This window comes from Enterococcus sp. DIV1090 (assembly GCF_050537975.1).
Lineage (GTDB): Bacteria > Bacillota > Bacilli > Lactobacillales > Enterococcaceae > Enterococcus > Enterococcus faecalis.
On the sequence record NZ_CP172917.1, the window covers coordinates 215,001 to 330,343 of the forward strand.

106 protein-coding genes, 16 tRNA genes and 2 other annotated features (2 of these 124 cut by a window edge) are annotated in these 115,343 nt (G+C 38.3%); of the genes, 91 read left to right on the forward strand and 31 right to left on the reverse strand.

Features of this window, described 5'->3' with window-relative positions; all coding sequences use genetic code 11:
• From IGL48_RS01070 to IGL48_RS01175, 22 genes are all read left to right on the forward strand, one after another.
• Positions 1–27, forward strand: a tRNA-Met gene (locus tag IGL48_RS01070) (it extends 47 nt beyond the left edge of the window).
• Between the two features lie 20 nt (positions 28–47).
• A tRNA-Ile gene (locus tag IGL48_RS01075) sits at positions 48–121 on the forward strand.
• Between the two features lie 33 nt (positions 122–154).
• Positions 155–244: transfer RNA gene (locus tag IGL48_RS01080), tRNA-Ser, on the forward strand.
• Positions 245–277: 33 nt separating this feature from the next.
• A tRNA-Met gene (locus IGL48_RS01085) sits at positions 278–351 on the forward strand.
• Between the two features lie 38 nt (positions 352–389).
• A tRNA-Asp gene (locus IGL48_RS01090) sits at positions 390–466 on the forward strand.
• Position 467: 1 nt separating this feature from the next.
• Positions 468–538, forward strand: a tRNA-Gly gene (locus IGL48_RS01095).
• Positions 539–547: 9 nt separating this feature from the next.
• A tRNA-Ile gene (locus IGL48_RS01100) sits at positions 548–621 on the forward strand.
• A 14-nt stretch (positions 622–635) separates the two neighbouring features.
• A tRNA-Glu gene (locus tag IGL48_RS01105) sits at positions 636–707 on the forward strand.
• Between the two features lie 12 nt (positions 708–719).
• A tRNA-Ser gene (locus tag IGL48_RS01110) sits at positions 720–809 on the forward strand.
• Positions 810–842: 33 nt separating this feature from the next.
• Positions 843–916 (forward strand) — tRNA-Met (locus IGL48_RS01115).
• A gap of 48 nt (positions 917–964) precedes the next feature.
• A tRNA-Asp gene (locus tag IGL48_RS01120) sits at positions 965–1,038 on the forward strand.
• Positions 1,039–1,043: 5 nt separating this feature from the next.
• Positions 1,044–1,116, forward strand: a tRNA-Phe gene (locus tag IGL48_RS01125).
• Between the two features lie 14 nt (positions 1,117–1,130).
• Positions 1,131–1,201: transfer RNA gene (locus tag IGL48_RS01130), tRNA-Gly, on the forward strand.
• Between the two features lie 13 nt (positions 1,202–1,214).
• Positions 1,215–1,288 (forward strand) — tRNA-Ile (locus tag IGL48_RS01135).
• Positions 1,289–1,298: 10 nt separating this feature from the next.
• Positions 1,299–1,386: transfer RNA gene (locus IGL48_RS01140), tRNA-Ser, on the forward strand.
• A gap of 15 nt (positions 1,387–1,401) precedes the next feature.
• Positions 1,402–1,473: transfer RNA gene (locus tag IGL48_RS01145), tRNA-Glu, on the forward strand.
• A 242-nt stretch (positions 1,474–1,715) separates the two neighbouring features.
• Positions 1,716–2,558 carry a BglG family transcription antiterminator LicT gene (gene licT / locus IGL48_RS01150; RefSeq protein ID WP_002355181.1) on the forward strand — a complete coding sequence of 281 codons (843 nt, stop codon included), beginning with the start codon at positions 1,716–1,718 and terminating at the stop codon, positions 2,556–2,558.
• A 73-nt stretch (positions 2,559–2,631) separates the two neighbouring features.
• Entirely contained in the window at positions 2,632–4,530 is a 1,899-nt protein-coding gene (locus IGL48_RS01155; protein WP_002358327.1) for a beta-glucoside-specific PTS transporter subunit IIABC, read from the forward strand.
• Between the two features lie 23 nt (positions 4,531–4,553).
• The gene (locus tag IGL48_RS01160) at positions 4,554–5,984 is read left to right on the forward strand and encodes a 6-phospho-beta-glucosidase (RefSeq protein WP_002375743.1); all 1,431 of its coding nucleotides are present in this window, start codon (positions 4,554–4,556) and stop codon (positions 5,982–5,984) included.
• 122 nt (positions 5,985–6,106) lie between these two features.
• On the forward strand, positions 6,107–7,573 hold the full coding sequence (locus IGL48_RS01165) for a glycoside hydrolase family 1 protein (RefSeq protein ID WP_002373156.1): 1,467 nt from the start codon (positions 6,107–6,109) through the stop codon (positions 7,571–7,573).
• Between the two features lie 20 nt (positions 7,574–7,593).
• Entirely contained in the window at positions 7,594–8,412 is an 819-nt protein-coding gene (locus IGL48_RS01170) for a histidine phosphatase family protein (RefSeq protein WP_002419252.1), read from the forward strand.
• A 1,083-nt stretch (positions 8,413–9,495) separates the two neighbouring features.
• Positions 9,496–10,239 carry an alpha/beta hydrolase gene (locus IGL48_RS01175; RefSeq protein WP_002399661.1) on the forward strand — a complete coding sequence of 248 codons (744 nt, stop codon included), beginning with the start codon at positions 9,496–9,498 and terminating at the stop codon, positions 10,237–10,239.
• Positions 10,240–10,256: 17 nt separating this feature from the next.
• Here the strand turns inward: IGL48_RS01175 and IGL48_RS01180 are convergent, their stop codons facing one another.
• Entirely contained in the window at positions 10,257–10,850 is a 594-nt protein-coding gene (locus IGL48_RS01180; protein ID WP_002379037.1) for a bifunctional transcriptional activator/DNA repair enzyme AdaA, read from the reverse strand.
• A 111-nt stretch (positions 10,851–10,961) separates the two neighbouring features.
• Between IGL48_RS01180 and IGL48_RS01185 the strand changes: the two genes are divergently transcribed.
• The 5 genes from IGL48_RS01185 (at position 10,962) to IGL48_RS01205 (ending at position 14,186) form a co-directional block, all read left to right on the forward strand.
• Entirely contained in the window at positions 10,962–11,453 is a 492-nt protein-coding gene (locus IGL48_RS01185) for a methylated-DNA--[protein]-cysteine S-methyltransferase (RefSeq protein ID WP_002355188.1), read from the forward strand.
• A gap of 12 nt (positions 11,454–11,465) precedes the next feature.
• Entirely contained in the window at positions 11,466–11,978 is a 513-nt protein-coding gene (locus IGL48_RS01190) for a DNA-3-methyladenine glycosylase I (RefSeq protein ID WP_002355189.1), read from the forward strand.
• A 12-nt stretch (positions 11,979–11,990) separates the two neighbouring features.
• Positions 11,991–12,665 carry an HD domain-containing protein gene (locus tag IGL48_RS01195; protein WP_002355190.1) on the forward strand — a complete coding sequence of 225 codons (675 nt, stop codon included), beginning with the start codon at positions 11,991–11,993 and terminating at the stop codon, positions 12,663–12,665.
• A gap of 142 nt (positions 12,666–12,807) precedes the next feature.
• On the forward strand, positions 12,808–13,743 hold the full coding sequence (locus tag IGL48_RS01200; RefSeq protein ID WP_002355191.1) for a cation diffusion facilitator family transporter: 936 nt from the start codon (positions 12,808–12,810) through the stop codon (positions 13,741–13,743).
• A gap of 29 nt (positions 13,744–13,772) precedes the next feature.
• Positions 13,773–14,186, forward strand: a complete 414-nt coding sequence (locus IGL48_RS01205; protein ID WP_002387649.1) for a DUF4809 family protein — start codon at positions 13,773–13,775, stop codon at positions 14,184–14,186.
• Between the two features lie 98 nt (positions 14,187–14,284).
• Here IGL48_RS01205 and fabI read toward each other — a convergent pair whose 3' ends face one another.
• Positions 14,285–15,037, reverse strand: coding sequence for an enoyl-ACP reductase FabI (fabI, locus tag IGL48_RS01210; RefSeq protein ID WP_002358338.1), 753 nt, complete (start codon positions 15,035–15,037; stop codon positions 14,285–14,287).
• 297 nt (positions 15,038–15,334) lie between these two features.
• On the opposite strand from fabI, the gene fabF reads away from it, so the two are divergent.
• From fabF to IGL48_RS01225, 3 genes are all read left to right on the forward strand, one after another.
• A complete protein-coding gene (gene fabF / locus IGL48_RS01215) occupies positions 15,335–16,573 on the forward strand; it encodes a beta-ketoacyl-ACP synthase II (RefSeq protein WP_002396254.1) in 1,239 nt (412 codons plus the stop codon).
• 1 nt (position 16,574) lies between these two features.
• Positions 16,575–17,009 (forward strand): 3-hydroxyacyl-ACP dehydratase FabZ, encoded by a 435-nt coding sequence (gene fabZ / locus IGL48_RS01220; protein ID WP_002355197.1) that lies wholly within the window; start codon positions 16,575–16,577, stop codon positions 17,007–17,009.
• A 144-nt stretch (positions 17,010–17,153) separates the two neighbouring features.
• Positions 17,154–18,122 (forward strand): dihydroorotate oxidase, encoded by a 969-nt coding sequence (locus IGL48_RS01225; RefSeq protein WP_002386045.1) that lies wholly within the window; start codon positions 17,154–17,156, stop codon positions 18,120–18,122.
• 38 nt (positions 18,123–18,160) lie between these two features.
• Here IGL48_RS01225 and IGL48_RS01230 read toward each other — a convergent pair whose 3' ends face one another.
• Positions 18,161–18,808: a FusB/FusC family EF-G-binding protein gene (locus IGL48_RS01230; RefSeq protein ID WP_002355200.1), complete on the reverse strand. Its 648-nt coding sequence runs from the start codon at positions 18,806–18,808 to the stop codon at positions 18,161–18,163.
• A gap of 354 nt (positions 18,809–19,162) precedes the next feature.
• Here IGL48_RS01230 and efp point away from each other — a divergent pair, with 354 nt between their 5' ends.
• The 4 genes from efp to IGL48_RS01250 all read left to right on the forward strand — a co-directional run bounded on the left by efp (position 19,163) and on the right by IGL48_RS01250 (position 22,186).
• Entirely contained in the window at positions 19,163–19,723 is a 561-nt protein-coding gene (gene efp, locus IGL48_RS01235) for an elongation factor P (protein WP_002355202.1), read from the forward strand.
• 168 nt (positions 19,724–19,891) lie between these two features.
• Positions 19,892–20,029, forward strand: a complete 138-nt coding sequence (locus IGL48_RS01240; protein ID WP_002355203.1) for a hypothetical protein — start codon at positions 19,892–19,894, stop codon at positions 20,027–20,029.
• Between the two features lie 89 nt (positions 20,030–20,118).
• Positions 20,119–21,036 (forward strand): PLP-dependent cysteine synthase family protein, encoded by a 918-nt coding sequence (locus IGL48_RS01245; RefSeq protein WP_002361143.1) that lies wholly within the window; start codon positions 20,119–20,121, stop codon positions 21,034–21,036.
• Between the two features lie 13 nt (positions 21,037–21,049).
• On the forward strand, positions 21,050–22,186 hold the full coding sequence (locus IGL48_RS01250) for a cystathionine gamma-synthase (RefSeq protein ID WP_010777361.1): 1,137 nt from the start codon (positions 21,050–21,052) through the stop codon (positions 22,184–22,186).
• A 36-nt stretch (positions 22,187–22,222) separates the two neighbouring features.
• Here IGL48_RS01250 and genA read toward each other — a convergent pair whose 3' ends face one another.
• From genA to genR, 3 genes are all read right to left on the reverse strand, one after another.
• Positions 22,223–23,653, reverse strand: a complete 1,431-nt coding sequence (gene genA / locus IGL48_RS01255) for a 6-phospho-beta-glucosidase GenA (RefSeq protein ID WP_002355206.1) — start codon at positions 23,651–23,653, stop codon at positions 22,223–22,225.
• Positions 23,654–23,679: 26 nt separating this feature from the next.
• A complete protein-coding gene (genB, locus tag IGL48_RS01260) occupies positions 23,680–25,014 on the reverse strand; it encodes a PTS sugar transporter subunit IIC (RefSeq protein ID WP_002355207.1) in 1,335 nt (444 codons plus the stop codon).
• Positions 25,015–25,187: 173 nt separating this feature from the next.
• Positions 25,188–25,949, reverse strand: a complete 762-nt coding sequence (gene genR / locus IGL48_RS01265; protein ID WP_002362941.1) for a transcriptional regulator GenR — start codon at positions 25,947–25,949, stop codon at positions 25,188–25,190.
• A 153-nt stretch (positions 25,950–26,102) separates the two neighbouring features.
• On the opposite strand from genR, the gene IGL48_RS01270 reads away from it, so the two are divergent.
• The 6 genes from IGL48_RS01270 to IGL48_RS01295 all read left to right on the forward strand — a co-directional run bounded on the left by IGL48_RS01270 (position 26,103) and on the right by IGL48_RS01295 (position 32,675).
• Positions 26,103–26,693 carry a dihydrofolate reductase family protein gene (locus IGL48_RS01270; protein WP_002386047.1) on the forward strand — a complete coding sequence of 197 codons (591 nt, stop codon included), beginning with the start codon at positions 26,103–26,105 and terminating at the stop codon, positions 26,691–26,693.
• 131 nt (positions 26,694–26,824) lie between these two features.
• On the forward strand, positions 26,825–28,192 hold the full coding sequence (locus IGL48_RS01275) for a TrkH family potassium uptake protein (RefSeq protein ID WP_002379039.1): 1,368 nt from the start codon (positions 26,825–26,827) through the stop codon (positions 28,190–28,192).
• A gap of 20 nt (positions 28,193–28,212) precedes the next feature.
• On the forward strand, positions 28,213–29,376 hold the full coding sequence (locus tag IGL48_RS01280; RefSeq protein ID WP_002355211.1) for a cation:proton antiporter: 1,164 nt from the start codon (positions 28,213–28,215) through the stop codon (positions 29,374–29,376).
• A gap of 128 nt (positions 29,377–29,504) precedes the next feature.
• A complete protein-coding gene (locus IGL48_RS01285) occupies positions 29,505–29,945 on the forward strand; it encodes a CopY/TcrY family copper transport repressor (protein ID WP_002358353.1) in 441 nt (146 codons plus the stop codon).
• 15 nt (positions 29,946–29,960) lie between these two features.
• Entirely contained in the window at positions 29,961–32,447 is a 2,487-nt protein-coding gene (locus IGL48_RS01290; protein ID WP_010824361.1) for a heavy metal translocating P-type ATPase, read from the forward strand.
• 21 nt (positions 32,448–32,468) lie between these two features.
• Positions 32,469–32,675, forward strand: a complete 207-nt coding sequence (locus IGL48_RS01295) for a heavy-metal-associated domain-containing protein (RefSeq protein ID WP_002355215.1) — start codon at positions 32,469–32,471, stop codon at positions 32,673–32,675.
• 43 nt (positions 32,676–32,718) lie between these two features.
• Here IGL48_RS01295 and IGL48_RS01300 read toward each other — a convergent pair whose 3' ends face one another.
• Entirely contained in the window at positions 32,719–34,089 is a 1,371-nt protein-coding gene (locus IGL48_RS01300) for a PH domain-containing protein (RefSeq protein WP_002379043.1), read from the reverse strand.
• The gene (locus IGL48_RS01305; RefSeq protein WP_002358356.1) at positions 34,089–34,478 is read right to left on the reverse strand and encodes a GntR family transcriptional regulator; all 390 of its coding nucleotides are present in this window, start codon (positions 34,476–34,478) and stop codon (positions 34,089–34,091) included. The genes IGL48_RS01300 and IGL48_RS01305 overlap by 1 nt, the downstream gene beginning before the upstream one ends.
• A 149-nt stretch (positions 34,479–34,627) precedes the next feature.
• Between IGL48_RS01305 and IGL48_RS01310 the strand changes: the two genes are divergently transcribed.
• On the forward strand, positions 34,628–35,956 hold the full coding sequence (locus IGL48_RS01310; RefSeq protein ID WP_002358357.1) for an aminopeptidase C: 1,329 nt from the start codon (positions 34,628–34,630) through the stop codon (positions 35,954–35,956).
• Positions 35,957–36,000: 44 nt separating this feature from the next.
• On the opposite strand, the gene IGL48_RS01315 is transcribed toward IGL48_RS01310, so the two are convergent.
• Complete coding sequence (locus tag IGL48_RS01315) at positions 36,001–36,621, reverse strand: flavin reductase family protein (protein ID WP_282853071.1); 621 nt, start codon at positions 36,619–36,621, stop codon at positions 36,001–36,003.
• A gap of 21 nt (positions 36,622–36,642) precedes the next feature.
• Complete coding sequence (locus tag IGL48_RS01320) at positions 36,643–37,617, reverse strand: ring-cleaving dioxygenase (RefSeq protein WP_002355221.1); 975 nt, start codon at positions 37,615–37,617, stop codon at positions 36,643–36,645.
• Between the two features lie 265 nt (positions 37,618–37,882).
• Between IGL48_RS01320 and IGL48_RS01325 the strand changes: the two genes are divergently transcribed.
• On the forward strand, positions 37,883–38,239 hold the full coding sequence (locus IGL48_RS01325; protein ID WP_002386054.1) for a DMT family transporter: 357 nt from the start codon (positions 37,883–37,885) through the stop codon (positions 38,237–38,239).
• Entirely contained in the window at positions 38,236–38,547 is a 312-nt protein-coding gene (locus tag IGL48_RS01330; protein WP_002355223.1) for a DMT family transporter, read from the forward strand. Before IGL48_RS01325 ends, IGL48_RS01330 begins: the two co-directional genes overlap by 4 nt.
• 95 nt (positions 38,548–38,642) lie before the next feature.
• Here IGL48_RS01330 and IGL48_RS01335 read toward each other — a convergent pair whose 3' ends face one another.
• Together IGL48_RS01335 and IGL48_RS01340 are read right to left on the reverse strand one after the other, a co-directional pair.
• Positions 38,643–39,689 (reverse strand): chitinase, encoded by a 1,047-nt coding sequence (locus IGL48_RS01335; RefSeq protein ID WP_010824362.1) that lies wholly within the window; start codon positions 39,687–39,689, stop codon positions 38,643–38,645.
• Between the two features lie 42 nt (positions 39,690–39,731).
• On the reverse strand, positions 39,732–40,316 hold the full coding sequence (locus IGL48_RS01340) for a lytic polysaccharide monooxygenase (protein WP_002355225.1): 585 nt from the start codon (positions 40,314–40,316) through the stop codon (positions 39,732–39,734).
• A 274-nt stretch (positions 40,317–40,590) separates the two neighbouring features.
• Here IGL48_RS01340 and IGL48_RS01345 point away from each other — a divergent pair, with 274 nt between their 5' ends.
• The 3 genes from IGL48_RS01345 to IGL48_RS01355 are packed head-to-tail and all read left to right on the forward strand — an operon-like array spanning position 40,591 to position 42,762.
• Positions 40,591–41,325, forward strand: coding sequence for an acyl-ACP thioesterase domain-containing protein (locus tag IGL48_RS01345; protein ID WP_002355227.1), 735 nt, complete (start codon positions 40,591–40,593; stop codon positions 41,323–41,325).
• A 50-nt stretch (positions 41,326–41,375) separates the two neighbouring features.
• Entirely contained in the window at positions 41,376–42,209 is an 834-nt protein-coding gene (locus tag IGL48_RS01350) for a DUF72 domain-containing protein (protein ID WP_010824363.1), read from the forward strand.
• Between the two features lie 16 nt (positions 42,210–42,225).
• The gene (locus IGL48_RS01355) at positions 42,226–42,762 is read left to right on the forward strand and encodes a cof family protein (RefSeq protein WP_010824364.1); all 537 of its coding nucleotides are present in this window, start codon (positions 42,226–42,228) and stop codon (positions 42,760–42,762) included.
• A 22-nt stretch (positions 42,763–42,784) separates the two neighbouring features.
• On the opposite strand, the gene IGL48_RS01360 is transcribed toward IGL48_RS01355, so the two are convergent.
• The gene (locus IGL48_RS01360; protein WP_010824365.1) at positions 42,785–44,137 is read right to left on the reverse strand and encodes an aspartate kinase; all 1,353 of its coding nucleotides are present in this window, start codon (positions 44,135–44,137) and stop codon (positions 42,785–42,787) included.
• Positions 44,138–44,323: 186 nt separating this feature from the next.
• Between IGL48_RS01360 and IGL48_RS01365 the strand changes: the two genes are divergently transcribed.
• The 3 genes from IGL48_RS01365 to IGL48_RS01375 all read left to right on the forward strand — a co-directional run bounded on the left by IGL48_RS01365 (position 44,324) and on the right by IGL48_RS01375 (position 48,204).
• Entirely contained in the window at positions 44,324–45,010 is a 687-nt protein-coding gene (locus IGL48_RS01365) for an HAD family hydrolase (protein WP_002355232.1), read from the forward strand.
• Positions 45,011–45,195: 185 nt separating this feature from the next.
• Positions 45,196–46,932 (forward strand): septation ring formation regulator EzrA, encoded by a 1,737-nt coding sequence (gene ezrA, locus IGL48_RS01370; protein WP_002355233.1) that lies wholly within the window; start codon positions 45,196–45,198, stop codon positions 46,930–46,932.
• Positions 46,933–47,058: 126 nt separating this feature from the next.
• The gene (locus IGL48_RS01375) at positions 47,059–48,204 is read left to right on the forward strand and encodes a cysteine desulfurase family protein (RefSeq protein ID WP_002355234.1); all 1,146 of its coding nucleotides are present in this window, start codon (positions 47,059–47,061) and stop codon (positions 48,202–48,204) included.
• Between the two features lie 52 nt (positions 48,205–48,256).
• On the opposite strand, the gene IGL48_RS01380 is transcribed toward IGL48_RS01375, so the two are convergent.
• Complete coding sequence (locus tag IGL48_RS01380; protein ID WP_002355236.1) at positions 48,257–48,949, reverse strand: response regulator transcription factor; 693 nt, start codon at positions 48,947–48,949, stop codon at positions 48,257–48,259.
• Positions 48,946–50,289 (reverse strand): sensor histidine kinase, encoded by a 1,344-nt coding sequence (locus IGL48_RS01385; RefSeq protein ID WP_002385380.1) that lies wholly within the window; start codon positions 50,287–50,289, stop codon positions 48,946–48,948. The genes IGL48_RS01380 and IGL48_RS01385 overlap by 4 nt, the downstream gene beginning before the upstream one ends.
• A gap of 323 nt (positions 50,290–50,612) precedes the next feature.
• Here IGL48_RS01385 and IGL48_RS01390 point away from each other — a divergent pair, with 323 nt between their 5' ends.
• The 5 genes from IGL48_RS01390 (at position 50,613) to IGL48_RS01410 (ending at position 56,242) form a co-directional block, all read left to right on the forward strand.
• On the forward strand, positions 50,613–51,590 hold the full coding sequence (locus tag IGL48_RS01390; RefSeq protein WP_002358366.1) for a DUF4822 domain-containing protein: 978 nt from the start codon (positions 50,613–50,615) through the stop codon (positions 51,588–51,590).
• Between the two features lie 184 nt (positions 51,591–51,774).
• Positions 51,775–52,740, forward strand: a complete 966-nt coding sequence (locus tag IGL48_RS01395; protein ID WP_010824367.1) for a DUF4822 domain-containing protein — start codon at positions 51,775–51,777, stop codon at positions 52,738–52,740.
• Positions 52,741–52,959: 219 nt separating this feature from the next.
• The gene (locus tag IGL48_RS01400; RefSeq protein ID WP_010824368.1) at positions 52,960–54,003 is read left to right on the forward strand and encodes a DUF4822 domain-containing protein; all 1,044 of its coding nucleotides are present in this window, start codon (positions 52,960–52,962) and stop codon (positions 54,001–54,003) included.
• A gap of 172 nt (positions 54,004–54,175) precedes the next feature.
• Positions 54,176–54,979 carry an ankyrin repeat domain-containing protein gene (locus IGL48_RS01405; protein ID WP_010824369.1) on the forward strand — a complete coding sequence of 268 codons (804 nt, stop codon included), beginning with the start codon at positions 54,176–54,178 and terminating at the stop codon, positions 54,977–54,979.
• Positions 54,980–55,030: 51 nt separating this feature from the next.
• On the forward strand, positions 55,031–56,242 hold the full coding sequence (locus IGL48_RS01410; RefSeq protein WP_002392486.1) for an amidohydrolase family protein: 1,212 nt from the start codon (positions 55,031–55,033) through the stop codon (positions 56,240–56,242).
• 109 nt (positions 56,243–56,351) lie between these two features.
• Here IGL48_RS01410 and IGL48_RS01415 read toward each other — a convergent pair whose 3' ends face one another.
• The 4 genes from IGL48_RS01415 to IGL48_RS01430 all read right to left on the reverse strand — a co-directional run bounded on the left by IGL48_RS01415 (position 56,352) and on the right by IGL48_RS01430 (position 59,487).
• On the reverse strand, positions 56,352–56,771 hold the full coding sequence (locus IGL48_RS01415; protein WP_010824370.1) for a type II toxin-antitoxin system death-on-curing family toxin: 420 nt from the start codon (positions 56,769–56,771) through the stop codon (positions 56,352–56,354).
• A complete protein-coding gene (locus IGL48_RS01420) occupies positions 56,768–57,007 on the reverse strand; it encodes an AbrB/MazE/SpoVT family DNA-binding domain-containing protein (RefSeq protein WP_002358371.1) in 240 nt (79 codons plus the stop codon). Before IGL48_RS01420 ends, IGL48_RS01415 begins: the two co-directional genes overlap by 4 nt.
• A 100-nt stretch (positions 57,008–57,107) precedes the next feature.
• Positions 57,108–57,920: an alpha/beta hydrolase gene (locus IGL48_RS01425; RefSeq protein ID WP_010824371.1), complete on the reverse strand. Its 813-nt coding sequence runs from the start codon at positions 57,918–57,920 to the stop codon at positions 57,108–57,110.
• Positions 57,895–59,487: a PucR family transcriptional regulator gene (locus tag IGL48_RS01430; protein ID WP_010824372.1), complete on the reverse strand. Its 1,593-nt coding sequence runs from the start codon at positions 59,485–59,487 to the stop codon at positions 57,895–57,897. Before IGL48_RS01430 ends, IGL48_RS01425 begins: the two co-directional genes overlap by 26 nt.
• Before the next feature lie 122 nt (positions 59,488–59,609).
• Between IGL48_RS01430 and fdrA the strand changes: the two genes are divergently transcribed.
• The 8 genes from fdrA (at position 59,610) to IGL48_RS01470 (ending at position 70,830) form a co-directional block, all read left to right on the forward strand.
• On the forward strand, positions 59,610–62,621 hold the full coding sequence (gene fdrA / locus IGL48_RS01435) for a DUF1116 domain-containing protein (protein ID WP_002355249.1): 3,012 nt from the start codon (positions 59,610–59,612) through the stop codon (positions 62,619–62,621).
• On the forward strand, positions 62,614–63,447 hold the full coding sequence (locus IGL48_RS01440; RefSeq protein ID WP_002355250.1) for a DUF2877 domain-containing protein: 834 nt from the start codon (positions 62,614–62,616) through the stop codon (positions 63,445–63,447). Before fdrA ends, IGL48_RS01440 begins: the two co-directional genes overlap by 8 nt.
• A gap of 9 nt (positions 63,448–63,456) precedes the next feature.
• Positions 63,457–64,710 carry an MFS transporter gene (locus IGL48_RS01445; protein WP_002355251.1) on the forward strand — a complete coding sequence of 418 codons (1,254 nt, stop codon included), beginning with the start codon at positions 63,457–63,459 and terminating at the stop codon, positions 64,708–64,710.
• Positions 64,711–64,844: 134 nt separating this feature from the next.
• Positions 64,845–65,783, forward strand: a complete 939-nt coding sequence (gene arcC / locus IGL48_RS01450; RefSeq protein WP_002355252.1) for a carbamate kinase — start codon at positions 64,845–64,847, stop codon at positions 65,781–65,783.
• 6 nt (positions 65,784–65,789) lie between these two features.
• A complete protein-coding gene (locus IGL48_RS01455) occupies positions 65,790–67,010 on the forward strand; it encodes a dicarboxylate/amino acid:cation symporter (RefSeq protein ID WP_010824373.1) in 1,221 nt (406 codons plus the stop codon).
• A gap of 89 nt (positions 67,011–67,099) precedes the next feature.
• The gene (gene allD, locus IGL48_RS01460; protein ID WP_002413499.1) at positions 67,100–68,161 is read left to right on the forward strand and encodes an ureidoglycolate dehydrogenase; all 1,062 of its coding nucleotides are present in this window, start codon (positions 67,100–67,102) and stop codon (positions 68,159–68,161) included.
• Entirely contained in the window at positions 68,161–69,582 is a 1,422-nt protein-coding gene (locus tag IGL48_RS01465; protein WP_002389832.1) for a hypothetical protein, read from the forward strand. The genes allD and IGL48_RS01465 overlap by 1 nt, the downstream gene beginning before the upstream one ends.
• Before the next feature lie 24 nt (positions 69,583–69,606).
• Positions 69,607–70,830, forward strand: a complete 1,224-nt coding sequence (locus tag IGL48_RS01470; protein ID WP_002389547.1) for an amidohydrolase family protein — start codon at positions 69,607–69,609, stop codon at positions 70,828–70,830.
• Between the two features lie 139 nt (positions 70,831–70,969).
• Here the strand turns inward: IGL48_RS01470 and IGL48_RS01475 are convergent, their stop codons facing one another.
• Positions 70,970–72,481: a helix-turn-helix domain-containing protein gene (locus IGL48_RS01475; RefSeq protein WP_010824375.1), complete on the reverse strand. Its 1,512-nt coding sequence runs from the start codon at positions 72,479–72,481 to the stop codon at positions 70,970–70,972.
• Positions 72,482–72,555: 74 nt separating this feature from the next.
• Here IGL48_RS01475 and IGL48_RS01480 point away from each other — a divergent pair, with 74 nt between their 5' ends.
• The 3 genes from IGL48_RS01480 (at position 72,556) to IGL48_RS01490 (ending at position 78,044) form a co-directional block, all read left to right on the forward strand.
• Positions 72,556–74,691, forward strand: coding sequence for a vWA domain-containing protein (locus IGL48_RS01480; protein WP_025190669.1), 2,136 nt, complete (start codon positions 72,556–72,558; stop codon positions 74,689–74,691).
• 426 nt (positions 74,692–75,117) lie between these two features.
• Entirely contained in the window at positions 75,118–76,509 is a 1,392-nt protein-coding gene (locus IGL48_RS01485) for a PcsB-like coiled-coil domain-containing protein (protein ID WP_002375809.1), read from the forward strand.
• A gap of 117 nt (positions 76,510–76,626) precedes the next feature.
• Positions 76,627–76,856, forward strand: a binding site (T-box leader).
• 60 nt (positions 76,857–76,916) lie between these two features.
• Positions 76,917–78,044 (forward strand): 5-methyltetrahydropteroyltriglutamate--homocysteine S-methyltransferase, encoded by a 1,128-nt coding sequence (locus IGL48_RS01490; RefSeq protein WP_002373195.1) that lies wholly within the window; start codon positions 76,917–76,919, stop codon positions 78,042–78,044.
• A 52-nt stretch (positions 78,045–78,096) separates the two neighbouring features.
• On the opposite strand, the gene IGL48_RS01495 is transcribed toward IGL48_RS01490, so the two are convergent.
• Positions 78,097–79,281: an AI-2E family transporter gene (locus IGL48_RS01495; RefSeq protein ID WP_002355262.1), complete on the reverse strand. Its 1,185-nt coding sequence runs from the start codon at positions 79,279–79,281 to the stop codon at positions 78,097–78,099.
• 15 nt (positions 79,282–79,296) lie between these two features.
• Positions 79,297–79,812, reverse strand: a complete 516-nt coding sequence (locus IGL48_RS01500; RefSeq protein WP_002395439.1) for an HdeD family acid-resistance protein — start codon at positions 79,810–79,812, stop codon at positions 79,297–79,299.
• Between the two features lie 192 nt (positions 79,813–80,004).
• Here IGL48_RS01500 and IGL48_RS01505 point away from each other — a divergent pair, with 192 nt between their 5' ends.
• The 6 genes from IGL48_RS01505 to IGL48_RS01530 all read left to right on the forward strand — a co-directional run bounded on the left by IGL48_RS01505 (position 80,005) and on the right by IGL48_RS01530 (position 85,362).
• On the forward strand, positions 80,005–80,691 hold the full coding sequence (locus IGL48_RS01505) for a DUF969 domain-containing protein (protein ID WP_002355265.1): 687 nt from the start codon (positions 80,005–80,007) through the stop codon (positions 80,689–80,691).
• A complete protein-coding gene (locus IGL48_RS01510) occupies positions 80,688–81,632 on the forward strand; it encodes a DUF979 domain-containing protein (protein WP_002355267.1) in 945 nt (314 codons plus the stop codon). Before IGL48_RS01505 ends, IGL48_RS01510 begins: the two co-directional genes overlap by 4 nt.
• 15 nt (positions 81,633–81,647) lie before the next feature.
• Positions 81,648–82,289, forward strand: a complete 642-nt coding sequence (pcp, locus tag IGL48_RS01515) for a pyroglutamyl-peptidase I (protein ID WP_002355269.1) — start codon at positions 81,648–81,650, stop codon at positions 82,287–82,289.
• 136 nt (positions 82,290–82,425) lie between these two features.
• Positions 82,426–82,601: a binding site (T-box leader), on the forward strand.
• An 89-nt stretch (positions 82,602–82,690) separates the two neighbouring features.
• Positions 82,691–84,136: a Na+/H+ antiporter NhaC gene (gene nhaC / locus IGL48_RS01520; protein ID WP_002383673.1), complete on the forward strand. Its 1,446-nt coding sequence runs from the start codon at positions 82,691–82,693 to the stop codon at positions 84,134–84,136.
• 151 nt (positions 84,137–84,287) lie between these two features.
• Positions 84,288–84,722: a MarR family winged helix-turn-helix transcriptional regulator gene (locus IGL48_RS01525; protein ID WP_002370202.1), complete on the forward strand. Its 435-nt coding sequence runs from the start codon at positions 84,288–84,290 to the stop codon at positions 84,720–84,722.
• Between the two features lie 4 nt (positions 84,723–84,726).
• Complete coding sequence (locus tag IGL48_RS01530) at positions 84,727–85,362, forward strand: nitroreductase family protein (protein WP_002358386.1); 636 nt, start codon at positions 84,727–84,729, stop codon at positions 85,360–85,362.
• A 42-nt stretch (positions 85,363–85,404) separates the two neighbouring features.
• Here IGL48_RS01530 and IGL48_RS01535 read toward each other — a convergent pair whose 3' ends face one another.
• A complete protein-coding gene (locus tag IGL48_RS01535; protein WP_016615922.1) occupies positions 85,405–86,238 on the reverse strand; it encodes a Cof-type HAD-IIB family hydrolase in 834 nt (277 codons plus the stop codon).
• A gap of 183 nt (positions 86,239–86,421) precedes the next feature.
• Between IGL48_RS01535 and IGL48_RS01540 the strand changes: the two genes are divergently transcribed.
• Genes IGL48_RS01540 through IGL48_RS01550 form a run of 3 tightly spaced genes read left to right on the forward strand, consistent with a single transcriptional unit; the run spans position 86,422 to position 90,639 of the window.
• On the forward strand, positions 86,422–88,170 hold the full coding sequence (locus IGL48_RS01540; protein WP_048949362.1) for a PTS transporter subunit EIIC: 1,749 nt from the start codon (positions 86,422–86,424) through the stop codon (positions 88,168–88,170).
• The gene (locus IGL48_RS01545) at positions 88,161–90,194 is read left to right on the forward strand and encodes a BglG family transcription antiterminator (RefSeq protein ID WP_048949363.1); all 2,034 of its coding nucleotides are present in this window, start codon (positions 88,161–88,163) and stop codon (positions 90,192–90,194) included. The genes IGL48_RS01540 and IGL48_RS01545 overlap by 10 nt, the downstream gene beginning before the upstream one ends.
• Before the next feature lie 10 nt (positions 90,195–90,204).
• Positions 90,205–90,639, forward strand: coding sequence for a PTS sugar transporter subunit IIA (locus IGL48_RS01550; RefSeq protein ID WP_002358391.1), 435 nt, complete (start codon positions 90,205–90,207; stop codon positions 90,637–90,639).
• Positions 90,640–90,894: 255 nt separating this feature from the next.
• Here the strand turns inward: IGL48_RS01550 and IGL48_RS01555 are convergent, their stop codons facing one another.
• Positions 90,895–90,990 (reverse strand): type I toxin-antitoxin system Fst family toxin, encoded by a 96-nt coding sequence (locus IGL48_RS01555; protein WP_015543884.1) that lies wholly within the window; start codon positions 90,988–90,990, stop codon positions 90,895–90,897.
• A gap of 245 nt (positions 90,991–91,235) precedes the next feature.
• On the opposite strand from IGL48_RS01555, the gene IGL48_RS01560 reads away from it, so the two are divergent.
• From IGL48_RS01560 to IGL48_RS01570, 3 genes are read left to right on the forward strand one after another with little or no spacing between them, the layout of a single operon-like run.
• Positions 91,236–93,008: a PTS mannitol-specific transporter subunit IIBC gene (locus IGL48_RS01560; protein WP_002387897.1), complete on the forward strand. Its 1,773-nt coding sequence runs from the start codon at positions 91,236–91,238 to the stop codon at positions 93,006–93,008.
• Between the two features lie 14 nt (positions 93,009–93,022).
• The gene (locus IGL48_RS01565) at positions 93,023–93,460 is read left to right on the forward strand and encodes a PTS sugar transporter subunit IIA (protein ID WP_002355279.1); all 438 of its coding nucleotides are present in this window, start codon (positions 93,023–93,025) and stop codon (positions 93,458–93,460) included.
• Between the two features lie 14 nt (positions 93,461–93,474).
• The gene (locus IGL48_RS01570; protein WP_002386082.1) at positions 93,475–94,629 is read left to right on the forward strand and encodes a mannitol-1-phosphate 5-dehydrogenase; all 1,155 of its coding nucleotides are present in this window, start codon (positions 93,475–93,477) and stop codon (positions 94,627–94,629) included.
• Positions 94,630–94,696: 67 nt separating this feature from the next.
• Here IGL48_RS01570 and IGL48_RS01575 read toward each other — a convergent pair whose 3' ends face one another.
• On the reverse strand, positions 94,697–95,812 hold the full coding sequence (locus IGL48_RS01575; protein WP_010824378.1) for an NAD(P)/FAD-dependent oxidoreductase: 1,116 nt from the start codon (positions 95,810–95,812) through the stop codon (positions 94,697–94,699).
• Positions 95,813–95,890: 78 nt separating this feature from the next.
• A complete protein-coding gene (locus IGL48_RS01580) occupies positions 95,891–96,529 on the reverse strand; it encodes an NAD(P)H-binding protein (protein WP_010822477.1) in 639 nt (212 codons plus the stop codon).
• Positions 96,530–96,849: 320 nt separating this feature from the next.
• On the opposite strand from IGL48_RS01580, the gene IGL48_RS01585 reads away from it, so the two are divergent.
• Genes IGL48_RS01585 through IGL48_RS01595 form a run of 3 tightly spaced genes read left to right on the forward strand, consistent with a single transcriptional unit; the run spans position 96,850 to position 99,974 of the window.
• A complete protein-coding gene (locus tag IGL48_RS01585) occupies positions 96,850–98,028 on the forward strand; it encodes an efflux RND transporter periplasmic adaptor subunit (protein ID WP_048949364.1) in 1,179 nt (392 codons plus the stop codon).
• Positions 98,029–98,037: 9 nt separating this feature from the next.
• Positions 98,038–98,748: an ABC transporter ATP-binding protein gene (locus IGL48_RS01590; RefSeq protein WP_002383683.1), complete on the forward strand. Its 711-nt coding sequence runs from the start codon at positions 98,038–98,040 to the stop codon at positions 98,746–98,748.
• Positions 98,745–99,974, forward strand: a complete 1,230-nt coding sequence (locus IGL48_RS01595) for an ABC transporter permease (protein WP_002355288.1) — start codon at positions 98,745–98,747, stop codon at positions 99,972–99,974. The genes IGL48_RS01590 and IGL48_RS01595 overlap by 4 nt, the downstream gene beginning before the upstream one ends.
• Positions 99,975–100,028: 54 nt before the next feature.
• Here IGL48_RS01595 and IGL48_RS01600 read toward each other — a convergent pair whose 3' ends face one another.
• Both IGL48_RS01600 and IGL48_RS01605 read right to left on the reverse strand, forming a co-directional pair.
• Positions 100,029–100,733, reverse strand: coding sequence for a DUF4811 domain-containing protein (locus IGL48_RS01600; RefSeq protein WP_048949365.1), 705 nt, complete (start codon positions 100,731–100,733; stop codon positions 100,029–100,031).
• Positions 100,733–102,250 (reverse strand): MDR family MFS transporter, encoded by a 1,518-nt coding sequence (locus IGL48_RS01605; protein ID WP_002385351.1) that lies wholly within the window; start codon positions 102,248–102,250, stop codon positions 100,733–100,735. Before IGL48_RS01605 ends, IGL48_RS01600 begins: the two co-directional genes overlap by 1 nt.
• Before the next feature lie 100 nt (positions 102,251–102,350).
• Here IGL48_RS01605 and IGL48_RS01610 point away from each other — a divergent pair, with 100 nt between their 5' ends.
• The 6 genes from IGL48_RS01610 (at position 102,351) to IGL48_RS01635 (ending at position 107,183) form a co-directional block, all read left to right on the forward strand.
• Positions 102,351–102,818 carry a MerR family transcriptional regulator gene (locus IGL48_RS01610; RefSeq protein ID WP_002383688.1) on the forward strand — a complete coding sequence of 156 codons (468 nt, stop codon included), beginning with the start codon at positions 102,351–102,353 and terminating at the stop codon, positions 102,816–102,818.
• A gap of 130 nt (positions 102,819–102,948) precedes the next feature.
• Positions 102,949–103,701, forward strand: a complete 753-nt coding sequence (locus IGL48_RS01615; RefSeq protein WP_002355294.1) for an IclR family transcriptional regulator — start codon at positions 102,949–102,951, stop codon at positions 103,699–103,701.
• 160 nt (positions 103,702–103,861) lie between these two features.
• Complete coding sequence (locus IGL48_RS01620; protein ID WP_002367887.1) at positions 103,862–104,509, forward strand: bifunctional 4-hydroxy-2-oxoglutarate aldolase/2-dehydro-3-deoxy-phosphogluconate aldolase; 648 nt, start codon at positions 103,862–103,864, stop codon at positions 104,507–104,509.
• A gap of 4 nt (positions 104,510–104,513) precedes the next feature.
• A complete protein-coding gene (locus tag IGL48_RS01625) occupies positions 104,514–105,521 on the forward strand; it encodes a sugar kinase (protein WP_002395421.1) in 1,008 nt (335 codons plus the stop codon).
• Between the two features lie 12 nt (positions 105,522–105,533).
• Entirely contained in the window at positions 105,534–106,373 is an 840-nt protein-coding gene (kduI, locus tag IGL48_RS01630; protein WP_002355301.1) for a 5-dehydro-4-deoxy-D-glucuronate isomerase, read from the forward strand.
• A 21-nt stretch (positions 106,374–106,394) separates the two neighbouring features.
• Positions 106,395–107,183, forward strand: coding sequence for a gluconate 5-dehydrogenase (locus IGL48_RS01635; RefSeq protein ID WP_002355302.1), 789 nt, complete (start codon positions 106,395–106,397; stop codon positions 107,181–107,183).
• A 60-nt stretch (positions 107,184–107,243) separates the two neighbouring features.
• Here IGL48_RS01635 and IGL48_RS01640 read toward each other — a convergent pair whose 3' ends face one another.
• Together IGL48_RS01640 and IGL48_RS01645 are read right to left on the reverse strand one after the other, a co-directional pair.
• On the reverse strand, positions 107,244–107,444 hold the full coding sequence (locus tag IGL48_RS01640; protein ID WP_002355314.1) for a hypothetical protein: 201 nt from the start codon (positions 107,442–107,444) through the stop codon (positions 107,244–107,246).
• A 105-nt stretch (positions 107,445–107,549) separates the two neighbouring features.
• Positions 107,550–109,031: a peptide MFS transporter gene (locus tag IGL48_RS01645; RefSeq protein WP_002355315.1), complete on the reverse strand. Its 1,482-nt coding sequence runs from the start codon at positions 109,029–109,031 to the stop codon at positions 107,550–107,552.
• 816 nt (positions 109,032–109,847) lie between these two features.
• On the opposite strand from IGL48_RS01645, the gene IGL48_RS01650 reads away from it, so the two are divergent.
• On the forward strand, positions 109,848–110,447 hold the full coding sequence (locus IGL48_RS01650; protein ID WP_002355317.1) for a LysM peptidoglycan-binding domain-containing protein: 600 nt from the start codon (positions 109,848–109,850) through the stop codon (positions 110,445–110,447).
• Positions 110,448–110,516: 69 nt separating this feature from the next.
• Here the strand turns inward: IGL48_RS01650 and IGL48_RS01655 are convergent, their stop codons facing one another.
• A complete protein-coding gene (locus IGL48_RS01655; protein ID WP_156190052.1) occupies positions 110,517–110,897 on the reverse strand; it encodes a PaaI family thioesterase in 381 nt (126 codons plus the stop codon).
• A 110-nt stretch (positions 110,898–111,007) separates the two neighbouring features.
• On the opposite strand from IGL48_RS01655, the gene menB reads away from it, so the two are divergent.
• The 4 genes in view from menB to menD are tightly spaced (at most 4 nt apart) and all read left to right on the forward strand, a layout consistent with a single transcriptional unit that may run on beyond the window.
• A complete protein-coding gene (gene menB / locus IGL48_RS01660) occupies positions 111,008–111,877 on the forward strand; it encodes a 1,4-dihydroxy-2-naphthoyl-CoA synthase (RefSeq protein WP_016615932.1) in 870 nt (289 codons plus the stop codon).
• Between the two features lie 4 nt (positions 111,878–111,881).
• Entirely contained in the window at positions 111,882–113,339 is a 1,458-nt protein-coding gene (locus tag IGL48_RS01665; RefSeq protein WP_002410466.1) for an o-succinylbenzoate--CoA ligase, read from the forward strand.
• Positions 113,336–114,703 carry an isochorismate synthase gene (locus IGL48_RS01670; RefSeq protein WP_048949366.1) on the forward strand — a complete coding sequence of 456 codons (1,368 nt, stop codon included), beginning with the start codon at positions 113,336–113,338 and terminating at the stop codon, positions 114,701–114,703. The genes IGL48_RS01665 and IGL48_RS01670 overlap by 4 nt, the downstream gene beginning before the upstream one ends.
• Positions 114,703–115,343, forward strand: partial view of a 2-succinyl-5-enolpyruvyl-6-hydroxy-3-cyclohexene-1-carboxylic-acid synthase gene (gene menD / locus IGL48_RS01675; RefSeq protein ID WP_010824380.1) — the 5' portion only. The gene runs 1,093 nt beyond the window's last position; 641 of the gene's 1,734 nt are visible here — the first part of the coding sequence; its start codon is at positions 114,703–114,705; its stop codon lies off the right edge, out of view. The genes IGL48_RS01670 and menD overlap by 1 nt, the downstream gene beginning before the upstream one ends.

A 115,343-nucleotide genomic window follows, 5' to 3' on the forward strand; every position in this document is an offset into this window, starting at 1 on the left:
TCGGGGGTTCGATCCCCTCCGCCGCGATTATACATTTGGAAGAGCCTGGACCTTTAGCTCAGTTGGTTAGAGCAGACGGCTCATAACCGTCCGGTCGTAGGTTCGAGTCCTACAAGGTCCATTGTGACGTTGTTTATAGTTTTATTTTTATCATGGAGGATTACCCAAGTCCGGCTGAAGGGAACGGTCTTGAAAACCGTCAGGCGGGTAAAACCGTGCAAGGGTTCGAATCCCTTATCCTCCTTTCTTAGGAATTAAATTTCCTTGGTCTAATTATCGCGGGGTGGAGCAGTCAGGTAGCTCGTCGGGCTCATAACCCGAAGGTCGTAGGTTCAAATCCTGCCCCCGCAATTGCTTTTGATTTCAAAAGCACATAAAAAGAAAAGTATGGTTTGGTAGTTCAGCTGGTTAGAATGCCTGCCTGTCACGCAGGAGGTCGCGGGTTCGAGTCCCGTCCAGACCGCCATGCGGGTGTAGTTTAGTGGTAAAACCACAGCCTTCCAAGCTGTTGTCGCGAGTTCGATTCTCGTCACCCGCTTTTCTTTTTGGGCCTATAGCTCAGCTGGTTAGAGCGCACGCCTGATAAGCGTGAGGTCGATGGTTCGAGTCCATTTAGGCCCATAATTTTATAAAATGGCCCGTTGGTCAAGCGGTTAAGACACCGCCCTTTCACGGCGGTAACACGGGTTCGAGTCCCGTACGGGTCATAGTTTTGTTACGGAGGATTACCCAAGTCCGGCTGAAGGGAACGGTCTTGAAAACCGTCAGGCGGGTAAAACCGTGCAAGGGTTCGAATCCCTTATCCTCCTTTCTTAGGAATTAAGTTTCCTTGGTCTAATTATCGCGGGGTGGAGCAGTCAGGTAGCTCGTCGGGCTCATAACCCGAAGGTCGTAGGTTCAAATCCTGCCCCCGCAATTGCTTTTATTTTTTAAAGCATACATTTGCATAAAGCAAAAACGAATTGGTTTGGTAGTTCAGCTGGTTAGAATGCCTGCCTGTCACGCAGGAGGTCGCGGGTTCGAGTCCCGTCCAGACCGTTTTTGGCTCGGTAGCTCAGTTGGTAGAGCAATGGATTGAAGCTCCATGTGTCGGCAGTTCGATTCTGTCCCGCGCCATCCAAGAAAAATTTGCGGGTGTAGTTTAGTGGTAAAACCACAGCCTTCCAAGCTGTTGTCGCGAGTTCGATTCTCGTCACCCGCTTTTTTCTTATTTGGGGCCTATAGCTCAGCTGGTTAGAGCGCACGCCTGATAAGCGTGAGGTCGATGGTTCGAGTCCATTTAGGCCCATTTATTTCTTGGGGAAGTACTCAAGTGGCTGAAGAGGCGCCCCTGCTAAGGGTGTAGGTCGGGAAACCGGCGCGAGGGTTCAAATCCCTCCTTCTCCGTTTTTTCTTTTTAATGGCCCGTTGGTCAAGCGGTTAAGACACCGCCCTTTCACGGCGGTAACACGGGTTCGAGTCCCGTACGGGTCATAGTGAAGCATACAAACAATGTTTGTATGCTTTTTTTATTTTTATTACAAAAAAATGTCGTTGAAAGCGTTGACATTTGTTGTAAATATGTTATTCTTTGGATGTAGGGATAAGTAAATAGATGGATAGTGATTGTTTAAAGACAAGCTAAACCTAATTTTTTCATGAAGCGACAGGTGTGTCGTTCTTTTTGAAGAAATTGGGTTTTTCTTTTTTCAACGAAACACAAAGGAGGTGGGGCATTGATTATTCACAAAATTTTAAACAATAATGTGGTTATTACATTAGATGATGATAAACGAGAGCAAATTGTTATGGGCAAAGGAATTGCTTTTAAGAAACGCATTGGTGATTGGGTTCCTGATGAAAGTATCGATCAAGTTTTTTATTTAGCCAATCAAGAGACATCACTTAAGTTTCAAGAATTGTTAGGAAATATTCCTTTAGAGATGATGAAACTCTCGGATGACATTATTGTTTATGCAAAATCAACGTTGAAAAAGAGTTTGAATGATACCATTTATATTTCTCTGACGGATCATTTGTACACAGCTTTAGAAAGAAAAAAACAAGGAATTGCAATTAAGAATTTATTATTATGGGATATTAAACGTTTTTTTCCTGAAGAGTACGAAGTAGGAGTAAATGCTTTAAAAATGGTACAAAAGCGCGTAGGAATGGAATTGTCAACGGATGAGGCAGGTTTTATCGCATTGCACTTGGTGAATGCGGAGATGGAGGAAGAAGTCGGTAATATTTACGAATTGACAAAGTTGATGCAAGAGATTACAAATATCGTCAAATACTATTTTAAGGTAAGTTTTGATGAAGACTCTGTTTACTTTTATCGATTTAGCACACATTTAAAATTTTTCTGTTATCGCTTATTACACCAACGTGAAGTTGTCGAAAATGATGATGAAGAACTGTATGCGGTAATTAAAAAGAAATATCTCAACGCCTATCGTTGCGTGGAAAAGATCAGCTTGTATTTAAATGAGAACTATGACTATCAAGTTTCAAATGAAGAACGCTTGTACCTAACGATTCACATTGCACGAATTGTACAAACAACGGAACAATAAACGCACCACTTTGGATAGTGACATTCAGTTGGCTAAACCTTCAAATGAAAATAAATTTTTGGAGGAAAAAAAGATGGGAAAATATCATGAACTAGCAGAAAAAATTGTAAAAAATGTCGGTGGGCAAGAGAATATTAATAGTTTGACACATTGTATCACACGTCTTCGCTTCAAATTAAAAGATGAGAGTCAAGCGAATGATGATGTCTTAAAAAATATGGACGGTGTGGTAACTGTTATGAAAAGCGGTGGACAATACCAAGTCGTTATTGGGAACCATGTTCCAGCCGTTTACGAAGAAGTAGTTAGTATTGCAGGCTTGTCAGGAGAACGTGAAGAAGAAGCTTCCAGTGGGAATTTATTTGATCGCTTAATAGATATTTTAAGTGGTTGTTTCCAACCCTTTTTAGGGGCGTTAGCAGCGGCTGGGATGGTCAAAGGGTTAAATGCCTTATTGGTTTTCTTAAAGCTCTATACGGCTACGTCAGGGACTTATACCATGTTAAATGGGATTGGCGATGCAATTTTCTACTTTATGCCAGTTATTTTAGGTTATACAGCAGCTAAAAAATTCCGGTTGCATCCAATGGTAGGGATCGTGATTGGCGCAGCTTTATGTTACCCAACGATTCAAGGAAGTGCATTACAAACGGCCTTTGAAACAACAGCGGGTGCCGGAGCCGCAGCACCGTATAATTTATTCGGTTTACCTGCCTATAATACATTTATGGGGATTCCTTGGGTCGGTGCGAACTATACAAGTAGTGTCGTACCAATCATCTTCATTATTGCTTTTGCGGCACAAGTTCAAAAAGTGTTTAAACGGATTATTCCAGAAGTTGTTCAAACGTTCTTAGTACCGTTTTTCGTGTTGTTGATTGCCTTACCAATTGGTTTCTTAGTAATTGGGCCAATCGTTAGCATGCTAACAGATTTATTAAGCGCTGGCTTTACAGCATTAATGAGTTTCTCACCAGCTTTGTATGGTTTGATTCTTGGTTTCTTCTGGCAAGTCTTAGTTATTTTTGGTTTACATTGGAGCGTTGTGCCATTAGCTATTATGCAAGTGACACAAGAAGGTTCAAGCCAAGTATTAACGGGATCATTTGCAGCTAGTTTTGCGCAAACAGCGGTTGTTTTAGCGATGTTCTTCAAATTGAAAGATAAAAAGTTAAAAGCTTTGTGTCCGCCAGCAATTATCTCTGGTATTTTTGGTGTAACAGAGCCAGCAATTTATGGAATCACTTTACCAAAAAAATGGCCATTTATTTATTCAATGATTGGTGGCGCTGTCGGTGGTTTATATTTGATGATCAACAATGTGACAGCTTATACAATGGGTGGTTTAGGAATTTTCGGTGTGCTAAACTTTATCAATGGTGATGATGCAAGTGGGATGATCCAGTCCTTTATTGCAATTGCCATTGCAGCGGTCGTCGGTTTTGGTCTAACATTCTTCTTCTGGAAAGACAATACAGTTGAGGAAGAAGAAGTGATTATTGATAAAACAACGATTAAAAAAGAAAATATTACAAGTCCAGTCAAAGGACGAGTGTTATCTTTAAAAAATGCAGAGGATCCTGCTTTTGCAAATGGAGCATTAGGAAATGGGGTCGTGATTGAACCAACGGAAGGCAAAGTGGTTGCACCCTTTGATGGAACGATTGTCACACTATTCCCAACAAAACATGCATTAGGTTTGATTTCAGATAACGGCACAGAATTATTGATTCATATTGGGATTGATACAGTTCAATTAGAAGGCGAAGGCTTTGAAGCTTTTGTAAAACAAGGTGACCGCGTGAAAAAAGGTCAAACATTAGTAACCTTTGATTTAGAAGGAATTAAAAAAGCTGGGTTTAGTACACAAATCCCAATCGTTGTGACGAATACAGCGGATTATTTAGATATTTTGGAAGTCGGCAGTAATGAAGTTTCAACAAGTGATGATTTGCTGACCGCTTTAATATAAAAAGATGTGGAGGAAGAGAATTTATGGCATTTAGAAAAGACTTTTTATGGGGTGGCGCAACAGCAGCCAATCAATGTGAAGGTGGCTATAACGAAGGTGGACGCGGTTTGGCAAACGTCGATTTAGCGCCAACTGGTCCAGATCGTTTTCCAGTAATCACTGGTGAAAAGAAAATGTTTAACTTTGATGAAGAACATTTCTATCCTGCACAAGAGGCGATTGATATGTATCATCGCTATAAAGAAGATATCGCCTTATTTGGTGAAATGGGTTTTAAAACATACCGTTTATCCATTGCTTGGAGTCGAATTTTTCCAATGGGAGATGAAACAGAGCCGAATGAAGAAGGCTTGAAGTTCTATGAAGACTTATTCAAAGAATGTCATAAATATGGGATTGAGCCACTAGTAACGATTACACACTTTGACTGTCCAATGCACTTAGTGGAAGAATATGGCGCTTGGCGTAGTCGTAAGTTAGTAGGTTTCTATGAAAATCTTTGCCGTGTAATTTTCAACCGATATAAAGGATTAGTCAAGTATTGGTTAACATTTAACGAAATTAATATGATTTTACATGCACCATTTATGGGAGCAGGTCTATACTTTGAAGAAGGCGAAAACAAAGAACAAGTGAAATACCAAGCGGCCCATCATGAACTACTAGCAAGTGCAATTGCGACAAAAATTGCTCATGAGGTAGATCCTGAAAACCAAGTAGGTTGTATGTTAGCGGCTGGTTCCAACTACGCTTATACTTGCAAACCAGAAGATGTTTTCGCTGCTCGACAAGCAGATCGTGAAAATTATTTCTTTATTGATGTCCAATCACGTGGGGAATACCCTGCGTATGCTTTAAAAGAAATGGCACGTAAAGGTATTCAAATTGAAATGGAAGAAGGCGACGAAGAACTTTTAAAAGAACATACGGTGGACTTCATTTCGTTCTCTTATTATTCTTCTCGTGTCACATCAACAGATCCAGAAATTAATGAACAAACAGCTGGTAACATCTTTGCCTCTGTGAAAAATCCTTATTTAAAAGCCAGTGAATGGGGTTGGCAAATTGATCCGCTTGGTTTGAGAATTACGATGAATGACTTATATGATCGTTATCAAAAACCACTATTCATTGTTGAAAATGGCTTAGGAGCGGTAGACACACCAGACGAAAATGGTGATGTAGTCGATGATTATCGTATCGATTATTTGGCGGCGCATATTCAAGCGATGAAAGATGCTGTTGAACAAGATGGTGTCGACTTGTTAGGCTATACGACTTGGGGCTGTATTGATTTAGTATCAGCTGGAACAGGTGAAATGAAAAAACGCTATGGCTTTATCTATGTGGATCGCGATAACGAAGGAAATGGTACGTTAAAACGAAGCAAGAAGAAATCGTTTGATTGGTACAAAAAAGTAATCGCAACAAATGGTGAAGATTTAAGTAATTAATAAAATTAGCAACTATTAAAGGGCGTTTGACGTTGGTAGAAAAAACAAGGACTCTTCTGCCAGCGTCAATTCCCTTGATGGTTTCTTTGTTATGCCTAAAAACAGAGGGAAAGAGGGATTTTATGGGATTTCCAGAAAATTTTTTATGGGGCGGCGCAACAGCTGCTAACCAATATGAAGGTGGCTACCTTTCAGGAGGCAAAGGTCTGAGTACATTAGATGCAATTACTGGTGGTAGTCAAACAGAACCGCGACGGATTACGTATTTAACTAAAGAAGGCCAAAAAGCTTCGTGTACGCGCGATCAAGCATTACCCGAAGGAGCGATTGGCTATATCGATGAAGAGTTATACTATCCTAGTCATGTAGCGACGGACTTTTACCATCATTACGAAGAAGATATCGCCTTATTTGCAGAAATGGGTTTCAAATGTTTTCGGCTGTCTATCGCCTGGAGCCGGATTTGCCCAAATGGAACAAAAGAGATTAATGAAGAAGGCTTAGCCTTTTATGATAAAGTTTTTGATACTTTGCTGCGCCATGGAATTGAGCCCGTTGTGACGATTAACCATTTTGATATTCCGATGTATTTGGCCGATGAATATGATGGTTGGAAAAATCGTGAAGTGATTGATTTCTTTGTTTTCTTTTGCGAAACCATTTTTACACGTTATCAGGATAAAGTGAAGTATTGGATGACTTTTAATGAAATTAATTTTTTAAGAAGTTGGACGCAAATTGGGATTCACAATAATGATAAACAAAGTAAATATCAAGCAGCGCATCATCTATTTGTAGCAAGTGCGAAAGCAGTTGAATTAGGACATTCCATCAATCCAGATTTCCAAATTGGTATGATGGTGGCTTATATTCCAAGTTATCCTTTGTCCTGCAAACCTGAGGACGTGATGGCAGCTGTTCAATTTAACCGAGAGCAAGAATTTTATATGGATGTCCAGGCTAAGGGATATTATCCAGCGCATAAGCTCAAAGAATTTGAGCGTGAAGGAATGACAATTCAAATGGAGTCAGAGGATTTAGCGATTATTCAAAAAGGAACAGTTGATTATATCGGGTTTAGTTATTATATGTCGACTGTTTCGACTGCTTATCCCGAAGAAGTAAAATATGTCGGAGGCAACCAAATGCCTGCGGTTAAAAATCCTTATTTGCAAGAATCTGAATGGGGCTGGGCTGTCGATCCTTTAGGGTTAAGAATTTCATTGTGTCAGTTGTCAGATCGTTACAATATGCCATTGTTTGTGGTTGAAAACGGGTTTGGCGCGGTGGATACATTGCAAGAGGATGGCTCGATTGTCGATGATTACCGCATTGATTATTTTAAACAACATATTGAAGCCATGAGAACCGCAGTAGAAGAAGACGGGGTTAACTTAATTGGTTATACGCCATGGGGTTGTATTGACTTAGTTTCAGCAGGGACTGGCGAAATGAAAAAACGTTACGGCTTTATCTACGTAGACATGGATGACGAAGGTCAGGGAACCTTGAAACGAACTAAGAAAAAATCATTTAATTGGTACAAACAAGTTATCGCTAGTAATGGTGAAAACTTAACAACTGAGTAGAAAATGAGGGGAAATAAAAAATGAAAAAACGATTGACGATTGTGGGGATGCTTTTTCTGGCCATTTTAGTAATGGTTGGTTGTGGTAAAAATCAGCAAGCAACGACAAAAGAAAAAGAGACAAAACCTGAAGAACTAACTCTTTACATTGTGCGCCATGGAAAAACCATGTTAAATACGACGGACCGCGTACAAGGATGGTCAGATGCGGTCTTAACACCAGAAGGTGAAAAAGTTGTGACCGCAACTGGGATTGGTTTGAAAGATGTTGCCTTTCAAAATGCATATAGTAGTGATAGTGGCCGCGCCTTGCAAACTGCTCAACTTATTTTAGATCAAAATAAAGCAGGCAAAGACCTTGAAGTCGTGCGTGACCCAGATTTACGTGAATTTAATTTTGGTAGCTATGAAGGGGATTTAAACAAGACAATGTGGCAGGATATTGCTGATGATCAAGGTGTTTCCTTAGAAGAATTTATGAAAAACATGACCCCTGAATCCTTTGCCAACAGTGTAGCTAAACTGGATCAACAGCGCGAGGAAAGCAAGAATAACTGGCCTGCAGAAGACTATGCTACAATTACCAAACGTTTGAAAAAAGGCTTAGATAAAATTGTTGCCACAGAATCAGCCAATCCCGGAAATGGCAATGTTTTAGTGGTCTCTCATGGCTTGAGTATTTCAGCGTTGTTAGCAACTTTATTTGATGATTTTAAAGTCCCAGAAGGCGGTTTGAAGAATGCTAGTGTTACAACGATTCATTACAAAAATGGCGAGTATACTTTGGATAAAGTCAATGATGTCAGCTACTTAGAAGCAGGCAAAAAAGAATCAAAATAATCTAAGGCGTCGAGAAACAGTTTATTTAGGAGTTGGTGGAGCAAGAAAAGGGTTGCTCCACCAACTCCTATTGTTTTTTTATTAAAAGTGAAGGCTTACCTCATCACATTTTTAAATAGAAGTGGTTCGAGCTCAAAAATGATTTATCGCATAACTATGCTGACTAGATTTTGGACCGTTTTTTTACTAACTGAATAAAAGCATGTTCTGATGGGGTATTTTTACATTTATATTAAGTGAAAATTAGAAATTATTTTTTTAATTAGTGAATTAACTATTAAATAAATAGCATGAAAACATTGTGACATGTATCTGTTAAAAACCAGTCCTTTTTATGACTGTTGTTGTTTTAGTTAATGAAATAGGTTGTTATTTATTATCTAAATTGTATAAGGCTGTTACTATGCTTGCTTATATTAGTAATGTGTCCCTATAAAATAGAATAATAGCTATGTCTATTTAAAATAGTGTATGCTACTATTTTTTACAACAGACAAATTTATGAAAGTAAGACTGTTTGTTGAAAAATAATTTATATATTAATGAAAAAGTTTAAGAAAGTGTATTGATGGTTTCAAGTGAAGCGATATAATTAATTTCATTAGAGAGAAGTGTTAGAATGGCGAGAAAGCAATGGTTTATTGTTAAGTCAATGTTACTATCATTCCTTATTTTGGGAGTCCTTTCCTTCATTTTCAAAGAATATATTTTTGAAAATGTTGGTTTATTGAGGGCTTCGTTAGTTCTGATAGTATTTTTCATTGGCGAGTATATCTATTTAGAATATACTTTATCAAATAACAGGGCTTTATTGATCTGTTCGGTGTTGATATTTCTGCTTTCAGCTTCATTGTTATTTTAATAAGGGAAGTGTAGGAAAAATAAATGATGATTTGAAACGGTTATTATCAGCTACTTAGAAGCAGGCGAAAAAGAGACAAAATAATCTAAGGAATCGAGAAACAGTCTATTTAGGAGTTGGTGGAGCAACAGAAGGATTGCTTCACCAACTCCTATTGTTGTGTTCTTTTTTTATTAAAGGTAGAATCAGAAAGAAGAATTTTTTCATTGGGAGGAAATGAGATGAAAAATAGAACAAAATCACGTTGGAAAAAAATTGTCCTAGGAATCGGGCTTTTTTTAGCGGTATTAGTCATCGGTCTGACTATTTTTATTAAAAATAGTACGTATCAAGCAACCGATTCAGCCTTAAAAATAAGCCAAAGTGCCACGCAAGAAAAAAACTATGATTATTATACAAACGGGCAAAAAAATGATACAGCACTGATTTTTTATCCAGGTGCATTGGTTGCGCCCGCTAGTTATAGTGAATGGGCGCAAGAAGTTGCTACGAAAGGTTATGATGTCTATGTTGTTCATTTTCCTTTGAATTTAGCGGTTCTTGCACCAAATGCTGCAGAACAAATTATAAAGGATCATCCACAACAAAACTTCGTTTTGGCTGGACATTCTCTGGGTGGTGTGATGGCTAGCCGTTTTGTAGCGGAAAATGAGCAACGAATCAAAGGCATGATTTATTTAGCTAGCTATCCTGACGAAAAAGGTGCACTAAACAAGAAAAATCTGCCGGTTCTGTCAATAACAGCCACAAACGATGGTGTTTTAAATTGGACTAGCTACCAAAAAGCCAAACAGTTTTTGCCAAAAGATACGCAGTATGTATCTATCGAAGGTGGGAATCATGCAGGGTTTGGTAATTACGGTGTCCAAAAAGGAGATAGCAAAGCGACAATTTCTAATGAGCAACAGCAAACAGAAATCAGTCAATTGATTGTAGCATGGCTACAATCACGCCCCAATAAATAATCCGATGAGCCGAAATGTTATTTTTTCGGCTCATTTTTACTGCGATAAACAGAGGGGGTTACGCCTGTTTCTTTTTTAAAAGTGGTGGCAAAATATGCTGCGGTTTGGAAGCCAACTTTTTTCGCGATTTGTTGAATCGTAAGGGGTGAATGGAGAAGCAATTCTTGGGCTTGCCTAATTCGGATACTTGTTAAATAAGCTAATGGGGTTTGTTTTGTCTGTTCCTTAAAGGTTCGCTGCAAATGAAAGGGACTACCGTGGCAGGCTTGCGCTAAATAGTCTAAACTTAATGGTTCCGCTGAATGCCGATCAATAAATTGCTTAATTTGAGCAACCCATTCCTCGTTAGGAACGACTTGCCCGGTTGGTTGACATCTTTTACATGGACGAAAACCAAGTGTTAAAGCTTCCTGAGCCGTTTTGAAGATCAGAACGTGGTTCTTGTTGGGCACACGGGAAGGGCACGAAGGACGACAAAAAATTTTAGTTGTGGTCACACCATAAAAAAAATCACCATCAAATTGCGTATTATTATTTTGAATGGCTTCCCAACGTTTCTGAGTAAGTCGATACGTTGTTTTCATTGTAAGCACACCTCCCGTTTTCTTCATTGTAAAAGAATCCCTAATAAAAACAAGTAAAAAGTGATAGGAGCGCAAGATTTTGAAAGCCAAAAGAATTATAATGAAGATAAGAAAAACACGAGAAAGAAGTGTAGAAATATGGCAAAAAAGATTTATTATGCGCAACAAGAATGGCAGAACGATCACTATTATCTTGGTGTGACAGACGCTGGACTAGCTTTTGTAGGTTCAGCCAATCAATCGATAGAAGAACTGAAAAACTGGTATCCTCAAGCACAATTAGAAGCTTCTGAAAAGAAAACTGCGCCTTATAAAGAAGCACTAATAAGTTATCTTAACCAACATTCGACAACGTTTGCTTGCCCCATAGACATCGAAGGAACGCCCTTTCAAAAAGAAGTTTGGCAGGCGTTGCAAGAAATCCCTTATGGTGAGACAATGACCTATCAAGAAATTTCAGAAAAAATTGGGCGTCCACGTGCGGTTCGAGCAGTTGGCACAGCGATTGGGAAAAATCCTTTATTAATGGTCATTCCTTGCCATCGAGTCATCGGCAGCAAGGGACAATTAACCGGTTACCGTGGTGGTTTAGCAATGAAACAAGCATTATTAACATTTGAACAGTCTTAAAAGGAGGCGGCGATGAACAACTATCAATGGTATACAGAACAATGGGGAAAACCTACAAGAGAGGATGATTTGCTGTTTTTATTGTTGACGGTGGGTGTTTTTCAAGTTGGTTTAAGTTGGAAAGCAGCCGCAGGGAAAAAAGTAGCATTCATGAAAAATTTTTGCCAAATGAAGCCGGAAAAAGTTGCCGCGCTGTTGCCTGACGAAGTCGATCGAATAGTAGCTGATCCAGATATGATTCGCAATCGGCGCAAAATTGAAGCAACCATTAAAAATGCGCAAGCAATTTTAAAAGTACAAGAAGAATTTGGCAGTTTTGCCAATTATCTATGGCAATTTGTAAAAAACGTCCCCGTTTTATCTATTTATGAAGAAGCATACCAAGTCCCGCGCACACAGCTTTTGTCAGATAACGTAGCAAAAGACTTAAAAAAAAGAGGATTTTCTTTTGTAGGTCCGATTGTCACCAATATGTTTCTGAAAGCTAGCGGGATTATCCAGGTGGAAATTTTAAATCCAGAATAAAGGAGTGTTAGGATGTTTGAAAATGAATCTCTTAGTTTTGAAGAACAAACAATTATTCAAGCAGCAGAGCGTTATGTTCAACAAGAATTAGCCAACGAAGCAAGTGGCCATGACTGGTGGCATATTTATCGAGTGACACAATTAGCAAAAACAATTGCAGAGAAAGAACAAGCAAATTTATTTTTATGTATATTAACAGCATTGTTACATGATATTGGCGATGAAAAATTTAACGAAAGTGAAGAGGCTGGCTTGCTAAAGGTGCAACAATGGCTGGAAGCAAATAACGTATCAACAGAGCAAACGAATCACATCCTTTCTATTATTGCTAATATGTCCTTTAAAGGAGGAAATACTGGGAAAACAGTTACTACATTAGAAGGAAAAGTGGTCCAGGATGCGGATCGATTAGATGCCATCGGTGCGATTGGAATTGCACGGGTGATGGCTTATTCGGGAAATAAAGGCCGTTTAATTCACGATCCTCACAAACAACCTCGTGAACAGTTAACCCAAGAAGAATACCGGAATGGGGAAGATACTGCTATTATGCATTTTTATGAGAAACTTTTAAAGTTAAAGGAACAAATGAATACAAATTATGGTCGCTTATTGGCGGAAAAGCGTCATCAATTTATGGAACTTTATCTGGAGGAATTTTATCAAGAGTGGGATGGACACCGATAAATGAGGGCCAACTAAAACAGCCAGTACATTTCTTTTTGAATTTTAAGAGAACTCTTTTTTACAAATACCTCAGAAGTGGTAAAATGATGGATGAATAAACGGGTGGTTTATCTTAGTTTTACGTTACATATAGGAGGTAATTATGGAGACAAAAAAATCGAGTGGCATGTTTGCAGTTATTGCCGCACTGATTGCGAATATTTTAGTAGCGATTAGTAAATTTGTTGGTTTTGCTTTAAGTGGTAGTACCGCTATGATGAATGAAAGTATCCACAGTGTCGTGGACTGTAGTAATCAGGTGTTATTACTTTTTGGGAATAAGCGCGCTTCTCGTGGACAAAGTGCGTTACATCAATTTGGAGAAGGCCGTGCAAAATACTTTTTTAGTACAATTGTTGCAACGATGCTCTTTTTTGGTGGGGGCGCGTTAGGCGTAATGGAGGCTATTCAGAAGTTACTGCATCCCTCTCATGAAGTAGAAAATGTGGCTATTGTCATTGGTATTTTAATTTTTGGTTTGCTTGTGGAAGGTAGCTCTTTGCGTGTAGCGATGAAAGAAATCAAAGAATTGAATACAGAGAAGTTATCGCTCTTAAAATTTTTGCGAGAAAGTCGTCACAGTGAAATTTTAATTATTTTTACGGAAGACTTTTGTGCGGTTATTGGTTTGTGTTTAGCTTTGGTGGGAACCCTTTTAACAATGGTAACTGGAATTGCTGCATTTGATGCTATCAGTGGTTTACTGATTGGTTTACTATTAATGTGTGCAGCCATTTTCTTAGCGAAAGAATTTTATAGTTTGATTATAGGAGAAAGTGTGACCGCTACAGATTTAGCAAAAATTAAAACTGCATTTGATCGGGCGGATGTTGAAAAACTAATTGATGTAAAGACCGTTCATTTAGGTCCAACTGAAATTTTAGTAGCGGCAAAAATTGATGTGGTAGAACCAATGGAAGAAGATGCACCTGATGTTGTGAATGCGATTGAACGAGACATTCGCAGTAAAATGCCTGATAAAAAAATCTATATCTATATTGAAGTTGACGATTATGATGTGAATTACGTTCGTAAATAACAAATGAAAGAATAACTTTAAAAAACAATATGGGGGAAGAAACGATGCAAGAGGCAATTATAACAAGTACAGTAGATTTAACCAGTGGTGGTTGTAACGCCTGTGGTTTAGTGGAAGATACCGTCTACACATTAGCAATGAATGGAGTGGACATTCCGTTAGATGGCTTGACTGTTGCTCATCTAGTTTCTGCTATTGTTGCCAGAAATGGATTTAAACAGGAGCTGCAAATGGATATGCTAGATGACGAATATATCCTTTATCGAAAAGAAGACACAACAGTAACCTTTAAAGAAGCGTACAATCATTTAAGCTACGATAACGGTTCTGAAAAAATCCAATCTAAAAATAAACTGGAAGATTTACCAAAACTTTTTGAACAAGTTAATCAAATCCTAACAACTGTTTTTGGAATTGGAACTGTCAATTTTATTATAGAATAAAGTACAAAATAGAACAGAAATTGGACAATCAATGAGTGAAAGAGATCGTCCAATCTCTGTTTTTTAATGTATAAATAGAAAATAAAAACAAAAAATGATTAAGTTAAGTGAACGCCTTTATCGACATAAATGATGTCACCGACCACGCCACTAGCTAGTTCACTGACTAAAAAGGCACAAGTGTTTCCGACTTCTTCAATGGTTACACCTGTTTTATCTGGTGTCCGCTCATTAGAAATACTAATCAATTGATCGTAGTCTTTTACACCAGTCACAGCCAATGTTTTAATCGCTCCTGCGGAGATTCCGTTGACACGAATTTTATCTGCAGCTAATTCAAAAGCTAAATATTTCACGGCAGTTTCTAAAGAAGCTTTAGCAATCCCCATCATATTGTAGTTAGGAATCGCACGTTCGGAACCTAAATACGTCAATGTGACAATTCCTGAACCAGGATTTAACAAAGGTTTCGCATAATGAGTAACTGCTAAAAGAGAGTAGCTACTAATATCTTGTGCTAATAGGAAACCATCACGAGTGATGTCACTAACGTTTCCAGACAATTCTTCTTTTTTGGCAAAAGCAATCGCATGGACTAGTCCATCGATCGTGCCCACTTCATTTTTAATTGTTTCAAAGGCTGCTTGAATGGACGCATCAGAAGCAACATCGCATTCCACCAACAAATCATTTTCATCTGCTAATTTAACCACTTGCTTTTTCATGCGTTCGTTTTGATACGTATAAATAACATTGGCCCCTTGATCTTTTAATGCTTTTGCACAGCCCCAAGCAATACTTTTTTTGTTGGCAACACCCATTACGACGACATTCTTATTTTGTAAAAACATATAAAATCTCCTTTAATAAAAAATTTTTGTTGATAGAATAGGCTTTTCTTCATCAAAATGTAAAAGTTACATTTATTGAGTTGACGAATAAAATTTCAACTGGTATTATCTGTGTGAGAATGATAACAAAATCTTCTCAATTTTCTAATCTTGAAAAAAACAGACATTTTTCCTGATGTCTGAATTATTAACCAAAATACTTTGAAAGTCAAACTATTTTTCTTATTTTTTGAGAAAAAGTGCTGGAAACCGCATGAAATAATAGTTTGATAATCAAAATAAACTCGGAGGTACAGTATGAAAAGAGTGGTCATAACCGGCATGGGTGCCGTAACACCATTAGGCAATACCGTAAAAGAATTTTGGCATAATCTAGTGGATGGCAAGCTAGGAATTGGCAAAATTACTAAATTTGATTCTGAAGATACTGGGGTAGCTTTGGCTGGTGAAGTAAAAGAGTTTGACCCAAGTGCTGTTTTAGAACGCAAAGAGCAAAAAAGAATGGACTTATTTTCTCAATATGGCTTGGTCGCTGCTTTAGAAGCGTGGGAAATGAGTGGTTTAACAGAAGCAACGATTGACCCGACTCGTTTAGGTGTGATTGTCGGTAGTGGGATTGGCGGGATGACTACCTTACAAGACCAAGTACGGGTAATGGATAAAAAAGGCGCAAAACGCGTAACACCATTTTTCGTGCCCATGGTAATTGCTAATATGGCAGCGGGAAATATTTCGATTCGTTTAGGTGCAAAAGGACCTTCTCAAACTATCGTGACTGCTTGTGCTTCTGCGACGAATGCGATTGGTGAAGCTTTTCGCACGATTAAATATGGTCTAGCGGACATGATGGTAACTGGGGGGACAGAAGCCACAGTATGTGAAATTGGGATTGCAGGCTTTGCAGCATTGAATGCTTTAAATACAACAGAAGATGCGACTCGGGCTTCGATTCCTTTTGATAAAGAACGAAAAGGTTTTGTGATGGGTGAAGGCGCAGGAATGCTGGTTTTAGAAGAACTCGAGCATGCACAGAAACGTGGCGCAACTATCTACGGCGAAATTGTTGGTTATGGCAGCAACTGTGATGCTAGCCACATGACCGCTCCTTTAAAAGACGGTAGTGGCGCGGCGGCTGCGATGGAAATGGCGATTGCAGAAGCAGGGATTACACCGAAACAAATTGGGTATATCAATGCTCATGGTACGTCAACCCCAGCGAATGACGCTGCGGAAACAACGGCCATCAAACGTGTCTTTGGTGAGCGAGCATCGCAAATTCCAATTTCAAGTACAAAGAGTATGACTGGACATTTATTGGGCGCGGCTGGCGGTATCGAAGCGATCGCTTGTGTGCAAACATTGCAAGAAGGAAAAGCTCATCCGACAGTAGGCTACCAAGTTGCTGATCCAGATTGTGATTTAGATTATGTCACAGAAGGTGCACGTGACATTACAGCGGACTATACAATTAGTAATTCGTTTGGCTTTGGTGGCCATAATGGTGTAATTTGCTTGAAGAAATGGGAGGAAAACTAGTATGAAAAAAGTAATGACTGCAACAGAAATTATGGAAATGATTCCTAATCGCTATCCGATTTGTTATATTGATTATGTGGATGAAATTATTCCAAATGAAAAGATTATTGCAACAAAAAATGTGACAATTAACGAAGAATTTTTCCAAGGACATTTCCCTGGAAATCCAACAATGCCAGGCGTTTTGATTATTGAAGCATTGGCACAAGTAGGTTCGATTTTAATCTTAAAAATGGATCAATTTGAAGGTGAAACGGCCTATATTGGCGGTATCAACAAAGCCAAATTCCGTCAAAAAGTGGTCCCTGGTGATGTCTTGAAATTACATTTTGAAATCGTCAAATTACGTGACTTTGTCGGCATCGGCAAAGCGACTGCTTATGTGGAAGATAAAAAGGTCTGCGAATGTGAATTGACGTTTATTGTGGGACGATAAGAATCAATCAATTTTGGATACGTTAGTTTCCCTAAGAAAAGGAATAAGTCACAATGGCTTATTCCTTTTTAAATTTATATAAATAACACTAACGCAAAAAAACATGCTATAATCATAAAAAGCTTACGTGAAGGTGGTAAGCTTATGAGTAAAACAATTTACAGGAGGGTTTTTCTTTTGGATATTTCAGTAGAGTTTTCGGGACATAAATTGGCGAATGTGTTAATGAACGCATCAGGCATTCATTGTATGACAATTAAGGAAATGGATGAGTTAGCGGCTTCTCAAGCAGGTGCTTTTGTCGCTAAGACGGCAACACCTAATCCTCGTCAGGGCAATGAGGAACCACGGTATTTTGATACACCATTAGGAAGTATTAACTCAATGGGCTTGCCTAATTTAGGGATTGATTATTATTTAGATTATCAGATTGCACGTCAAAAGGAATTTCCTGAGGAGTTACGCTTTTTATCTGTATCTGGTATGAATTATGAGGAAAATATCGCTATTTTAAAAAAAGTGCAAGAAAGTGAATACACAGGAGTGACAGAATTTAATTTGTCTTGTCCCAATTTGCCTGGTAAACCGCAAATTGCTTATGATTTTGAATTAACAGAAAAGCTTTTAACAGAAGTTTTCCAATTTTTTACTAAACCATTAGGTGTAAAATTACCCCCATTTTTTGATATTGCACATTTTGACGCAATGGCTGAAATTTTAAATAAATTCCCTTTAGTATACGTGAATAGTATTAATAGCATCGGTAATGGTTTATATATTGACAGTGACAAGGAAGAAGTGGTCATTAAACCAAAAGGAGGTTTCGGTGGACTGGGCGGCGAATATGTCAAACCAACAGCGTTAGCCAATGTTCGTGCGTTTGCGCAACGTTTGAAACCAGAAATCAAAATTATTGGAACGGGCGGTATTACATGTGGAAAAGATGTTTTTGAGCATCTTTTATGTGGTGCAACATTAGTACAAGTCGGCACACAATTGCATCAAGAAGGTCCACAAGTTTTTGAGCGTCTAGCCAAAGAATTACAAGAAATCATGGCAGCAAAAGGTTATGAAAGTATTGAAGAATTTCGTGGGAAATTGAAAGAGATGTAACAAAAAAACCGTCAAGAAATTTTCTTGACGGTTTTTTGTTATTTCACAGCCTTAACATTTTCCATAAAGGCTTCCAAATATTCAGGTTGTGTTAATTGTTGGTTACAGGTGTCGCTATCATGGCAAATGTAATTGCCTTTTTTCGTGTAGGTTCCGTCGCCGCCTGATTTGGTTGTAGCTAGGAACATAGACACATTCGTGATTGTTTGACAGATGGAGCAAACACCTTTAACAATGGTGGGTGAAAGGGTGCCGTGGACGCCGATTAATTTATTTTCTCGATAAGCTAAGATAAATTTTTTCTGAGTCCCAGCGTCGTTCCAACCGACATAGGTATTGTTCCGTAAATCCATGTTTTCCCACTCAGGAATCTTTAACTTTTTCACTTTGCGAAAGACTTTCGTGACTTGTGGTGTTGAAGGTTCTTTAAAGGGCAACACGGTTTCTTTTAATTCGTCTAAATATTTTTCAGCACGCGCGCGTGTTAAACGACGATCCATCACTTTGTCCAACAAAATCGTAACAGCAGGGTGTTCTTCTGGAAATAACCCATTGATTTTTTCGGCACATAGGGCCTGGACAGTTTTGACAGTCGTAGCATCGTTAACAGACGTATAGGTGTTTAGTAACACAGCGACTTGTTCTTTAATTATGTTAAATTGGTAAGGTTGAATAGTTGGGTTCATGATTTTAAATTCCTTTCAAATAGACCGAGTACATACGCTGAAAGGCAATTTGTCTCACCAACGTATGTTTAGTGACAGACAACCTCATGTGTTTTTGATAAAGATAGCGTTTGACGTATCATATCATCACCCCCTTTAATGATTGATTTTTTCTATGTAAAAAGTGAAAATAATTGATGAAAGCTTGGTAATTCTAACGCAATTCAAGAAAAAAGGCAAGTTAAACTCGGTTTATTTCCCAATTCAATGTCTGGGGAGTGATAAACTTCTAAAAAAGATACGTGATTTCCTAGATTAATCCTAGGTTATTTGCTACAATAATGAAGAATTAACCAGAGAAAAGGAGAAATTACAATGATTGCAGCAAGCGATTTAAAAGCCGGTATGACTTTTGAGCAAGACGGCAAATTAATTAAAGTAATGGAAGCTAGCCACCACAAACCAGGTAAAGGTAACACGGTTATGCGTATGAAATTAAAAGATGTTCGTACGGGTTCAACAACAGATACAACAATGCGCCCAGATGAAAAAGTGAAAAAAGCGCACATCGATACAAAACCGGTTCAATATTTATACAGCCAAGATGATATGGCTATTTTCATGGATTTAGAAACATATGAACAATATGAAGTACCAACTGCTTTAATTGAAGAAGAATTAAAATATTTACTAGAAAATATGGAAGTAAAAATTCAATTTTATGGTGAAGAAGTCATTGGTTTAACTTTACCAACAACGGTAATCTTACGTGTTGCTGAAACACAACCTTCAATCAAAGGCGCAACAGTAACTGGTTCTGGTAAACCCGCTACAATGGAAACAGGATTAGTTGTTAACGTTCCAGATTTTGTTGAAGCAGACGAATTATTAGAAATCAATACTGCGGAAGGTACGTATTTAAAACGTGCTAAATAAGTAGCAGAAAAACAGAAGGCTAGCCTTCTGTTTTTTTTGGTCTATTAATTCTTTTACCTATAAGAAAACCATTGGTGTGATAGGAAATAGCAATCGTTAGAATCGTTGACACTAGAAAATGGGAAATGGTATAGTTTGGTCAACACATGACGAAGGAGGAAATCAACCATGACGAAAAAACAAGCTAGCCCTTTTTTAGAAACGGAAAGCTGTTGTTGTATGGTGCAAAATAGTGCAGCATACTCTTTTGTGATGGGGAAAACCTCCGTTATTTCTGAAAAATTGCCTAACACGATTCCTCTCTGAATCTAGACAACCAGAAATAAACAAAAAAGGTGCTGATGCGATCAGCACCTTTTTGTTTTATGTACATGTATTAGAAGGAGGAATTCGCTATGATTGTTCAGTCAATTTTAGACACAATCGGAGCAACACCATTATTTGAATTTACAAGTGAACAATATCCTATGCCAGAAGGCACTAAAATTTATGCGAAACTAGAATATTTGAATCCAGGTGGCAGCGTCAAAGATCGGCTTGGTGTGCATCTTCTCAAAGAGGCAATGAAAACGGGAAAGATAAATCAAGCCACAACAATTATTGAACCGACAGCTGGGAATACAGGGATTGGACTTGCATTAGCTGCCAGTCAACTGGGCCTCAAGACAATCTTTGTTGTGCCAGAAAAATTTAGTCAGGAAAAACAACAGCTGATGCAAGCGTTAGGTGCTAAAATTGTCCCTTCGCCAACAGAGCAAGGGATTGTCGGAGCGATAACTAGTGCCCAAGACTTAGCCAAGGAAATTCCTAATAGTTACGTGCCGTTACAATTTGAAAATCCGGATAATCCTGCTGCTTACTACGAAGGATTAGGACCTGAAATTGTTCAAGACCTAGGCGGGAAGATTACTAGCTTTGTCGCAGGTTTAGGCAGTGGTGGAACGTTTGCAGGTGTTGGCAGATATCTCAAAGAACAAAATAGTAAGACGCAACTATGGGGCGTGGAGCCAGAAGGTTCGATTTTAAATGGCGGACCTGCACACGGACATGAAATCGAAGGTATTGGCGTGGAGTTCGTGCCGCCTTTTCTTAAACAGATTCCTGTGGACGGCTTTTATACCATTTCAGACGAGGATGGTTTTTTCTGGGTCAAACAATTAGCCAAGAAAAGCGCTTTGCTGGTGGGAAGCTCCAGCGGCGCAGCGTTTGCGGCGGCATTAAGAGAGGCGCGCCGCTTACCAGCAGGCAGCACAATTGTAACTATTTTTCCTGACGGTAGTGACCGTTATTTATCAAAAAATATTTATTCTTAGGAGGAAACCTTTTATGAAATTCAATACCAAATTAATTCATGGCGGCATTAGCAAAGACGCAACAACAGGTGCAGTGAGTGTTCCTATTTATCAAACGTCAACCTTTGAACAAAACGGCGTGGGCCAGCCCAAAGAATATGAATATTCTCGTTCAGGTAATCCCACACGTCACGCGTTAGAAACCTTAATTGCTGAGTTAGAAGGTGGGAGCCATGGCTTTGCGTTTAGCGCAGGCTTAGCTGGTATCCATGCAATCATTTCTATGTTTGGACCCGAAGATCATATTTTATTAGGTGACGATGTCTATGGGGGCAGTTTCCGTTTATTGGACAAAGTATTTGTAGCAAATGGGTTAAGCTACACGATTGTAAATGCCAGTGACTTATCAACAATTGAAGCCGCAATTCAGCCAAATACAAAAGCCTTGTTTTTGGAAACACCAAGTAATCCACTGTTAAAAATTACAGATATTGAAGCGGCGGCTAAGCTTGCTAAAAAACATCAGTTGTTAACCATTGTCGATAATACGTTTGCGACGCCTTATTTTCAACGGCCGTTAGCGTTAGGTGCTGATATTGTGGTTCACAGCGGGACAAAATATTTAGGGGGCCATAGTGATGTAGTCTCTGGTTTAGTTGTAACGAATCACCCAGAAAGCGCAGAAAAAATTGCCTTTTTACAAAATGCGATTGGTGCTGTTTTAGGACCACATGATAGTTGGCTGGTCCAACGTAGTTTAAAAACATTAGGCGTCCGGATGGCAGCGCATGCCCAAAATGCTCAAAAAATCGCAGAATTTTTAGAAGCGCATCCAGCGGTAGCAACGGTGTATTATCCAGGACTAGCGAGTCATCCTGGTCACGAAATTGCGCAAAAACAGATGTCGGGATTTAGTGGCATGATTTCTTTTGAATTAGCCAAGGATGAGCAAGTCGTTCCTTTCGTAGAAGCGTTGGAAATTTTTACTTTAGCGGAAAGTTTAGGTGGCGTAGAAAGTTTAATTGAAGTACCTGCCATTATGACTCACGCATCTATCCCCAAAGAAAATCGTGAAGCCGTGGGAATTAAAGATGGACTCATTCGTTTATCTGTAGGAATTGAAGCAGTCGAAGATTTATTGGCTGATTTAGAAAAGGGATTACAAGCATAAACAAAAGGCCCTCGTCTTTAGACGAAGGCCTTTTGTTTATAATTCTTCTCCATTCGTAGCAATCACTTGTTGATACCAAGCAAACGATTTTTTCTTTCGCCGTTCCAACGTTCCGTGACCATCGTTGTCTTTATCTACATAAATGAAGCCATACCGTTTCTTCATTTCGCCTGTACTAGCGCTCACTAAATCGATGAATCCCCAAGGTGTATAGCCCATCAAATCAATGCCGTCATACGCAACGGCTTCTTTCATCATCTCAATATGTTCACGTAAATAAGCGATTCGGTAAGTGTCGTTAATCGTTCCGTCTGGTTCTAGCTCATCAATAGCACCAAAGCCATTTTCAACAATAAAGAGTGGTAATTCATACCGATCATTGAACCAATTCATTGCATAGCGTAAGCCCATAGGATCGATTTGCCAACCCCAATCAGATGTTGCTACATAAGGATTTCGCACCAAGTCTTTTGCTTCATTGTAGTCAAAAGTAGGGGCCTTTTCTGCACCTTTTACAGCAAACGACATGTAATAGCTAAAGCCAATATAATCAACACAGCCATTAGCCAAATCAGTTAAATCTTCTTCTGTGACATCTAATGAAATGTTTTTTCGTTTCAAATAGCATTGAATTGCACTTGGATAATGACCGCGGACATGAACATCGGTAAACCAATAACGTTTTTGCATTGCGCTAACACTCATCATCATATCCTCAGGATTACAAGAATAAGGATAAATAGGCACCATCGCAATCATACAGCCAATTTGGAAGTCGGGATTGATAGCGTGGCCAATTTTCACTGCACGTGCGCTAGCGACTAGTTCATAATGAGCAGCCTGATACATAATTGCTTCGCGGTCTTCTCCTTCCTGGTAAGCAATACCAGAGTTAGTAAAAGGTGCAAAATCTTCTTCATAATTGGCTTGGTTGTTAATTTCGTTAAAGGTCATCCAATATTTGACTTTTTTCTGGTAACGAGTGAAACAGACTTCAGCAAATTTGACAAAAAAATCAATGACCTGGCGATTGCGAAAGCCGCCATATTTTGTGACTAAATGATAAGGCATTTCAAAGTGAGACAGTGTCACGACTGGCTCAATGCCATTTTTCAAACACTCGTCAAAAAGTGCATCATAAAAACGAAGGCCTTCTTCATTGGGCGTTTCTTCATCTCCGTTAGGAAAAATTCGTGTCCAAGCAATAGAGGTTCGGAAACAATTTAAACCAAGTTCTTTGAATAGTTGAATATCTTCTTGATAGCGATGGTAAAAATCAATCGCTTCATGGTTAGGATAGTGTTCATCTGGTAAAACGCCTGCGGTAATTTTACGAGGGACGCCATGTGCACCGGCAGTCATTACATCCGCCACGCTCACCCCTTTACCGCCTTGGTCCCAGCCTCCTTCTAATTGATGAGCAGCGACAGCGCCGCCCCAAAGAAAATCATTTTTCAAAATTGACATATCGTTTCAGTCCTTTGTTCAAATTTTTATACGTTTTGTGCTTCGACTTTTTCAAGGGTTTCTTCAGTAATTGGTTGATTGGTTTCTTCTGCGTAATTAAGTGCATCCATTTTTTTAGCAAACGGTAAATAGATAAAGAAACTCATCGTCAGTACTACTACTTGAAGCAACGCTGCTTGCCAACCACCAACTAAAAGTCCAGAAATGATTGGAGGAGTAGTCCAGGGAACTTGTACCGCAGTAAAGAGAGGAACCAGTCCTGTGTACAAGGCAAAATATGTCACAACAGAAGAAACAATCGGTGTGATAATGAACGGCACAGCCATGATTGGGTTCATCACGATAGGTGTAGCAAAGACAATTGGCTCGTTAATATTGAAAACAGCTGGCCCAATTGAAAGCCGACCTAATTGCTTAAACTGAGCTGATTTGGCAAAGAAAACCATGAACACGACTAACCCGATTGTCATGCCCGCACCAGTGACCGTTAAAAATTGATCTAAAAATTGTTGTGTAACAATATGGCCGCCATTAGCCAGTGTTAAGTCTTTTCCAGATTTCAAAATTTCGGTATTTTCTAAAGAGTTTGCTTGTAAAATAGGGCCCATGATACCGCCAACGATTGTTGACCCGTGCACACCGAAAAACCAAAAGAGCGGAATGACAAAACCTAATAGTAATGCGCCACCTAGTGAATCTGTGACTCCTTGAAGTGGTGATTGTAGCACTTCGTAAATAAAGTCAAAGAATGTCGTATTGAAGACTTTATCTAGAAGAATGAAAATTAGCATTGCACCAGTTACAATGACGCTGGCAGGAATTAACGCAGTAAAGGAATTGGCCACATTTTCTGGTACAGCTTCTGGTAATTTGATACGAATATCATGACGTAAAAACCAACTATATACAACGCCGACTAACAAACCAACAATAATAGCTGTAATCATCCCTTTGCCAGCTGTCCAATCTTTGTTGATGACATTGCCAACTACTGCGCCAGAAACCGCATCTTTGACTTCAGATGACATAAACAAAATGAAAACCACCATGGCAATCATGCCCGCTGGGAGGCCTTCAAATCCCTCGCTTTTTACATATGAGTAGGCAATACCGATGACCGCAAATAACGACATAATCGCAAAAGATGCACCATATGCTTGATTGAAATAAACAGCCAGACCGCTTGCGTTAACCCATTCAGAAATAGCTGTAACTGGGAAATTCGCTAATAGAAGAAACACGGAACCAACAATGGTAAAAGGCATCGTGTAAAGCATCCCGTTCCGTAAGGCAGTAATTGCTTTGGTATTGACGAACTTTAGTACTGGAGGTAATAATTTCTCGTTAATCCATTCGTTCATAAAAATCTCTCCTTTGAAGAATAATATAAATGCAAATGTATCCGTTTACATATTTACTATATAAGGTTATTTGAAGAAAAAATAGACTTTTGCTTGAATGAGAAACATGTACCAAGAAAAAAAACACAAAAGCTCATGCTGTTTTAGACAGCATGAGCTTTTGTGAAAAACAACTAGGAAGGTGTTTCATCTAGTTCCTTTAAAAGTTGACTTGCTTGATGAGCTAGGAGTTCAATTAAAGCAATGACAGGGATTTGAGTGGTTGTATTAACTGATTTATCTGCAAATGGAGAACGTTCGTCGGGCATATAATAGGAGATGTTGTAGTCAGCCAAGCGGGCAATAGTTGAATGTTGATTGTTGGTAATGCTTAGCACTTTGGCACCAGCTGTTTTAAAATCGGTCATTTGTTTAATCATTTCATTGGTTTCCCCAGATACAGACAGAATCAAGGCTAATGTATTTTCAAATCCGCGCTTGGGGATAGGCGTAAAGGGATCAGCAATACTGTAAGAATTGATATTTAAGTTGGCAAAATAACGACTGCCATAACTACCTAAAATTCCGCTAGTACCAATGCCAGTAAAGGCAACGTGACGTGCTTGAACAATCATTTGGATTGCTGGACGAAGCATTTCGTAATAGGTTTCTTGGTTTAATTTTTTTAAAAAAGCATCGACGTGAACCGTGGCATCATAAAAATTTTCAAACGTTTGTGTTTGTTTGGCTTCTTCTTTCACTGCATATTTTAATTCGGAAAAACCAGCATAGCCCATTTTGTTACAAAATCGTAGAATCGTTGAGGTAGAGACATGACAGGAAGTAGCCAGTTGGCGAATGGTCTGTTGAGGGATTTGGTGCAGGTGTTCCAATACATAATGGTAAACGAGCATTTCTAATTCATTCAAGGTCTGAACCTTCTCTAAATCAAACAAAGTAATCCTCCTTTATATAAAAACTGAATATGTTATTTTTTTGTGTAAATCAAATAAACCAATTCTTATTTCCTATTTTACAAAAAGTAGCCCAATTATCCTAGTTTTTCTCTTTTTTCTTTTAAAAATAACAATGCGCACCCCTAGAGTTTTTTGAGAAAACAAGCTAAAATAGATAAGAAGAGAAAAGGAGGCGTTGATGTGGCACGGGAAGTAATTTTATTTATTGCAGCGAGTATTGATGGTTTCATTGCGGACAAAGCGGGCGGTGTTGCTTGGTTAGAAGAGAATATTCGTGGCGATGAAGAAGATCGTAGTTACGATGAAATGTATGAAAAAATAGACACTGTGGTAATGGGGCGGACTACTTATGATCAAGTGACACAAGAATTGTCCCCAGATGTGTATTTTTATGAAGACAAGCATTCTTATATCATTACCTCTCATCCAGAACCATCAACTGCTTCAAGAACTTTTACCAAGGAAGATCCCGTCACATTAATTCGTCGTCTCAAAGAAGAAGACGGCGCGGGAATTTGGATTGTTGGAGGCCCGAAAGTGGTTCAACCGCTTTTGGCAGCTGATTTAATTGATACCTTCATTTTGACGACAATACCACTGTTTCTGGGTGAGGGCATTGCTCTATACGAGACAATGGCTCAATCAATCCCAGTTCGTTTAAAACAGGTTTATCAAAAAAATGAGTTGGTTTATTCGATTTATCAACGTGAAAACAAAAATTAAAAAATAATTATTCGGTTGGGCAAGTTGCTTTCAAGGTTTTGAGTTTCTCATAGGGCGAGAGGAACAAAGCAACAGTTGTCTAGCCGTTTGTGTTGTTTTTGATTGACAAAGAAATGGTAGAGGAGAAAAAAATGAAACATCAGATCAAAAGAAGGTTGTATATTTCACCTGTTCAAACAATTGTCTTAGGCTTTTTTCTATTAATTGTTGTAGGCACGATCTTATTAATGATGCCTTTTTCTGCACAAGCTGGACAAAAAACGCAATGGATTGATGCTTTTTTCGTGGCAACTTCCGCCGTCTGTGTTACAGGGCTTTCGCCTTTGAATACGGCGGAACATTGGAGTCCTATCGGGCAAGTTATTATTATGATTTTGATTGAATTAGGCGGCTTAGGCTTTTTAACCGTTGCCACGATTTTCTTTAGTTTGCTGCGGAAAAAAGCGTCACTAAGTGTACGGATGTTGTATCAAGAAGCTTTAAATGTTAGTGAAGTTTCCGGAGTTTTTCGTTTAATGAAATATATTATGAAGTTTGCGGCCATTATTCAATTACTTGGAGCCTTCTTGTTGTCCTTTCAATTTGTGCCAACATTTGGGTGGAAAAAAGGGTTGTTTTTTAGTCTCTTCCATGCCGTTTCGGCATTTTGTAATGCTGGCTTTGATTTGCTAGGGGATAGTATGGTTCCTTATCAAAATTCGCCTTATCTTTTACTAGTCATTAGCTTTTTAATTATAGCTGGTGGTTTAGGATTTATTGTGTGGCGCGATATTTTTGCAATGATTAAAGGCTATAAAAATAAAATTAAGCACCGTGTTAGTATTCATACACGCCTTGCTTTAACGGTGACCGCCACCTTTTTAGTCTTAGGGACCGTTATTTTTTACATTTCAGAATATCGCCATTTTCCAGCTGACATGTCTTTTTGGCAGCGTCTTGTCAACAGTTGGTTCTTGTCGGTTACACCAAGAACGGCTGGCTTTTATTCGGTTGATTATTTGAAAATGAGTAATCCAGGCCTGATTGTCACGATTTTGTGGATGTTTATTGGTGGCACTTCAGGATCAACCGCTGGCGGCTTGAAAACCACTACGTTTGGTGTGTTATTTTTACAATTTCGTGCAATTTTTAAAGGGAAACAGCGAGTGGAATTCCATGAACGCACAATTCCTGAGCGAGTAGTGCTCCAAGCATTTACTTTGTTCTTCTTGGCAACTTTTTTATGTGTAACTGCTTCGGTTATTCTCTCGTTTACAGAAACATTACCTTTAAAAAACGGGATTGAGTATATTGTTTTTGAAGTGATTTCTGCATTTGGAACGGTCGGTTTAACAATGGGGTTAACACCAGATTTAACTGTTTTTGGTAAACTGGTGATTATTTTTCTAATGTTCGTCGGTCGTGTGGGTGTGTACACGGTGTTATTGTCATTAATTAAGAAAGGCTTGGAAAGTCAGTCGAAAGTTCAATATCCAAAAGAATCAGTGATGATTGGTTAATAGAGAAAGAGGGAAATAGTATGGAATTTTTAGGTATTTTATGTTTGATTTTAATTACAACGACTTTAGCAGGTGTTGCTTGTAAAAGAGTAGGAATTCCTGCGGTAATTGGGCAATTGCTAGTAGGGATTGTGTTAGGTCCAGCGATGTTAAATATTGTGCATCAAGATGTGTTTGTGCATGACTTTTCAGAAATTGGTGTCATTATGCTGATGTTTATTGCTGGAATGGAATGTGAATTGGAATTATTGAAAAAATATGCGAAACCTAGTGTCATGGTCGCTATTTTGGGCATCGTTTTACCGGTTGGTTTTACTATGTTGATTGGTCAGCTGTTTGCTTTTTCTTGGAAAGAAGCTTTTTTCCTTGGGTTAGTTTTAGCAGCAACGTCGGTCAGCATTTCAGTAGAAGTATTAAGAGAGTTGAATGTTTTAAGTAGTAAAGAAGGTGCAACGATTCTTGGGGCTTCCGTCGTTGACGATATCGTGGTCGTGATTATTTTAAGTGTCGCTGTCGGCATGATTGGTGCAAGTACAGGCGGCAATACAGAAGTCAGCTTTATTGTTAAGTTAATTGAACAAGGCTTATTCTTTATTGGGATTTTCTTTTTGGTCCGCTTTATTGCTCCCTATTTACTACGTTTAAGTCAAAAAATGAACATTGGGTCGTCTGTGATTATCATGTCATTGATTATCTGTTTGGGCATGGCTTATTTGGCTGATTTAGTTGGTTTAAGTTCTGTCGTAGGTGCCTTTTTTGCAGGGATTGCTGTGGGACAAACGGATGCAAAAACAGAAATTGATTTCAATATTGAAGCTATTGGCTATGCCGTGTTTATTCCCGTCTTCTTTGCCAGCATTGGCTTATCAGTGACATTTAACACGTTAGGAAAAGATTTACCTTTTATTTTGGTAATGACGATTATGGCGATTTTAACGAAATTACTGGGCGGCGCCTGGGGAGCGAAAATGGTTGGTTTCTCCAATACAAGTTCTTTAATGGTCGGTGCTGGGATGGTTTCGCGTGGGGAAATGGCATTAATCATTGCGCAAATTGGCTACCAATCTAAATTACTTTCAGAAGCGTATTATACGAGCATGATTGTGGTAATTATCTTAACGACCTTAGTTGCACCTTTCTTATTGAAATACTTTGTTAAAAAACAAGAATCTGCGTTGCAATAAAAAAAGATGAGCAGAAGTTGTTGACAAAAAAATAAAATAGCTATATGATGAGTTCAAGATAAACGACTACGTTTGTAGTCAATATCCTTGAACTCTTTTTTTATTGATGAAGGAGGAATTTAACGAGTATGGCAAAAGATAAATTAGCGACAATTACTGATGCAGAGTGGGAAGTCATGCGGGTTATTTGGACTCAAGGCAAGACCACGAGTCGTGAAGTGCATACACTTTTAAATGAGAAGAAAGAATGGAAATCAACGACCGTCAAGACGTTACTAAGTCGTTTAACAGATAAAGGGTTAGTTGGAACGGAGAAAGCAGGCAATAAATATATTTATTATCCGCTAGTAGAAGAACGTCGGAGCGTTGAAACGGTGGCAGACGAACTTTTGGCCAAAGTGTGCAGCCGTAAAGTTGGTTCCGTGGTAGAAACAATTTTAACAGAGAGTCAGTTGAGTTATGACGATTTGGATCGATTAGAGGAACTCTTGAAAGAGAAGCGCAAGACGGCGGTTGAATCCGTCCCTTGCAACTGTATTCCTGGTCAATGCCAATGTCATTTAATTTAAAAAGGAGTGAAAAAAATGGAAAGTAAAACGTTTGATATTGAAGGGATGAGCTGTGCTTCCTGTGCCCAAACGATTGAAAAGGCTACGGCGAAGTTACCTGGGATGGAAAAGGCAAGTGTCAATTTAGCTACGGAAAAATTAAGTGTCACGTATGATCAGACGGAAGTCACAGAAGAAGAAATTAAGGAAGCTGTGTCAGATGCTGGTTACAAGGCGATTAGCCCAGCCCGGCAACGAACGTTTGCGATTGAAGGAATGAGTTGTGCTTCCTGTGCCCAAACGATTGAAAAAGCTGTGAACCAATTATCTGGTGTTCAACAAGCGATTGTTAATTTAGCCACGGAAAAACTGGTGGTTAGTTATGACGACCATCAAGTAACGAGTGCTGAAATTATCAAAGCAGTTACGGATGCAGGTTATCAAGCGACAGAAGAAGTCGCTGCAGGTGCAATAGCGGACCAAGATCGTGAAAAGAAACAAAAACATATTGCCGAGATGTGGCAACGTTTTTGGATCTCAGCGGTGTTTACAGTGCCACTTCTTTATATTGCGATGGGACATATGGTAGGCTTACCATTGCCGGATTTTTTGAATCCAATGACACATGCGACGACCTTTGCAATGGTTCAATTGATTTTGACGTTACCCGTTCTATATGTCGGCAGAGAATTTTTCACAGTTGGTTTTAAAGCATTGTTTAAAGGGCATCCGAATATGTTTTCTTTGGTGGCTTTAGGAACCAGCGCTGCTTTTGTGTATAGTTTATATGGCACAGTCATGATATTTTTAGGAGACACAAGTTTTACAATGGCTCTTTATTATGAATCAGCGGGTGTTATTTTAACCTTAATTACATTAGGAAAATATTTCGAAGCTGTTTCAAAAGGGAAAACCTCAGATGCGATAAAAAAATTAATGGGTTTAGCGCCGAAAACTGCTCATATTTTACGTGATGGCGCAGAAATTGAAGTGCCAGTTGATGCTGTTCAGTTGGATGACATTGTGATTGTTCGCCCAGGAGATAAAATCCCTGTTGATGGAGTGATTGTTTCAGGCAGTAGTTCTGTGGATGAAGCCATGTTAACGGGCGAAAGTTTGCCTGTTGAAAAGAAAGTCGGTGATGCAGTAATTGGTGCTAGCATCAATAAAAATGGCAGCTTTCAATTCAAGGCGACAAAAGTGGGAAAAGAGACGGCCCTTGCCCAAATCATTCAATTAGTGGAAGATGCGCAAGGCTCAAAAGCGCCGATTGCACAATTAGCTGATAAAATTTCGGGTGTTTTTGTCCCAATCGTCATTGGTTTGGCTGTTCTTTCTGGCTTGGCTTGGTTCTTTTTAGGACAAGAGTCATGGATTTTCGCTTTGACAATTACTATTTCTGTGTTAGTGATTGCTTGTCCTTGTGCGCTCGGCTTGGCAACGCCGACTGCGATTATGGTGGGGACAGGTAAGGGCGCTGAAAATGGCGTTTTAATTAAAAGTGGGGATGCTTTAGAAACCACTCACAAAATTCAAACAATCGTGTTTGATAAAACAGGGACTATTACAGAAGGCAAACCGGTGGTTACAGATATTTTAGTTGCTGATTCAGCACTTTCAGAAGCTGAGTTACTAACATTAGCAGCTTCTGCAGAACAAGGATCAGAACATCCTCTAGGTGAAGCAATTGTGGGAGCGGCTAAAGAACGTCAATTGCCATTAGCAGAAGGAAGCGATTTTTCAGCGATTCCAGGTCACGGCATCCGTGTGACAGTCAACGAACGAGTCCTACTTTTGGGCAATATAAAATTAATGAAAGAAGAAGCAATCGAGCTATCAACGTTTGTTCAACAAGCGGATCGTTTGGCAGAAGAAGGGAAAACCCCAATGTTTGTGGCAAAAGATGGTTCGTTTGCGGGTATCATTGCGGTAGCAGATACTGTGAAGGATAGCAGTCAAACAGCCATTGCACGTTTGCATAAAATGGGGATCGAAGCCGTAATGATTACGGGAGACAACAAGCGTACTGCAGAGGCGATTGCGAAACAAGTAGGTATCGATCGTGTCTTAAGTGAAGTTTTACCAGAAGATAAAGCGTTAGAAGTGAAAAAACTACAAGCAGAAGGCAAAAAAGTTGCGATGGTGGGTGACGGGATTAATGATGCACCAGCACTTGCCCAAGCAGATGTGGGGATTGCTATTGGTTCAGGCACAGATGTTGCAATGGAATCGGCCGACATTGTGCTAATGCGTAGTGATTTAATGGATGTGCCTACAGCAGTTGAATTAAGTAAAGCGACCATCAAAAACATCAAAGAAAATCTTTTCTGGGCATTTGCCTATAATACATTAGGTATTCCAGTGGCTATGGGTGTGTTACACTTATTTGGTGGACCTTTGTTAAGTCCGATGATTGCAGCAGCAGCTATGAGTTTTAGTTCAGTCTCTGTCTTACTAAACGCCTTACGATTGAAAGGATTTAAACCTTCGACGGTGAAAAGAACTAGTGGAAGTCAAAAATAAAATTGAAAAGGATGAAGTGAAATGGAAAAAACAGTAAAAATTGATGGGATGAAATGTGATGGCTGTGTTCAAGCGGTCACTGAAAAATTTAGTGGAATTGACGGCGTAACGAATGTTGCGGTTCACTTGGCAGATCAAACAGCCGTTGTGACAGCAGATCGTGAAGTAAGCCAAGATGAACTGAATACCACGTTGGCAGATACAAAATTCAAGGTTGTCAGCGAATAACAAAAAACAGGGCCTACCATCATGAGTAGGCCCTGTTTTTTTGTTATGGAAGTTTGGCTTTGATTTCCTGATAAATCTTAGTCGTTTCTTGACCATCACGCGCAGTATAATAATAAACTTTCTTCCGCGTTTCTATTTTCAGAATCGGATGACTTTTTGTATAAATTAGTAAATAAGCAGGTTTTCCAGCGACTTTAAATTCTCCTGTTAAGTAACTATCTGTCGCAGCACCCATTGTGCGGATGCGTTCTTGAGGTAAGTCATCAATCAAAGAAACAGCAGTGATTTGGTTAAAAGGAATTGACCTTGTTTTTGCTAATGGGGCAGATAACTCAATTTGTTTATTTTCAATAGTTGCTTGAAAGGCATGACTAGAAAAATCATTTATAAACATCGGCACTGTGGCAAAGAACAGCACCGCAATCGTTAAAATACCAGTAGCGGCTAGAATAATTTTCCCAGCAGGCCGTCCTAGGTTAATAGATAAATTCATACCAATGCGATCAGGAACCATGATTTTGGGGTCCTTTGGATTGATATAAATCCCATACCGCCAATATTGATCATCATCCCCATAGCGATAATCGCCAGCCTGTAAAACGAATTGATCTTGTTTTTTGCGCATTGAAAATAGGTAGTAGAAGAGAAAGCCTACATAAACAAACAAAAGAATAAAATAACAAAAAGTAAGGGCCATCGCAACCGTATAATCAATTACAATTGTGAAAGTTGGTAAAATGGTTAGCGGTGCAAAAACTAAGGCGGATAAAACCATTAAAACAGACCAATGATGCCGAAATAAATCATTAATTTGCTGATTAATTTTTGAGTCACTAGTTAGCGGTTTGACAGGTAAGCGCGCGATAAAATAATAGCCGCCAATGAACAAACTTAACATCAAAACAGTAATTAAGAAAAGAATCCAGGAACCAATCGCCGTTTGCAAGGAATAAAAGCCCCCAGCAAAAGTAAGAATAATCGCAGGTAAAAACCACCAAAATGAAATAAGTTTCTGGTTTTTATTTAAAACTAATTGCGTATCGATTAAGAGAGGACGCTTAGGTAGCAACCAGCCGTTTTGCATTTTTAAAGCGGCCATTTTGCGAATATAAACGATTTGCAGATAGTAGCCACTGCCAATAAAACTAAATAAAAGTAACAGAAAAAGAAACAACAAAATCGAATCATAAGGAATAAATAACAAAGGTAAACTAAGAACACTAAAAACGGCTGCTAGTTGAACCAAGCGTTTTTTATAACGTTTTCGGATTGCTTGAACGCTGGGATCTTGTAGTTTATCTTCTGGTAAAGTGTTTTCCAAAATAATATTTTTGTGAGGATTTGCATAAATCCCCATAGTAAATGCCATAAAAAAAGCGACAGAAACTAGGATGAAATAAAAGAATACCGCCATTATAATGCACGCCCTTTCGAATCAAAATTTTGATAAATTTTCTGAATAAGTGCTTGGATTTCTGCTTCGGATTGCTGATGTAAAAAACTTTCAGCCAACAGAAGTTCTAAACGCTCATGCAATTGCTGTTGCCAAACAGCGGTAGCAGGTAACTTTGCGGCAATTTTGGTGCCGTTACGACGGTCAGTCACAATATAACCTGATTGCTTTAACTTATTATAAGCTTTTGAAACAGTCATCATATTGACCCCGATTTCGTCCGCCAATTGTCGGATAGAAGGCAAACTTTCATTGGGAACCAGTTCACCTTTGGCAATGCCTACAATGATTTGATCAATGAGTTGCTGATAGATGGGCTGTTCGCTTTGTTCATCTATTTCTAAAAGCATCGAATCACTCCTGTCTTATTTGTGTTATCTGTATTATATATCCTAATACAAAAAGAGTTGGAAAGCAAGGAATTTAGAGTAAATGGTTGTTTCTGTTTAAAGAGAAGCATATAATGAAGAAGAACGTAAAATGAAAGGACGATGAAAATATGACAGCAATTGAACCAAAATTAACAGAGAAATTCCATCAAGATTTCTTGAACAATAATAAACAAAATGCCTTACAACGTAGTGTAGTAAAAAATGGTATCAGCGCTTCAGGTGAATCTGTACAAGGAGCCGTGAATAACGTACCCGTCTTTTCAGTCGACTTAGCTACTGGAAAAGTGGCCAATCAAAAACAAAGCGGTCGCTGCTGGATGTTTGCGGCATTAAATACATTTAGACATAGAATGTTAAATGCGTTTCAATTAAAAGATTTTGAATTATCACAAAACTATACATTTTTCTGGGATAAATATGAAAAATCAAACTATTTCTATGAAAATATTATTGCAACAGCCGATCAACCGTTGACTAGTCGTAAAGTGGCCTTTTTATTAGCGACACCACAACAAGATGGTGGGCAATGGGATATGATCGTTTCAATTTTTGATAAATATGGCGTAGTGCCTAAAACGGCAATGCCTGAAAGCAGCAACAGTTCCAATTCACGTGATTTAAACAACTATTTAAATAAAAAATTACGCAAAGATGCAACAATTTTACGTAGTTTAATTGAAAAAGGCGCTTCTGCTGAAGAAGTCCAAAAAAACAAAGAAGCAATGTTACAAGAAATTTATAATTTCTTAGCAATCTCTTTAGGAACACCGCCAGAAACCTTTGATTTTGAATACCGTGACGAAGAAAAAAATTATCATTTGGATCAAAATCTAACACCGCAAACATTCTTTGAAAAATACGTTGGCGTTAATTTACATGATTATGTAAGTATTATTAATGCTCCTACAGAAGATAAACCATTCAACAAAACATACACTGTTGAAATGTTAGGGAATGTTGTCGGCGGCAAAGAAGTTAAATATTTAAATGTAGAAATGGCTGCTTTCAAAAAATTAGCTGCTGCACAATTGGAACAAGGCGAATCTGTTTGGTTTGGTTGTGATGTCGGACAATCTTCAACACGTGACACAGGAATTATGGCATTAGACGTTTACGATATGAACGATCTTTTTGATATTGATTTTACGATGACTAAAGCAGAACGTTTAGACTTTGGTGAAAGCTTAATGACACACGCCATGGTTTTAACAGGTGTTGATATCGTTGATGGTCAAACAACAAAATGGAAAGTGGAAAATAGCTGGGGCGAAAAAGTCGGTGAAAATGGCTTCTTCGTTATGAGCGATGCGTGGATGGACGAGTACACTTATCAAATCGTTGTGCACAAAGATTTATTAACTGATGAACAGAAAAAAGCTTGGGAACAAGCGCCAACTGTTTTGGCACCTTGGGATCCAATGGGCGCATTAGCATAAAACAGAAAAAGAAGGCCCCCGCCGTCATGGCGGGGGCCTTCTTTTTACGTTGGGCGGCGAACTTCACGGATTTCGCCCAATGTTGTATAATCATTGCCTGCTAAACGAGCAATCGGTTGGAGTTTTTCAGGTAAAATGTACTGATGTTCTTCATCGAAAACGGCTGAATCAAAATAGAAATCGGTAATTTCTACAATGAATAAATCCGTAATAATTTGACCTTCATGGTTAGCAATAGGTACATATTGATGTAAGCGAGCTTCCATCCGAATCGGCGCGGCTTTGATTGCTGGAACAGCAACAGTCTGGCTGGCAATGGTTTCAATCCCAAATGTGTCAATTTCACTGATCTCTGCTGCTAAAGGTGCCGAAGTCTGATTCATTTGAGTAAGAACGTCTTCGTTAACGAAATGGATGACAAGTTCTTTAGTAGCCAAGATGTTTCGTGCCGTATCTTTAGGCTCTTTGTCTGGTCGTAAAATGGACAACGTTGCTAAAGGAATTTCAGCTGCCGCCGCATTAAAGAAACTAAAGGGAGCAGCGTTGACGATACCTGTAGCTGTATCTTGTGTTGTAACCCAAGCGATTGGCCGAGGAATAATACTTCCTGATAAAAATTTATACGCTGTTTTTGCAGATAACTCGTTACTATTGTAATGAATCATAGGAACCTCCTAGAAAAAATACTAATTTCGTTGAACATTCGCATCTGAAGTATCGAAAGGACGCACAAATTCTTCAATCCCTGCCCGTTTTGGTTCTAAAAATGGCGGTAATGATAATTTTTCGCCAGCGTGTTCATAGGTTTCATCCTCTAAAAATCCAGGACCATCGGTTGCCAGTTCAAATAAAACATGTGTTGCTGCCAAGAAATATTCAGATTTAAAGTAAAAACGTTCCACAAAGCCAGAATTAGGAAATTCCAAACGATTAATTTTTTCAATCCAGAAACGTAGTGCTTCCTCATCGGCAACGCGCAAGGCTAAGTGATGGACATTGCCGTAGCCTTCTTGAGCCGCTGGCAAATCTTCTCGATGCTCTACGATGATGCTGGCGCCATTCCCACCTTCACCAACTTCAAATAAATGGAAACTACCTTCAGCATCAATCAATTTGAATCCTAAAACTTCAGTTAAAACTAGTTGCAGATGTTCGTAATTTTCGACAGTTACAAAGGCTGGACCTAAGCCGATTAAAGCATGTTCACTAGGAACGTTAGATTTTTTCCAAGGCGTGCCGGCTGCGACACCTTGGTTCTTTTCATCAGAAATAAGTTGGTAACGTTGATTGTCAAAGTCTTCAAATTCTAAATACTTTTTACCAAAACGTTCTTGAATTTCTCCATGATCAATTGCATATTCATTAAAGCGTGATACCCAGTAATCCAAAGCAGCATCATCTTTTACACGGAAGGAAGTACGAGAAATTGTATTGGTTCCTTTGGTTCCTTTAGGTAAGCCTGGAAAGTCAAAGAAAGTCATATCTGTTCCGGGAGAGCCGGCATCATCAGCAAAAAATAAATGATATGTTTCAATATCGTCTTGGTTGACAGTCTTCTTAATTAAACGTAGACCTAAAATATCGGTGAAAAAGTGATAAATTTTTTCAGCACTTGAAGTCATGGCAGTGACGTGGTGTAAACCTAAAATTTGTGTATTCATAATAAAAATCCTCCTAAAAGAAAAATAATTTTTTAATTAATTAACTTACTAAAAGTAAGTTTAAATGATTAGTCCTAAAAATGCAAAAGAAATGTCTCGAATTCGAACTATTATTTTTTAGTTGATTTTTTAAAAAAATAAGAATATAATAGCCTGAGATATTTTAATACATAAACTTTCGTAAACATCGCCGGATGCTTGCGACTAAAGTGTTAATGAACAGTTCTTAGGCCATAGCTGAACTGTTTGTTGGCACTTTTTTTGTTTGGAAGGGAAGGAAAACAAGATGAGTAAAGCTTGGTTAAAAGTTATTTTTGGCGCTTTTTGTGAAGTGATTTGGGTCATTGGTATGAAGCATAGTACAACATGGTGGGAGATTTTAGGGACAGTAATCGCAATCTTTATCAGTTTTTATGCGCTGATTAAAGCAGGAGAGGAATTGCCAGTTGGCACAGCCTATGCTGTATTTGTCGGCTTAGGTAGTGCTGGAACTATTGTGACAGATCATTTTTTATTCCACACACCATTGGGCATAGGAAAAGTTCTTTTTCTGTTGCTGTTATTAATAGGTGTAATTGGCTTAAAAATGGTAACTGGAAATAAAGAGGAGGAAACAAGATGAGTTGGTTATACTTAGTTATTGCAGGCTGTTTTGAAATCTTTGGCGTAGGTTCAATTAAATTATTTACAACAAAAAAAGACTTACGTTCATTGTTAATTTTAATTCTAGCGTTTAGTGGTAGTTTCTTATTTTTATATTTAGGGATGAGACAATTACCGATGGGCGTTTCTTATGCGGTTTGGACAGGAATTGGTACAGCAGGAGGCGCTATCTTAGGAATGCTCTTAGGTGAATCAAAAGACCTACGCCGGATATTTTTTATTTTTTTAATCATTGTTTCTGTGATTGGTTTAAAATTAATTGGTTAGAAGGCGAGAGAACATTGTTTGGATTATTGAAAGACAGGTGAGTAAAATTTAAAAAGAGACAGAACCAAATGCGGTGTTCTGTCTCAAAATAGCTTTTATTTTACGAGGTTACTATAACGTGTCGCAAATTCATTGTTGTAGGACTTGCCGTTGACATCTTGACCAATGTCCCAATTTGCAGACCAAGTCATTAAGCCACGGATAGGATTACCGTCTTTTGCTAACTGATCAAAAGTTTTGGCTACAGGGGTAGCCTCAACGACATAGCCGCTACCAGCAGCATCCCGATTTGCTGGTAAACCAAGGACTAATTTATCGTTTGGTATCTGTAGATAGCCGCGCGTGCCATGGATTAATGAATCAGACATATAATAGAGGAACTCGTATTTTAGAGCATCGTTGCTTTGAGCAACCCAAGTCATAATTTCATCAACCCAGACACCGTCGCCGCCTTGGTTATATAATTGTGGGGCAATGTAATCATAATAACCATTTAGGGAAGTAATGTATGTTTCATAAGCGGCACCAGGTTTTAAATAAGGGAATTCTGGCGCCATCGTAATGATGAAATTTTTTCCTTGTGCTCGATAATGGTCTTTGACTATTTTCAATGCAGCAGGGATGACGGTTTGGTTGTCGCCAGCAGTAATCGCCAATTGCTCTAAGTCGATGTCTAAACCATCAAAGCCGTATGTTTCCACTTGACGAATGATTTCATTCGCAAAGGCTTGTTCATCGCCTTTGACTAATTGGATATGTGCATCTGCTCCACCAAGTGCCAATAAAACTGCGCGACCTTGACTATTTAATTGTGCGACTTCTTGTCGGAAGGCAGTGTCCGTTTGGTTATAAGGCTTGAACGTAGGAATCCGTGTCGTGCCATCGCTTTTCATGAAGGAAACTGGTACGACATTGTAGGCTTGATTTACTTCTGAAAGGTTTAGTGATGCTGATGTTCCTTGTTTGTAACCATCGCGTCCTTTTGAGGCCCAGTTGTGCCAATATCCAACCAACACTTTTTTGCCAGAGATATCTACCATCGTATCCGCAGCATCTGCAGAAGCTTGAGTAGGCGTTAACCACAAGCCAACTGCAACGGTTGAAAGAAGGAGAAAAGCAGGAATTATTTTTTTTAGCTTCATTTTTTGAGAACTCCTTTAATTTAGTTTAAGATGTGAGTATTTTTACTGAATGTTCACATCAATCGCTTGGTAAAAGGCGTTCACCGTATCACCAATGCCCCAGACAGCGTAAATGACATGATAACCTTTGCGGTCTGTCGGAATATTAATTGTTTGTTTAACAACTTTATTAGGAACTTCTTGTTTGCCGTCAATTGAAGCAATTTTGTCGAAGTTTTTAATGTCTAATGGTTGATTGGGATTCCAGCCATTTTTAGTAATATAGTAATCCCAAGAAGCAGTTCTATGTTGGGCAGTTAAGTTCCAAGTGATGTCAAGGGGACCTGTTGTAATGTTTGTTTTGTGCCAACGAGTAGCTGTTTGTTCATCCAAGGGTTCAAAACCTGAGACACCTGCACTGGCTAATTTACCAGTAATAAACGTATTTTTGGGCGCTTCGATACTTTGAGGTTCCCATTGTGCACGACCAACATTTGTATTTAAGTTACCACCAGCAGAACTACCAAAGAAAGCACGACTTCCAGGACTTGCTACGTAACCATGAGCCTCCGAAACAGTAGGGGCCAATGCAGCGCCACCTAAAACAAAACTAAAAGCCAGGACGATTGTTAATAAACTCTTTTTCACGAAAAAAACCTCCTAAAAAATTATTTTGTATGCGCTTACAGATAGGAATATAACATAATAATCTTTCGGATACAAATAATAAGAAATGTTATTTTTGAAAATAAAACAATATTTTTTAAGTAATATTAAGAATGTTTTTAAATAATATAAATAATAGTGTTTTTCAAAGTTTTGTTAATTTTTCATTCGGAATCGCAATTGAAGAAATCACGTGGTATACTTTTAAGAAGAAACAATGACACGAAAGTAGCCATTGGAAAAAGGAGATTATTTCGTGGGAAAAAAACATACATCCTCTTATGAAGTTGCCTACTATGACGGCGATTTTACTGGTGCAATGAAGATACCGGCTTTGTTAGCGGTTGTCATTAAAGTATCAGAAGAACAAACAGAATTACTAGGAAGAGATGCGGCTTATGTCGCTCAATTTGGTCTAGGCTGGGTCATCACCAATTATGAAATAGAGATTCACCGCTTACCAAAAGTTGGTGAAAAAGTAGCAATTACAACGCAAGCTATGAGTTATAACAAATATTTTTGTTATCGTAACTTTTGGGTTCATGATGAAGAAGGCAATGAATGTGTCTTTGTGAAATCAACCTTTGTCTTAATGGATCAAAAAAATCGGAAAATCAGTAGTGTGTTACCAGAAATTATTGCACCTTTTGATTCTGAAAAAATCACTAAAATTTATCGCCATGAAAAAATTGAAAAGGTCACAGAGGGGAACTTTTTACCTTATCGTGTGCGTTTTTTTGATATTGATGGCAATCAACATGTTAATAATGCGATTTACTTTAATTGGTTATTGGATGTGTTAGGGTATGACTTTTTAACAACGCATCAACCGAAAAAAATTCTTGTGAAATTTGATAAAGAAGTAGAATATGGCCAAGAAGTCGAAAGTCATTACGAAATTGTCGAACAAGAAAATCAGTTGAAAACGCGCCATGAGATTCGGATTGATGGTCAAACCTATTGTGAAGCGAATATCGATTGGACCAACTAAGTTGAGATGACGGTTTAGAAAAATAAAAAGTTACGCAGAGGAGGAAGGACATGATTCGCTTAGGATTAACATCTTTTAGTGAACACGACTATTTAACTGGAAAAAAACGGGCCACGCTTTATGAATATGCCAGTCATTTACCGCTAGTTGAAATGGACACGGCGTATTACGGGATTCCTCCCAAAGAACGAGTAACTGAATGGGTCAAAGCAGTTCCCGAAAACTTTCGCTTTGTCATGAAAGTTTATAGTGGAATCAGTTGTCAAGGTGAGTGGCAAACCTATTATGCAAGTGAAGAAGAAATGATCACCGCTTTTTTAGAAAGTATGGCCCCATTAATTGAAAGTAAAAAATTATTTGCCTTTCTGGTACAATTTTCAGGAACATTTGGTTGTACGAAAGAAAATGTCGCTTACTTGCAAAAAATTCGTCACTGGTTTAAAGACCTACCCATCGCCATTGAATTACGAAATAATTCATGGTATCAACCAAACTTTGTAAAACAAATGTTGCAATTTATGAAAGAAAATCAATTTTCACTTGTGATTGTAGATGAACCGCAGATTCCTACGAATCCAGTGCCCTTTTATCCGTATGTAACGAATCCTAATCTCGTGCTCTTCCGGTTTCACGGACGTAATGCGGCTGGCTGGTTAGCCAATGATGCAGAGTGGCGTAAAAAAAGAACCCTCTATCATTATAATACGCAGGAAATCGCTGATTTAAGCGAAGCTGTTTTAAAAATGTCGCAAGAAGCTAAAGAAGTGGGCGTAATTTTTAATAATAATTCTGGCGGCGATGCCGCAGAAAACGCTCTACAGATGCAAAAAGTCTTGAATTTGAGTTACGATGATTTGAATCCAAAACAATTAGATTTATTTTGAGAAAGAAGGTAGCTGAATGTCTGAAAAGCAATCCCCTTATGAAATGGCTTGTGCCTTCCACGAGGTTTTTAATCCACAACAACCAGAGCAACCAACTGCTTTTTCGCCAGAGCTAGCCAGTCGACGAGCAGAGTTTAAAGTCGAAGAACTTGTGGAATTTTTATATAGTGCTGCTAATAATGATCAAGTGCTTTTTCAACAATTGGTCAACGGATTAAAAAAATCTGTCGATAAAGCAGAGCAGAAAGTCTTGGCGAAAGGCAAATCAGTATCTGATCCTTTAGTGGAGGAAGTGGATGCACTAGTTGATTTATTGTATTTTACTTATGGTTCGTTTTGCTTAATGGGCGTCAATCCAACAAAAATTATTGAAATCGTTCATCAAGCCAATATGGGGAAATTATTTCCAGATGGGCAGCCACATTATGATCCGGAAACAAATAAAGTATTAAAACCTGAAAATTGGGAACAAGATTTTGCGCCAGAAGCTAAAATTAAAGCGGAAATTCAACGCCAATTGAAAATTACTGAGACCAATGAAAAAGACGAATGAGAAAACTCATTCGTCTTTTTTATTAATCATGGAAGAACGTCCGATATAAGGCTTTGATGGCTTTTTCCTCTTGCTCTTTTTTGATACCAAACATAATACTTACTTCCGAAGATCCTTGGTTAATCATTTCTAAGTTGATTTTTTCTTTGGCTAACGCCATTGTACTTTCAGCAGTAACCCCAATTCGTTGGCGCATGCCTTCCCCGACAATCATAATCATGGAAAGGTGATGCGTGATGCGTAACTCATCAGGCGCTAAAACTTCTTGGAGTTGAGCCATCAGTCTATTTTCAATTTCAGCTGTTAACTGGTCTTCTCTTAAAACAATTGTGATGTCATCAATTCCTGAGGGCATATGCTCATAGCTTAAGGCTAATTTTTCTAGTACTTCTAAAAGCCGTCGCCCAAAACCTAACTCTCTATTCATTAAATACTTACTAATGTAAATACTTGCGAACCCTTGATCACTAGCAATTCCTACAACAGGGGCATGCTTCACTTTGCGAGAAGTGGTAATTAGGGTGCCAGGATGATGTGGGTTGTTAGTATTTTTGATAACGACTGGAATATTTGCGCGATAGGCAGGCATTAAAGCTTCGTCGTGGAGGACGGCAAATCCTGCATAAGCTAACTCCCGCATTTCTCTGTAGGTCAATTCTTGAATCGTTTGAGGCTGTTCAATAATTCCAGGATGGGCGACATAAATTCCGTCCACATCGGTAAAGTTTTCATACAAATCTGCTTGAACACCTGCGGCAACAATGGACCCTGTGATATCGGAACCGCCACGAGAAAAAGTACAAATTTCGCCGGCTTCTGTATAACCAAAGAAACCTGGAATAACCAAGATTTGTTGAGTCTCACGATAGGCACTAATTTTCTCTAAAGCTTTTGGTAAAATGCGGGCATTGCCTGGCTCAGGTGTCACTAGGAGACCTAATTCTTTTGGACTAATGTAGCGAGCATCTAAGCCATTCTGATTGAAAAAACTGGCAACAACTTTTGCATTATTGTCCTCGCCGCTAGCTAAAAAATAGTCAAATAAAAAAGCATTGTTTTCTTTTGGTAAAGTGGCTAATTGGCGAATCGAAATAGCAATATCAGCTAAAACTGCTTTATCCAAGTGTAATTCATCAAAAAGATCTTCATAACGACGAATGATGGCAGAGATTGTCGATTCAATTTCCTCATTATTTAAGTAGCGCTGATAGTATTGAATCAATAAATCAGTCACTTTAATATCTTGCGGGGTTCGCTTTCCAGGAGCGGATACAACGACAAACGTTCGGCGCGGCTCTTCCTTGACGATTTGTAAGACTTTCTGTAACTGTGGTGCTGATGCTAGCGAGCTACCGCCGAATTTAACTACGTTCACGTTTATCACTCCTGTTTTTAATTATTTTCTCATTTGTAGATTAGTAAAAGGATACCGAAAAACATTTAGAAAAGCAACCACTTATTTTCAGAAAGTTAGGAAATCATGAAAATATTTGTTCTTCATTTTTCCTTAAAATTTTGTTAAACTGTAAAGATATGAGTCGTAACGAAGGAGTTAAATAGTATGACAGAATCCAAAACTGCCATTATTTTTGATATGGACGGTGTCCTAGTAGATAGCGAAGCTTATTATTATGAGCGACGTAAAGCATTTTTAGCGGAATTTGATTTGACCATTGAGGGCCTAACCTTGCCAGAATTAGTCGGTGCGGATATGCGTTCATTATGGCAAAAGATTGAACAAGTCAACAAAAAAGAGCTAGATATTGCTTTTTTAAATGAACAATACATAGCCTATAAAAAAGCGCATCCGATAGATTATTTAGCTGTGCTTGATGAAAATGCGAAACGTGTTTTACAATTTTTAAAAAGACAAGGCTATAAAATCGGATTAGCTTCTTCTTCCACAAAAGACGCAATTGAAGAGGTTTTGACAGTGGGGCAATTAAGTAGTTATTTTGATGCGGTCGTGAGTGGGGAAGATTTCGAAGAAAGTAAACCGGCGCCGGATATTTATCTGCACACGTTACAAGAATTAGCTGTTGCGCCACAGGAATGTATAGCCATTGAAGATTCAGAAAAAGGCATTGCTTCTGCCAAAGAAGCTGGGCTAGAAGTTTGGGCGATGCGCGATGAACACTTTGGGATGGATCAAAGTCAAGCGGATGCCTTCTTAACACAACTAAGTGATATTTGTAAAAAAATTAGTGAAAATCGGATCGATGAAAGCAGTGAATCAACCCCTTCGTAAGAAGATCGCGGGTTTTCTTAAAAAAGTTTGTTATAACTAGTGAATGAATATACAGTTTGTGCTATAATTTTCTATAGGTATTTCTGCAAGAATGCCCTTTTTCAAGGGTCAGGAACAATAGATAACCGTGTGAAGAGAACAAACAACCTTTCTTTTATTATAGAAAAATTATCGGAGGAGCCAAAATGAAGAATAATTGGATTATCATTTTAGTACTAGTAATCGTTATTATTGCTGCGGTGCTATACTTAATTGGTTATTTTATGCGCAAAAAAAATCAAGAACAATTAGATGAATTAGAAGTTCGTAAAGAAGCCCTGTTTGACTTGCCAGTCTTTGAAGAAATCGATGACATTAAAAAAATGCATCTAGTTGGACAGAGTCAAAATAGTTTCCGTGAATGGAATCAACGTTGGGTAGAACTATCGACGCGTTCTTTCGCCGAACTAGAGAGTCAAATTTATGAAGTCGAAAATCAAAATGAAATTTTCCGTTTCATGAAAGCGAAGAAAGCAGTCGTGGAAGCGAATGAAACGATGACCGAAATGGAAGCCGAAGTGGAAGTCATTCGTAATGGCTTGAAAGAATTACGTGAAAGTGAAGAGCGCAATTCATTGGAAGTTCAAAAAGCTTTGGATGTCTATGAAGAATTAAGTAAATCACTAAAAGATGATAAAGCTAGCTTTGGTCCAGCTTACTCCGAAATCCAAAAACAATTAAGAAACGTCGAAATTGAATTCACACAATTTGTCACACTAAATACATCGGGGGACCCAATCGAGGCTCGAGAAGTCCTAGAAGATGCGGAACGTCATACGTATGAATTGGAAGACTTAATGAAACGGATTCCACCAATGTATGAAGAATTAAATGAAACTTTCCCAGATCAATTAAAAGAAATCGAAGAAGGCTACAACCAATTATTAGCTGACGATTACGTGTTCCCTGAACAAAACTTTGCTGAAGAAATTCAACATGCGAAAAAACGTGTCGAGAATTCAATGGCTGATTTAGAGAAAACAGAGATTGCCGCAGTAGAGGTCGCAAATCGCGACACAGCAACGGCGATTGATGCATTATATGAAGTGATGGAACGTGAGATTGAAGCGAAGAAATATGTCGTGACCAATCAAAAAATTATTGACGATTATATTTCTCATTCCTTAAAAAATAACCGTCAATTAATGATTGAATTGGACCATGTATCACAAAGCTATACCTTAAACAACAACGAGCTAGGACGTAGTCGTGGTTTTCAAACGGAAATTGAAGAAATTATTCGCCGTCAAAAAGATTTGGAACCTCGAATGAAAGAACATACCGTTCCTTACTCTGAAATTCAAGCGTTCTATAAAGAATGCTATAAGATTTTAGATGATATTGAAAATCAACAATTAGAAATTGATGCTTCATTGAAAGAACTAAGAAAAGGCGAAAAAGTCGCTCAAGAAAAAGTCGACGAATACGAATTCCGTTTACGGAGTATCAAACGATATGTTGAAAAGCAACGATTACCAGGTTTGTCTGCTGATTACTTAGAATTTTTCTATGTGGCAACGGATCGAATTGAAGATTTAAGCCGAGCCTTAAATAAAATGCGCATTAACATGGATGAAATCAATCGTTTGTGTGACTTATGCGAAGATGATTTAGAGTTATTAGATAAGAAAACAAAAGATTTAGTCAATGCAGCAGCTCTGACAGAACAAATGATGCAATATGCAAACCGCTATCGTCATACTCACGAGAACATCCGAGCGGCTTTAGATAAAAGCATGTATTTATTCTCGACAGAATTCCGTTATCAAGATGCATTAGATGAAATTGGAACGGCATTGGAAGCTGTTGAGCCAGGGGCGTTCAAACGAATCGAAGATTTTTATTTTAAAAATATCAATAACCCTAATTTAACAGCAATTTAATTAAACAATCACTAAACAGAGGTTTGTCGACAGACAAGCCTCTGTTTTTTATGGCGTGGTGGTGACTTGAAGTGATACTTTAGAAAGTATATAATGGGAAAGAATTTTAAAAAAGAAGGGTGACAAATGATTTATTTTGATAATAGTGCAACTACACCGATTTACCCCCAGGCTTTAGATACATATGTAAAAACCAGTCAGCGGATTATTGGCAATCCGTCTAGTCTGCATGACTTAGGCAACCAAGCGAATCGGCTCTTACAACAAGCACGGAAGCAGATTGCGGAGCTAATCAATGTTTCAGCAAATGAAATCTATTTTACAAGTGGCGGAACTGAAGGAGATAACTGGGTTTTAAAAGGAACGGCAATCGAAAAACGAGAATTTGGTAATCATATTATTATTTCTGCAGTGGAACATCCAGCAGTTACAGAAACAGCGGAACAATTAGTCGAACTAGGTTTTGAACTTTCTTATGCGCCAGTGGATAAAGAAGGTCGTGTGAAAGTCGAGGAATTACAGAAATTAATTAGAAAAGAAACGATTTTGGTTTCTGTTATGGCAGTCAACAATGAAGTGGGAACGATTCAACCAATTAAAGAAATCAGCGAGGTTTTAGCGGAGTTTCCTAAAATTCATTTTCATGTAGACGCGGTTCAAGCAATTGGGAAAGTTAATTACTCAGAGTGGTTAACGGATCGGGTGGATTTTGCAACGTTTTCTGCACATAAATTTCATGGACCACGAGGCATTGGTTTTATGTATTGGAAACAAGGAAAACGTTTAGCGCCGCTTTTAACAGGAGGCGGGCAAGAAAACAACCAACGCAGTGGGACAGAAAACGTACCAGCAATTGTGGCAATGGCCAAAGCGTTACGCTTGCATTTAGAGAACGAACAACAACGGCCGCAACATGTGGCGACATTACGGAGTTATTTATTAAAGGCGCTAGAAGAATTTCAAAATGTGACTGTTTTTTCACAAGATAATGAACATTTTGCGCCACACATTTTATGTTTTGCTTTGAAAGGGATTCGCGGCGAAGTGCTAGTCCATGCATTGGAAGAAAAACAGATTTATATTTCGACTACGAGTGCTTGTTCTAGCCGAAAAAAAATGGCTAGTAGCACCTTGTATGCCATGCATGTGCCTGGGGAATTGGCGACTTCCGCTGTGCGCATTAGTTTAGATGAAAGCAATACAATGGCAGAAATTGAACAATTTATGATTGTTTTCAACCAACTTTATCAAAAATTTTCTCGTGTAAATTAATAAAAAAATAAGTCGGAGCCTAGAAATAGGCTCCGACTTATTTTTGCTCTCTTTATCGATTGAAGCGGTAGCCACTTCCCCAGAGTGTTTCAATTGGAGAGTCAGAAAGATTGGCTTTTTTTAATTTTTCCCGAATCCGTTTAATGTGAACAACGACAGTCGAAACCTCAGTATCTAAGGCATCAAATCCCCAGACACTTTCAAAAAGTTCTTCTTTATTCCACACGCGATTAGGATGTTCCATCAAGAAAACCAACAATTTGTATTCTTTGCTTGTAAAAATAACTTCATTTTCTAAAACAAACACTTTGTGGGCGGCAGTGTCGACAGCGATTTCATTGATTTTTAGTAATTGTGGTGGTTGTTCTGCTTTGCTTAGCAATTGATAACGGTTCATATGGGCTTTTGCTCGAGCGACTAATTCATTGGGACTAAACGGCTTGATTATATAATCATCAGCACCTAAGCCAAGCCCACGAATTTTATCAATATCTTCTTTTTTAGCCGAAACAATCATGATCGGCGTTTGCTTTTTTTTTCGAATTGCACGACAGATTTCAAAACCATCCATAGTTGGCAGCATCACATCTAAAATAATTAAATCAAAGGGCTCATTTAAAGCTGCTTCCAATCCTTTTTTTCCATCATGTTCAATTGTGACAGTCATATCGTTAATTTCTAAATAATCTTTTTGCAAATCAGCAATGCTTGGATCATCTTCAATAATTAATACATGTGGTTTCATTTTTCATCCTCCAACAACGGCAGCGTAATTATCACGTTGGTGCCGTCTCCTTTTTTACTTGTGACAGTGATTGTTCCCTGATGATAGTCAATAATTTGTTTGACAATACTTAATCCCAAGCCGCTTCCTTTAACTGTTGGGGTTCGAGATTTGTCTACACGATAGAAGCGTTCGAATAAATAAGGTAATTCTTTTTTATCGATACCAATGCCGTTATCTGTAATGGTTAAAACTAAGTCTGTTTGATTATGCGTTAAAGAAATCGTAAAGGCTAGTTGTTCTTTAGTGGGATCCGCAAATTTAATGCTATTTTGAATTAGATTGGTAATCACGCGATTCATCTGCGTGGGATCCATTTGAACGTATAAAGCTTCGGTGGGAAGTACAGAAGTGATCACGAGTTCTTGTTCCAAACGGTATTCTTCAAGAATATGTGCAATAAAACGAGTGAAATTGGTCTTTTCCATTGTAAAGACAGCACGGTCTAGGTCTAATTTAGAATACAAAAATAATTCTTCAATTAAATCATTGAGGCCTAAACTTTTTTCATGAATGACCGTTAAATAGCGCTGTTTTTTTTCTTCAGTATTGGCAACGCCATCCATCAAACCTTCAACGTAACCAATGATAGAAGTAATTGGTGTTTTTAAGTCATGAGAAATATTTGCAATTAATTCTTTCCGATTAGCTTCATATTTTTCGCGTTCCGCATTGGCTTCTTCTAAATCTTGCCACATTTGTTCAAAACTAAGTTGGAGCTGTTTGACTTCTGTTGAGACGGTTTGGTGGCTAGTTGGTGTAAATGGATTTTCTTTTTGGGCATCCTTACCCAATGTTTTAGTCGCTTTTTCTAATGCTTCTAATGGCTCGATAGTGGTTTTGGTTAAGCGCTTATTAATGAGCCAAGCTGCCGCAATTGCTACAAGGATAATTAACAAAATCATCCAGATAATCCAGCGTGTGAAGAATTCAAAAAGGCTGCTTTCGCGTTTCAAGACAATAAAGCTCCCGTTAGAACCATCTAAATAATGAAAATCGGATTTGACATAATGATATAGACGCCCTGCATTATCCAGTGTGCCAGTTGGCATAATATTATTCATTTCGTAGTTTGGAATATGTACAGACAAAGATTTTTCTACTAAATTATCCGAATAATAAGGAAACCGTGCATTCTTTCGAATAATCACACTTAATCCTTTTGCCTCAATTGTTTGAATCGTTTCCTTTAATTCTTTACTCAAAGGTGTATCTAGTAATTTCGGTGACTTTTTTAACAGTTGATCTAAGGCCAAATAACTTTCTTCTTCGTTAGCGGTCAATGGTCGTTGCTTATTCATCATTCGGTAAGCTTGGGGCAAACTGGGGACAGTTCCTAATGTGATGTAAGAAGCTAAGGATAAAACAGCTAAAACAGAGGCTAAAGTAATAATGATGGCACTAATATAAGAAATAAAAAAGCGGCGTTTAATGGTCAAAAGCGTCCCTCCTAGTGGTTTTAATCTATTTCTTACTTATAGTGTATTACAAGTGAACAAAAAAAAGCTAGTATTGTTATTAACTTTTTTTCATTTGTTTATAATTTGTTCATTTTTCGGCAAGTAGGAGTTTATAAGGCTTTGCTATTCTAAATATATCAAAAAGAAAAAGGGGATTACCAACCATGAAAAAGAAAAAAGTTTTTAGTGCGCTTACCTTATTAACCTTTAGTACGTTGTTGATTGCAGGCTGTGCTGGCGGAGCCAACTCTGCAACAGATAAATCAAGTGCAGCTAGCTCAAGCACTGCAGTCTCTAGTTCAGCAGAAGCAGCTAAAGAGCAATCAAAAGGACAAGAATTAACAGAAATTTTATCCAGTACTGATTGGCAAGGCACAAAAGTTTACGACAAAAATAATAATGATTTAACAGCAGAAAATGCTAATTTTATTGGTTTAGCAAAATATGATGGTGAAACAGGTTTTTATGAATTTTTCGACAAAGAAACAGGTGAAACCCGTGGCGATGAAGGCACATTCTTTGTGACAGATGATGGCGAAAAGCGTATCTTAATTTCGGATACACAAAACTATCAAGCAGTGGTTGATTTAACGGAAGTAACGAAAGATAAATTTACCTATAAGCGAATGGGTAAAGATAAAGACGGGAAAGATGTAGAAGTCTTTGTAGAACATATCCCTTATTCTGACGAGAAATTAACCTTTACGAACGGCCGTAAAGATTTAGAAACAGAAACTGGCAAGATTGTTACCAGTGAACCTGGGGATGACATTTTAGGGGCTACATTATGGAATGGCACGAAAGTTTTAGATGAAGACGGTAACGATGTTACTGAAGCAAATAAAATGTTTATTAGTTTAGCGAAATTTGATAATAAAACAAGTAAATATGAATTCTTTGATTTAGAAACGGGTAAAACACGTGGAGATTTTGGTTACTTCCAAGTAATTGATAATAACAAAATCCGTGCTCACGTTTCAATTGGTGACAATAAATATGGAGCTGCATTAGAATTAACAGAATTAAATGATAAACGTTTTACGTATACACGAATGGGTAAAGACAACAATGGTAAAGAAATTAAAGTCTTTGTGGAACATGAACCATATGAAGGAGACTTTACGCCAGACTTCACGTTCTAATTAGTCAATCACGAGTGGATGAAGCGGTCAAAAGGAAGTAAAGGATTCTTTTGACCGCTTCATTTTTAACAAAAAAATAGTTTATAGTTGTTTTTAATCGTTTATAAATTGTTCATTTTTCTGACAGTGGTAGTTTAGAATCGTTTGTTAAGATAGGTTTATCAAAGAAAAGGAGCGATGCTTTATGAAAAAGAAAGTATTAAGTTCGATTACTTTAGTAACATTAAGTACGTTACTTATAGCAGGTTATGCAAGTCCAGCATTTGCAGGTCATGCAACCAATCCAAATAGTGCTACGGCAAATTTAGGCAAACATCAAAACAATGGCCAAACAAGAGGCGACAAGGCGACTAAGATTTTATCTGGCACGGACTGGCAAGGAACCCGAGTTTATGATGCTGCTGGTAATGATTTAACGGCAGAAAATGCTAATTTTATTGGTTTAGCAAAATATGATGGTGAAACCGGTTTTTACGAGTTTTTCGACAAAAATACTGGGGAAACCCGTGGTGACGAAGGAACATTTTTTGTGACAGGTGATGGCACAAAACGAATTTTAATTTCGCGGACACAAAATTATCAAGCCGTAGTGGATTTAACCGAAGTGAGTAAAGACAAATTTACTTACAAACGTTTAGGGAAAGATAAACTGGGGAATGATGTTGAAGTTTACGTGGAACACATTCCTTATCATGGGAAAAAATTAGCTTTTACAAATGGACGTGAAGCATTAACCAATCAAACTGGCAAAATTGTGACAAATAAATCAGGGGATAAAATTTTAGGAACAACCTTGTGGAATGGCACAAAAGTCGTAGATAAAAACGGTAATGATGTGACAGCGGCCAATCAAAATTTCATTAGTTTAGCGAAATTTGATCCAAACACAAGTAAATATGAATTTTTCAATTTACAAACAGGTGAAACCCGCGGCGACTTTGGGTACTTCCAAGTGGTGGACAATAACAAGATTCGGGCCCATGTATCTATAGGGACGAATCGTTACGGCGCGGCGCTAGAATTAACGGAACTAAACAATGATCGATTTACGTATACTCGAATGGGTAAAGATAATGCTGGTAATGATATTCAAGTGTTTGTAGAACATGAACCTTACCAAGGCACATATCATCCAGCCTTTACTTTCTAAAAGTCTCTTGTCTTCTCTCTCATTTAACAAAAGAACGTCCCCCAACGTTCTTTTGTTTTCTTCTCTTCTATAAATAAATTGTTATTAGTTACAATTAAATATTATTATTAAGATAATTATAATAATTATTATTTAATAATTTGTTCATATTATGGACAGGTGGAGTTAATAACTACTTGCTATCCTTAAATTATCAAGAGGGAAAGGGAGTAGTAGCTTATGAAGAAAAAAATCGTTGGTACAATTACATTGTTGGCTTTAAGTGCGTTATTAGTTGGTGGAGCAGGAGGGGCTTTGACGGCAGAAGCATACGTTCCTCAAAGCGTAGACAATCCCAATAATTTAGGGAATTTACCTGAGTATTTACGCTCGGTTGGTATTCGGCAAGATGAAGGATTATCAGAAAAAGATTGGGCTGGAACACGCGTTTATGATCGAAATGGGAATGACTTAACCGCTGAAAATCAGGATTTATTACATGCAATTAAGTTTGATGCAACCACTAGTTTCTATGAATTTTTTGATAAAGAGACTGGAGAATCAACAGGAGATGAAGGAACCTTCTTTATGACTGCTGGTATTACAGATGTTTCTCGTCTGGTACTTATCTCGGAAACGAAAAATTATCAAGGTGTATACCCACTTAGAACTTTATACCAAGATACTTTTACGTATAGACAGATGGGGAAAGATAAAAACGGAAATGATATTGAAGTTTTCGTAGAAAACAAAGCAACCTCAGGACCAGTTTATGGTCGTCCGCAGCCATACCCCAATAATCGTCCCAGAACACTAGAATTCACGAATGGACGCCGTGCCATGACAGAACAAACAGGCCAGATTGATGTAAATCGACAAGGGGATGAAATTATTGGTAAAACTTCCTTTGATGGGACACCGCAACTTCTTTGGAATGGCACAAAAGTAGTGGATAAAGATGGCAATGACGTAACTTCGGCCAACCAAAACTTTATCAGCTTAGCGAAATTTGACCAAGATAGCAGCAAATATGAATTTTTCAATTTACAAACTGGTGAAACTCGTGGCGACTATGGCTACTTTAAAGTAGGAAATCAAAATAAATTCCGTGCCCATGTTTCGATTGGAACCAATCGCTATGGTGCTGTCTTAGAATTAACAGAATTGAATGATAATCGTTTTACGTACACACGAATGGGTAAAGATAACGAAGGAAACGATATCCAAGTCTATGTGGAACATGAACCATACCAAGGAACTTTTAATCCTGAATTTACCTTTTAAGAACAAAACATACGAATGGAAACCAAAAAAAGTTTCGACTTCTTTTGGTTTCTCTCTTTTTAAAATAGAAAACAGAGAAAGCGTTTTAATCGACAAATAAAAAAAGATTCGTTAGATTAGAACCACTGGAGAAAAATCTCATATTTCTCTCGAGGAAAGGAAGTTGAGCACAATGAACAAAAAAATTTTAATGGGGCTATTAAGTGTCGTGACCATTCCATTACTTGCTGCGTGTCAAGGAGGAGAAACACCCTCCGCAGCGTCAAAAAATAGTCAAACGGTGACTACTCAAAGTAGTGCAAAAACTGAAAGCACCAGTACAACCCGTTCGGTGGCTCAAACAACATCAAAAGAGGAAGTGAAAGAACCGATGAAGACCTATGAAGTGGGTGCGCTTTTAGAAGCAGCTAATCAACGAGATACGAAGAAGGTCAAGGAAATTTTACAAAATACTACTTATCAAGTGGATGAAGTCGACACAGAAGGCAACACACCGCTCAATATCGCTGTGCACAATAATGACATTGAGATTGCAAAAGCGTTGATTGATCGGGGTGCCGATATTAATCTGCAAAATAGCATTAGTGATAGTCCCTATCTTTATGCGGGAGCGCAAGGACGTACGGAGATTTTAGCGTATATGTTAAAAAATGCGACCCCAGATTTAAATAAGCATAACCGTTACGGTGGCAATGCGTTAATTCCGGCAGCTGAAAAAGGACATATTGACAATGTGAAGCTCTTGTTAGAAGATGGACGAGAAGACATAGATTTCCAAAATGACTTTGGCTATACAGCGTTGATTGAGGCAGTGGGGTTACGTGAAGGGAACCAACTTTACCAAGATATTGTAAAATTGTTAATGGAAAATGGTGCGGATCAATCCATTAAAGACAATTCTGGTCGAACAGCAATGGACTATGCCAAGCAAAAAGGTTATACGGAAATTAGTAAAATTTTAGCACAGTACAACTAAGTATTGTGTCCTTTCGGGAAGGAATAAATACAGGTAGGAGTGAAGGAAAGCATGAATTATTGGTTAAAAAATGTTCGAATTGAAACAGGGTATCAAAAAGAAGGTGACTGGTTATCTGGGACAGTAACCAAAGAAGTGGCAATTGAAGTAACAGATGGAGTATTTACGAAAATCATCCCCAATGAAGAATTGGTAGAAGAACCTGGGTTGACAATTATTGATGGTCACCATCAATTGATTTTACCAGGTTTGATTGAAAAACATTGTCACTTTGATAAAAGTAAACTAGGCGTTCCGTGGTATCCAGTGACGCCAGCGAAGTCAATTGTGGAACGTGTCGAAGCAGAAATTCCTTATTTAGATAGTTTAGAACTTTCTTTAACTGAACGCGCCAACCATTTAATCGACTTAGAATTACCACATGGCGCGACAGCTTTCAGAACACATGTCGACGTGGAACCGATGACAGACTTACGTTATTTTGATGAAGTCCAAGCGTTGGCCCAAACGAAACCATTTGCGGTAGAAATTGTCGTCTTTCCACAGCACGGCTTACTGCGTTCAGATTCCGTTGAATTAGTTGATCAAGCATTGGCAAAAGGCGCCGATTTTATTGGTGGCGTGGATCCTTATTCACTAGATGGTGATTACAAAAAATCATTGGCTGAAACATTCCGCTTAGCAGATAAACATGGTGTCGGTGTGGATATTCATTTACATGACCGTCACGAAGCTGGGACAACAACGATTAAAGAAATTATCCGTTTAACTAAAGAATATGGCCTACAAGACAAAGTATTTATCAGCCATGCCTTCGGGTTAAATGATTTCATTGGTGAAGAACGTGACGAAGTTTATGATGCTTTAGCAGCAGAAAAAATTCATATTAATTCCAGCGTGCCAATCACACCTAATACGATTCCGCCAATTATGGAATTGTTACGTCATGGAGTCAATGTTCATCTTGGTTGTGACAATATCTACGATTGCTGGTCTCCCTATGGTGATGGTTCATTACAAGAAAAATTGGCTCGTTTAGGTGAACTTTTTAATGTGAAAGATCAAGATGCTTTAACCCAATTATTGGGCTTAGTGACAGATGGTGTCACAACTTTAGACGAACAAGGGCAAGCAAATTGGCCGCAAGTTGGTGCTGAAGCAACTTACTTACTCACTGAAGCAGAATGTGCGGCGGCTTTTGTCGCTCGTCAGACACCGGTGGAAATCAGTGTGGTAAAAGGAACCACACTTTATCAAAAATAACAAAAAGAAGCGAGATTTCTCGCTTCTTTTTTTGTTATTAAATTTATTTGGATTAGACGCTTAATTTTACAATTGAAAACGACATCCATCTTATATTTCCTTGATGAAATTAGTGAGAAGAAGTATGATTTAATTTAGCTCTGATTACTTTTGATACATCGTTTTTCAACTGATCAAAATCTGATCTATAAGTAGCAATAAAAACCAATAAATCAACGCCTTCTTGCGTATCTAATTGGAAATCATAACCGTTTAATTGTAAAAATAAGTCGGTTGCCATTACAGCTGTCCGTTTATTTGCATTGTAAAAACAATGCTTTGTTGCAATGTTAATCATTAAAATAGCTGCTTTTTCTTCAATTGTTGGGTACAGGTCAACGTCAAAGACGAATTGTGCTGGTTGGTTGCTAGCCATTTCTAATGCATTACGATCTTTGATGCCAATTTGTTCTGCGGGAGAATACGTTTGGATCAAGAAAGTATTAATTTGAAATAGATCATCCGCTGATAAATAATAAATACTTTTCATTTAGTAACCAATTCTTTGTACAGCTCATTATGTTTTTGTTTTGAGTTCTCCATCATTTGTTGTAATTTTTTTTGATGTTCTGACATATTTTTTTTAACAATAATATCTTTTAATTTTTCTTCGTCTACATAAACGGTGTCTGTCGCAGTAGCACCAATGCTTTCTAGAAACTCTTTTGACAATGTCATAACAACAGAATTCCCAACTTTTCTAAGTTTTCTTTCTTTGATTTCCACTAGTAACCCACCTTTCGTATATATTGTATATACAGTATATCATGGATCATAAAAAAGTTTCTATCACAAGTCTAATACTTTAATAAAATTTCTTGATTGCTTATCGTTCCTTCATCCAGATATCCAATTGCTCAAATAAAGTGATGACCGAAGGATCTTTGGTTTGTTTTAAAAAATCATGTTCTAAATAGTAAACCGCTTTAAAGGTACTCTCAGGAATGGTCCGTCCGATTTTTTTGCTATAGCGGAACGGCACTTCTTCGTCTGAGCTGCTAGCTGTACTGAAACAAGGTGGAAAAGTTTTTAATGTTTCGTCTGACAGTGCGTAAGCAGACCAGTCCCCATTTTCTGGTAAGCCGTAAAAGTGCGGCAATAGCGCTTGCTGAATACTGTAATGATACAGCAGATAGCGAGAAAGAAAAGGATCATCCCAAACAGGCTTCGTTTGGTCGATAGCAGCTATTTCTTTAGCGGAAATGGCTTGCTTTAATAATTTCCGTGGCTCTTTAATAAATTCTAAATCTGTATAGCCGTAAAAATTGACTAAAAATTGTGGCGTCAAATTTAATGTTTGTAATTGTTTGGTTAACTGTAACATTAAATAACCGCCAGCGGAACGTCCGCACAAACCAAAGGGCTGGTTTTGAATAATCGCTTCGTTTAGCAATTGGAAGGTTTCTGTTAGTGTCCCTAAGATGTGATCGATTTTTGTATTTGGAGCCAACAAATAGTCCAGTGCTAAAACGGTATAGCCATTGCTTGTAAACAGATCCTTCAGTTCTTCTGGTAAATCACTTTTGGTTCCATAAATCATCCCGCCACCGTGTAAATAGACGACATAGTTCGTTGATTCAGTCGTAGCGGGGTAGATAGTAACTGTTGCGCCATTAGCGAGTGTTTGATTGTTTTTCAAGTGCACGTCTCCTCATCTTTATAATGTATGTGGCAATTTCATAATTTAACAATTGCAAGGGATTGGCTAAGTCAATATCAAGAAGTTGTTCCACTTTGTTTAAACGATAACGAATCGTTTTTGAATGAAGGAACATCGCTTCAGCGGTCTGTTTATAGTTGCGATTATTTTGGAAAAAACTGTACAAGGTTTCAAACAAATCGTAGTTATTTTCGGCTAATTGATAAAGTGCGCGAGGAATTAATTCGTCTAAATTTTCCAATTGGTCTTCGCGGATAAAATTTTTAAATACCCCGATATCGGCTAAGGTGACAATTGGTCCGTTATAAAAAGTTTCATTAAAGCGCAGAATGTCCAGGCATTCAATCAGTAGCTCTTTAATCCCTTCTCGTGATTTTAAACTGCTGACGGCAACGGTAAGCGTGTCGTTTTCTTCTAAAAGTTCAGCTAATAAACGACTTAATTGCAGCTTTGTAATTTTTCCATCACTTTCATTGAAGTTAAAAAGGACCGCCGAATAATTTAGCTGATCGAAGAAGATGGATTTCACACGCAGGGTACGAAGTAAGGCAATAATTCGTTCTTTCATGAGTTGTGTATTGGTGTCTTTGGTAGAAAAAGCAATCGCTTGGTAAGAATCTAGCTCTTGCATTTGCACTTCACGAAGCAAACTGTTTAGCTCGTCAGGATTTTGCGGTGTATTTTGTAAAATAGCATCCGCTAAGTTGTTCAAACGAGTATACCGTTCTTTTTTTAACAAATTTTCGGTATTGAATTTTTCTTGTAAGACATCAATCGCATTTTCGATAATCACTAAATCCGTTTCTTTAACCTTTTCATCTTGTAAATAAACCAGAAGTAAACAATTAGTGGAATAACTATTGAAAATAGAAACTTCTAGTGCCAACTGTTTTTTGGGGTTGGCATGAGAGTAAAGTGTTAAAAGAGAGTAATCGTTTTTAGTGAATTCACTGTTTTTTAGTTTTTCTCTTGAGAGCACAATCGCATCATGGGGTAAGTCACCATCGCTAATTTCCAGATGTTTATCCAACATTTTTAAAGCGAAGGGTAATTTAATGATGTCATAAAATTCTTGCATAATCGTCTCAACCGTTGGGTAGTGACGCTCTAATTTGGTGAAACGTTGGCGCACATCGTAATACGTACGTAAGACATGCGACTGATAATTCAACAAAGGCTCGTAAATCGTAAACAGAATTTTTTCATAGCTAATGTCTTGTGTGATTTTAATTAAAGGAATTTCATAATTGAAACATAATTCGATAAACCACTCTGGAATCATTTTAATGAATCGATCTGTTTTCAAAATTAAGCCGCTGATGCCAATTCGGCGCATCTTTACGAAAAAATTTTCCAACTCTTTTTCTGGTAAATCATGCAATGCGTAGAAAGAAGTCAAAATTAACTGATTCTTTCTACTCCAGTTCTCGATATCAATCGCTTCTAAGACCATTGCCGAGTCAACTTCATTGTCTAAACCAATCTCTTTCGTCAAAATTTTACCTTTTTTTAAGTCACCTATCGATAATAACTCTCTTAATTTCATCGTTTTCTCCTTTTTTCCTCTTATGGATAAAAATTATACCATTTTTTTAGAATTATGTCCGATGAAAACACTTTCTCGTTTCGATACAATAGCATTGTAAGGAATAGATAGGAGGATGAACAATGTTACACACAGTAATTTTGAAAAACAATTACCAAGACTCCATCAACTTAATGTTATTGACCAATAAAATCAATGCATTAGATGGTGTAACCATGAGTCAAATCATGATGGGAACAGATGCCAACAAAGACATCCTTAACAACACGAACTTGTTAACGGATGAGGCCAATAGTGCATCTGCAAACGACATGATGATTGTGGTTGACAGTGAAAAAGAAAACATCATGGAAGAAGTTATGCCAGCGATTGATGAATTCTTAGATGATTTATCAGCAAAGGGAACTAGTGAAGAAGCACAAGCAGCAACTTCTTGGTCAGAAGCGTTTGATCTTTTACCAGAGGCGAATGTAGCGCTATTCAGTATTCCTGGTGAATATGGTGCGCCAGAAATGGAACGTGCCTTAAAAAATGATTTACACGTGTTCTCTTTCACGGATAATGTGTCAATTGAAGATGAAGTACGTTTGAAAAAATTAGCGCATGAAAAAGGCTTATTAATGATGGGCCCTGACTGTGGAACTGGTATTATCTCAAGTATCCCAATTGCCTTTACAAATGTTGTTTCTCCAGGAAACATTGGCGTTGTTGGTGCTTCAGGAACAGGGATTCAAGAAGTTACAACGATTATTGACCGCTTAGGTGGCGGAGTTGTTCACGCCATTGGAACTGGTGGTCGTGACTTAAGCGACAAAGTAGGCGCTATCACTGTGAAAGATGCTATTGTGGCCTTAGAAAATCACGAACCAACCGATGTGATTACAGTCATCTCTAAACCACCTGCAAAAGAAGTTCGTGATGAAGTGGTTGAATTATTACAAAGTATTTCAAAACCAGTCGTTGCGATTTTCTTAGGAGAAAAACCAACAAGTCACGAAGGCAAAGTTTATCTAGCTCATACATTAGAAGAAACAGCTAAAATTGCTGTTGATTTAGCAAATGATGTGGCCGTGAAGAAAAATTACTTTGAAGCATTAGCAAAACCAGCTGTACCAACATTACCAGAAGATAAAGTTGTAAAAGGCTTATATTCAGGTGGTACATTAGCTTCTGAAGCGGGTATGTTAATTTCTGAAGCTTTAGATCTTGGCGGTTTAGTGAAAGCAGAAGGTTATGTCTTGAAATCTCACGGTTATGAAGTCATTGACTTAGGCGATGATATGTATACACAAGGTCGTCCGCACCCAATGATTGACCCAGATGTTCGTATCGAAAAAATTCGTGAATACGCACAAGATGAAAAAACTGGGATTATCTTATTCGATGTGGTGTTAGGCTACGGTGCTCATGAAGACATGGTTGGTGCATTGTTACCAGCAATTGAAGAAGCGCGTGCCACAGCCAAAGAAGCCGGACGTGATCTTTACTTTGTTGCAACTGTTTGTGGGACGACGAAAGATCCGCAAAATTACCAATCGTCGGTTGATCGTTTGAAAGAAGGCGGCGTTTTAGTTGCAGAAAGCAATGCTAAAGCTGTTCAATTAGCCTTATTACTAAAAGGAATCGAAATTTCAGAAGACGATAAAGAAGTGGTTGCTTACAACGGACCAACTGTCGATGTACCAAAACCAGGCGAAAAAGTAATGGAACTATTAACAACCAAACCAAGAATCATTAACGTTGGGTTGCAAAGCTTTACAGAATCAATCGTTGATTACGGTGGCGAAACTGTTCAATTTAACTGGCGTCCGCGTGCCAACGGCAATAAAAAAATGATTAAAATTTTGGATGCTTTGGAAGATTACAGTGAACAAATCGAAGCTGAAAATCACAAAGTAACAGACAAAATTAAAAATGCACAACCATTCTTAGTAGATGTGGTACCTGCGAAATCAGTGATTCCAGAATTAAATGATGACGCACAAAAAACATTACTTCATGCTGGACCACCAATCCAATGGTCTGAAATGACTGGACCAATGAAAGGTGCTTGTATCGGAGCTGCATTATTCGAACGTTGGGCAGACAATGAAGAAGATGCTTTGAAGATTTTTGAAGCTGGCGAAGTACGTTTCATTCCTTGTCACCATGTGAAAGCAGTTGGACCAATGGGCGGTATTACTTCTGGTAATATGCCAGTCTTTGTTGTAGAAAATCGTTTAGAAGGTAACGAAGCATACTGTATCTTGAATGAAGGTATCGGTAAAGTATTGCGTTTTGGTGCTTATTCACAAGAAGTGGTTGACCGTTTAGATTGGATTAAAGATGTTTTAGGACCAACGATTGCGAAAGCTTTGAAACTTTCTGAAGAAGGCTTGAACTTAAACGTATTGATTGCGCGCTCTATTACAATGGGTGACGAGTTCCACCAAAGAAATATTGCCGCATCTTTGAACTTCTTAAAAGAATTGTCTCCATTAATTATCAAAACAGATATTCCAGAAGATCAAAAATACGAAGTAATCAAATTCTTAGCTGACACAGATCAATTCTTCTTAAATGTCATGATGGCAACTGGAAAAGCAATTGTTGATGGTGCCCGTAAAGATACCAACGGAACGATTGTCACAACGATGACTCGTAACGGCGTGAACTTTGGGGTCCGGATTGCAGAAACAGGCGATCAATGGCATACCGCACCAGTAAATACACCAAAAGGTCTTTACTTCACTGGTTTCAGTGAAGAAGACGGAAATCCTGATGTCGGGGATAGTGCAATTACTGAAACAGTAGGCGTTGGAGCAATGGCTATGGTAGCTGCACCTGGCGTAACACGGTTTGTTGGTGCAGGTGGCTTTGAAGATGCGTTAGCAACCTCAAATGAAATGGCAAAAATCTGTGAAGGACACAACCCAACATTCTCAATTCCAACTTGGGATTTCCAAGGAACTTGTTTAGGAATTGATATCCGTAAAGTGGTGGAATTAGGAATTACACCAATTATCAATACAGGGATTGCACATAAAAATGCCGGTGTTGGACAAATTGGTGCAGGGACAGTTAGAGCACCTCTAGGCTGTTTTGAAAAAGCCCTAGAAGCGTATGCTGAGAAACTAGGCATTACGGTTGAATAACCAACTAGTCATTAGTGACTACATTTTTCCTATCCACCAATATGGCAAGATGGGAACCATTCACAGTGTTTTTGAACGTTCATTTAATCTGAAAGTCCAGGATCAATTAATCAATGTTGCAAACTTCCATAATTATTTATCAAGCTTTGGTATGTTTTTGCCAGATCAATTGTTTCAAGAAATCTTTCCGTATGTACAACAAGGTAATAAAGTCAAAATCACAGAAAATCAGTTGACCTTTTACAGTACAGTCGGCGTGAAAACGATCCAACTCACACCTGCCGAGGTCGTTTCTTTAAACATTACTCATTTCAAGTTAGAAAAAGACCAATTACGCTTGTTGCGAGACCGCTTATTAGCGAGAAACTTAGAACGTAGAATTGGCCTGCCTTTAGACGAACGAGCAAAGCATATTTTCAAAAAAATGAGCCAAAAACAAAAAGTTTGGACACTATCGGAATGGCAAGAAGTAACGAATTATCTGATTGGTCGGGGCAAAGGGTTAACCCCGAGTGGTGATGACATTTTAGTGGCGTATCAAACAATTCTGTTCATACTTGCTGATGAAAGAGCTGCGGCGTTAGCCGCTACTCTTTCGGCAGCAAATTTATCCACAACAGATGTTAGTAAAGGCTATATTGCAAGCTCGGCTAAAGGATATGTAAATTCATTGTTGTATCAGTTACTCTTGGATTTGGAGAACCATCGGGATAATAGAGTTGACGAAAATATTGACAGAATTATACAAATCGGACATTCCTCTGGTAAAGATATGTCATTTGGAATGTTACTAGCTTTACAATCTGTAGAGTTAGATGAGAAGTGAGGAGAAGACATGGAGAATAGTAAAAAAAATCAAGCAGTGCAAGTGAGCAATAGTTACTGGATTAAAGTCGTAGCCATTTTCTTCGTAGGCTGGATTTTAATGTACGCAACACGAACTATTTTTAATCCAGTGATGGGGGTCATTGGAGAACAATTTGGTCTAAGTAACACACAACTTGGTTTAGCCAATAGTATCTTCTTTCTAACCTATGCTGTTGCACAGATTCCTTTTGGGATGATTGGCGATAAAATTGGGCGGAAATTAGTCATTGCTGTTGGGTTTATCGTTCTTGCTATTTCTACTTATTTTAGTGGATTAGCGACAACCTTTGTTATGTTTTTAGTCATTCGTGCAATTGCTGGTATTGGTCAAGGAGCTTACTATGGCCCACAATATGCGCTATCGACAGAAGCGATTCCAGCAAGTAAACGGACCATCGGTAATGCCATCATCAATAGTGGGATGGCCTTCGGTACATCAGGTGGGTACCTACTTTCAAGTAAGTTGGTTTTAGAAAATGGTGAACATTGGAGCAAACCATTCTTTATCATGGCGATTCCAACGTTTATCGTAGGAATTCTTTTCTATACAATTTTGAAAGAAAAAGTGATTCGTCCTGGTGAAGAAGCCGCACGAGCAGCTGCTGAAGAAGGACCGCAAGAAAAGATCTCATTAAAAGAAATTTTCTCAAATCGTAATTTATTAGCCGCATTTATTTTATGTTTCACAAGTATTTATGCAAACTTTGTCATTATTACTTGGTTGCCACAATTTTTAATTGCTGAACGCGGCTTTACAGGAGCGAGCGTTGGTTTCATTTCATCACTTGTACCATGGGCCTCTATTCCAGGCGCCTTAATCTTTGCTCGTTTGAATGATAAAACAGGTGCGACGAAAAAATTAGTCTTTACATTAGTACCTTTAGCAATCCTATCTGTCTTTGCGATTGCTTTTGTAACAAATCGGACATTGTTAATTTCTGTTTTAATTCTTTATGGGTTAACAGGGAAATTAGCGTTAGATCCAATTATGGTGACTTTTGTTACCAAACATGCACCAAAAGCGGCCTTAGGAACAACGTTAAGTGCCTATAATTTTATCGGGATGTCAGGGTCAATCCTAGCACCGTATGTCACAGGATATTTAGCAGATACAGCAGGCTCAATGCAAGTTGGCTTCTATCTTTCTTGTGTACTATTAGTTATTGGTTTACTAGCTTTTGCTTTCTTAGCTAAAGATGAAAGTAAACCGAAATTAGGTTAATTATCCCTTCGATAATGACTGAAACAATCAAAATGAGCAAGACAAAATCTTTCATTTCGTAAACAAATTATTTCTTATCCGTCGATACTGAAAAGATTTTGTCTTTGCTTTACTAAAAAGGAGCGAATCAATCAATGAGTTTAAACGTAATTGCCCTAGGTGGGAATGCTATTTTAGATACGGATCCAACAGATGAAGGCCAAAAAGCCGTCGTTAATCACGCGGCCAAATATATTGCAGAATTTGTTGCTAAAGGGGAACAAGTCATTGTCTGTCACGGAAACGGACCACAAGTAGGGAATTTGCTTTTACAACAAAAAGCAGGCGAAAGTGAAAAAAATCCAGCGTTGAAATTGGATACTTGTGTTGCGATGACACAAGGAAGCATCGGTTACTGGTTACAAAATGCTTTAACTAATGAGTTTGAAAAACGTAACATTGCTAAACCAGTTATCTCTGTAGTTACGCAAGTGCGTGTGGACAAAGAAGATCCTTCGTTTAAAAAACCATCCAAACCAATTGGTCCATTCTATACAAAAGAAGAAGCTGACGCAGAAGCAGCCAAAGATGGCTCTACGTATGTGGAAGATGCTGGCCGTGGCTACCGAAAAGTTGTTCCATCACCAATGCCTAAAGAAATTGTTGAAAAAGAGGCGGTTCGTGCTTTAGTAGAGGCGGACGTTTTAACTATCTGTTCTGGTGGCGGGGGCATTCCGGTCGTAGCAGAAGACGGACAATACGTAGGCGTGGAAGCGGTTAACGACAAAGATTTCTCTGCACGTGTTTTAGCTGAAAACGTTGATGCAGACCGTTTGATTATTTTGACAGGCGTTGATAACATCTACATTAATTACAATCAACCAGATCAAAAAGCATTAGAACAAATCAGTGTAGCCGAAGCAGAAGAATACATTAAAGAAGGTCACTTTGCTGCTGGTAGTATGCTACCAAAAATCGAAGCTGCCTTAGACTTCGTAAAAGGTGATGACAAACGGAAAGCAATCATTACTTCTATCGAAAACTTAGAAAACATCGATAAAGAAGCAGGAACTGTGATCAGTCAAAAGGGGTAGTTTACCATGAAAAAACCGTCCATGATCACCCAAATTGCAATTGCTGTTGTCGTAGGAATCCTCGTAGGACTCTTGAGTCCTGCTAGCGGCAATTACTTGAAAATAGTTGGAGATGTCTTTTTGCGACTGATGCAAATGGCTATTCCTATCTTGATCTTAGGGCAAATTGTCCAAGCAGTTGGCAGTATTAATCCAAAAGAATTAACGAGCCTTGGGGGTAGAACAATCGCTGTTTTCGGGATTTCCTCCTTAGCTGCCGCTTTATGGGGCGTCCTAATGGCAGTCATTTTTAATCCAGGATACGGTGTTAAAATGACTGGCTTCCAAGATGCTTCTATTAAAGCGCAAGAAATCTCAATTACTGATACGATTTTAAATTTCGTTCCGAAAAATATTTTTGATTCACTGACTCAAGGATCGATTATTCAAATTATTGTCTTTGCATTATTTTTTGGTTTAGCACTGAATAAATACTTACAAAGCCATCCAGAGACACAACTCTTCCAAATAATTGTGGACTTTAATGAAGTTATCATTACAGTCATTCGATACGTCATGTATCTAGCACCTCTGGGGATTTTTGCTTTAATTGCTTCAACAATTAGTCACTTAGGCCTTCAAATTATTTTACCGTTAGTGAAGTATCTATTGGTCTATGGATTAGGAACTATTTTATTTTTGGGCATCTGGATTTTGGTTATCACATTGTACTGTAAAGTAAGTCCACTACGTTTAATTACAAACATGAAAAATATGTCTGTGATGGCCTTGGCGACAACTTCTTCAGCAATTACTTTACCAGTAGCTTTGGAAGAAACAGAAACAAAATTAGGTTTAAGTAAGCGAATTACTAACTTAGTGTTGCCGTTAGGTATGTCATTAAACAGTAACGGTTCAGCGATGCATATGGCTTTTACTGTAATGACTATCGCTCAGATGTATCAGCTAGATTTTGATATTACGAAAATGATTTACTTAGCAATTACAGCAACGTTTGTCTCACTAGCAAACGCAGTTGTTCCCGGTGCGGGCTTAGTCTCACTGGCAGTGATTGTTCCGCAAATGGGTTTACCCATTGAGAGTATTGCAATTTTTGCAGGCGTCGAATGGTTTGTTGGCATGTTACGAACAATTTTAAATGTCAATTCAGATGTTTACTCTGCTATTCTAGTTGCAAAATCAGTGGATGAAATTGACTATACTGTCTTTAACAGTAGCAATAAGTAGTGAAAAAAGGGGAGGAAATGCAAGGACGAAGAAGAAAATCACTTGTTTTCTTTCCCTTTTTTAAGATTAATGATAAAGGAGCAAGCGCAATGGAAGAAATGGTTGTCGTTACACCGGAAAAATTAGAAAAGCTGATGAAACAAAAATTAGAAGCTGCTGGTTTACATTCTGAACATGCCGAAGAAGTTGCTCGACATTTAACTTTTGCAGATGCTAGCGGTATTCATTCACACGGGGCAGTTCGCATGGATTATTATGCGGAACGGATTGCAAAAGGCGGGATCACGATTGACCCCGAATTATCATTTGAAAAAACTGGACCGTCCACTGCCATTTTTCATGGCGATAATGGCGTGGGTCAATTTGTTTGTAACGAAGCATTAGCTGCTGCAGTTGACCTAGCCAAAGAATCAGGGTTAGCATATGTTGGCGTTTCTCAAACGAGTCATAGCGGGACGTTATCGTATTATGTTAAAAAAGCAGCGGAACAAGGCATGGTTGCTCTTTCGATGTGTCAATCTGATCCAATGGTGGTACCGTTTGGTGGTACAAGCAATTATTTTGGAACAAATCCAATTGCTTTTGCAGCACCTAGAGCAGGTCATGAACCAGTCGTGTTTGATATGGCTACGACAGTACAGGCTTGGGGGAAAATTTTAGATGCACGTTCAAGAGATGTTGAAATTCCCGACACGTGGGCAGTAGACGAAAAAGGCCAACCAACGACTGATCCTTATGAAGTACGAGGTTTATTGCCGATTTCAGGACCAAAAGGATATGGACTAATGATGATGGTCGATGTCTTAGCTGGTTCGTTGTTAGGCTTACCTTTTGGCAAACATGTCAGCTCCATGTATGCGGATTTAACGGAGAAACGGAATCTGGGTCAGATGTTTTTAGTCATTGATCCAAGCCGCTTTACAGATTCTGAACGATTTAAAGAAAATATTAATCAAATGGTGGAAGAACTTCATAGTGTGCCTACAGCAGAAGGGTTTCAACAAGTTTACTATCCAGGAGAAATTGGTCAGCTAAACTATCAAAAAGCCATGTCAGAAGGCATTGAAATTCCACAAAGTATTTATGATTATTTAGTTAGTGAGATTGTACATTACGATAAATATGGCGGGCAAGGTGCCTTTGCCAAATAATGAGGAGCGCAGAGAGTATTCGCTACTGCGTTGCTCTCGCCTTCTTTCTATTGGAGGAAAGTAAAATGAAAAAATCGTCAAAAGTAGCACTTATTTTTGCATTCTTAGTTAGTATTTTTGTGCCAGTTGCGGCCTTTGCTGATGAGATTGGGGATGTAGTTGCCCCGACAGGAATCATGGCATTAGTTGTGATTATTCCATTGATTGTTGTTTTGGTTCTATTGTTTATGAAAGTCGATATGATTATCGCTGGTTTAATTGGTGGCGTCTTAGCGATGCTGATTGGTGGCATTGGACTAGAAGAAGCGAATAAACAGATGTTGGAAGCTATCCCGATGATGTTAGGAATTACCGTTCCCATCATTAATTCAGCTGTTGCGATGGCGGTCTTTAAAGCAGGTAGTTATTCAGCTGCATTAACTTTAGCCAAACGAGGCACAAAAGGAAAAGTCGAGTATGTTTCAGCTTTTATTGTTATCTTATTAGCCGCAGCCACATATATGTCAGGAATTGGTGGCGGAAGTGCGATGGTTATTGCGCCATTGGCCTTTGCTGCAGTTGGCGTTGTTCCTGAATTAATTGCAGCAATGTCTTTAGCTGCTGCGGTATCATTTACAACATCACCCGCTTCATTAGAATCAAGTATTGTTTCAAAATTAGGCGATATCAGTGTCGGTTCATATGTTTCAACCATGCGACCTTACTGGTTATTCTTCGTAGCATTAGCGATTGTTTTAGCCTTTTGGGGAACGAAACATAGAAATGTTGGCTTTAAAGAGTCGGCAGATGATGAATTTGATAAAAAGAGCAATGGTGAATTATTTAAAATTACCTTGCCAGCCATTTTCTTATTGTTTGCTGTAATTTTTGGACCAATTGTGAATGATTTAATTGGTTTTGCCTTCTTTACGCCACTTGTATACATGATTTTAACATTAGTTTTAATTTTCTTATGTACAGATTTCTCAATGAACAAATCTGTCGAAGCGATGGTAGATGGGTCTACATATATTTTGACTCGTTTATTCCAAGTAGGGATTTTCTTAGCCTTTATTAATGTTATTGCGGAAACAGGAACGTTTGCTGTCATCGCAGGTGTTGCTGAAAATGCACCAGCCTTTATTGTCGTGCCAGTTGCCATTTTAACAGGGATTTTAATTGGGATTCCAGCTGGGGCCTACGTAGGTTCTGTTTTAACTTTAGTGCTACCAGTTGCTGTATCGTTGAACTTCCCGCCGTTAGCATTAGGTTTTGTAGCAATGGGTGTTGGTTTAGGTAGTCAAATGAGTTTCGTTAATATTACTATGCAAGCTTTATCTTCAGGCTTCCAAATTCCAATTTTGGATGTAGTTAAAGGAAACGTGAAATGGTTAAGTATTGCCTCTGTACTATTATTAGTTATCGGTTTAATCTTTGGATAAAAAACAATTTAGGGAGTGGAAAACATGGATTTATTAATTAAACAAGTTCGTCTTCAAGACGGTGAAGCATTACAAGATGTAGCTATTAAAGAAGGAAAAATCATTGAAATCGCCCCAGTTATTACTGGCGATGCCAAAGAAGTCATCGAAGCAGATGGTCGTGTTTTAATCCCAGGTTTTGTAGAAAGCCATTTACATTTGGACAAGGCATTAATCGCTGATCGTAAACCAAATAAATCAGGTACGTTGAAAGAAGCAATTGAAGTAACCGCAGAATTAAAACCAACATTTACCGAAGAAGACATTTACGACCGTGCCAAACGTGCTTTAGAAATGTTAATCGTTCATGGAACCACGGCGTTAAGAACGCATGCAGAATTTGACCCAGCGCAAGGTTTTACTGGCTTCAAAACAATTATGCGTTTGAAAGAAGAATACAAAGAGTTAATTGACATGCAAGTAGTTGCGTTTCCGCAAGAAGGAATTTTTAAAGCCCCTGGAACAGAACAAATGATGTATGAAGCAATGGATATGGGCGCAGACGTTGTCGGCGGTATTCCTTATAATGATGCACCAGCGAAAGAACATATTGATTTAGTGTTTGAAATTGCTAAAAAATATGATAAAGATGTAGATTTACACCAAGATTTTGCCGATGAAGCTGATGATATGAGTATTGAATATTTATGTGAAAAAACCATCGCTGAAGGCTACCAAGGCCGTGTTTCAGTGGGCCACTTAACGGCATTGCATGCCTTACCTGAAGCAGAATTGGCGCCTATTATTGCAAAAATGGCGGAAGCAAATATTAGCGTGATGGCTTTACCAGCAACGGATTTACATTTAGGGGCTCGTGGTGATCAGTACAATGTTCGACGTGCGGTTACGCCAATCCGTAAATTACGCGATGGTGGCGTGAATGTCTGTATTGCTACAAATAATATTCGCAATGCTTTTACACCATATGGCACAGGGGATATTGTTCAAACAGCGATGCTAGCCATTCCTGTTGGACACCTAGGTGGAGCGGATGACTTAAAAACAGTGCTACCAATGGTAACAACAAGTCCTGCTCGTGCGATGGGACTAGAAGGATACGGTGTTGCAGTTGGGAATAAAGCAGATTTAGTCTTATTAGACACAAAAGTGGTTGAACATGCGATTATTGATATTCCAGAACGGTTATATGTTATTAAAAACGGCCGTGTTACAGTCAAGACAGACAAAAAAGTCGAAATCATTCGTTAAGAAAAAGAACAAAAAGCTCAAAATGTTAGTTGTCAAAACTAACATTTTGAGCTTTTTTGATAAAGGTGAAGATGTGTTTGATTGATCCTGTTTTAGTTATTTTTTTGTTCCACGAGTTCTATTTATTAACAGAATTAAATCATTTCTTTGCTACCAACCGAACTAATTGTTCTTGAATCGCTAGTAAGTCAGTTAAAGAAACTTGCGCATTAATTAATAAAAATGGTGCAGCTTGTTTTACTTGCAGCAAAGGCGTAGTGCTTAAATAAAGGTCGTACCTATCTTCTTCAGACAATTGATTAATTGCAAGGTGATAGAAACTTGCAAACGTTTCACGAATTCGTTGAATGATAATCGCTTCAATCGGTGTAGGTAAGTCTGTTTCTATTTTTATGTGAATTGTTTGATTGAAAGCTGTTGGAGCAGTAATTAACGTGTAGGCCATCGATAATTGAAGGCCTAAGCCAGTTTGTTTAGCTGGGTTCGAAACATAGATGTCTTGCTCGGCGACTATCTTTTGTGCATGCTCAAATAAATGAGCAAAATTTTGTAATAAATACTTCTTAATATTGTAGCCAGTAAGTGTAAAATCCATTTGTTCAAATAACTCTACGAAAAGAAGACCAGCCACTAATTGTTTTGTGAATAAGCCCCTGTTTTTTGTCGTTTCAAAGGCATGAGGGTTTTCTGTTTCAAGGGAGTGAAGAATCTTTTTAATAAAAGAATTCGTCTCTGAAAATGGTTGGTTAGGTTCGATTAAATCTATAAAATGTTTGTTCGAGAGTTGTACTGTTGTATTTGTTAATAGAAATAAAAAAATCAGCTGGCTTTCACTCTTGGGTAACAGAAAGGCGTTCGTTAATTGATTTTCTAAATGTTCTTTTAGTAGATGATGAGTATCAACAAATTGAAGCAGTACTTCTTGATCTTCATCAGATAAAGAAGAAATAGATTCAGAAAGCAGGAAATTTGTCTGGAATCCCTTTCGATAACGAATAATATTTACCGCTAAAATATAACAAATAAGTTTCATATTCAATTGATTGGCTGGGAAATAGCCTAAAGCAATCAGCTCTTTCGCAAGGGTTTCACATTTTGTTTGCGAAACGTCAGCAAATGGCCAATCGAGACCAGAAAAAACGCGCCAAAAGAAAGCAATCATGAAAAAACGAATGCGTGGTTCAGCACCAACTAAACGAATCTCGCCTTTGGTTCTCTGGATCGAAAAATCAAAGGTTTTTAAAATGGTATCTAACTCAGCAACCTTATGCCGAACAGTTGATTCGGATAAGAATTGGTCCATACTAAATTTTGTTAAATGAACATTACTTTCAAAGAATAGTTTTTCGAGCAATGTAAAATACGGACTACTTTGCAAAATTTGCTTCGTCAAAATTTTATATTCTTTTTTTGATCCCATGAAACAATAGCCTTTACCTCGCTCGGCAGAGAAAATATGTGAACAATTATTAGCCAATACATAAGGTTTACTAATTAAGGATTCGTAGTATTTATTGATTGAACGTCGATCCATTTGTAACAATTGACTAAGCGTTTCAATACGAATAAAGTTTTTTTTATGGTACAACAAACGCAGTAAATCCAATTCCTTTTTAACTTCTGAGCCGAAAAAAGTGTCTAATATTTCCATTATTCTTCTCCAATTGGTTCGATTCTTTTTATTAAAATAAGTATAACTTGTTTTTTATTCGATTGTTTAAAAAAATGTACTTAACAAGTACATTTTTTTGTCTCCTTAAAAGTTATTTCTGTAGTAAGTTACATATATCGCTCAAATTTCATTTGAATGAGAAATTACTTACCACAAAGGAGTTAAAAAAATTGAAAAAAACAACCTTATTTTTATTTATGTTCTTTTTCCTAATGACTATTTTTAGTATAGACGTTTCCGCAGAAACATACAATTTTAACTATAAAAATGACGAACAAGGTCATTATTTAACGAACGGAATTAGTGAGGGAGACACAAACAATTATGATTATGGTCATGCCCCTGAAGCGACATTTGACGAAGAAAAATATGTGAATTATGGAGATGAAGCTTATTTGAAGAAAAGTGTGGCGGCTGTAACAGGCCAGCAAGGGCTTTTTAATGTGACTTTAGATGTAAAAGGAAATCAGACAGAAAGCCCTATTGATCTAGTGCTAGTGATTGACTATTCTTCGTCAATGAAAGGTGAAAAATTAAACAACGCTTTGAAAGGTTTGCAACAATTCGGCGAAGAACTTTCAGATTCATTAACAGATGGTCATGTTCGAATTGGTATCGTTGCCTATAATCGACTAACTTACTCCACCGCGGATTTTTCTACAGACATGAATGACTTAGAAGACTTTTTAAGAAATACAGCCGAGCCACATTCAGGTACGTTTATGCAAAAAGGCTTGCTAGAAGGGCAACGTTTATTGGCTGAAAAAAGTCGTCCAAATGCAAAAAAGATGTTGGTTCATATTGGTGATGGTAGTGCAAATGCTAGTTTTTTACCTAGAGAAAATGCTCAAAGCTATCCCAATAATGGTGAAATTATCGATTACAACGGTTACCATACATCGTCCTACATGGAAGAGTTTCAAACAGAATCCAATCAGTACTATACAAGTAACAGTGCTTCTACTGATGCTAACGCTATCCAAACAAACAGTACAACAGTGACAGATAATACGTTAGGAACCATTGTTTCTCTAAAAAAATCAGGAGATACTTATTATTCAATTGCAGCTAATCCTTCGTTAAGAGGAGAGTATATTAGTAGGAATATAGCTTCTGATCCTAAAAATTATTTGATTATTGATGAAAATTTATCTGGTTTGGGCACTGCACTGAAAGAATTAGCTGGGAGTATCAATAATACTATCCATGAGGGGCTCATTATCGATCCAATGGGAGAAAATATTCTTTTACAAGGTGCTGGGAATTTCACAGAAGATAACTACCAACTAAAAGGTTGGCGAAAAATGCCAACGGGTGAATGGTTAGAGGCTAGTGACTTATTGACTGATGTCGTAGTTACAGAAGAAAATCAAGTGCTCCATATTTCTACTATTTCATTAGGAAAGAACGAACGTTTAACATTAACTTATCAGATTAGATTGAACACAGAAACAAATGATTTTAAAGGAGATACATGGTTTTTATGTAATGATCGTACTACGTTACAACCAACTCCAGAAGAAGAAACAGTTGATTTTCCGATTCCAGCAATTAAAGCACCTACTGTACAATTAAAATTGATTAAGAACTGGGAAAATATTACAGAAAAAGAAATTCCAGAAGCAATTCAATATCAAGTAACTCGAAAAGCGACAACAGATGAAACTGCTTGGTCCACTTCAGAAGTCATGCAATTAACCCAAAAAGAAGGCTATCAAAAGCTGATTAATCAAGTAACGGTTAATGGCGCAGAAGTAGCATTACCAAAGTTTAATAACAGGGGTGAAGACTTTGTATATCAGATAGAAGAAGTGAACGTGCCAGCTGAATTTGACAGTATAATGACAAAGACAAAGGATGAATTTATCCTTACAAATCGTCGTAAAGAAGTTGTTTCCAGCACAACAGATACAAGTACGAATGAGGCTTTAAGTTCTGAGACTGCTACAACAAATTCGAGTGCTGAAAAACCAATTGTTGTAGAAACTACCACAACAACCTCAGAACTCAAGGATAATAATTTCTCAGCAGAGACGAACACAACAGCAAAAAAAATAACGAAGGCTACACCCAATGATAGACATTTGCCAAAAACAAACGAAACCCAGAAATTTCAAAGAGCATTCTTACTATTAGGTGGTTTGTTGGTAGGTTTATCTGGATTCTATTTACTTAAGCAGAGAAACTAAAATAATTCTTTAAATAAAGCAATAAAAGGCGGCTCAACGAAGCGGCCTTTTTCTTGGTTCATTACCAAAATATAACGAATTTTGTAACAAAAACGTTTGATAAAAAGAAGGAAAAATGATTAATTTTACGAAAAAAAGCATATATCGACAAAAAAGAAGCAAAATTTGAATAAAAAAAGAAAAAATATGAAAAAAAATCGAAGAATTGTTTAACAATTGAAAACACGTGAAAACCAGTCGTGACAAGGTGTAAAAGCCTTACAAAAGGTAAGTTTACCTATTATGGAGAAAGAACGAGTGATCTGAAATGTTTTTGTAACATTTCTATTGCTTAATTGAAATATGGGTGTGGTAGAATGTTTTTGTCGTAAGAAAAGATTAAGATATTTTAAATAAACTTTAGAAATTAATTCGGAGGAATGACAAGTGAAGAAACGTCTATTTGCATCAGTATTACTATGTTCATTAACGCTATCAGCAATTGCTACCCCAAGCATAGCTTTGGCGGACAATGTTGATAAAAAAATTGAAGAAAAAAATCAAGAAATTTCATCATTAAAAGCAAAACAAGGGGATTTAGCTTCACAAGTATCTTCTTTAGAAGCAGAAGTATCTTCAGTATTTGATGAAAGCATGGCTTTACGTGAACAAAAGCAAACACTAAAAGCAAAATCAGAACAATTACAACAAGAAATTACAAACTTGAATCAACGTATTGAAAAACGTAACGAAGCAATCAAAAATCAAGCACGTGATGTTCAAGTTAATGGACAAAGCACAACAATGCTAGATGCAGTTTTAGATGCGGACTCAGTTGCAGATGCAATCAGCCGTGTTCAAGCTGTTTCAACAATCGTAAGTGCCAACAACGACTTAATGCAACAACAAAAAGAAGACAAACAAGCGGTTGTTGATAAAAAAGCTGAAAACGAGAAAAAAGTGAAACAACTTGAAGCAACAGAAGCTGAATTAGAAACAAAACGTCAAGATTTACTTTCTAAACAATCTGAATTAAACGTAATGAAAGCTTCATTAGCATTAGAACAATCATCAGCTGAAAGTTCTAAAGCTGGCTTAGAAAAACAAAAAGCAGCTGCTGAAGCAGAGCAAGCACGCTTAGCTGCTGAACAAAAAGCTGCAGCTGAAAAAGCTAAACAAGCTGCTGCAAAACCAGTTCAAGCTAAAGCTGAAGTAAAAGCAGAAGCACCAGTTGCCTCTTCTTCAACAACAGAAGCACAAGCACCAGCAAGCTCAAGCTCAGCAACTGAATCAAGCACGCAACAAACAACTGAAACAACTACACCAAGTACAGATAATAGTGCAACAGAAAATACTGGCTCTTCTTCATCAGAACAACCTACAACACCAAGTGATAATGGAAATAATGGTGGTGGACAAGAAACACCAGATCCAGTAACTCCAACTCCTGGTAATGGCGGTGGCAACGGCAACGGTAATGGTAACGGTGGACAAACACCTCCTCCTGTTGCGGCTGACCCAACAATCAATGCATTGAACGTTCTACGTCAATCATTAGGTTTACGTCCAGTAGTATGGGATGCAGGTTTAGCAGCTTCTGCAACTGCTCGTGCAGCACAAGTTGAAGCAGGCGGTATTCCAAATGATCACTGGTCTCGTGGAGATGAAGTTATCGCAATTATGTGGGCGCCAGGTAACTCAGTAATCATGGCGTGGTACAATGAAACAAACATGGTAACAGCTTCAGGTAGCGGTCACCGTGATTGGGAAATTAACCCAGGTATTACACGTGTCGGTTTTGGTTACTCAGGTAGCACAATCGTAGGACACTCAGCCTAATCAGCAATGATAAAAATAGACGTAAGCAGCTTCTGAAAAGAAGCTGCTTTTTTCATTACTATTTCATCCGTCTCCGTTGACAAATTTGCTAAACGTGGTATTCTAATTATAATCTAATAATTTCCGTTGAATAGGAAAGTAAATACAAGACAGCTGGTAGAGAGACTTTGGTTGGTGAAAAAAGTTAGATGTCTGTATCGAAAAATGGCCTAGGAGGAATTTTTGTCGAAACGTAGGCAAAAACGTAATGTCTTTCGTTAACAAGACCGCTGATTATGATTGTCAGTTGAAGGGAAAGAGTCATCTTTCCGAAAAAAGGTGGTACCGCGATAATAATCGCCCTTTTACTAGTTACGGCTAGTAAAAGGGCGTTTTTTTATAAATAAAAATAGGAAAGAGTGAGGCAAATGAGTAGTCAGATTCCTTTTACAGTTGATCATGTGGGAAGTTTTTTACGTCCAGAAACAATTAAGAAAGCACGGAAAAAGGTCCAAGCAGGTGCTTTATCTCAAGCAGAGCTACGTCTTATTGAAGATGAAGAAATCAAAGCATTAGTAGCAAAACAAAAAGCTGGCGGCTTACGGGGAATCACAGATGGTGAATTTCGTCGCGGTTTTTGGCATATTGATTTCTTAGAAGGATTAAATGGTGTGACAGGCTATATCCCAGAAACGGGGTATAACCAAACCTTTCATGGAAAAGCAGCTCCGGCCTATAATATCCGCGTAGTGGATAAAATATCTTTTCCTACGCAACATCCATTTTTAGAGGACTTTTCATTTTTAAAAGAGGTGGTGGAAGTTGGTGATGGAACGGTAGCCAAAGCAACGATCCCTAGTCCGACCATGATTTTACGTCAAGAAATTTTATCTAACGATGGCACCTCGCGCATTCAAACAATTTATCCAGAGATTGGTGCTTTTTATAAGGATTTAGCACAAACATATAAAGACGCAATTGCGGCCTTTTACGAGAGAGGTTGCCGTTATTTGCAATTTGATGATACAAATTGGGCGTTTCTAGCGGATCAGACAAAACAAGAAGAATTACGAGCAAAAGGAATACAGCCAGAAGAAATTGCACAAGTGTGTACCACGATTATTAATGAAGCCTTAGCTGGCAAGCCAGAAGATTTAACTGTAACCACGCACATTTGCCGTGGGAACCATGCTTCGTCTTGGTTATTTTCAGGTGGTTATGAACCGATAGCAAAAGAATTATTTGCTACGAATTATGATGGTTTCTTCTTGGAATATGACTCAGATCGTGCAGGGGACTTTTCACCATTAAGACATTGGCAAAATAATGGCAGCAAAGTCGTTTTAGGTTTAGTTACTTCTAAGTTTCCTGAATTAGAAGAGACTGAACAAGTGAAAGCACGAATTGAAGAAGCCCAACAGTTTGTTCCTTTAGAAAACTTAAGTATTAGTCCGCAATGCGGTTTTGCTTCGACGGAAGAAGGAAATCGTTTGACGGAGAAAGAACAATGGCGCAAAGTTCAATTACTTCAAGAAATTGCTAGAGAAGTATGGTAAAAAAAACTGGGACATAAGTCTAAACGGCTTATGTCCCAGTTTTTTCATTGTATTATTTTAAATATTGATCTTTAGTAAAATTCGTGTGTTCATACTCGCCGTTGTCACCATAAAAGCGGTTATAGCGTTGTTTGAATTTGCGGAATAAATAAATGACTGTCACTTTAACTAGGCAATACATTGGAATCCCGAAGATAACGCCCATTAAACCAAACAGTTCGCCCATAACTAACAAGACAAGTAAAATAGTAATCGGATGGACTTTTAATTTATCGCCCATCACACGAGGAATAACAAAATCACCATGAATCAATTGGATGGCAAACCAGACGATAACGAATTTTACTACCATAAATGTGGAATCCTGAAAGGCAATAATCAATCCAGGAATAAAGGCAATAAATGGCCCGATATAAGGAATAATACATAAAATACCCGCAGCTAAAGCTAAAATGCTACCAAATTGTAAACCAATTAATAGAAAAGCTGGCCAATACATAATCCCTAAAACCAACGAAGCAATGACTTGACCTTTTAGATAATCGCCAATTTGAATGTTGGCAATTTGGCTATATTCGTCAAAATCAGGACGAAAAGCTGGGGGAATGATGCCTTTTACAAAGCGATAAAACTTTTCTTTGTCTTTTAAAAGGAAAAAGGCGATGATAGGTCCTGTAAACAAGGTTAGGAAAGTAGAAGAGACTGCAGAAAAGACGCTTCCCAGACCTTGTGCGCCTGTTTGTAGGTAATCCCCTGCAAAGTCTTTAAAGGAGTTTGCAAGTTTGCCCCAGAGCTGATTAATCGACTCATTAGCAGATTCTAAATCTTTTGCAAAAGGTGTTTTAGCCATAAATTCTTGTACTGTTTGGAGCGTGCTTTTCCAAAAACTTGGGAATTGTTTGATTAATTCTTCCGTCTGGTCTTGGATAATTGGGAAAAGTTGCAGTCCAGCTAACACTAGTAATGCAATAATTAAGACATAGAGAATCGCAATCGCCCAAACACGGGGAATTTTTTTCTCAAGGCGTTTCACCATTGGATTAAGCAAATAAAATAGAATAATACCAAAAAGTACCGGGCCTAAGACGGCACTAAAAATAACAAAAATTGGTTTAAAGATAAATGAAACAGTGTTGAATAAAAAGATAGTTACAGCAATTAGACAAAGGATAGTTAATGTGTAAAGTAAATTTTTCCCACCTAAAAAGCGGATCCACTTGGTACTTTCTTTATCCATAAGTTGCTCCTTTCGTTAAGCTTTATTTCTAAAATGACCAATAATTTCAATGACACCCATGAAAATCAGGATAAATCCAAAGACTTGCATCAAAACTAAGAGACTTTTGAAGGGGTTGAAAACTAAAACAGCTCCAGCGATTAAAACCAGAATACTGTAGATAAGCGCGCCTGTTTGACGAGTATTTAAAGCAAAAGTCAATTGAACGAGGCCGTTTATAACGATACTAATCCCTAATAAAAACGGCAGAATCGAAACAATCACCGGTGCAAAAAATAAAAAGGCTACTGCTAAGACGACAAAGATTAAACCTGTTACGAAACCAAGTCCCCAGCTACCCGTTTGTTTTTTTATTTTGTAGTCATCATAAATATTAATTAACCCTAAAAGCATCAAATAACCAGCAATTAAATAACCGACGAACTGGAAGAAAGCACTGGGATTAAAGACAATGGCACTTCCGATAACGATAAAGACGGCGTCGCGCAATAGGGTATGGCGCCGAAAATTTTCTCTAAAAGTTTGGAACATAAAAATCCTCCTCAATGTTATTGTTTCTTTTATTCTAGCGGAAAAAAGAAAAAAGTGCGAGTGGTAGCTCTAAAAAGTGTTGGAAACTGTATCTTTAGAAAAAATAACATTAAAAATTAAAAAAGTCTTACAAATGAGCGAAAATTGGCATATAATGGAAAGTGAAATTTTATTTTAAGAAGGAGAGATTTGATGGATTTATTACCTTTATTAGGCGTATTGATCGTCATTGTCGGCTTCGCATTGAAATTTGATGCTATCTTGATTGTGATGGTTGCTTTAATAGTGACGGCTTTTACTGGCGGGCTTGGTTTGACATCGATGCTAGAAACACTAGGAACAACCTTTGTGAATAATCGAGGAATGGCTATCTTTATTATTATTATGTTAGCAACAGGAACTTTAGAAAGAAATGGCTTGAAAGAGTCAGCAGCTACGTTGATTAAACGATTCAAAAAGGTATCTGCTGGTGTGATTATTGACATTTATGGTGTCTTTCGGATTATCTTCGCCGCTTTTAACGTAAGTTTCGGTGGGGTAGCAGGTTTTGTGCGTCCGATTATTTTGCCAATGGCGTTAGGAACAATTGAATCAAAAAATTTACCAATGGTGCCAGAGTATGAAGAAGAACTAAAAGGGATGGCTTCAGCCATGGAAAATATCTGTTGGTTCTTTGGTCAAGTTCTGTTTGTTGGTGGGGCTGGGGCATTGCTTGTTCAATCAACATTGAAAGATTTAGGCTATGAAGTGACATTAGGAAAATTGGCTTTAGTGGAAGTACCAGTCGCCTTAGTTGCCTTAATTTCGGCAAGTATTTACTTTACTTTAAAAGAAAAAAGATTACGTAAAAAATATTATGGACAGGAGGGACTGAAATGAGTTTTTTCACAGATCCAAGTATTGATTTGAGTGCAAAGTTATTGGAAGTCCTTTATATTTTTATGGGGATTATCTTGTTATATACAAGTTTTCGTAGTTTTCGTGATAAAACCAATCAACATGCGTATGGGACTAGTTTATTCTGGGGAATCTTAGGGATCTTAATCGGTTTTGGTCGGTTTATCCCACCAGTTGCCTGTGGCGTACTTATTTTTGTGATGACAATTCCGGCAATTCTTCAAAAAGTGACAAAAGGAGAAAGTCGCTTACCTTCGAAAGAATACATGGAAAAAATGTCTCAAAAATTAGGAATGAAGATTTTTATTCCCGCACTAAGTATCGGGGTTTTTGCAATTCTTTTTGCCACATTGACTACTTTAGGAGCTTTAGTCGGTGTCGGTGTTGGTGTCTTTGTAGCGATTTTCATCATGATGTTCTTTTCTAAAAATAATACGCCGAAAGTATTTTTTGATGATGCGGCGGAAATGTTAGAAACAGTCGGTCCTCTTAGTACGTTGCCAATGCTATTAGCTTGTTTAGGTGCTGTTTTTACTAGCGCTGGTGTTGGTGAGATTATTTCAAAAGGGGTTAGTGCCGTAGTACCAGCAGGAAATGTCAATGTAGGGATTATTATTTATGCTGTGGGAATGGTTATTTTTACGGCTATCATGGGCAATGCCTTTGCAGCAATAACCGTGATGACAGTCGGAATTGGTGTGCCGTTTGTCTTTTCTTTAGGTGCAGATCCCGCATTAGTTGGGATGGTTGCCTTAACATGTGGTTTTTGTGGTACACTGTTAACACCGATGGCTGCGAACTTTAATATCGTACCTGTAGCCATGTTGGAAATGAAAGATAAGTACGGCGTCATTAAAAATCAATTGCCGATTGCACTTTTCATGTTAATTTTCCAAATTGTTTATATGATTCTATTCAAATAAGAAAGGATGATCGAAATGAAAGTTGTCGTTACTGGCTTTGATCCATTTGGAGGAGAAGCAATCAATCCTGCCTTTGAAGCAGTCAAAAAATTACCTGCTGAAATTGCAGGAGCTGAAATTATTAAAGTGGAGGTGCCAACTGTTTTTGGCACTAGTGGTGAAAAAGTGGCTGAAGCAATTGAAACCCATCAACCAGATATGGTGATTTGTGTTGGACAAGCAGGCGGCCGCCAAACAGTCACTGTTGAAAAAGTGGCGATTAATTTAGCGGAAGCGCGTATCCCGGATAATGCAGGACAACAACCAAGCGATGTGCCGTTGGTTGAAGATGGAGCAACAGCCTATTTTACAAATTTACCGATTAAAGCGATGGTAAAAAATTGTCATGACCATCAATTACCTGCAGCGATTTCTTATACAGCAGGAACTTTTGTATGTAATGATATTATGTATCACTTACTACACTTAATTAACACTAAATATCCAACTATTCGTGGCGGATTTATTCATGTTCCGTTCCTACCAGAACAAACAATTGATAAACCAACGTTTGCTTCTATGTCATTAGAAGCAATCACAGATTCTTTGTTCTATATGATTGAAGCAGCGGTAAAAACGCAAGAAGATATTCAACTACAAGGTGGCACAACCCACTAATTAACAGGCGCTTTCGTGAGAACGGAGGCGCTTTTCTATTTTTACAAAAAGAAAAAGTAATTTTTGTTGGCGTGTGAAAAAATTTTTTATGCTATTTTCGTTGACAAGTCGGTTTCTTCTTGGTATATTGAGATTCATAAATTATTAGCCCAGTAGGAAATAGATGTTTTGTTCAGAAAGTCGATGGTTGCTGCGAATCGATCAAGTCTATTTGTGAATTACACTAATAAGTAGTAACAATTACATAATACATAAGCGAGAAGCAAGTAAGCTTCTAATTAAGGTGGTACCGCGGAGAGATTCGTCCTTATTCTTTAAGGATGAATCTCTCTTTTTATGTAGCTTTAGGAGGCGTTTTCAATGAGTTGTGGAGGGGTTATTCGTTATCATAAGATCCTTTAATGTCAGAGTATTCAGAAAAAAGATTAGAGGAGAGTAACGAAATGAAAGAAAAACAGAAAAAGAAGACCGTGAGTGTTCGAGAAGCAAGTATCGTTTTATTAATTATTGTGGCAGCTATTGCAACAGGAGTAATTGGCTTAAAGATATCGCCAAATATTACTATTTTGTTTGTGATTGCATTGATTTTAGGCTACGCAATGTTTCGTAAAGTACCATTTGATCAAATGCATAAAGGGATTGTTGATGGCTTGAAGCCAGGAATTATTCCAATTTTTATTTTCATTTTAGTGGGGGCATTGATTGCCGTTTGGATTCAAGCAGGAATTATTCCAACGATTATGGTTTTTGGTTTTAAAATGATTAGTGTTAAATGGTTTGTGCCGTCAGTTTTTATTGTCTGTGCGATTGTCGGCAGTGCAGTAGGTAGTGCTTTTACAGTGATGTCAACAATTGGAATTGCCTTTTTCGGTATTGGCAGTACCTTAGGGTTAAATCCTGCTTTAGTTGTGGGGGCGATTGTTTCTGGTTCAGTTTTTGGTGATAAAATGTCGCCTTTATCAGAATCAACAAACTTAGCCGCAGCGATTGTTGAAGCGGATTTATTTAAACATATAAAAAACTTGATGTGGTCGACTGTACCAGCATTTATCGTCTCTTTAATCTTGTTTATGATTTTAGGACAAACGTACGCGAATACAAGTCTGACAGAAGTAGTTCAAGTTATTCAAGTATTGGAAGACCACTTTACCATTTCAATTTGGTCATTGTTACCATTAGCCTTAATGTTAATCTGTGCCTGGCGCAAAATTCCAGCGATTATCACGATTTTGTTGAACATTATTGTGGCAGTAATTATGATTATTATTCAAAATCCGAAAGTATCGTTGCAGGCATTAGGAAACACGTTGGAAAATGGGTTTGTTTCTCAAACGGGGAACGCACAAATTGATCAATTATTAAGTCGTGGCGGAATTATGAGCATGATGCCGACTGTGGCACTTATTATTCTAACGTTGTCTCTAGGTGGCTTATTAATGGAATTAGGATTGATTTCTGCGGTCATGGAAGTTGTTTCGCAGAAAATGAGCAGTACACCGAAATTGATTTTATCAACGTTATTAACAGGAATTGGCGTAAATATTTTTATTGGTGAACAATTCCTATCGGTTATTTTACCAGGGAATGCCTTTAAAGAAGTTTACAAAAAAGAAGGCTTGGATCCGACTGTTTTAGGCAGAACCTTGGAGGATGGCGGGACGGTTATTAATTACCTCATTCCTTGGGGGATTGCAGGTAGCTTCGTAGCGGGGACCTTTGGCGTACCAACGTTGACTTACTTACCATTTGTTTTCTTTAGCTTATTATCGCCGGTCTTCTCAATGGTCAGTGCGTTTACTGGTTTAGGGATTAAGCGGTTATCAGCAGAACCTGTTACCGAAAAATAGGTTGATTAAAATAGAACAGTTGATGGGGAATACTGTAGTTTCTCTCTGTCAATTGTTCTATTTTTCTTGTAAAAAAGGTTGCATTTTTAGAAAGAAACAGTTATAGTTGACTAGTCAATTGTTGACGAGTCATCTTTTTAAGGAGGAAACTATGTCGTTATCATTACGGGAAGTCAGCCAATTATTATGTCAGTTAAAGGTATTAGATCAAAAAATTACCAAAGTTTTTGAAGAGCAAGTTGGCTTGAGTTTGACTCGTTATGAGTTGCTGATGATTTTAAAAGAACGTCAGCCGTGTCTTCAAACGGAGATTCAAGAACACTTAAAAATCGATAGTGGTGCGGTCACTCGCCATTTGAAAATTTTAGAAGAGAAACAGTATGTGACACGACAGCGAAATCCAGAAAATAATCGGGAAGTGCTAGTGCATTTAACAGAAAAAGCACAACAAGAACTACAGCAATGTACAGCCAAGCAACAAATGGTAACAGAAATTATTCCCAGTACATTTACAAAGGACGACTGTCGCCAGTTAAAAGAACTTTTGACAAAACTAGATCAAAGCATTACAACGAAAGAGGTATGATAGAATGACAACATATACAACGAATGATTTTTCAGAGATTGTTTTTGGCCGCAAATCGGTTCGGGTGTACGATGAAACCCATAAAATTTCTCATGAAGAAATGTTAACAATGATTCAAGAAGCGACCACTGCCCCTTCTTCTGTTAACATGCAGCCATGGCGTTTTGTCGTAGTGGAGAGTGAAGCAGGCAAAGAAAAATTAAAACCCTTAATTCGCTTTAATACGCGTCAAAATGAAACATCTTCTGCAATGCTCTTAATTTTTGGTGATCTAAACTGCCATGAGCGAGGAGAGGAAATTTACAATCAAGCCTATGCTAGTGGTAAAATGCCTAAGGAAGTGCGGGACCAACAATTAGCAGCCATTATTCCCCATTATGAAAGTTTAAGCAGAGAACAAATGAATGACATCGTAAAAATTGATGCGAGTTTAGCAGCTATGCAATTTATGTTAGTGGCCCGAGCTCACGGATATGAAACAAATCCAATCGGTGGTTTTGAAGCGGAAAAATTAGCCGAAACATTTGGTTTAGATCAAGAGCGCTATGTCCCAGTAATGATTTTATCTGTGGGTAAGGGCATGGAAACTGGCTATGAATCTGTTCGTTTAGCACCAGAAAAAATCACGACATTTGAATAGGCAATAAAAAATGACGGCGTACGCTTGCATCAACCAACGATCTTAAAGAAAGTTGGCTAATGCAACAGCGATGCCGTCATTGTCGTTGGATAAAGTGACTTCCGTTGCGATGCTTTTAAGCTCGTCAACGGCGTTTTCCATAGCAATCCCCGTGCCGGCCCATTCCAACATTGTATAATCGTTGTGACCATCACCAAAAGCAATTACTTCTTCAGCAGCTATACCTAACTGTAGGGTTAGTTTTTCTAAAGAACGCGCTTTATCAATATTTTTTGCGGTAAATTCAAAATAGAAAGGAGCGGAAAAAGCAGCGGTGACGGTTTCTTTGAAAGGCGCGTAGATGGCCTCATGATATTTTTGTAAATAGGCGGGTTCACCAGCAATTAAAATTTTGTTCAAGGGAAAGTTTAGTCTGGCGGCTAAATCACGCCACTCACATAATTGAAAGTTGCCACCCCGTGATTCATATTCAATAATATTAAAATCACCAGTCTCTAAATGTAAGGTGTTATGAAAAACATCATTGACATACATAAATGTTTCATCATTAATCATTGGAATTACGTCAAATTGTTTCAAATGCTCTAAAATTTGTTGACTCAATGACTTTGAAATTGTCTGATTAAATAGTTGTTGCTGACTGCCGTGATGGGTGACACAAGCGCCGTTATAGGAAAGTAAGTGTCCATTATAATGAGCCATCTCCAATTCATCTGCTAAGAGCCGCATACCGTTAGTCGGGCGGCCAGAAGCCAAAATCAGTGATAGGCCTTGTTTTTGTGCAGCTACTAGTGCTTGTCGCGTTTTTGGTGAAATCTTTTTTTCTGAAGTTAACAAGGTACCATCAATATCCATTACAATTGCTTTGATTGCCATAATTGGCCTCCAATCCGAAGAGTTTCTTTCTTTTAGTATAAAAGTTTTTTCTATTAATGTAAACGGATTCTCTTGTGAGGTGTATAAAAGAATTATTTTATAAAAATCTATACTATTTTTTTGTGAAATTTCATATAATAGAAGTATTCTAATTATCTACATAGAGAGCGAGGGACAAGGAATATGAAGGAAAAAGAAATGCATTCGCTCTTTTTTAAACATAAGTTTGTGAAAGTAACTCCCTATTTACGTCGTTTTGGTCATCGTTTGAGTGGGATGATTATGCCAAATTTGAGTATTTTTATTGCGTGGAGCTTATTGTCTTTGGTGGCTGGCTATACGACAGGGAATCTACGGCTAGCTCTTTCTGAAGTCGAAATGATAATGATTCGAGTTGTTTTACCGATTCTAATTGGTTTTACAGGCGGAAAAATGTTCGAGGAACAACGTGGCGGCGTTGTTGCTGCTATTGCGACAGTGGGCGTGATTGTTTCCACAGATGTTCCACAGTTGTTTGGTGCTATGTTTATTGGTCCTTTAGCAGGATATACTTTCGCCAAAATTGAACAAATTCTCTTACCGAAAGTTAAAGAAGGCTATGAGATGCTGACTAAAAACTTTTTAGCAGGAATTGTGGGAGGACTGCTTTGCTGTTTTGGTATTCTGGTTGTGGCTCCGGCTGTTGAAAGTGCTAGTTTTTGGCTGTATCAATTTTCTTCTTGGTTAATTGAAGCCAATCTTTTGCCATTGGTTCACGTTTTCTTAGAGCCCTTAAAAGTGTTATTTTTTAATAATGCGATTAACCATGGCTTATTAACGCCTCTAGGTTTAGAAGGTGCTAGTCAAACAGGTCAGTCCATTTTATTTTTATTGGAAACAAATCCTGGACCAGGCGTGGGCGTTTTGGTTGCTTTTCTGCTGTTTGGGCCTGTAGGACAACGAAAAACAGCAGGGGGTGCCACCATGATTCAACTGATTGGGGGTATTCATGAAATTTATTTTCCGTTTGTTTTGATGGATCCGCGCTTATTTTTAGCAGTAATTGCTGGAGGAATGAGTGGTACGCTTGTTTTTCAAATATTTAATGTGGGTCTAAGTGCTCCAGCTTCGCCAGGTTCATTGGTTGCGATTTTAGCCAATGCCCCGACTGAGGCAAGGCTGGCGGTTTTTAGTGGAATTTTTGTTAGCTTTCTGTGCTCTTTTGCAATAGCAAGCTTGTTATTAAAACGTCAACGAGGAACTGAACCAGTTTCAATGATAAAGATGAAGGAGAAGGAGGAAGACCAAGTGAAAACAGCCACACCTAATTATCAGCAAATTTTATTTGTTTGTGATGCAGGAATGGGCTCAAGTGCCATGGGGGCTAGTTTGCTAAGCCGACAATTAAAAGCGGTGAACTTGGAGATGCCTGTGACTTACCAGTCCGTTCATCAGATGAAGTGGCAGCCTAAGACATTAGTGGTCATTCAAGCAGAATTGAAACAGTTAGCACAAAAGTACGTCCCAGAAAAGGATATGGTGAGTGTTCAAAATTTTTTAGAAATTAAATCCTATTACCCGCAAGTTTTAGCCAAACTGACTGCTTCTTCTCAAGAGCAATCTTCACTTGGTTCAGAGTCTACTGGAACGAACCCGACCAAACAAATACAGAAGCTTGTTTTTTTATATGCCGAGAATGTTCGAGGATCGCAAACAATGGGAATGGAATTATTGCGGCAACAAGCGGCGAAACAAGGAGTCGCGATTGAAGTATCTAAAGAACCACTGGAAACAGTCTTTTTTACCAAGGAGACAACCTACGTAGTGACTCGTGAACTGGCGCAAGCCTATCATTTAGATCTAACGCAACAAAATTTATACGTAGTTACTAGTTTTTTGAATAAGAAAGAGTATCAAGAATGGCTGGAAGGAGGAGCTGATAGATGTTTTTAACGACAAGAGAAACTGTTCTATTAACGGAATTAGTGAATAGTCCTACCCCCGTTTCAGTAAACCGCATGATGAATTTGTTAAAGGTTAGCCGCCGGACGGTATATCGTGAATTAGAAAATTTAGAAACCTCGCTAGCATCGATGGGCGCGACGTTGGAAAAAGTAGCTCGTGGGCGCTTTTCGATTCAAGCAGATGAAGCAGCGATGACGGAAATTCAGGCTGCTATTTTAGGAGAAGAGACACAGGAACTTTCTACTTTGGCGCGGCAACATGCGATTTTATTGACATTACTTCAAACAAAAGAGCCAGTCTCTATGCATTATTTTCTGGAAACGTATTGTATTAGTAATACGACTTTTTATGCCGATATTAAACAATTAGAAACACGGATTGCTCGGATTCCGTTGACGATTTCTCGGAATCAAGGCTATGAAGTGACTGGTTCTGAAAAATATCGCCGTCTTCTAATGGCGAATATTCTAAGTATGGAAATTAATGAGTACCAATTTTTTCATTTTACCGAATTAACGACAAACGACCATTTTTTCTTTCAGTTTATTCATGCAGAACATTTAGCATTTGCACAAACAATTGTTCAGCCAGAAGTAGAAACTTTATTTCCAGCATTAAGTGATCGCAAATTACAACATTTGATTTTAATGTTAACAATTGCGATGGATCGAGTCACTGCAGGTTTTTATTTAGCTGATGAGACCTATACTGGGCAGATGAATAAGGCCTTTCTAAATTGTTCTAAACGACTTTTTTCAAAAGTCGCTGCTGAAACGAAACAACTATACGCTGTCAATGAGATTGTTTTTTTTGCTAGCTTATTAAGTGATTTTTCTAATTCTTTTGATGAAGATTTTTTTGATGAACATTTTGACACTCAGCTGGCTTATGCAGTGAAACAACTGATTGAAGCAGTAAGTCAAGAAACAGAAGTTAATTTTTTCGAAGATACCAATTTGTATAAAATGTTGTTGACGCATTTATCAGGTGTTTTTTCGCGGGCGGTTTTACAAGAAGAAGATTTAACGAATCCCATTTTAGAACGGATCATGAATCAATATCAAGAAATAGCTGCGGCTTTACGCCAAGCGTTGCCGCAAATTTTTCCGCAAAAGAATTTATCGGAAGAGGAAATTGCCTACATGGTACTTCATTTTGCCAATTCTTTAGAGCGGAGTCCCAAAATTATGGAAGTTGATATTGCTGGTTTTTCTCCTAGCGGTTTGGCTTCGACAAGTATGCTGGAAATGCGATTACGGCGCTACTTTCCTTTTATCAACCAGATTCATTTTTTTCGGATTGCGGATTTAGGTAAGGTGAATGTTGAGGAAAACTATGACTTAGTGATTTCCACTTCGTTATTACCAGGATACAATGGTAAATATAAATTGATCTCACCGTTACTTTTAGACGATGAAATCCGCCAATTGAAAGAAGAGTTTAAGCGGATTAGTCACGAAAAACGCTCGCTTAGGAAAGCGCCTGTGAAAAAAATAGGTGGCGAAGAAAGCTACGAAACAGTGGTCGCTTTCATGGAAGAAATTAGTAAACTATTAGAAACATTTTTCATAGCAGATTTAAATACTCAAGCGGATTTAGCAGAAACCGTTCAACAAGCTCTCGCGCAACTTTCCGCAGATTTAATCACCGATAGTGCAATCGTCTGTCAGCAATTGATGAAACGTTACGAGCAAGCGCCTATTGGGATTCCTCAGACGGAAATGGCCTTATTCCATACCTCAAGTACAGCAGTGACACAGCCTGTTTTTTGTATTTTTAATCTGGCCCAGCCACTTATGATTGAAGGTATGGATAAAAAGCCGATGCAGTTACAACGTATGTTACTCATGCTAGCGCCAATGCCGATTGATGAAACAATCGGGAAAATTTTAGGAAAAATCAGTGGTGCGATTATTATGAATGATTTAAATACAGAAATTTTTCATTCAGGAAATGAAGCCATTGTTTATCAGTTGCTTTCGTCATTATTAATTGAAGAAATGAAAGGCTAGGTGTTGAGAGATGTTTGAAATTACAGCGGAGCAAATAATGTTGAATCAATCGTATGCTAGTTGGGAGGAAGCACTTGCAGCTTCTGGTGAATTACTGCTAAAAAATCAGTTGGTCACGCCTGACTATGTCAAAGCAATGTATCAACGTCAACAAAAAGTCAGCGTGTATATCGGTAACTTCGTGGCATTGCCTCATGCGGAAGGACAAGATGAACAAGTTTTAAAAGAAGGGATTTGCTTTATTCAAGTGCCTGATGGGGTCAACTTTGGTACGGAAGCAGATCGAAAAATAGCTACTTTGTTATTTGTCGTTGCTCTAAAAAGTCAACGGCAACTAAGCATGCTTCAAGAATTAGCTTTTTTCTGTTCAGATCTCGAAAACATTCAGCGGCTCAGTGATTGTCGAACAATAGATGAAGCGCAAAAAATTCTGGCTCAAGCCTAAAGTTACGTCTGAAAAAATCAATTCAATTTGAAATGTTCAATAATTATTGAAATAATTTTATATTAAAAAATAAAATATTTTAATTTAAGAGATCAAACAAAAAAGATAAGAAGATTCCTTGACAAAAAATAGGCCCTATGATAAATTTAAGGTAACTTGTGACAAAGTCGTGCATGGATGCACTAAAAAGACACCCTATCAGTAGTAGGGTGTCTTTTTTTGCTGTTTAGACAGCAGCGGTTGAAAGCAACTTGTTTATTCCTCGTTCTGTTTTTCCAACCAAATGGTTACAAGTTTCAGGACAATCCCGACAAAAATCGGCACAAGAATTTTTGTGACAATCTCGTACATGTGATGCACCTCCTTTCGAGGCAAGTCGCCAATTTGAGTATAGCATAAAAAGTTGTTCATTTATTATTGAAATTATTAGAAATGGAATAAGCACGTGTTTTCTGGTTTTCGTAACTAGAGAACACGTGCTTTTTTCTTTCAACTTTTGGCACAATGGTTTGTGCCAAAGTACGACTTTTTCCAGATTCGGAAAGCGGATACAATTTAGTCAACAAGAAAAGTTACTTGAGAGAAGGGGAATAAACATGGAACAAGTACCAGAAAAAAATAAAGTATCAATTAAAGCAAAAGTCCAAAGACTTGGCAGTACCTTATCTAGCATGGTGATGCCCAATATCGGGGCGTTGATTGCGTGGGGCGTTTTGACAGCGCTATTTATCCCAGATGGATATCTGCCAAATAAAGCCTTTGCCACGATGGTTGGCCCAATGTTGACCTATTTAATTCCATTATTAATTGGCTACACTGGTGGGAAAGTAATTGCAGGTGATCGCGGTGCCGTAGTTGGCGCAATTGCGACAATGGGCGTGATTGTGGGAACCGATATTCCGATGATGCTAGGTGCCATGATTATGGGTCCACTTGGTGGCTTTACAATTAAGAAATTTGATCAGTATTTCCAACATCGGATTAAAGCTGGTTTTGAAATGTTAGTAAACAATTTTTCAGCTGGATTGATTGGTTTTGCGTTAGCTTTACTTGGTTTTTCAGCGATTGGCCCAATTGTCGATGCGCTGACTGCTGCAATGGCACGTGGTGTGGAAATCATTTTAAATGCTCATTTGATTCCATTAACGAGTATTTTTATTGAACCGGCAAAAGTGCTCTTTTTAAACAATGCGATTAATCATGGCATTTTAACACCCCTAGGGACAGAACAAGTCTTATCGGCTGGTAAATCAATTCTTTTCCTATTAGAAGCAAACCCTGGTCCTGGGTTAGGTGTCTTATTAGCATTTATGTTTTTTGGAAAAGGTGCGGCAAAATCTTCTGCGCCGGGAGCAATAATTATTCATTTCCTTGGTGGTATCCACGAAATTTACTTCCCATATGTAATGATGAAACCGTTATTATTCTTATCGGTTATTGCAGGTGGCGCGACAGGTAGTTTGGTTTTCCAAACGTTAGATGCTGGTTTACGTGCGCCCGCTTCACCAGGCTCCATTATAGCTATTTTAGCGATGACACCAATGGGTTCTTACTTACCAGTTATTTTAGGTGTTTTGGCAGCAACTGCTGTTTCCTTTGCAGTATCCGCAGTCATTTTAAAAGCAGATGCGAAAGAAGAAAGTGATGAATTTGCCCAAAAAGTGAAAGAAACCCAAGCTGCTAAAGCAGCATCAAAAGGATTAACTGTCACAAATGGTAGTGCTTCATTGTCAGGAATTCAACAAATTATTTTTGCTTGTGATGCTGGGATGGGCTCTAGTGCAATGGGTGCGTCTATCTTACGGAAAAAGGTCCAAGAGGCTGGTTTAGTACAAACTGTGACGAATCGGGCCATTAATAATTTGACCGATGAGGGAAATACATTGATTGTCACACAAGCGGAATTGCAAGAACGGGCCAAACAGAAAGCACCTAATGCAACCTTTGTAGCAGTTGAAAACTTCTTGAACTCACCACGTTATGATGAAATTGTGGCTGAACTATCAGGTACCAAAGAAAAAAACGACGCACAACCAACAGTCTCCAAAGCAACACCTGCTTCTGAAATTGAGGGAGATTTAGCAAATGTCAATGAGATTCTTTTGGTTCACGATGATCGTGTCGGGTCAGCGACGATGGGAATGAAAGTCTTAGAAGAAATTTTAGATAAAGAGAAAATTTCAATGCCGATTCGAAAAATTAATATTAATGAATTAACTCAACAAACACAGGCTTTAATTGTCACAAAAGCTGAACTAACGGAACAAGCCCGTAAAAAAGCACCGAAAGCGACACACTTATCAGTAAAAAGTATGGTTAATCCCCAAAAATATGAAACAGTGGTTTCGCTCTTAAAAGAAAGTGCCTAGAGAGGAAGAAAACAATGGAAAATCTTACGAATATTTCAATTGAATTAAATCAACAGTTTAATACAAAAGAAGAAGCTATTCGCTTTTGCGGCGAAAAACTAGTCGAGGCAGGCTGTGTTGAGCCCGCTTATATCGAAGCAATGATTGAAAGAGACCAATTGCTATCTGTTTATATGGGGAATTTTATTGCCATTCCTCATGGAACAGAAGAAGCCAAAAAATTAGTGAAAAAATCAGGAATCTGTGTAGTGCAAGTCCCAGAGGGCGTTAATTTTGGCACCGAAGAAGATGAAAAAATTGCTACCGTATTATTTGGGATTGCCGGAGTCGGTGAAGAACATTTGCAATTAGTCCAACAAATTGCACTTTATTGTAGTGATATGGATAACGTAGTGCAACTTGCCGATGCATTAAGTAAAGAAGAAATAACAGAAAATTTAGCCATTGCTTAAAGGAGAGAATAAGAATGAACGCAGTACATTTTGGAGCAGGAAATATTGGACGCGGCTTTATCGGCGAAATTTTAGCTAAAAACGGGTTTCATATTACGTTTGTGGATGTTAATGAAACCATCATTCAAGCGTTAAAAGAACGTAAAAGTTATACAATTGAATTGGCCGATGCCTCACATCAACAAATTAACGTTGAAAATGTGACCGGATTAAATAACATGGCAGAACCAGAAAAAGTAGTAGAAGCAATTGCGGAAGCCGATTTAGTCACGACGGCGATTGGTCCCAATATTTTACCAAGAATTGCTGAATTAATTGCCCAAGGAATTGATGCACGTGCCGAAGCAAATTGTCAAAAGCCGCTGGATATTATCGCTTGTGAAAATATGATTGGTGGTTCAACCTTTTTAGCAGAAGAAGTGGCCAAATATTTGAAAAACCCAGCTTATGCTGAACAATGGATTGGTTTTCCTGATGCGGCGGTTGATCGGATTGTTCCATTACAAAAACATGAAGATCCACTTTTTGTTCAAGTTGAGCCTTTTTGTGAATGGGTCATTGATGATACCAACCGAAAAGCCAAAGAGATTCAGTTAGAAGGGGTTCATTACGTTGCTGATTTAGAGCCGTATATTGAACGAAAATTATTTAGTGTAAACACTGGCCATGCTACAGTTGCCTATACAGGGGCGTTGTTAGGCTATCAAACCATTGACGAAGCGATGCAGGACGCCTTAGTGGTAGCACAACTCAAATCAGTTTTGCAGGAAACTGGTAAACTTTTAGTGGCTAAATGGAATTTTGATGAACAAGAACATGCAGCCTATATTGAAAAAATTATTCAACGTTTCCAAAATAAATATATTTCAGATGCTATTACACGTGTAGCACGGACACCAATCAGAAAATTAGGTGCGCAAGAACGGTTTATTCGACCAATCCGTGAATTACAGGAACGCAATCTAGTGTCGCCGCATTTATTAGCAATGATTGGTATTGTCTTTAATTATCATGATCCAGAAGATGAACAAAGCCGTCAATTACAGGAAATGCTTGACCAAGAAAGTGTTGATACAGTGATCGCTGAAGTAACAGGCATTGAAGATCCAGAAACGGTTAAAAATATTAAACAAAACGTAGAACGCTATGCGCGACCACAAGTAGCATAATAACAAAATCCTTCTACCAAGATACTTCACATTTCTTAATTAAAGGGAAAAAACAACCGCTCGCTGATTAAAGTGAGGGGTTGTTTTTAACATATTGACTAAGTGGTTTTTGATAAAGCTCTCCTTTGAAGGCACCTGTATTGAAGTATTCAGCTAATTGGTAACCAATGAATGGGCCAGTAGTGAGTCCTGATGAACCAAGTCCGCTAGCAACCACAAGGTGGGGCAGCTCTGGCAAAGGACCAAAAAACGGAGCGAAATCAGATGTATAAGCACGTGTACCAACGCGGTAATGCATGGGTTGCTTAAAAAGCTGATCTGCTTCTTTTAGAAATGGCGCAGTCCCAGAAGTTAGTTGTTGAAAAGCGCTAACAGTCTCTTCTAAATCCCAGGCTTGTTCATTTTCGTGGGTGGCACCTAATAAAATTTTTCCTTGATTAAAAGGAATTAAATCGGCTTCGCCATCTAACATAGCGACAGGCCATTGCTGACTGTTTGTAAAAGGGGTCTCGAAAACTAACAATTGTCCTTTTTGGGGACGAATGTCCACAGATAAATTTAAAGTAGCGAGTAATTCCTTTAAATGAGGACCAGGTGTTAAAGCGAGAAAATCAACGCTCTTTTTTCCTGAATTTGTGACAATTTCCCACCCTTGATTCAGTTGTCGAAAGTGCGCCCGTTGTGAACAAAAAGTGACCCCTTTGGCTTCGGCGCGTTTCTGAAGATGGTTTAGATAAGCTGGTCCATCTAGGCGACCGCCGCCAGAAATAAAAAGTGAGGGAGTTTCCTTAAGTAGCGGTAAGAACTTCGCTGTTTGAACCGCTGACAACATCGTGATTTCTCCAATTTCAGGTGCAGTTTGCTTACGCTCTTCTGCCAAATGGGCTAAGTCTGCCAAAGCGGCTGCCGGGCGCAAAATGACTGTCCCTGATTGACGATAAATATCCTCCGTCAGCTGAAAATCTTTGACTAGCTTTGGAAATAGGGCAGCGCCCTCTCGCGCTAATTGGTACCATTTCTTATTCCGACGTTTGGATAGCCAAGGGGAAATAATCCCGGCGCTCGCTTTAGTCGCTTGGCCGAGCCCTTCATCATAAACGGTAATGTCAAATTTTTGTGGATCTAAATAATTAGCTAACGTCATTCCGATAATGCCGCCGCCGATAATGGCAATTTTTTTCATGCTTCTTCTCTCCTTCGAACAGTTGTATTGTAACACAAAAAAACCGCCTCTAGACAGAGACGATTGGGAGATAACTTGTTAACGGGTCCTTCTGTGTGTGTAAATAGAATTGCCGCCTTCTAAAACGTGAACAATTTCTTGTGCCATTTCTGCCACAGACACAGGATCATAGCCAATAAATAAGTTCTTTAAAAAGGGAATTTTCTTAAAAAAATAAATACATTTACTAAAAAGTATGGTGCCGGTACGTTCTTGACCTACAAGTAAACTAGGATAAAAAATCACTGCTTCGGCGACTTCTTGGTGGATTAGTTCCTCCGCTGCCAATTTGGCATCCATATATTTTCTCAAAGGGAAAGGAACAGTATTGGCTGAAATAAATAAAAACTTAGCTGGCTTTTTTTGTTGTGCTAAAAAAGAGCTGATTTTTTTCACGGGCGTCAGAATTAGCCGTTGATAGGTTTTCTTTTTTCGTGGATTTTCAAATAAAATACCTACTGTATCAATGACCCAGTCAGCACGCTGGACTTGTTCTTGCCAATTCGTGTCACGAGTAACATCGGAGCATACCCACTGCACTTGGTGGCTCCAAGATGCGGAGAGCGTGGCAGGCTTTCCATGACGTGAAACACTGATGACTTGATGTTGGCGTTGGACTAAAATTTTCGCGATTTGTTGACCTAAAAAACCGCTACCGCCAAAAATAATGACTTTCATGGCAAGCCCTCACTTTCATTTGTTTCTTCTAGTGTACCTTAAATAAAAAAAGAAGCAAAAAATCTCGATTGCGCATAGTTTAGTTATAAATAACATAAAAATAACCTTTTTAGATTGTTGAAATACAAAGACCCAACAATGGTTATTTATTGTCGTGAAATAAATAAAAAAATGAACAAAAATGAAATAAATCAGACTAAAGGCCTAGAGAAATGCCCTTGTTTCTTGAATTCAAGCATGGTTAAATAGTTATAAGTGAACGACCGAGCAATTTAGTTTGTTGGGGAAAATAGACAGAATGAGGAGATGAAACGAAGAAAATGAAGAAGAAAACGATAATTATATTGGGGGCAGTTGCGGTAATTGCGGTTGGGGGCATCGTAACTATGAATGCGTTAAATAAAAATGCACAACAAGTAGCTGTCAAGCAAGCGCCTAAAGATGACTGGGGAATTGACTATTTTGACGTTCCTGACTTGCAACAAATTTATATTAACGGTGTCATCCAACCGGAACAAATGGAAGCCTTTGCGCGCGATCAAAAAATAACAAAGGATCCAGAGATTAAGGTGAAAAACGGCGATGTCGTAGATGCAGGCACAGAATTATTTACTTATGAAGATGAGGCGGTCACAAAAGAAATTGAGGCACAACAAAATAGCTTAGCCAAATTAGAAACGAAGCGGGCGAATATCTATAATAAGTGGAATCGGGCCATTGATAAATTTAATAAAACTAAAGAAGAAGACCGCACGATGTCTGGTGATGATTTAAATGAACAATATCAAACAGAAGTCGATGCGGTAGATGAAGAGATTACCTTTACCAATGAAACCTTAGCGGATTTAGGAGCGAAGCAATATATTTCCACAAAGGCTAATTTCAAAGGCCGCGTATCAATTCCAGAAGTAAAAGATGCCAATTCACCGATTTTACGGTTAACTTCAGAAGATCTTTATTTAGCTGGGAAAGTGAATGAAAAGGATTTGACTAAAATTAGTGTTGGGCAAAAAGCTAAACTAACTTCTGTTTCCAACAATGTGGTTGTGGATGGCTCAATTTCTTACATCGATGATAATCCTCCTGAAGGCAACAGCGATGCCGCGAGTGGCAATCCAGAGGGCGGCACGACGATGTCTAGTTATAGCGTCAAAATTGCGTTGGCCAATTTAGACAAAGTCAAAAATGGCTATCATATGCAAGCAACCATTGATTTAGGCGATTTAGGGGCGATTGAGTTACCGAAAAAAGCAATTCAAAAAGAGGGTGAACAGGCCTACGTTTTAGTGAATGATTTTGGAACCATCATTCGTCGTGATGTCCAAGTCGGGCAAGAAAATGGCGACAAAATGGCGATTGAATCTGGCTTAGAATCAGCCGACCGAGTGGTTATTTCTTCAAAAAAACCAGTAAAAGTCGGTGATATTGTGGAATCAGATGCAGCGATTGCTTCTGATGAATCAGCAACCAACGAATCAATGACAGATGCGTCGAAATAGGAGGGCTTGATGGTGGAAGCAAACAATACAAATCAACCCCTCATTGAATTGCGGGACATTAACAAGTTCTATCCGGTAGGTAAGGAAAAACTACATGTTTTAAAAGAATTGAACTTGACCATCCATCAAGGAGAGTTCATTTTAATCATGGGGAAGTCCGGCAGCGGTAAGACAACGCTGATGAACATTATTGGTTTCTTGGATCGCTTAACAGACGGAAGCTATCATTTCTCAGGAACAGATGTTTCAAAATTGTCTGAAAATAAAAAATCAGCCTTTCGCAATGAATATCTAGGGTTTATTTTTCAACAATTTTTCTTGATTAATTCTTTAAATGTTAGTCAAAATGTTCAATTGCCCTGTGTTTATGAAGGGAAAAAAAGCCGCGCTGAGAAAAAAGCGATTGCTGAAAAATACCTAAAAATTGTCGGTTTGGAAACAAAAGCCAAATCAAAAGTTACTGAACTTTCTGGAGGACAGCAACAAAGAGTAGCCATTGCTCGTTCCTTGGTGAATGATCCATTATTGATTATGGCTGATGAACCGACTGGGGCATTGGATAGTGAAACGGGTACAGAAATCATGGAATTATTGAAAGAATTGAATGAACAGGGCAAAACAATTGTCATGGTGACACATGATGAAGATATGAAAAAATATGCCTCACGAGTGATTCATATGAAAGATGGTCGCTTTTTGGAAGAAGAGGTGATTAGATGATTGCTAATTTATTTGTTAGTACTTTTTTAAGCTTAAAGGCGCATAAGTTGCGGGTATTTTTAACGATGGTCGGGATTATTATTGGGATTACATCAGTCGTAACGATTTCTGCGCTAGGTGAAGGGATGAAGCGTCAAGTTGTGAAGGCATCCAGTGCAGTGAACGCGGATGTTTTGAAGATTCATTATACAATGTCGGATGGTAGCAGTGACAATTTTATGTCCTATGAAGAGCCAGATTATACGTTTAGCCGAGTGGACTTGAAAAAATTACAAGACATTCAAGGAATTGAAAGTATTTATCCTCAATATGGTGAATCAATGATGGGGGGCGGAGACAATTTGTTTGTACCAATGGATTATTTTGGGGCACAAGCGAATTTATCCATTACGTCGACTAAAGGGCAGAATGATATTTTATATGGTCGTGATTTTCAACCGAGCGATGCAAATACAGATGCGATTGTCTTAAATCATGATATCTTTGAAGCGCAAATTCGGCTTGATGATCCTAGCCAACTCATTGGAAAAGCTGTTTCAATTGGTGGTTATATGTACAAGGTGATTGGTATTTTAGCACCAAAAGATTTAGATAGTTTGGGTATGAACGATGATTGGGCAACTGCTATGAGTAGTTTTGTTTCTCGAGAATCATACAATAAATTAGCGAAAACAAAAGCAATTAGTGGCATCAATATTAAGGTTCGTGAGGGAGCGGACCGTGAAGCAATTTTAGGACAGGCAATCACTATTTTAAGTGAAAATCATCCTGAAGTGAAAGGAACGTTTAAAGAAAATGACCAAGACCAACAACTCCAACAACAAATGGAAGAAATGGTCACGGGTATGACAATGTTTCTGATGGCAATTACTGCAATCTCCCTATTAGTCGGGGGAATTGGCGTCATGAACATCATGTATGTGTCTGTCACGGAACGGAAACGAGAAATCGGGATTCGTCGGGCCATTGGTGCTAAACCACGAGTCATTTTATTCCAATTTTTAATGGAAGCAGCGTTTATCACATTGATTGGTGGTTTGATTGGTGTCGGCTGCGGCTACTTATTGGCAACTGTGGTCGGTGGGTATATTTCGATTACGCCAATTATTACGCCGTCCATCTTTGCTATTTCAACATTGGTTTCGGTCTTCACAGGTATCTTTTTCGGGATTATTCCAGCAATTGGTGCCTCGAGGATGGATCCGATTAAAGCGATTTATAATTAAAAAGAAGAGCTTGGTAGTCACATCTTGTTTGATGATCCTATCAAGCTCGCTTTTTTATTTCATGTCACTAAGAATTTTCTGAATCAATTCTTGTTGAAACTCTTTGGTATATTGTTCGGTGAGTTTCGCTTGTTCTTCTTGGGACATTGATGGATTCGCCATCATAGCAGCCATCATTTTTTTGCCAACTGTTTCAGTCCCTTCTTTTTTGATATCAGCGGCATGTTGTTCCGTATATTCGCCTAATTTTTTGGCTTGATCAGCACTTAAAACTAGCCAGTCACTAGCAACGTTGAAGGTGTTTTCTTGTTTTGCAAATTGGTTATCGTTGTCAGCAAGGCCAAATAGTGTTTTGGCCCAAGACTCTTGATAGGACCATTTCGTCGTTTTTTGGACTAATGTGGCTTTTTGAGCATCTTTTTGAACCGTGTTTGTGACGTTTTCCGTTCCTGTTTTTTGTAGTTTCTTTTTATCTGGTGTGTTATATAAATAAACTTTTTCGGAACCATCGCCCAACGGCTGGTACAATAACATGTTGGGGCCATCTTTGCTTGAACTACTGCTTTTTAGTTCAAACGTTTTGTCCTGAGTAACTACGGTCATACCAAAATGATCTTTATCGTTTAAAACGATAAGACTTAACGAAGCTAAGAACCCTAAACCAAAAATAACCATACAGAATTTATGCCAGACTTTTCGGCCAAATACATTCGTATAGGCAAAGCCTAACACGCAAAGGATTAAAAGGAAAATAATCATTATTTCATTGCACCTACTTCCTTAACAGGCATCGCTTCTTTTTTATTTAAGAAGAAAGTAATCGCCAAGCCGAGAACGCCAAAGATTGTTGCCACGAAGAAGGCTGCGTGATAACCGTTTAGTGTTGCGTTTGTTGCTTGGTCGCGATAAGTGAGTGGGGCTGTTTTTAATAAGTCCGATGCAGGTAAGCCGTCTTTGGTAACATTTGTTAAAACACTAATCAAAACAGCTGTTCCAATTGAGCTGGCTACTTGTCGGAAGGTGTTGTTTACAGCAGTTCCGTGACTTAATAAATTCATTGGTAAAGCATTCATGCCAGAAGTTGTCACAGGCATCATGACCATCGAAATACCAAACATCCGAATCGCATATAGGACAATGATATAAATAATAGGTGTTGCTTTTGTTAAGAAAGCAAACGGTAACGTTGCAGCTGTTAAAATAAACATCCCGGTAATCGCAAGACGACGGGCACCAATTTTATCAAAAATGCGACCCGTTACTGGCATCATAAGTCCCATGACTAACGCTCCTGGTAAAAGCATTAACCCTGAATGGAAGGCAGATTCGCCACGAATATTTTGGATATACAAAGGTAAAACCATTTCGGCACCAATCATTGCCATGTTGGTTACGCCAGATAAAATGGCCGCAACAGTAAAGACTTTTGATTTAAAAACGCGTAGTTCTAAGAAAGGTTGTTCTAAATGCAATTGTCGATATGTAAAAAGACATAAAACAATCGCACCAACAATTAAGAATCCATAGACTTGTGGGCTACCCCAACCTTTATCACCAACGCTTGAGAAGCCGTAAAGTAAGCTACCAAAGCCGAGAGTAGAAAGAATGACCGATAAGACATCGATACTTGGATTAGATAATTGAATGACATTTTTCATTAAAAATGAAGCTAAAATTAGGACTAAAACGACAATTGGAATGACCATCCCAAAAAGGTCACGCCATGTATAAGAATCAATAATCCAACCAGATAATGTTGGACCTAAAGCGGGTGCTAATCCGATAACAATTCCCGTTGTGCCCATGGCAGCGCCACGTTTTTCAGGCGGGAAAATTGAAAGCATAATTGTTTGTAAAAGAGGCATAGATACGCCGACCCCTGCGGCTTGAACAAGACGTCCAGTCAATAACATGCCGAAGTCTTGCGCTACAAAACAGATGATGGTTCCGATTAAGAACGTTGACATCGCTGTTATGTATAATTTTTTTGAACTGAATTTGTTAATCAACCAAGCACTGATGGGAATCATAATGCCGTTCACAAGTAGGAATCCAGTGGTTAGCCACTGTACACTTGAAGCTGAGATATCAAATTCTTTCATTAATGTAGGTAAGGCCGTCGTTAAAAGTGTTTGGTTTAAAATTGTACAAAATGTTCCGATTAGTAAAACACCGACTAGTAACGACCGGTTATAAGGTTTTCCGTGAATATCCACAGGTTGTTGTGAAGTCACATATATCGCTCCTTTTTCTGTAAGTTTCAAATTAAATTGCATTAACTACTTTACAACTAATTAGAATCTTTGTCAACTTACTTGACAAAGGTGTAAAAAAAACTACAATTAAGGAAAGGATAAGGGAAAGGAAGTTAAACTAATGTGGTCAAAAATGATTCAGCGTTTGTTAAATGAAGAAAATTTGTTGATAGGAATTAGTGAACTAAGTGAAATTGCTGAAGTTTCGCCACGTCAACTTCGTTATTGGGAAGAAAAAGGGTATATTTCTTCTATTGCGAAAGACGCAAACGGTCCACGGAAATATCGGTTACATACAGTCGTCAAAGTGCATTGGATCAAGCGTTTTTTAGATGAAGGATATACGTTACAAAGTGCGGTGGAAAAAGCAGAAGAGCAGCATCGTAATGTGGGGATGACGAAAAAAATCTTTAGTCAAATGTTTCATGGTATCTCAGAAGTTTGTCCCAATTACGTAGCGATTGATTTGGGCGATTTCGATGAAGAACAAAAATTATATGTTGTATTTAATGAAACCACAGAAGTCAGTGAGTATCTTTTAATTCCTAAGGATGCAGATGTTTCTGATGAGTTAAAGAAAAGAAAATAAGAATGAAATAGGACTGGGAGAAAGACCTGAAGTGAAAGTAAAACGTTACTGAATGAATCTTCGAGTTCTTTTTTTCTTGCAATTTCTTTATTTTTCTATATAATTTCTTATATGGAAAAGGAGGGTTTCGATGAAAGAAACAAAACCTTACGGAACAGTCTTGTTAAAAGCGGCTAAAATCATGGACTGTCTAAGTTTACAACCCGATCAAACCTTACAGGAAATTGCAAAGAATACCGAAATGACGGCATCAACGGCAATCAAAATTTTAGAAACCTTAACATTAATTGGCTATGTTCAAAAAGACACGAACAAGACGTACCGCTTAGGAACAAAATTGATTCGCTATGCGAATCAAAGTGTGGAGCAAATCGATTTAGCTGAAATTGCGGTACCTTATTTAGAAAACCTTCAAAATACGGTCGATGAAACCATTCATTTAGGGATTTTAAATAATAATGAAATTCTGTATATCAATAAATTAGAACCGAAAAATCAAACGATTCGCATGTCCTCGAAAGTGGGAATTACTCGACCTTTGTATAATTCGGCCATGGGTAAAGCCGTTTTAGCAGAATTTTCGGAAGAACAAGTGCAACAATATTTAGACACGCAGACATTAATTCCCTATACCGAAAATACGATTACCAATCCCTTGCGTTTGAAAAAAGAATTAAAACAAGTGCAACAAACGGGGGTTGCTTACGATGATGAAGAAATTGAACAAGATATTTTCTGTAGCGGAGTATCTTTAATGAAAGATGGCGAAATTGCGGGTGCTTTTAGTGTAAGCATGCCGAAATATCGTTTGACAGAGGAAAATAAAACGACGATTAATCAAGCCCTTTTGGCAACAAAAGCAGCGATTGAAGCGAAATTATAGTAGAAAAAGAAAGACAAACAAAAGTCGATTGGGATTTTTGTTTGTCTTTCTTTTTTTATTTTTGTAAAAACGTTTGCATTTTCTTTTTTTATCTGTATAATGAAGTTGTGAATTTCTTTATAATAAATATATATTTCTAAATAAGAAATGAGGGAGTCTGTTGAAGCGAGTATCAATTTTACAAAAATTAGAAAATGCTGGCGTGATTGCTGTGGTTCGCGGAAAGACAAAAGAGGAAGCACTAAAAGCTAGTCAAGCCATTGTAGCAGGCGGTATGCGGGGGATTGAGTTAACCTTTACTGTTCCTCAAGCAACAGAAGTGATTCAGGAATTAGTTGCGTTATACCAAGAGAATCCTGACGTAGTCATTGGTGCGGGGACAGTTTTGGATGCTACGACTGCTCGTTTAGCTATTGTAGCAGGGGCTGAATATATTGTGAGTCCAAGCTTCGATGAAGAAACCGCTAAAATTTGCAATTTATATCAAGTTCCTTACTTGCCAGGCTGTATGACCATCACAGAAATGAAAGAAGCACTGAAAAGCGGAGCAGATATTATTAAACTATTTCCGGGAAGTGTTTATGGACCGAGTGTTATTTCGGCATTTAAAGCGCCATTGCCTCAGTTAAATATTATGCCAACGGGTGGTGTCAGTTTGGAAAATATGGCCGAGTGGTTCGCTGCAGGTGTGACGGCCGTCGGTGTTGGCGGTAATCTGTTAGCGCCAGCAGCAACTGGGGATTTTGAAAAAGTTCGTGAGGTTGCCCAAGCCTATATGGAAAAATTCCAAGCAATCAAAGGGGTGTAGGCACATGGGGAAAGTCGTAACATTGGGAGAAATCATGTTGCGTTTGTCCACGCCTGTCGGAATACGCGTAGCACAAACAGAAAATTTCGCTGTACATTACGGCGGTGGTGAAGCGAATGTAGCGATTTCGTTAGCGAACTATGGCCACCAAGTGACTTTTGCTAGTAAAGTGCCCGATAATTCATTAGGAGAAGCCGCCAAAAAGCATTTAAGTCGTTATGGGGTTTCAACGGAATTTGTACGAACTGGCGGAACACGTCTAGGAACGTATTACTTGGAAACTGGTACAGGAGAACGAGCAGCCAGTGTTGTCTATGATCGCGCCTATTCAAGCTTTGCTCAAATCGAAGAAATGGAATGGGACTTACATGAGCTGTTTTCAGGAGTAGAGATCTTTCATATTTCAGGGATTACAGCGGCGTTATCAAAAACGTGGCAAAGTATGACGGTTGCGCTAGTTAAAGCAGCGAAGCAAGCAGGGTGCCAAGTAAGTTTTGACATTAATTATCGAGGGAAACTTTGGTCCCAGAAAGAAGCGAGCGTGGCATTGAAGGCCATTCTTCCATTTGTTGATATTTGTTCAGCTGGGGTATTAGATGCTCGTTATTTACTGGAGATTCCAGAACCAGAGGAAGAACTTGAAGACGCATTAACGTGGTACTACCGAAAAATGCAAGAACGTTATCCCAACATTCAAGTATTTTATTCAACCAAACGTCAAGTTCATTCAGCGACAGATAATGAATTAATCGGAACGCTATGGTACAAAGGTGCGTATTATACGTCTAAATGTCATCGATTACAACCGATTGTTGACCGTGTCGGTGCCGGTGATGCGTTTGCTGGTGGGGTTTTACATGGTTTATTAGCTGCCTATGATCCACAAACCTGTATTGATTTTGCGACAGCAGCTAGTGCGTTAAAACATACTGTCCATGGTGATTGTAATCAATTTAGTCAAAAAGAAGTCCTTGCTTTTTTGGCAACGGGCTCAGGAAAAATAAATAGATAGGAGATTTTAGTTATGCAAAATATGGAAACACGTTATACACATAGTCCGGCGGATATCCGTCACTATTCAACAGAACAATTGAGAGATGAATTTTTAGTAGAGAAAGTTTTTATTCCAGGTGCAATCAGCTTAACCTACACACATAATGATCGGATGATTTTTGGTGGTGTGACACCAACCACAGAAGAATTAGAAATTATTTTGGACAAGGAATTAGGAGTTGATTATTTCTTAGAACGCCGTGAACTAGGAGTTATTAATATTGGGGGACCAGGCTTTATTGAAATTGATGGCGCCAAAGAAACAATGAAAAAACAAGATGGCTATTATATTGGGAAAGAAACAAAACATGTTCGTTTTTCTTCAGAAAACCCTGATAATCCAGCGAAATTTTACATTAGTTGTGTCCCAGCACATCATAAATATCCGAACGTAAAAATTAGTATTGATGAAATTACCCCAATGGAAACGGGTGATCCATTAACATTGAACCAACGTAAAATTTACCAATACATTCATCCGAACGTTTGTGAAAGTTGCCAGTTACAAATGGGTTACACCATTTTAGAACCAGGTAGCGCTTGGAATACAATGCCTTGTCATACACATGAACGTCGGATGGAAGCGTATGTTTATTTTGATATGGAAGAAGATACGCGGATTTTCCACATGATGGGTAAACCAGATGAAACGAAACATTTAGTAATGAGTAATGAACAAGCAGCCATTTCACCAAGCTGGTCAATTCATTCTGGGGTTGGTACAAGTAATTATTCCTTTATTTGGGCCATGTGCGGAGAAAATATTACGTACACAGACATGGATATGGTTGCGATGGATCAATTAAAATAAACCAAAGAAAGAGGAGAAAACATGGAATTTAAAATGAATGATTTTCAATTAGATGGAAAAGTAGCGTTAATTACAGGTGCTGTTTATGGGATTGGCTTTGAGATTGCGAAATCCCTAGCTGAAGCAGGAGCAACAATTGTTTTTAATAACTTATCTCCTGAATCAGTTGAACAAGGTTTGGAAAATTATCGGGCTGCAGGGATTGAAGCACGTGGTTATGTGTGTGATGTCACTGATGAAGAGCAAGTTCAAGCGATGGTTGCTCAGATTAAAGAAGAAGTCGGCTCTATTGATATTTTAGTCAATAATGCGGGAATTATTAAACGAATTCCAATGGTGGAGATGTCAGCAGAAGAGTTCCGTCAAGTGATTGATGTTGACTTGAATGCGCCATTTATTATGGCAAAAGCGGTTATTCCAGATATGATTGAAAAGGGTCATGGCAAAATTATCAATATCTGTTCAATGATGAGTGAACTAGGTCGTGAAACAGTTAGTGCGTACGCGGCAGCAAAAGGCGGACTAAAAATGTTAACGAAAAATATTGCTTCTGAATATGGACAATATAATATTCAATGTAATGGGATTGGACCTGGCTACATTGAAACGCCACAGACGGCGCCATTAAGAGAACCAGGGCATCCATTTAACGAATTCATCTTGGGACGAACACCTGCTAATCGTTGGGGCACACCAGCAGACTTAGCTGGCCCAGCAGTTTTCTTAGCATCTAACGCTTCTGACTTTGTTAACGGACATATCTTATATGTCGATGGTGGAATTTTAGCTTATATTGGAAAACAACCATAAAAAATAAGTAAAGGAGCGAGACTAGCAATCTCGCTCCTTTTACTTATGGCTAGCCTTCTACTAAAAACTCACATAAAAGAAAGAAGCAATCGCCACAGCAAATGAAATAATAGCAAACACTAAGCTACTCCATAGTCCTAACAGAATAAATGGTGAGGTTCTTTTGCCGCCCTCTTTCTTTAAGTAGGAAAATGTCCGTCCAGTAACAATGAATTGCCAGATACTAATCAATAAAAAAATACCGCCAATTAAGTAACGCATGTCCTCGTCCTCCTTCTATTTAGTATACCACTTGATGAAAACGTTATCAAAACGCTGTATAAAAAAGTTGCCTTTCAAAAAAGAGAAAGGCAACTTTTTGACGGTTTAACGGACGTCACCCATTAAGTTTTGGATTGGTTTTTTCACAATGAATAAGAGAATCCCGGCAACGACAGCTACAAGTCCGACAATCCCAAAATATGCTGACTCTGTTCCAGGTGTATAGAAACGAGCAATTTGAGCGTTAATGGCTTGTGAAGCGGCATCTGCTAATAACCAAATAGCAACGGTTTGAGCTTCGAAAGCTTTCGGTGCTAATTTTGTAGTAATCGATAAGCCAACGGGAGATAAACACATTTCTCCGACAATCATAATGAAGAAACTAAAGAATAACCAAAGTGGACTCACCCGTCCTTCGGTACCATAAAGTAGACCTGGCAACATTAATAAGACGAAGGAAAGACCAGCAAAGACTAGCCCTAGTGAAAACTTCACAACTGTTGATGGTTGACGTTTACCTAGTTTTGTCCATAATGTAACAAAAATAGGGGTCAAAATAACTACGAATACAGGATTTAATGATTGGAACCAGCTAGCGGCAATCGGGAAGCCAAACAAACTCGTTTGCGTCCGTTCATTTGCAAATAGAGCAAGAATAGACGAACCTTGTTCTTCCAATGACCAGAAAACAATTGCTGCTAAGAATAATGGCAAATAAGCCAGAACTTTTGGTTTTTCTTCAGCAGTGACATCTTTAGACGTTAACATTTTGCTGAAATAATAAACAGGTAACAGGATTCCTAACACGCTGATGGTATTAATAAAGAAATCAATTGTTAAATGTCCTGTGACATAGGCGCCACCAAAAATAAGTAAAGCAACGACAATTGCCAACATAAATGCTTTAGCAAATTTCTTTTGCTCTTCTTTAGACATTGGATTAGTTGGGGCTTGACCAATCCCAGCAAGAGATTTACGTCCTTGGAAATAATATTGTAGTAGCCCGAAGAACATCCCTACTGCGGCAACGGAAAAGCCTAAATGATAATTATATTCTTGTCCTAAAGTTCCGACAACAAGGGGAGCGATTAAGGCTCCGATATTAATCCCCATGTAAAAAATGGAGAAGCCTGCATCTCTACGTAAGTCAGTTTTTGAATAAAGATGGCCAACCATCCCTGAAACGTTTGGTTTTAACATCCCAGTCCCAAATACAATTAACATAATAGAAACGAATAAGGCGGGGACACCAAATGGGGTAGCTAGAACAATATGTCCAGCAATGATTAGCAAACCACCAATAAAAACAGTTTTCCTTGAACCTAAAACACGGTCAGAGACCCAACCGCCAATGATACTGGACATGAAAACCATTGATCCATAAATGGACATGATGGCTAAGGCAGTTGCTTTGGGGAGACCTAAACCGCCATTGGCTACGGTATCGTAAATGTAATACATTAGAATAGCACGCATGCCGTAGTAACTGAAACGTTCCCACATTTCTGTGAAGAACAGTGTTGCTAGTCCTTTCGGTTGTCCCAGAAAGGATTTGTCTAATTTCTCAAGTTGTTCTTTGTCACTCATAGATAAAACTCCAATTCTTATAATATTCAGAATATTTGATAATAAAATGACTTAAATGTAGATTCATATATTTTATTACTCATAGATTGGAAAATAGAAAGAGAAAAAACTGATTACGTTTTTAAATAACAAGCGTTCGATTGATTGTTTGTTTTTTATTCGTGAATTACAATAAAAATGAATATTTATTCTGCTTTATTTTCAATACTTTGTTTTCATAGTTGCTTTAGCTGTTCCTTTTTTGAATAAGATTAAAATGAATAAATAACAAGCAAAATATAAGATTTTTTTGTTTAACTCTTTTTGTTTCAATAGGAAGTGCTTAGTGTTTTTTCAGAATCGAAAAATGAATACGACAAAAAATTTATCTATATAATAGAAGGAAAAATATAAATAGTGAATGATAAAAAATTCAAAGAAAACACCTGTTCTTTTTAGGCGTGAGTTTTTGAAAAAAACATTCTCATGTCTAGTATCTTTAACATTTTGTTACTTTTTGACTGAAACGAATGTAAAAAAACCGACATTTAATGGCTAATCAAGGGTTAGAAAACGGTTTCTCAAAAATAAAATCCTGTTTTTTTAACTTTTTTTCGCAAAATATAAACAGGATAATATCAAGCTTCCAGCAGCTTTTTATTACAAAATGTAACAAAATCGACATTCTAGTAATAAATTGTCACGAGATATTCACCTACGGCCGGCCATTCGATGATAAAGTATGTGAAGTCGTTTCGATAAAGCGAAGCAGACGTGGTTGTTGCCGAGAGCTAAGAGCAACAATCAAATATTTTTAATTACAAAGGAGAAACATACATGAAATCAATCAAAACGATTTTACTTGGAACAACTTTGGCCGCAGGTTTAGGATTATTCTTAGGAACAGACGCAAACGCAGAAAGCTTATATACAGTTAAAGCAGGAGATACTTTATCAACAATTTCTCATCAATTTGCAGGAGACAATAGCTTAATTCAAAAAATTGCTTCTGATAACAAATTGCCAAACCTTGATTTAATTTTTGAAGGAGAACAATTAGTTATTCGTTCAGAAAAAGAAGTTGCTAATACTCCAGCACCAGCTGTAGAAGTTGCACCAGTTCAACAAGTAGTTGAACAACCTGTTGCACAACCAGTACAACAAGAAGTACAACAACCTGTTGCTCAAGAAGTAGCGCAACCAGCAGCACCTGCCGCAAGCAGTGATGCAAAAGAGTGGATCGCACAACGTGAATCTAGTGGTTCTTACGATGCAACAAACGGTCAGTATATCGGTCGTTACCAATTATCTGCCTCTTATTTAAATGGTGACTATTCACCTGCCAACCAAGAACGCGTGGCAGATCAGTACGTAGCAGGTCGCTATGGTTCATGGGATGCAGCTAAATCATTCTGGTTAGCAAATGGTTGGTACTAAAATTAAATAAACGAAGTAATCTAATTACTTATTAAAAACCATAAACAAAAAAACAGTAACCTGTAAAGATTACTGTTTTTTTTGTCGATTTGTTAAGGTACAACGCCCCACGCTCGTCAATTGGTGGTCTGCGTTATATATTTTTGCTTCCCAAACTTGAAGGGTCTTTCCCGAGTGATCGGGTGTCGCAATCACGGTAAGGCTACCATCATGGACACTACGAAGATGATTTACTTGTAAGTCTATGCCGACAGCAAAAGTGTTTTCAGGAACGTTTTCGTTCGCACCTAAACTACAGGCAGTTTCAATTAAGACGCCGTTTAAGCCCCCGTGGACAAGGCCATAGGGTTGTTTATGCACGTCTTTTACCGCTAAAGTAAGCTGACATTTCTCAGCAGAAACCTGTTGAATCGTGATGCCTAAATACTCTAAAAGATGAATAGTAATCAGTCCTTTCTAATAAAAGAGAGAATAAAAGGTTTTTTATTTATTATACAGGAATGAAGAAAATTTGAAATAGCCATGTTTTTTCTTAAAATTCAAGCGACTTTTTCTCTAAAGTGCCGATTCTTGTGTATAATAGAAAAGATGAGATTAATGAAGGAGGTTTCCTAATGAGAAACTGGACAACAATTAAAGAATATGATGAAATTTTATTTGAGCAAGCAGGCAAAGTAGCAAAAATTACTATCAACCGCCCGCATGTTCACAACGCATTCACACCAAAAACAGTCATGGAAATGATTGATGCATTCAACATTAGTCGTGATAAAGAAGATGTCGGGGTTATTATTTTAACAGGCGCAGGTGACCAAGCATTCTGTTCTGGTGGCGATCAAAAAGTTCGAGGTAATGGTGGTTACGTTGGCGAAGACAACATTCCACGTTTAAATGTGTTAGATTTACAACGGTTAATCCGTGTCATTCCCAAACCAGTAATCGCAATGGTGAAAGGCTGGTCCATTGGCGGCGGCAATGTTTTACAATTAGTTTGTGATTTAACAATTGCGGCTGAAAATGCTAAGTTTGGGCAAACAGGACCAAATGTCGGTAGCTTTGATGGTGGATACGGCTCAGGTTACTTGGCGCGCGTTATCGGCCATAAAAAAGCGAAAGAAGTTTGGTTTATGTGTAAACAATATTCTGCCCATGAAGCTTTAGATATGGGCTGGATTAATACAGTTGTTCCATTGGATCAAGTAGAAGATGTGACAATGGAGTGGGCAGAAGAAATGTTAACCAAAAGCCCGATTGCTTTACGGATGATTAAAGCCTCTTTAAATGCCGATACAGATGGCTTGGCTGGTGTGCAACAATTAGCTGGTGATGCGACACTTCTTTACTATACAATGGCTGAAGCACAAGAAGGCCGAGATGCATTTAAAGAAAAACGGACACCAGATTTCGATCAATTCCCTAAATTCCCATAAACCAATGACTTGGTTAAATAAACAAGTACAAAAACGTCCCGATCATCCTGCTTTTTATTTTCAGGATGAATCTTGGACGTTTTTAGAAGTGCAACAAGAAGTCAGCCATTGGGTAGCCACATATCAACAGGTGCTTGCACCAGAAGAAAAACGTGTGGCTTTATTCAGTAAGAACAGCAAAGAGTTGTATTTTTCAATTCTAGCCTTATGGGAATTGGGGAAAGAGTTATTATTTTTAAATACGCATTTGACACTTGCTGAACTGACTTTTCAGTTAAAAGATGCGCAAGTTAAAACGATTATTGGTGCGCCTGAAACGCAGGCTTTGTTAGAAGAAATTTCTTTTGTCGACGTTCAGCCAATGATTAAAAAACAGCATAGTCTTTCACATCAGGAGTTTCAACAGCCAAGTGACTTAGAGTCGGTGGCTTCTATTATGTATACATCTGGAACTACAGGACAGCCTAAAGGGGTCTTGCAACGGTTTAAAAATCATTTGGCCAGTGCTAGAGGCACCCAAGAAAATATGGGGATTACTGCTGAAGATTGTTGGTTGTGTGCAGTCCCATTATTTCACATTAGCGGATTGTCGATTGTTGTTCGACAACTCGTCTTAGGTTGTAGTATTCGCCTTTACGATAAATTTGATGAACAGCAAGTGACACAAGATTTACAAGAAGGCCGTGGAACCGTCATTTCAGTGGTTGCGACAATGTTGCAACAATTATTGTCTGTCTATCCTGAAGCTGGCTACAGCGCCAGCTTTAAAGGAATGCTATTAGGCGGCGGACCGATTGCACCGGATAAATTAGCGCAGTGTGAGGAAAAAGGGATTCCAGTCATTCAATCTTATGGGATGACGGAAACGTGTTCGCAAGTTGTTGCCTTGAAATTTGAAGATGCGGCACTGAAAATCGGCTCTGCTGGGCAACCGTTAAAAGATATGCAGATCAAAATTGTTGATGAACTAGGACAAGAACAGCCAGAAAAGCAAGTCGGGGAAATTTTACTTAAGGGACCAAACGTTGTTTCAGGTTACCTTAACCAGCGTCAACCTGAAAAATGGACAGCAGATGGTTGGTTTAAAACAGGCGACATGGGCTATTTAGATGCACAAGGTTACCTGTATTTGGTTAGTCGTTTAAGTGAACTCATTATCTCTGGTGGTGAAAATATTTACCCCACTGAGGTTGAACAGGTGTTACAGGCGATAACAGGAATTAAAGCAGCGGCAGTTGTAGGAGAACCAGATGCGCAATGGGGAGCCGTCCCAGTTGCATATGTGATTAGTGACCAAGAAATCACCTTAGCGCAAATTCAAGACCAGTGTTCACGAAAACTGGCAAAATATAAACGACCGAAACGCATTTATTTTTGTCATTCTTTCCCGCAAACAGCAAGTGGAAAGATTGCCAAACATCGTTTCATGACAGAAGAAAGAGAGGCGTTTTTAATCAGATGAAATTGCCTGATGAATTACGACAAGCCTATCAGAAGAATGCCCGTCAGTTCAGTTGGGTTTTTCCATTAGAAACAGAACAAACAGCCTTGGCAATTTTTGCCGCTGGTGAAAAGGCATACCAAGGAGAACGTTTTTTTTGGCAAACGCCGAAAAAAGATTTTGCTTTGGTTGGCTTCGGATATGAAACTATCTTAAAAGGCGCAGAAACAGAAACGCATCAATTGAACAACTTTTTAAAAAAAGAGGCGGCAACTCGTTTTCAAAATATGTCTATTTCTGGTACGGGGGCTCTTCTGTTTGGTGGTTTGCCTTTTGATACAGAACAAACGCCTACTGAGGCCTGGGGAGAATTAGGGGAAGGTTGGTTTTATCTACCAAGTATTCTATTTACTTTTTCAGGTTCACGTATTTATGGAACGCTGAACTTTTCAGGTTCTAGTGAACAAGAAGTCGAGGAACGTTGGTCGACTTTGGTGGCTCAGTTTGATCGCTTGTTAGCTACCTGTGAGGAATGGCCAGCTGTAGCGGAAACAAAGATTGACAAGGAAGAAGTTGCCGTGACTGAATGGATACAAGCTGTCAACGAAACCGTAGCAGTCTTAAGAGAAGATGGCCCTTTAAAAAAAGTGGTTTTGGCTCGACAACTTGCTGTGAGCAGTCCTGAAAAAATTCGAAGTAACCAAGTGCTCGTTAATTTAATGGCTCAACAACAAAATACGTATTTGTTTGCTTTAGAAGCCAAAGACACAAGTTTCATTGGTGCAACACCAGAACGACTTCTGTTGGGTACTAAAGAAACGTTTGCGACCGCTTGTATTGCAGGAACCATTAAAACGGGTCAAACACCAGAAGAAACGAAAACTTTAGGAGCACAACTTTTACAAGACCGCAAAAATACCGGAGAACACCAAATTGTGGTGGAACGTTTAGCGAAAGAGTTGGCGAAGATGACGACTTCTGAAAACAGTATTCAAGCACCCATTATTTTGGAAAATCGAGATGTACAACATCTTTATGTGCCAATCTCGGGTCAACGTAAGCCGGGAATTTCGTTCTTGGAAAGTGTGATGCAACTACACCCAACGCCAGCTTTAGGCGGTGAGCCCAAAGAGTTGGCAGTCGAATGGATTCGACAATATGAGCCAGGGAGTCGTGGGTTATATGGTGCGCCAATCGGTTGGATTTCAGGGAATGATGATAGTGGCGAGTTCGCTGTGGCCTTGCGTTCAGGTGTCTTTGCTGGTCAGCAAGGCGTTCTTTATGCAGGTTGTGGTATTGTTGCGGATTCCCAAGCAGAGCTAGAAAGAGAAGAAACGAAAATAAAATTTCAACCGATGTTACGAGGAATTGGAGGGCAGGTTTAATGAATCATCAAGAAACAATGACCGATTATTTAACGGCCTTTATTGAAGGCTTAAAAAATAGTGGGGTTGAACAAGCAGTCATTAGTCCAGGGTCCCGTTCCACACCACTGGCTTTATTACTTCATCGGGAAACCGCAATCCAAACTTTTGTCGATGTTGATGAACGTTCCGCTGCTTTTTTTGCTTTAGGATTAAGTAAAGCGAGTCAAAAACCAGTGGTCTTACTTTGTACCTCTGGAACAGCAGCTGCAAACTATTATCCAGCAATTTGTGAAGCCAATATTAGCCATGTGCCTTTAGTCGTTTTAACAACAGATCGGCCGCATGAGTTACGTCAAGTTGGTGCTCCTCAAGCCATGGACCAATTACAAATGTATCAAAATCATGTGAAATTATTTGTTGAAATGGCTTTGCCAGAAGCAACAGAAGAGATGTTGAATTACGCCTATTGGCAAGGCGCTAAAGGAGCAGCATTCGCGCAACAAACGCCTGCAGCACCTGTTCATTTGAATTTTCCTTTGCGGGAACCATTATTACCTGACTTAGAGAGAAAAACAAAGAGTTCTCAACAAACGGCTTTATTCGCTGGTCAATCAATCCTTTCTACAGAACAAGTGCAACAGTTAGCGGATCAATGGTA

What these genes read in the sequence shown, in the direction of transcription:
- IGL48_RS01495 (WP_002355262.1), bottom strand. Translation starts at nt 79,281, where the DNA reads ATGGATAAAGAAAGTACCAAGTGGATCCGCTTTTTAGGTGGGAAAAAT.
- fdrA (WP_002355249.1), top strand. Translation starts at nt 59,610, where the DNA reads ATGTTACACACAGTAATTTTGAAAAACAATTACCAAGACTCCATCAAC.
- IGL48_RS01290 (WP_010824361.1), top strand. Translation starts at nt 29,961, where the DNA reads ATGGAAAGTAAAACGTTTGATATTGAAGGGATGAGCTGTGCTTCCTGT.
- IGL48_RS01560 (WP_002387897.1), top strand. Translation starts at nt 91,236, where the DNA reads ATGGAACAAGTACCAGAAAAAAATAAAGTATCAATTAAAGCAAAAGTC.
- IGL48_RS01190 (WP_002355189.1), top strand. Translation starts at nt 11,466, where the DNA reads ATGAACAACTATCAATGGTATACAGAACAATGGGGAAAACCTACAAGA.
- ezrA (WP_002355233.1), top strand. Translation starts at nt 45,196, where the DNA reads ATGAAGAATAATTGGATTATCATTTTAGTACTAGTAATCGTTATTATT.
- IGL48_RS01410 (WP_002392486.1), top strand. Translation starts at nt 55,031, where the DNA reads ATGAATTATTGGTTAAAAAATGTTCGAATTGAAACAGGGTATCAAAAA.
- IGL48_RS01430 (WP_010824372.1), bottom strand. Translation starts at nt 59,487, where the DNA reads ATGAAATTAAGAGAGTTATTATCGATAGGTGACTTAAAAAAAGGTAAA.
- IGL48_RS01600 (WP_048949365.1), bottom strand. Translation starts at nt 100,733, where the DNA reads ATGATTATTTTCCTTTTAATCCTTTGCGTGTTAGGCTTTGCCTATACG.
- IGL48_RS01525 (WP_002370202.1), top strand. Translation starts at nt 84,288, where the DNA reads ATGTCGTTATCATTACGGGAAGTCAGCCAATTATTATGTCAGTTAAAG.
- IGL48_RS01595 (WP_002355288.1), top strand. Translation starts at nt 98,745, where the DNA reads ATGATTGCTAATTTATTTGTTAGTACTTTTTTAAGCTTAAAGGCGCAT.
- IGL48_RS01310 (WP_002358357.1), top strand. Translation starts at nt 34,628, where the DNA reads ATGACAGCAATTGAACCAAAATTAACAGAGAAATTCCATCAAGATTTC.
- IGL48_RS01385 (WP_002385380.1), bottom strand. Translation starts at nt 50,289, where the DNA reads ATGAATAAGCAACGACCATTGACCGCTAACGAAGAAGAAAGTTATTTG.
- IGL48_RS01180 (WP_002379037.1), bottom strand. Translation starts at nt 10,850, where the DNA reads ATGAAGAAAACGGGAGGTGTGCTTACAATGAAAACAACGTATCGACTT.
- IGL48_RS01640 (WP_002355314.1), bottom strand. Translation starts at nt 107,444, where the DNA reads ATGCGTTACTTAATTGGCGGTATTTTTTTATTGATTAGTATCTGGCAA.
- IGL48_RS01545 (WP_048949363.1), top strand. Translation starts at nt 88,161, where the DNA reads ATGTTTTTAACGACAAGAGAAACTGTTCTATTAACGGAATTAGTGAAT.
- IGL48_RS01635 (WP_002355302.1), top strand. Translation starts at nt 106,395, where the DNA reads ATGGAATTTAAAATGAATGATTTTCAATTAGATGGAAAAGTAGCGTTA.
- IGL48_RS01380 (WP_002355236.1), bottom strand. Translation starts at nt 48,949, where the DNA reads ATGAAACCACATGTATTAATTATTGAAGATGATCCAAGCATTGCTGAT.
- fabI (WP_002358338.1), bottom strand. Translation starts at nt 15,037, where the DNA reads ATGTTTTTACAAAATAAGAATGTCGTCGTAATGGGTGTTGCCAACAAA.
- IGL48_RS01540 (WP_048949362.1), top strand. Translation starts at nt 86,422, where the DNA reads ATGAAGGAAAAAGAAATGCATTCGCTCTTTTTTAAACATAAGTTTGTG.
- IGL48_RS01320 (WP_002355221.1), bottom strand. Translation starts at nt 37,617, where the DNA reads ATGAATACACAAATTTTAGGTTTACACCACGTCACTGCCATGACTTCA.
- IGL48_RS01170 (WP_002419252.1), top strand. Translation starts at nt 7,594, where the DNA reads ATGAAAAAACGATTGACGATTGTGGGGATGCTTTTTCTGGCCATTTTA.
- IGL48_RS01165 (WP_002373156.1), top strand. Translation starts at nt 6,107, where the DNA reads ATGGGATTTCCAGAAAATTTTTTATGGGGCGGCGCAACAGCTGCTAAC.
- IGL48_RS01610 (WP_002383688.1), top strand. Translation starts at nt 102,351, where the DNA reads ATGTGGTCAAAAATGATTCAGCGTTTGTTAAATGAAGAAAATTTGTTG.
- IGL48_RS01245 (WP_002361143.1), top strand. Translation starts at nt 20,119, where the DNA reads ATGATTGTTCAGTCAATTTTAGACACAATCGGAGCAACACCATTATTT.
- IGL48_RS01575 (WP_010824378.1), bottom strand. Translation starts at nt 95,812, where the DNA reads ATGAAAAAAATTGCCATTATCGGCGGCGGCATTATCGGAATGACGTTA.
- IGL48_RS01355 (WP_010824364.1), top strand. Translation starts at nt 42,226, where the DNA reads ATGTCTGAAAAGCAATCCCCTTATGAAATGGCTTGTGCCTTCCACGAG.
- nhaC (WP_002383673.1), top strand. Translation starts at nt 82,691, where the DNA reads ATGTCAGAGTATTCAGAAAAAAGATTAGAGGAGAGTAACGAAATGAAA.
- IGL48_RS01625 (WP_002395421.1), top strand. Translation starts at nt 104,514, where the DNA reads ATGGGGAAAGTCGTAACATTGGGAGAAATCATGTTGCGTTTGTCCACG.
- IGL48_RS01185 (WP_002355188.1), top strand. Translation starts at nt 10,962, where the DNA reads ATGGCAAAAAAGATTTATTATGCGCAACAAGAATGGCAGAACGATCAC.
- IGL48_RS01670 (WP_048949366.1), top strand. Translation starts at nt 113,336, where the DNA reads ATGAAATTGCCTGATGAATTACGACAAGCCTATCAGAAGAATGCCCGT.
- IGL48_RS01405 (WP_010824369.1), top strand. Translation starts at nt 54,176, where the DNA reads ATGAACAAAAAAATTTTAATGGGGCTATTAAGTGTCGTGACCATTCCA.
- IGL48_RS01395 (WP_010824367.1), top strand. Translation starts at nt 51,775, where the DNA reads ATGAAAAAGAAAGTATTAAGTTCGATTACTTTAGTAACATTAAGTACG.
- IGL48_RS01330 (WP_002355223.1), top strand. Translation starts at nt 38,236, where the DNA reads ATGAGTTGGTTATACTTAGTTATTGCAGGCTGTTTTGAAATCTTTGGC.
- IGL48_RS01350 (WP_010824363.1), top strand. Translation starts at nt 41,376, where the DNA reads ATGATTCGCTTAGGATTAACATCTTTTAGTGAACACGACTATTTAACT.
- IGL48_RS01225 (WP_002386045.1), top strand. Translation starts at nt 17,154, where the DNA reads ATGAGTAAAACAATTTACAGGAGGGTTTTTCTTTTGGATATTTCAGTA.
- IGL48_RS01510 (WP_002355267.1), top strand. Translation starts at nt 80,688, where the DNA reads ATGAGTTTTTTCACAGATCCAAGTATTGATTTGAGTGCAAAGTTATTG.
- IGL48_RS01175 (WP_002399661.1), top strand. Translation starts at nt 9,496, where the DNA reads ATGAAAAATAGAACAAAATCACGTTGGAAAAAAATTGTCCTAGGAATC.
- IGL48_RS01390 (WP_002358366.1), top strand. Translation starts at nt 50,613, where the DNA reads ATGAAAAAGAAAAAAGTTTTTAGTGCGCTTACCTTATTAACCTTTAGT.
- genA (WP_002355206.1), bottom strand. Translation starts at nt 23,653, where the DNA reads ATGTCAATTTTGAAAAATGATTTTCTTTGGGGCGGCGCTGTCGCTGCT.
- IGL48_RS01160 (WP_002375743.1), top strand. Translation starts at nt 4,554, where the DNA reads ATGGCATTTAGAAAAGACTTTTTATGGGGTGGCGCAACAGCAGCCAAT.
- IGL48_RS01400 (WP_010824368.1), top strand. Translation starts at nt 52,960, where the DNA reads ATGAAGAAAAAAATCGTTGGTACAATTACATTGTTGGCTTTAAGTGCG.
- IGL48_RS01445 (WP_002355251.1), top strand. Translation starts at nt 63,457, where the DNA reads ATGGAGAATAGTAAAAAAAATCAAGCAGTGCAAGTGAGCAATAGTTAC.
- IGL48_RS01590 (WP_002383683.1), top strand. Translation starts at nt 98,038, where the DNA reads ATGGTGGAAGCAAACAATACAAATCAACCCCTCATTGAATTGCGGGAC.
- IGL48_RS01295 (WP_002355215.1), top strand. Translation starts at nt 32,469, where the DNA reads ATGGAAAAAACAGTAAAAATTGATGGGATGAAATGTGATGGCTGTGTT.
- IGL48_RS01280 (WP_002355211.1), top strand. Translation starts at nt 28,213, where the DNA reads ATGGAATTTTTAGGTATTTTATGTTTGATTTTAATTACAACGACTTTA.
- IGL48_RS01585 (WP_048949364.1), top strand. Translation starts at nt 96,850, where the DNA reads ATGAAGAAGAAAACGATAATTATATTGGGGGCAGTTGCGGTAATTGCG.
- IGL48_RS01315 (WP_282853071.1), bottom strand. Translation starts at nt 36,621, where the DNA reads ATGATTCATTACAATAGTAACGAGTTATCTGCAAAAACAGCGTATAAA.
- allD (WP_002413499.1), top strand. Translation starts at nt 67,100, where the DNA reads ATGGAAGAAATGGTTGTCGTTACACCGGAAAAATTAGAAAAGCTGATG.
- IGL48_RS01490 (WP_002373195.1), top strand. Translation starts at nt 76,917, where the DNA reads ATGAGTAGTCAGATTCCTTTTACAGTTGATCATGTGGGAAGTTTTTTA.
- IGL48_RS01195 (WP_002355190.1), top strand. Translation starts at nt 11,991, where the DNA reads ATGTTTGAAAATGAATCTCTTAGTTTTGAAGAACAAACAATTATTCAA.
- IGL48_RS01465 (WP_002389832.1), top strand. Translation starts at nt 68,161, where the DNA reads ATGAGGAGCGCAGAGAGTATTCGCTACTGCGTTGCTCTCGCCTTCTTT.
- IGL48_RS01665 (WP_002410466.1), top strand. Translation starts at nt 111,882, where the DNA reads ATGACTTGGTTAAATAAACAAGTACAAAAACGTCCCGATCATCCTGCT.
- IGL48_RS01535 (WP_016615922.1), bottom strand. Translation starts at nt 86,238, where the DNA reads ATGGCAATCAAAGCAATTGTAATGGATATTGATGGTACCTTGTTAACT.
- IGL48_RS01250 (WP_010777361.1), top strand. Translation starts at nt 21,050, where the DNA reads ATGAAATTCAATACCAAATTAATTCATGGCGGCATTAGCAAAGACGCA.
- IGL48_RS01300 (WP_002379043.1), bottom strand. Translation starts at nt 34,089, where the DNA reads ATGGCGGTATTCTTTTATTTCATCCTAGTTTCTGTCGCTTTTTTTATG.
- IGL48_RS01375 (WP_002355234.1), top strand. Translation starts at nt 47,059, where the DNA reads ATGATTTATTTTGATAATAGTGCAACTACACCGATTTACCCCCAGGCT.
- efp (WP_002355202.1), top strand. Translation starts at nt 19,163, where the DNA reads ATGATTGCAGCAAGCGATTTAAAAGCCGGTATGACTTTTGAGCAAGAC.
- IGL48_RS01275 (WP_002379039.1), top strand. Translation starts at nt 26,825, where the DNA reads ATGAAACATCAGATCAAAAGAAGGTTGTATATTTCACCTGTTCAAACA.
- IGL48_RS01305 (WP_002358356.1), bottom strand. Translation starts at nt 34,478, where the DNA reads ATGCTTTTAGAAATAGATGAACAAAGCGAACAGCCCATCTATCAGCAA.
- IGL48_RS01530 (WP_002358386.1), top strand. Translation starts at nt 84,727, where the DNA reads ATGACAACATATACAACGAATGATTTTTCAGAGATTGTTTTTGGCCGC.
- genB (WP_002355207.1), bottom strand. Translation starts at nt 25,014, where the DNA reads ATGAACGAATGGATTAACGAGAAATTATTACCTCCAGTACTAAAGTTC.
- IGL48_RS01200 (WP_002355191.1), top strand. Translation starts at nt 12,808, where the DNA reads ATGGAGACAAAAAAATCGAGTGGCATGTTTGCAGTTATTGCCGCACTG.
- IGL48_RS01240 (WP_002355203.1), top strand. Translation starts at nt 19,892, where the DNA reads ATGACGAAAAAACAAGCTAGCCCTTTTTTAGAAACGGAAAGCTGTTGT.
- pcp (WP_002355269.1), top strand. Translation starts at nt 81,648, where the DNA reads ATGAAAGTTGTCGTTACTGGCTTTGATCCATTTGGAGGAGAAGCAATC.
- IGL48_RS01230 (WP_002355200.1), bottom strand. Translation starts at nt 18,808, where the DNA reads ATGAACCCAACTATTCAACCTTACCAATTTAACATAATTAAAGAACAA.
- fabF (WP_002396254.1), top strand. Translation starts at nt 15,335, where the DNA reads ATGAAAAGAGTGGTCATAACCGGCATGGGTGCCGTAACACCATTAGGC.
- IGL48_RS01605 (WP_002385351.1), bottom strand. Translation starts at nt 102,250, where the DNA reads ATGCAATTTAATTTGAAACTTACAGAAAAAGGAGCGATATATGTGACT.
- IGL48_RS01335 (WP_010824362.1), bottom strand. Translation starts at nt 39,689, where the DNA reads ATGAAGCTAAAAAAAATAATTCCTGCTTTTCTCCTTCTTTCAACCGTT.
- IGL48_RS01155 (WP_002358327.1), top strand. Translation starts at nt 2,632, where the DNA reads ATGGGAAAATATCATGAACTAGCAGAAAAAATTGTAAAAAATGTCGGT.
- arcC (WP_002355252.1), top strand. Translation starts at nt 64,845, where the DNA reads ATGAGTTTAAACGTAATTGCCCTAGGTGGGAATGCTATTTTAGATACG.
- IGL48_RS01480 (WP_025190669.1), top strand. Translation starts at nt 72,556, where the DNA reads ATGTACTTAACAAGTACATTTTTTTGTCTCCTTAAAAGTTATTTCTGT.
- IGL48_RS01365 (WP_002355232.1), top strand. Translation starts at nt 44,324, where the DNA reads ATGACAGAATCCAAAACTGCCATTATTTTTGATATGGACGGTGTCCTA.
- IGL48_RS01565 (WP_002355279.1), top strand. Translation starts at nt 93,023, where the DNA reads ATGGAAAATCTTACGAATATTTCAATTGAATTAAATCAACAGTTTAAT.
- IGL48_RS01470 (WP_002389547.1), top strand. Translation starts at nt 69,607, where the DNA reads ATGGATTTATTAATTAAACAAGTTCGTCTTCAAGACGGTGAAGCATTA.
- IGL48_RS01580 (WP_010822477.1), bottom strand. Translation starts at nt 96,529, where the DNA reads ATGAAAGTCATTATTTTTGGCGGTAGCGGTTTTTTAGGTCAACAAATC.
- IGL48_RS01555 (WP_015543884.1), bottom strand. Translation starts at nt 90,990, where the DNA reads ATGTACGAGATTGTCACAAAAATTCTTGTGCCGATTTTTGTCGGGATT.
- IGL48_RS01205 (WP_002387649.1), top strand. Translation starts at nt 13,773, where the DNA reads ATGGGGGAAGAAACGATGCAAGAGGCAATTATAACAAGTACAGTAGAT.
- IGL48_RS01455 (WP_010824373.1), top strand. Translation starts at nt 65,790, where the DNA reads ATGAAAAAACCGTCCATGATCACCCAAATTGCAATTGCTGTTGTCGTA.
- IGL48_RS01285 (WP_002358353.1), top strand. Translation starts at nt 29,505, where the DNA reads ATGGCAAAAGATAAATTAGCGACAATTACTGATGCAGAGTGGGAAGTC.
- IGL48_RS01645 (WP_002355315.1), bottom strand. Translation starts at nt 109,031, where the DNA reads ATGAGTGACAAAGAACAACTTGAGAAATTAGACAAATCCTTTCTGGGA.
- IGL48_RS01570 (WP_002386082.1), top strand. Translation starts at nt 93,475, where the DNA reads ATGAACGCAGTACATTTTGGAGCAGGAAATATTGGACGCGGCTTTATC.
- IGL48_RS01650 (WP_002355317.1), top strand. Translation starts at nt 109,848, where the DNA reads ATGAAATCAATCAAAACGATTTTACTTGGAACAACTTTGGCCGCAGGT.
- IGL48_RS01505 (WP_002355265.1), top strand. Translation starts at nt 80,005, where the DNA reads ATGGATTTATTACCTTTATTAGGCGTATTGATCGTCATTGTCGGCTTC.
- kduI (WP_002355301.1), top strand. Translation starts at nt 105,534, where the DNA reads ATGCAAAATATGGAAACACGTTATACACATAGTCCGGCGGATATCCGT.
- fabZ (WP_002355197.1), top strand. Translation starts at nt 16,575, where the DNA reads ATGAAAAAAGTAATGACTGCAACAGAAATTATGGAAATGATTCCTAAT.
- IGL48_RS01550 (WP_002358391.1), top strand. Translation starts at nt 90,205, where the DNA reads ATGTTTGAAATTACAGCGGAGCAAATAATGTTGAATCAATCGTATGCT.
- IGL48_RS01415 (WP_010824370.1), bottom strand. Translation starts at nt 56,771, where the DNA reads ATGAAAAGTATTTATTATTTATCAGCGGATGATCTATTTCAAATTAAT.
- IGL48_RS01475 (WP_010824375.1), bottom strand. Translation starts at nt 72,481, where the DNA reads ATGGAAATATTAGACACTTTTTTCGGCTCAGAAGTTAAAAAGGAATTG.
- IGL48_RS01500 (WP_002395439.1), bottom strand. Translation starts at nt 79,812, where the DNA reads ATGTTCCAAACTTTTAGAGAAAATTTTCGGCGCCATACCCTATTGCGC.
- IGL48_RS01615 (WP_002355294.1), top strand. Translation starts at nt 102,949, where the DNA reads ATGAAAGAAACAAAACCTTACGGAACAGTCTTGTTAAAAGCGGCTAAA.